This window comes from Bradyrhizobium glycinis (assembly GCF_016031655.1).
GTDB lineage: Bacteria > Pseudomonadota > Alphaproteobacteria > Rhizobiales > Xanthobacteraceae > Bradyrhizobium > Bradyrhizobium glycinis.
Genome location: NZ_JACCHQ010000022.1, coordinates 54,824 through 138,335 on the forward strand (window position 1 = coordinate 54,824; position 83,512 = coordinate 138,335).

Below are 83,512 nucleotides of genomic sequence, written 5' to 3' on the forward strand. Positions count from 1 at the left end.
AGCTGGACGAGACGCTGCGGCTGCCGATGGTTCCGGTGTCCGAGCCGACGCGGATTGCCGTGCGCAGCGCGATGGTTCACGCCGGCCTGGTCAACTGACGCATTAGACGTTCGGGGGAGCCTTTCATGAGCGTGGAGGAAAAGGGCGCGCGGATGCTCAAGGAGTTCCGCGAGTTCGCCATGAAGGGCAACGTCGTCGATCTCGCGGTCGGCGTCATCATCGGCGCGGCCTTCGGCGGCATCGTCACCTCGCTGGTCGGTGACATCATCATGCCGATCATCGGCGCCGTCACCGGTGGCCTCGACTTCTCGAACTACTTCATCCCCTTGTCGAAGGCGGTCACCGCCAGCAACTTAGCGGATGCGAAAAAGCAAGGCGCCGTACTTGCTTACGGCAGCTTCCTGACGCTGACGATCAACTTCATCATCGTCGCCTTCGTGTTATTCCTGGTGATCCGCGCGATGAACACGCTGAAGCGCAAGGAGGAGGCGGCGCCCGCCGCTCCGCCGAAGCCGTCGGCCGAGGTCGCGCTGCTGACTGAGATCCGCGATCTCCTCAAGAAGTGACGCGCCCACTTCATCCGAACTGTTAGAATCCGAGCGCATCTCGATCAGGTTTGCCCGTCATGGCCGATAAGAACGAACGTCCGATCAAGGTGATGGCGGAAAATCGCAAGGCGCGCTTCAACTACGCCATCGAGGACACGATCGAGGCGGGCATTGCGCTGACCGGCACCGAGGTCAAGTCGATCCGCAACGGCAAGAGCACGATCGCCGAATCCTATGCCGATTCCAAGGACGGCGAGATCTGGCTAATCAACGCCACCATTCCCGAATACCTGCAAGGCAACCGCTTCAACCACGAGCCCAAGCGGCCGCGAAAGCTGCTGCTCCACCGCCGCCAGATCAACAAGCTGATCGGCGCGGTCGATCGCGAGGGCATGACGCTGATCCCGCTCAAGCTTTACTTCAACGAGCGCGGCCGGGCCAAGCTGCAGCTGGCGGTTGCGAAGGGCAAGAAGCTGCACGACAAGCGCGAATCCGAGAAGAAGCGCGACTGGAGCCGGGAGAAGGGCCGGCTGCTGCGGGCGAGGGGATGACAAGATGAATCAACGGAACCTGCTCGAGGTCGACTGGAGCCAGATTCCCGCGCCTTCCGACGACGGCGCCGCTGCGCATCTTGAGGGCATGACGTTGCCGCCGATCGGCCTGCGCGCGACCGACGACACATCGGTCACGCTGTCGGCGCTGCGCGGCCGCACCGTGGTGTTCGCCTATCCCCGCACCGGCGAACCCGGCAAGATCGCGCTGGTCGACGATTGGGACATGATCCCGGGGGCGCGCGGCTGCACGCCCCAGACCTGCGCATTCCGCGATCTCTTCGCCGAGCTGAAGGCCGCCGGCGCCGCGCACGTGTTCGGCCTCTCGACCCAGAGCAACGACTACCAGATCGAGATGGCTTCGCGCCTGCATCTGCCTTTCCCGGTGCTCTCGGACGAGAAGCTGGCGCTGACGCGCGCCCTAGATTTGCCGACCATGGAGGTCGCGGGCCTGACGCTGATCAAGCGCCTCGCGCTTGTTATCGACGACGCCAGGATCACGCACGTGTTCTATCCGGTGTTTCCGCCCGACCGGAACGCCGGCGACGTGCTGGCCTGGCTCAAGGCGAATCCCGTCAATAGCTAATCGAGATCCGCCTTTACCTTCGCGAACACGGACCTGAACATGTCCGGCGTCAGCACGCCGGTGTTCGTGTTGTAACGGGAGCAGTGATAGCTGTCGTAGAGCCTGAACGCGCCGGCCTGATGCACCGCGCCGTGGCCGAAGGGGGCTTGCGAGGCCTTCAGGTTCAGCGGCTTGAGCACGCTATCGTGCGCAATCCGCCCGAGCGCGACGATCGCGCGTAGGTTCGGCATCGTCGCGAGATTGGCCACGAGGAACTGACGGCAGGTGCTGATCTCGATCGGCAGCGGCTTGTTCTGCGGCGGCACGCAATGCACGGCATTGGCGATCCGGCAATCGACGAGTTTCAGGCCGTCGTCCGGGCGCGCCTGATAAGTGCCCCTGGCAAAGCCGTATTCGATCAGCGTGGCATAGAGCAGGTCGCCGGCATAATCGCCAGTGAACGGCCGCCCCGTGCGGTTGGCGCCCTGCATTCCCGGGGCGAGGCCGACGATCAGGAGGCGGGCCTTGATGTCGCCGAAGGGCGCAACCGGCGCATTGTGCCACGATGGCTCGCGCGCGCGGTTCGCCTCGCGGAAGGCGACCAGGCGCGGGCAGAGCGGGCAGTCACGGTCGGGAACGATTGTGAGAGGCTGGCGGCTTGACCGGGCCGTCTCACTCCTCGAAGTCGTCATCGCCCCTCGGCGCCATCGTGGTCGCGCGCTGGAGGAATTGCGGGGCGTGGTGACGTTCGCCGCGCTCGCCGCGGTCACGCGGGGCGGGGCGCTCGGACGGATCGCGGCCGAGCTTGGATTGCAGCTCGACGAGGTCGGTGAAGACGTCGGCCTGGCGGCGCAGCTCGTCGGCAATCATCGGCGGCTGGCTGGCGATGGTGGAGACCACCGTGACCCTTACGCCGCGGCGCTGGACGGCCTCGACCAGGGAGCGGAAGTCGCCGTCACCCGAGAACAGCACCATCTGGTCGATGTGCTCGGCGAGCTCCATGGCGTCGACGGCGAGCTCGATGTCCATGTTGCCCTTCACCTTGCGGCGGCCGGAGGCGTCGATGAATTCCTTAGTCGCCTTGGTGACGACGGTGTAGCCGTTGTAGTCCAGCCAGTCGATCAGCGGCCGGATCGAGGAGTATTCCTGGTCTTCGATGATGGCGGTGTAATAGAACGCCCGCAACAACGTGCCGCGGCTCTGAAACTCCTTCAGCAGGCGCTTATAGTCGATGTCAAAGCCGAGGGTTTTCGCCGTCGCGTAGAGATTGGCCCCGTCGATGAAGAGCGCGATCTTGTTGGTAGGAGAAGGTGACATTCAGTTGCTCGCGTAGTTTTCGTGATTGATCGTTTTTTGTTGGCGCGGCGACAGTAGGCCGCGCAGTTCTAGAGTGCCGCAGAGACCCGTCGAAACCGCAAATCCGGAGAAGTCGGGGCAATCAAGGTATAGTTATGGCGGACTTGCATACACCCCGGAGCCGCCCCCAACGGCAGCCCGGAAAACCACCCGTCCCAGCCCCAATGTGGGGGTATCAGAGCCGTTTGGCGAGGCCAAATCACAAAATGGTCTTGCGAAACCGTCCCGGCCCCTATAACTAGCCCCAATCATCCACATAATTCGTCCCACCCACAACGGAGCGACAGTCCATGGCTCGCGTCACCGTAGAAGATTGTATCGACAAGGTCGACAACCGGTTTGACTTGGTCCTGCTGGCCGCCCACCGTGCTCGCATGATCTCGTCCGGTTCACAACTAACGGTTGACCGCGATAACGACAAGAACCCTGTTGTGTCTTTGCGCGAAATTGCCGAGACGACGATCTCGCCGGAGGACCTCCGCGAGGAGCTGGTCCACTCGCTCCAGAAGTTCGTCGAGGTGGACGAGCCCGAGCCGGATACGGTGCCGCTGATCGGTTCCGCGGGCGCAAGCGTCGATGCCGACGACACCGAGGTCGCCGTGGAGCGCATGACCGAAGAGGAGCTGCTGAAGGGCCTGGAAGGCCTTGCGCCTCCCGAGGAGCAGCCCGAGGAAGACGAGTAATTCCTCCATCGCGATCATCGACTTCTTGTGATCATATCAAAGGCCCGGACAATCGTTCGGGCCTTTGCTTTTGTTGACCTTTTCGTGGTTACCATAGCGCTGTCGGTTGGCGCTTTGCCCTGTCACTGAATTGATCGGACACGAGCGCGATCGGAGCTAGGATGTATGCAACGGGCCGCCTCAAGCCCGTTTGAAGGCAGGACGGCATGGTATATCGGCGCCGCAGATCCACGCAGATGCAGGCCGCAACCGAATCGGTTGCCGTGGCCCCGACTGCGCCGGTCGCGCGCCCCGCCAGGCCCCGCGCCCGCATGATGCGTCAATATGACCTCGTCGAGCGCGTCAGGTCCTACAATCCGAACACCAACGAAGACCTGCTGAACCGGGCCTACGTCTACGCCATGAAAGCCCATGGCTCGCAGACCCGCGCCTCGGGCGATCCGTATTTCTCGCACCCGCTCGAAGTGGCAGCGATTCTCACCGACCTCAAGCTCGACGACGCCACCATCGTGGCCGCGCTGCTGCACGACACGATCGAGGACACTGAGGCGACGCGGGCCGAGATCGACCAGATCTTCGGACCCGAAATCGGCGCGCTGGTCGAGGGGCTGACCAAGCTGAAGCGGCTCGAGCTGGTCTCGCGCGAGGCCAAGCAGGCCGAGAACCTGCGCAAATTGTTGCTAGCCATTGCCGACGATGTCCGCGTGCTTCTGGTCAAGCTCGCCGACCGCCTGCACAACATGCGCACGCTGGATTTCGTGCCGACGGAATCGCGCCGGCGCATCGCCGAGGAGACGCTCGACATCTACGCACCGCTGGCGGGGCGCATGGGCATGCAGGAAATGCGCGAGGAGCTGGAGGATCTGTCCTTCCGCACCCTCGATCCCGAAGCCTATTCGGTGGTGATGCAACGGCTCGACGCGCTCGCCGAGCGCAACCGCAACCTGATCGGCGAGATCGAGGACCAGCTCTCCAACAATCTGCGCCACCGGGGCTTGGGGGCGCGGGTCTATGGCCGGCGCAAGAAGCCGTTCTCGATCTGGACCAAGATGGAGCGCAAGTCGGTCGGCTTCGAGCAATTGTCCGACATCTTCGGCTTCCGCCTCGTCGTCAGCGACATCGAGGCCTGCTATCGCGCGCTAGGGATCGTCCACACCACCTGGCCGGTCGTGCCCGGACGCTTCAAGGACTACATCTCGACGCCGAAGCAGAACGATTACCGCTCGATCCACACCACCGTGATCGGCCCCGGCAACCAGCGCGTCGAGCTCCAGATCCGCACCGAGGAAATGGACCAGATAGCCGAGCGCGGCATCGCCGCGCACGTCTTCTACAAGGAGGGCGTGGGGTCGCCGACCGAATACCTCAAGCGCGAGTCCAACGCGTTCGCCTGGCTGCGCCACACCATCGGCATCCTCTCGGAAAGCGCGAACCCGGAGGAATTCCTCGAGCACACCAAGCTCGAGCTGTTCCACGACCAGGTGTTCTGCTTCACCCCCAAGGGCAAGCTGATCGCGCTGCCGCGCCATGCCAACGTGATCGACTTCGCCTATGCGGTGCACACCGACGTCGGCAACAGCGCGGTGGGCTGCAAGATCAACGGCAAGTTCGCGCCGCTGTCCTCGGAGCTTCAGAACGGCGACGAGGTCGAGGTGCTGACCTCGGAGGCGCAGTCCGCGCCGCCCTCGGCCTGGGAGACGCTGGCCGTCACCGGCAAGGCGCGCGCCGCGATCCGCCGCGCCACGCGCACCGCGGTGCGCGATCAATATGTCGGCCTCGGCCGGCGCATCGTCGAGCGCCTGTTCGAGCGCGCCAAGATCGAATACGCCGACGACAAGCTCAAGGGCGCGCTGCCGCGGCTCGCGCGCACCTCGATCGAGGACGTCATGGCGGCGGTCGGGCGCGGCGAGATCAAGGCCTCCCATGTCGCGCGTGCGATGTACCCGGATTACAAGGAGGAGCGCATCGCGCGCTACGGCGTCAAGAAGGGGCTCGCCGCCAAGCTCAAGGAGAAGGGGATCTCCGAGCCGTCGCGCAGCGCGGTCGCGATCCCGATCCGCGGCATCAATTCCGACCTTCCGGTGAAGTTCGCGCCGAACGGCGGCGCGGTCCCTGGCGATCGCATCGTCGGCATCGTCACGCCGGGCGAGGGCATCACGATCTACCCGATCCAGGCGCCGGCGCTGAAGGATTTCGAGGAGGAGCCGGAGCGCTGGCTCGACGTCCGCTGGGACATCGAGGACTCCGCGCCGCAGCGCTTCCCGGCCCGCATCAAGGTCGAGAACGTCAACGAGCCCGGCGCGCTGGCGCAGATCGCGACCGTGATCGCCGAGCACGACGGCAACATCGACAATATCAGCATGCAGCGCCGCTCGCCCGATTTCACGGAAACGACGATCGATCTCGAAGTCTACGATTTGAAGCACCTCAGCGCGATCCTGGCCCAGCTGCGCGCGAAGGCGGTCGTCGCCAAAGTCGAACGTGTTAATGGATGATGCTCGTCGTTGCCGGGCTTGACCCGGCAACCCATCTCTTCAAAGAAGATGGATGCGCGGGTCGAGCCCGCGCATGACGAGTTGGGAAATGTCACTTCGCGAGTCCTGAAATGCCCGCTTCGAAGCTCCGCCTCGGCGTCAATATCGATCACGTCGCAACCGTGCGTAACGCGCGCGGCGGCCGCCATCCCGATCCGGTGCGCGCCGCGCTGCTGGCGATCGAGGCCGGCGCTGACGGTATCACCGCACATTTGCGCGAGGACCGCCGACACATCCGCGACGAGGACATGGCGCGCCTGAAGGCGGAGATCTCCAAGCCGCTCAATTTCGAGATGGCCGCGACGGACGACATGATGCGGATCTCGCTCGCCACCAAGCCGCACGCGGTGTGCCTCGTGCCGGAGCGGCGCCAGGAGGTGACGACCGAAGGCGGGTTGGACGTGGTCGGCCAGCACAACGCGCTCGCTCCCTATATCGCGCGGCTGAGCGAGGCCGGCATCCGCGTCTCGCTGTTCATTGCGGCCGATCCCGCCCAGATCGAGATGGCGGCACGGCTGCGCGCGCCCGTGATCGAGATCCACACCGGCGCCTGGTGCGACGCCGTCGTCGATGGCCACACCGACAAGGCCGAGGCCGAATGGCAGCGGATCGTGGCAGGGGCGAAGCTGGCGAAGGACGCGGGGCTGGAGGTTCACGCCGGTCACGGGCTGGACTATGCGACGGCGGAGAAGATCGCGGGCTTGCCAGAGATCATGGAGCTGAACATCGGCTATTACATGATCGGCGAGGCGCTGTTCGTGGGGCTGGCCGAGACCGTGCGCAGCATGCGCGCGGCGATGGATCGCGGCCGGAGCCGGGCATGATCATCGGAATCGGCTCCGACCTGGTCGACATCACCCGCGTGGCCAAGGTGATCGACCGCCATGGCGAGCGGTTCCTCGACCGCATCTTCACCGCCGCCGAGCGGGCCAAGGCGGAGCGGCGGGCCAAGAACGAGAAGATGGTGGTGGCGACCTACGCCAAGCGCTTCGCCGCCAAGGAGGCCTGCTCCAAGGCGCTCGGCACCGGCATCAGGCGTGGCGTCTGGTGGCGCGACATGGGGGTGGTCAACCTGCCGGGCGGGCGGCCGACCATGCAGCTGACCGGCGGAGCCCTGGCCCGGCTCCAGGCCCTGACGCCGGAGGGATTCGAGGCGCGGATCGACGTTTCGATCACCGACGACTGGCCGCTGGCGCAGGCCTTTGTCATCATTTCGGCCGTGCCGCTGGCGAAGCCCTGACGCGATCCGGTCGATTTTATAATTCGCCTTTGAAATCAATATCTTATTCAGTTTTGATGCGATCCTTGATTGCGTGACCTCCGACAACCGTCTAAAAGTCCGCCGACGCAAATCAGCTTGGGCGAATTCGGCTTTACGCCGGAATTGGCCCTCAGGATCAGAATCAGGACAATCTCCGTGGGCCGCGAAGCAATGGGCTGTTCGCGCCAGGAGGGCGCTCTGTGACCGCCGGCCGGAATTGAGAGAGCAATGAGCGTGACTTCAGGAACGAAAACCGAGAGCGGCGTCGGCGAAACGATCCGAGTCGTCATTCATGCTCTCCTGATCGCGCTCGTGATCCGCACCTTCCTGTTTCAGCCCTTCAACATCCCGTCCGGCTCGATGAAGGCGACGTTGCTGGTCGGCGACTATCTGTTCGTCTCGAAATATTCCTACGGCTACAGCCATTATTCGATTCCGTTCTCGCCGCCGCTGTTCTCGGGACGGATCTGGGGCTCGGACCCGACCCGTGGCGACATCGTCGTGTTCCGCCTGCCGAAGGACGATTCCACCGACTACATCAAGCGCGTGATCGGGCTTCCCGGCGACCGCGTCCAGATGCGGGACGGGCTGCTCTACATCAACGATACGCCCGTCGAGCGGCAGCGCATGAGCGAATATGTCGGCGAGGACCCCTGCGGCTCGGAGGGCGGCGGCATCTCCCGGGTGAAGCGCTGGAAGGAGACGCTGCCGAACGGCGTGTCCTATGAGACGCTGGACTGCGCGGACAACGGCTACATGGACAACACCAACGTCTATACCGTGCCGCCCGGCCACTTCTTCATGATGGGGGACAACCGCGACAACTCCACCGATAGCCGCTTTCAAGGTCAGGTGGGCTACGTCTCGCAGGAGCACTTGATCGGCCGCGCCCAGATGATCTTCTTCTCCATCGCTGAAGGCGAGCACGCCTGGATGTTCTGGCGCTGGCCGTGGTCGGTGCGCTGGAATCGCTTCTTCAAAATTGTCCGATGAAAGACGAAGCCAAGGACATCGCGACCCAATCGATCGAGGCGCAGGCGGGCCCCGAAGGGGAAGCCGCGACCAAGTCGCCTGCAAACAAGACGTCCGCAGACAGGACATCTGCCGGCAAGCCGCCGGCCAAGAAGAAGCGAGCGCGGAGCAGCAAGGCCAAGGGCACGGACGCGAACGCGGCGCTCGAGGCGCGCATCGGCCACAGCTTTGCCGACCCGAACCTGCTGATGCAGGCGATCACGCATGTCTCGGCCCTGAAGTCCGGGCGCAAGCGCGGCGACAGCTATCAGCGGCTGGAATTCCTCGGCGACCACGTGCTCGGGCTCGTCGTATCCGACATGCTCTATCACGCCTTCCCGAACGCCGACGAAGGCGAGCTGTCCAAGCGGCTTGCCGAGCTCGTGCGCAAGGAGAGCTGCGCGGACGTCGCCAAGTCGCTCGGTCTCGTCGACGACATCAAGCTGGGCTCGGTCGGCTCCAGTGCCGATGCCCGCCTGCGCAAATCTATCCTCGGCGACATCTGCGAGGCTGTGATCGGCGCCATCTACCTCGATGGCGGCCATGCGGCGGCTGCCGAATTCGTCAAGCGCAACTGGACCGAGCGGATGCACAAGCCGCGTCGTCCCTTGCGCGATCCCAAGACCGTGCTGCAGGAATGGGCGCAAGGCAAGGGATTGCCGACGCCTGTCTATCGCGAAGTCGAGCGCACCGGCCCGCATCACGATCCGCAGTTCCGTGTCGCCGTCGATCTGCCGGGCCTGGCGCCGGCCGAGGGTATCGGCGGCAGCAAACGCGCGGCAGAGAAGGTGGCAGCGTCAGTGATGATCGAACGCGAAGGTGTCGGCGGCGGCAATGACGGTTGAAGCAAGCGGCGAGGCACCCAGCGCGACGCGCTGCGGTTTCGTCGCGCTGATCGGCGCGCCGAATGTCGGCAAGTCGACGCTGGTCAACGCGCTGGTCGGCGCCAAGGTCACGATCGTCTCGCGCAAGGTGCAGACCACGCGCGCGCTGATCCGCGGCATCGTCATCGAGAACAACGCGCAAATCATCCTGGTCGACACGCCCGGAATCTTCTCGCCCAAGCGCCGGCTCGACCGCGCCATGGTCTCGACCGCCTGGAGCGGGGCGCATGATGCCGATCTCGTCTGCGTGCTGCTCGATGCCAAGACCGGGATCGACGAGGAGGCGGAGGCGATCCTCGCCAAGGCGGCCAGCGTCAATCACGACAAGATCCTCGTCATCAACAAGGTCGATCTGGTCCAGCGCGAGAAGCTTTTGGCGCTGGCGCAGGCCGCCAACGAGCGCATGACGTTCGCAAGGACCTTCATGATCTCGGCGATCTCGGGCGACGGCGTCGACGACATCCGCAAGACGCTCGCGGACATGGTGCCGCCGGGCCCGTTCCTCTATCCTGAGGACCAGATGTCGGATGCGCCGATGCGGCAGCTGGCGGCCGAGATCACCCGCGAGAAGATCTATCAGAAGCTGCACCAGGAATTGCCGTACCAGTCCACGGTCGAGACCGACAAGTGGGAGGAGCGCAAGGATCATTCGGTGCGGATCGAGCAGACCATCTATGTCGAGCGCGAAAGCCAGCGCAAGATCGTGCTCGGCAAGGGCGGCGCCACCATCAAGTCGATCGGCGCTGACTCGCGGAAAGAGCTGATGCAGATCCTGGACGTGCCCGTGCACCTGTTCCTGTTCGTCAAGGTGCGTGAGAACTGGGGCGACGATCCCGATCGCTACCGCGAGATGGGCCTGGATTTCCCAAAAGAATAACAAAAGAAAAGATCGGCATTCGATGAGCCTACCCGCCAACGTCCAGCGCTTTGAAGCGCTGCTCTATGCATCGTTGATGCTGGATGCCGTCTCGGTCGCCGTGCAGGACCGCACGCCCAATGCCGAGGTGACCGAGCAGATGATCATGACCGGGACGCTGCTCGCCGGGGGCATGATCCTGCTGCTGCTCTATTTCGTGAGGCTGGCCGCGCATCATCGCAAGAACTGGCCGCGCTTTGTGCTCGCGGCGGCCCTCGTGTTGTCGGTGATCTCGCTCGGCCAGATCATCGGGGAGAAGGGACTGGAGCTCGACAGCGCCATCGAGATCGTCTCCTGCGCGCTGACGACGATGGGCCTGTATTTCTCTTTCAGCGGCGACGCCCAGGGCTGGTTCGACGCGTGACGTCTCGCGCGATGCCGTAGGGTGGATTAGCGAAGCGTAATCCACCAACTAACCAAATTGGTGTGCGTGGGTAGTTGGCGGATTACGCCTTCGGCTAATCCGCCCTACGATCGCGTGCCGGAATGCGCTAGACTTCCTCCCATGGAATGGACCGACGAAGGCATCGTGCTGGGCGTGCGGCGGCATGGCGAGTCTAGCGCCATCGTCGAGCTGTTGACGCGCGCGCATGGCCGGCATCTCGGCCTCGTCCGCGGCGGGGCCGGCTCGCGGATGCGGCCGCTGCTGCAGCCGGGGAACAGCGTCAGTGCGGTGTGGCGGGCGCGGCTCGACGAGCATCTCGGTACTTACGCGATCGAGGGATTGAAGCTGCGCGCGGCGACGCTGCTGGCATCGTCCCACGGCGTCTACGGCGTCACCCATCTCGCCTCGATCGCGCGGCTGTTGCCGGAGCGCGATCCGCACGAAGACATCTTTGCACTGCTCGAGCATTCGCTCGACGATTTCGACGACATCGGCAGCGCGGCCGTGCACCTGATCCATTTCGAGCTGGCGATGCTCGCCGAGCTGGGCTTTGGCCTGGCGCTGGACAATTGTGCCGTGACCGGCGAGACCACGGACCTGATCTATGTCTCGCCGAAATCAGGTGGTGCAGTATCGCGCGGCGCCGGCGAGCCGTGGCGCGACCGGCTGTTGCGCCTGCCGCCGTTCCTGCGCCAGGGCGAAACCGCGGGCGATCTCACCGAACAGGATCTCCAGGACGGCTTTCGGCTCACCGGCCTGTTCCTGCTCCGTCACGTGCTGGAGCCGCGCGGCCAAGGCCATTCCGATGCGAGGGCCGGCTTCATCAACGCCTTGATGCGGCAGCAGGCGAAGGCGGCGATACCTGCGCCATGACGCAAGAGCCGTCCAGCCTTGCGCACCGGCATGGAACAAAATCGGACCGAGCGGAATTGCCGCCTGAGGTTCCACATCGGGGGACAGCCCAAATGTTGATCAGGGGATTCGCCTTGTCCGCGACGCTGCTTGCGTTCGCGCCCGACGCCATGGCCGGTGAGCCGCAGCCCGGGGTATTTCGCCGGGCCTCGTGCACGGTGGTGCGATACTACGTGGCGAAATATTCCGCTGCCGCCGCAGAGACATGGGCGCGGTCCCATGGCGCGACCGAGGCCGAGATCGAGGCCGCCCGCCGTTGCCTGACCAATGCGCCGGCGCCTGCGCAAACACCTGGTCCAGCCCCAACCCAGACCGTCACGGCCGGCTGGGCAGGCTAGCAGGCCGCCCACAGGGAACCATTCGATCCTTGCCCGATTCGCTTCCACGGTTTAACCGGGCGGCATGGGAAAACGAATCGTTCCGCCGGAAGAACCGGCTGAAATCCACGAGGTGCCGCTGCGTGAGGCACTGGAAGAGCGCTATCTCGCTTATGCCCTCTCCACCATCATGCACCGTGCGCTGCCGGACGCGCGCGACGGCCTGAAGCCGGTGCACCGGCGCATCCTCTACGGCATGCGCCTGCTCCGGCTCGACCCTGGCACGGCCTTCAAGAAGTCTGCCAAGATCGTCGGCGACGTGATGGGCTCGTTCCATCCGCACGGCGACCAGGCTATCTACGACGCCATGGTCCGCCTCGCGCAGGATTTCTCCTCGCGCTATCCGCTGGTCGACGGCCAGGGCAATTTCGGCAATATCGACGGCGATAACCCCGCCGCCTACCGCTACACCGAAGCGCGCATGACCGACGTCGCGCGGCTTCTGCTCGAGGGCATCGACGAGGACGGGGTCGAATTCCGCGCCAATTACGACGGCCAGTCGAAAGAGCCCATCGTGCTGCCGGGCGGCTTCCCGAACCTGCTCGCCAACGGCGCGCAGGGCATCGCGGTCGGCATGGCGACCTCGATCCCGCCGCACAACGCCGCCGAGCTCTGCGATGCCGCGCTGCACCTGATCGAGAAGCCCGACGCAAAATCGAAGGCGCTCTTGAAGTGGGTGAAGGGTCCGGATTTCCCGACCGGCGGCATCATCGTCGATTCCAAGCAGGCGATTGCGGAAGCCTACACCAACGGCCGCGGCTCGTTCCGCGTCCGGGCACGGTGGACGCAGGAGGAGGGCGCCCGCGGCACCTGGGTCGTCGTCGTCACCGAAATTCCGTTCCTGGTGCAGAAGTCGCGCCTGATCGAGAAGGTCGCCGAGCTGCTGGACCAGAAGAAGCTGCCGCTGGTCGGCGACATCAGGGACGAGTCGGCCGAAGACGTCCGCATCGTGATCGAGCCGAAGTCGAAGAACGTCGATCCCGCGCTGATGATGGAATCGCTGTTCCGGCTGACCGAGCTCGAAAACAAGATTCCGCTGAACCTCAACGTGCTGGTCAAGGGCCGCATCCCCAAGGTGGTCGGCCTGGCCGAAGCCTTGCGCGAATGGCTCGACCATTTGCGCGACGTGCTGATCCGCCGCAGCAACTACCGCAAGGCGCAGATCGAACACCGGCTGGAAGTGCTCGGCGGCTTCCTGATCGCCTATCTGAACATCGACAAAGTGATCAGGATCATCCGCACCGAGGACGAGCCGAAGCCCGAGCTGATGAAGGCGTTCAAGCTTACCGAGGTACAGGCGGAAGCCATTCTCAACATGCGCCTGCGCTCCTTGCGGAAGCTCGAAGAGATGGAGATCCGCACCGAGGACAAGAACCTCCGCGCCGAGCTCAAGGGCATCAATGCGGTGCTCGCCTCCGAGCCTGAGCAGTGGAAGAAGGTCGGCGAGCAGGTCGGCAAGGTCCGCGACATGTTCGGACCGAAGACGCCGCTCGGCAAGCGCCGCACCACCTTTGCGGATGCGCCCGAGCACGACCTCGCCGCGATCGAGGAGGCATTCGTCGAGCGCGAGCCGGTGACGGTGGTCGTCTCCGACAAGGGCTGGATCCGCACCATGAAGGGGCATGTCGAGGATCTCTCGGGCCTTTCCTTCAAGCAGGACGACAAGCTCGGTTTTGCCTTTTTTGCCGAGACGACCTCGAAGCTGCTGCTGTTCGCCACCAACGGCAAGTTCTACTCGCTCGACGTTGCGAAGCTGCCGGGCGGCCGCGGCCATGGCGAGCCGATCCGACTGTTCATCGACCTCGAGCAGGAGGCCGCGCCGGTCGCGCTGTTCGTCAACAAGGGCGGACGCAAATTCCTGGTCGCCAGCCACGAGGGCCAGGGTTTTGTGGTCAACGAGGACGATTGCGTCGGCACCACGAAGAAGGGCAAGCAGGTCCTCAACGTCGAGATGCCGAACGAGGCGCGCGCGATCACCGAGGTGACGGGCGACACCGTCGCCGTCATCGGCGAGAACCGCAAGATGCTGGTCTTCCCGCTCGACCAGGTGCCGGAAATGGCGCGCGGCCGCGGCGTGCGCCTGCAGAAATACAAGGACGGCGGCCTGTCCGACGTTGCGGTCTTCGACGCCAAGGCGGGCCTGACCTGGAAAGACTCCGCAGGACGCGAATTCTCCGCGACCATGAAAGAGCTCGCCGAGTGGCAGGGCACCCGCGCCGATGCCGGTCGCCTGCCGCCGAAGGGTTTCCCGAAATCGAACAAGTTCGGTCGGGTGATCGGGTAGGGCTCTTTTGTCCCGGACGCGCTGCAGCGTGCAACGCTGCTGCGCAGAGCCGGGACCCATGCTACACGGACCACTCTAAGATATAGGCCCCGGCTCAGCAGCGCACCGTCGAATTGACGCTGCGCTGCGTCCGGGGCATGAGAGCGTGTGTGGGGCACATCTGCTTCCCCATCGTCATTACGAGCGCAGCAAAGCACTCCAGAATGCCACCGCGGAAAGACCCTGGGTTGCTTCGCTGCGCTGGCAATGACCAGCTGCGATAGCCTCGCTCTCCAACTCAAAGTGTGTGCATCCCGCAAACGCGCGGCAGCTAGCCACGAGCGCATACGTGCGGGCACGAACATTGCTTTTTCCTGGCGACTGCAAACGGCTGGTCAAAAGGCGAAAACACCCCAATGTTCAAACTGAAGGCTTTTATTCCCGCGCTGTTCGGTCTTGCGCTGGTGGCGGCGCCCGCGCATGCGGCGGGCAATTTCGTCGCGGTGCTCGAGGCGGAGATCGTCACGCTCGATCCGCACTTCTCCACGGCCTATATTTCGCGCACGTTCGGCTACATGGTGTTCGACACGCTGTTTGCGAAGGATGCCAAGGGCGACATCAAGCCGCAAATGGTGCAGGACTGGAAGGTCTCGCCTGACGGGCTGACCTATACGTTCACGCTGCGCGACGGCCTCAAATGGCATGACGGCCAGCCGGTCACATCAGCCGATTGCGTGGCGTCGCTGCGCCGCTGGGGCACGCGCAGCGCGCTCGGCCGCCGCATTTTCGCGATCACGGCTTCGCTCGAGCCGGCCGATGCGAAAACCTTCGTGCTGACGCTGAAGGAGCCGTCCGGCCTCGTCATCGACGCACTCGGCAATCCCGTCAGCCCCGTCGCCTTCATGATGCCCGAGCGCATCGCGAAGACGCCGGGCGACCAGCGCATCACCGAGATCGTCGGCTCCGGACCGTTCGTCTACAGCAAGGCCGACCACCGCACCGGCGACCGCATGATCCTGAAGAAGTTCGGCGACTATGTGCCGCGCCCCGAGCCCGCGGACTTCCTGGCCGGCGGCAAGCGCGTCAATGTCGACACGCTCGAGATTCGCGTCATTCCCGATGGTGCGACCGCCGCCTCTGCACTGCAGGCCGGCGAAGTCGACTTCATGCAGTACGCGCCGTTCGATCTGTTGCCGCAGCTGGAGAAGAATACGCGCGTCAAGCTCGTCAACTTCACCGGCGGCAACATGTTCGCCGGCGCCTATCGTCTCAACGCGGCCTCGAAGCCGTTCGATGATCCAGAAATCCGCCGCGTGCTGTGGAAGCTGGTCGACCAGCGCGAAGTGCTGGATGCGCTCGGGCTCGACGCCAAGTACGCCACTCCTTGCGCGACCTACTTCACCTGCGGCACCACATACGAGAGCAAGGCCGGCACGGAAGCGGCGGCCAAGCCCTCGATCGAAGCGGCGAAGGCTGCGCTGAAGGCGACCAAATATGCCGGCGAGCCCGTCGTCGTGATGCAGGCCAACGACCTCGAAGCCCCGCGCGTTTCGGCGCAGGTGCTCGCCGAGCGGCTGAAGGCGGCCGGCTTCAATGTCGATCTGCAGGTGATGGACTGGGCGAGCGTGCTGGCGCGCCGCGCCAAGAGGGAGGGCTGGAGCGTCTATGGCGTTCACGCCGGCGGCTTTGACCTGGGCTCGCCGCTGACCAATGTCATGGTCGCTTTCAACTGTGCCGACTTCACCGGCTGGCAATGCGATGCGCGCATCACCCCTCTGATGGAAGCCTTCGCCAAGGCGCCGGCCGAGGCGGACCGGAAGAAGATCGCGGGCGAGATTCAGAGCGTGATGTACGATCAGGCGCCCGCAATTCCGTGGGGCCAATTCGCGCAGCCCGCCGCCTATCGCGCGACTTTGCGCGGTCTGATACCGTCTGCCATCCCGGTGTTCTGGAACGTTGAGAAGTAGCGCGATGTACGATGTCATTGTTGTCGGCGGCGGCTCCGCCGGCGCCGCCGTGGCCGCAAGGCTCTCCGAAGATCCCGCACGGCGCGCGCTGCTGTTAGAGGCGGGCCGCGACTGGCGCGCCGATGAGGCGCCCTGGGAGGTGAGGACACCGAATCCGATCCCGATCATCCACAAGCGCGAGTATCAGGAGAAATGGCAATGGCCCGATCTTCTGACGCGCCGCGTGGCGGGGCAGGAGCCGCGCTTCTACTGGCGGGGCAAGGGGCTCGGCGGCTCGTCGATGATGAACGGCCAGATCGCGATCCGCGGCGTTGCCGATGCCTTCGACGAATGGGCGGCCAATGGCTGCACCGGCTGGTCGGCGAAAGAGGTGATGCCGCTGTTCTCGGTGATCGAGGACGATCTGGAATTCGGCGATGTCGAGGGTCACGGCCGCGGCGGGCCGCTGCCGGTCTACCGCGCGCCTCTGGAAAAGTGGGGCCCCATCGATCGGGGCTTGCGCGATGCGGCGTTGACGAGCGGCTATCCCTGGTGCGCCGACGTCAATAGTCCGGACGGCGAGGGCGTTGCCTGTTACCCCATCAATAGCCGTAACTTGCGCCGCATCACCACCAACGAGGGTTATCTCGAGCCCGCGCGCGGGCGAGCCAACCTGGAGATCCGCGGGCATGCTCTGGTCGATCGCGTGCTGATCAGCGACGGACGGGCGACCGGCGTCTGCGTCCATATCCAGGGGCAGGGCACCCACGAGATCAGCGCGCGCCAGATCGTGCTGTGCGCCGGCGCGATCCACAGTCCGGCGATCCTGCTGCGCTCGGGCATCGGGCCGGCCGAGGAGTTGAAGGCGATGGGGATCGCGGTCGCGCGCGATCTGCCGGTCGGCCGCCACTTCTTCGACCACCCGCTGTTTCGCGCCACGATCCAGCTCCGGGACGAGCTTCGTCCCACCGATCCCGATACGCGCCACACCAATTGCTGCGTGACCTATTCCTCGGGCCTCGCCAATGGCGGCAAGCGCGACATGATCCTGATCGCCTTCAATCACCGCGGCATCGGTAACCCCGGGGCGATCGGCGCGGGGTTGTTCAACGCCTATTCGCGCGGAACGCTCAAGCTGGCCTCGACCGATCCTGCAATCGATCCGATCGTCGAGGAGAACATGCTGGCCGATCCGCGCGACATGCTGCGTATGATGGATGCGGTGAAGCGCCTCGCGGTCATAACCTCGCAGCCGGCGCTGTCAGGCATCGCCGACTGGATCCGGCTCGCTGACACGGATTTGACATTGCCGCAGGCCGCCAGCCTGCCAGATCACGAGCTCGACGCGGTGCTGCGCCGCGAGACCGGCGACATCCAGCACGCCGCCGGCAGCTGCCGTATGAGCGGCGTGAACGACCCCGATGGCGTGGTCAACCCCGACGGCACCGTGAAAGGGATCAGCGGCCTGCGCGTCGCCGACGCCTCGATCATGCCGTCCGATTGCCGCGCCAACACGCACTTCACGACGGTGGTGATCGGGGAAGCGATCGCGCGGATGATGATGCGGTAGAAGCGAGCCAGCAACTGGAATCAATTCAACGTTGCGCGACATCGTTCCTACGAATGTCGAAAACCTCCAACGAATATCGTCAGGAACGTTTGCGCGCGGCTTCGATTGGCATGTCATCGTCAATCGGAGTTTCAACAATGCGAAAGACAATCTTCTCAGTAGCCCTGTGTGCGTTGCTTGCTGGCGCGTCGATCGGGTTCGCCCATGCGCAGGCAGGAGGAGGCGCGGGAGGCGCAGGTGGAGCGGGCGGCACAGGTGCGGGCACAAGCGCCGGAGCTGGTGGAACCAGCGGCGGCTCGGATGGCGGAACGACCGGCGCGGCGGGTGGAACAGGGGCCGGTACTGCCGGCGCTGGTTCGGCGTCCAGCGCGGGTAGCAGCAGTGGAAGTGGCGCGGGCACCGGCCAGGGCGGCGGCCCTCAGACAATCCGTCCCGGCGGGTCCAACGATCCAACCCGACGGTAACGACATCCCCGCCATGTAACTTTAAGAAGGGGAAGCTGCGGGTTCAACTCAGCAGCTTTCCCACGCATCGGCCGCGTCAACGGCCGGCCCTGGGTGGCACCAACTCTTATGGACTGAACAAGCTGCGGAGAAACCGCTCCTTTTCGCCGGGCGCGTAACCTTGAGAGGCGCCAAAATACGGCTCGGTGGCTCCGGAGTAACCCTCGGCCCCGTGCTGCGGAGGCGCGTAGGCGAAACCCGAAATGGGACCTGACGGGATCATGCCTGGATTGGAATGAACAATCGCGGGCCGCCGGTGCGCATGACGCACCTGTGCGGCCTCGGCAACGCCGCCCAAGGTGATCAGAAAACTCAAGGCCAGAATGAAACGCATCGCTGTTTCTCCAAACGCCCCGCCTCCCTAGTTGGCGTTCAGCCGCAGCGTTCCAACACATCCTGGCCTCACGATAAGTCACATCCCTGGCATCAGATCACCCCTGCCAGCCGCAGCGCCACGCCCGCCGCGCAGCTGCCCGCGAGCACCGTCAGCATGCCGAGCTTTAACCGGAAGATCGCGGTGGCCGCCGCGATCGCCAGCACCAGCGCAGGGACGTCGACGCTTCTCAGCACCGGCATGTCGAAGTTCAGCGGAAACGCATGCACCGGCACGGTCTCGCGGAACAGGGTGTGGAGCGCGAACCAGATCGAGAGGTTGAGGATCACGCCGACGACCGCGGCAGTGATCGCGCTGAGCGCGCCGGCGAGGCCCGTGTTCCCGCGCAGGCGCTCGATATAGGGCGCGCCGACGAAGATCCAGAGGAAGCAGGGCGTGAAGGTGACCCAGGTCGCAAGCAGGCCGCCGAGCGTGGCCGCGAGCATCGGCGACAGGCCGCTCGGCTCGCGATAGGCCGCCATGAAGCCCACGAATTGCAGCACCATGATCAGCGGGCCCGGCGTGGTCTCGGCCATGCCGAGACCGTCGAGCATCTCATGCGGCTTGAGCCAATGATAATGCTCGACCGCTTGCTGGGCGACATAGGCCAGCACCGCATAGGCGCCGCCGAACGTGACCAGCGCCATCTTCGAGAAGAACAAGGCGATCTGGCTAAATACGTTGGCCTGGCCGAAGGCCATCAGCAGCGCGATCACCGGCACCAGCCAAAGCGCCAGCCACAATGCACCGACGCGGATCGCTCGCGCCGTGTTGGGCCGGACGTGATCGGGCACGGCCTCGCCGAGCATGCTGTCGATCGCGGCGCCGCTGCCGCCATGACCGTGACCGGCCGGCGCAAACTCGGGACGGCCGCTTCGGGCGCCGGCATAGCCGATGATGCCGGCGGCGATGATGATGACCGGAAAGGGCACCGCGAAGAAGAAGATCGCGACGAAGGCCGCGGCCGCGAGCGCGATCATGATGCCGTTCTTCAGCGCGCGCTTGCCGACGCGCACCACGGCCTCGACGACGATGGCGAGCACGGCCGCCTTGAGTCCGAAGAACAGCGCCTCGACGAAGCTGACATTGCCGAAGGCGGCATAGATGTAGCTGAGGCCCATGATGGCGATGATGCCGGGCAGGATGAACAGCCCGCCCGCCATCAGCCCGCCGGCGGTGCGATGCATCAGCCAGCCGACATAGGTCGCGAGCTGCTGCGCCTCGGGTCCGGGCAGCAGCATGCAGTAGTTCAGCGCGTGCAGGAAACGGCCCTCGGAGATCCACTTCTTCTCCTCGACCAGGATGCGGTGCATTACCGCGATCTGGCCGGCGGGCCCGCCAAAGCTCAGGCAGGCGACACGGAGCCAGACGCGGAAGGCTTCGTTGAAGCTGATGCCGTGACCGGCATCAGCTTCCGTTTGATCGGCGCGAACGTCCATTACGCCTTCACCTTGTTGGTCGGCCAGTTGTGGGTCTCGGTGGTGGCGTCGCGGCACCAGCGGTAGAAGGCATCATAGAGCAGCATTCCGGCTTCGAGCTGCTCGAGGTCGTCGTCATACATCCGCGATAGCCCGAGCGAGGCCGCGAGCAGGCCGGGCGCCTCCGGCGCGAGCTCGGGGCGCGCGGTGTCGGCGCCGCGCACCAGCGTCGCGAGGCGCAGCAGGGGCGGCGTCGCGATGCCGAACTCCTCGATCATCACGTCGAAGGTGCAGAGCTCGCCGCGGTGGCTCCAGAACACGTTTTCGATGTCGAAGGGCGCTGCGCCGAACCGCTCGCCGACGGCGACCACCTCGGACGGCGCGACATAGAGGAACACAGCCCCCGGATCGACGAAGCGGCGGATCAGCCACGGGCAGGCGATGCGGTCGACCTTCGGCCGCGCCCGCGTCACCCAGACGGTGCGCCCCTTGGCATCGCGCGGCGGTAGCTTGCGGGTGTCGACCAGCGGCAGCTTGGCCGCCTTCCAACCCTCGAAGCCGCCCTCCAGCGTTTCGGCCTGCGCGCCGAGCTGGCGTAACCAGGCCGCGGTGCCTTGCGCGAGCTTCTCGCCGCGGAGGCAGGAGACCACGACGCGGCGGCCGGCGAAGGCGCCGCCCCAGTCCGCCACGTTGTCGTGGCTGAGCTTGATGGAGCCGGGAATCAGCCGCCGGTCGGCGGCGAAATCCTGCTCGGTGCGCACGTCGATCAGAACAGGCGCGTTCGCCGTGCCGATCAGCCGTGCCATTTTGTCGGATGAGATGGTCGTGAATGTAGACATGATGCGTCCTCGCAAGAACTAAACGGGACGCGATGCTTGGGCCTGTCGCCTCGTGGGGAGATCGCTCAAATCCCCATGGCGCAGATTACAGCGAAACTAAGAAGCACTGTCAATCCGCAGGACGATTGGTCCTTAGAAAATTGGCGCCCGCCGTCTATATTGGAGGCCAACGGACCTGAATCTTCGGGAGAATTCGATGCATTCCCATTCCATCGAACAATGGACCCATGACCACGCCTTTCTGGGCGAGAAGCACGACGACAACGAGCGCCGCACCTGGTTCGTGGTCGTGCTGACGCTGGTCATGATGGTCGGCGAGATCGTTGCCGGCTCGCTGTTCGGTTCGATGGCGCTGCTAGCCGACGGCTGGCACATGGGCACCCATGCGGCGGCGCTCGGCATTGCCGCCTTTGCCTATCGCTTCGCGCGGCGGCATCTGGGGAATGCGCATTTCACCTTCGGCACCGGCAAGTTCGGCGATCTCGCCGCCTTCGCCAGCGCGATCATCCTCGGCCTGATCGCGGTCGAGATCGCCTATGAGAGCGTGCTGCGGCTGATCAATCCGGTGCCGATCGTCTACGGCGAGGCCATGGCCGTGGCTGCTCTCGGCTTGAGCGTCAATCTCGCCAGCGTGTGGCTGCTGCGCGACAACCACGCTCATCATCACGGCCATGGCCATGCGCATGATGACCACGCCGAGCACGACCACGACCATGATCATCACGGCCACCATCACGACGACAACAACCTTCGCGCGGCCTATGTCCATGTCATGACGGATGCCGCAACCTCGGTGCTGGCGATCGCTGCGCTCGCCGTCGCGATGTATTCGGGCTGGGTCTGGGCCGATCCGGCGGTGGGCCTGATCGGCAGCGCCGTGATCGCGAGCTGGGCATTCGGCCTGATCAAATCATCGGGTGCGGTGCTGCTCGACGTGCGCGCCGACGAGAAGCTGGAGCGGGTGATCCGCGCCCGCATGGAGGTCGGCGAGGATCGCGTGACCGACCTGCATCTCTGGCAGGTCGGCCCCGGCCATTGTGCCGTGCTGCTCTCGGTGGTGTCGGACAAGCCGAAGCAGCCGGCCGTCTACAAGCGGCGGCTCGCGGGGCTGAAGGGCCTCAGCCATGTCACGGTCGAGGTCGAGACCTGTCCGCATTGACGTGAGGATCAGCTCTTCGGCGCGGTTGCTGTCGGCGGGCTTGCGTCCGGCGTCTTCTTCGGCTTCAGCGTGCCGGCGTAGAACGAGACCAGCCAGACCAGGAGAAGCGCGAGCAGATAGACGCCCCAGGCCTGCGGCGGCGTGGTCGCCCAGCGCAGGAGGCCTTTGAACGTGCGGGGCGGGCTGTTGTCGTCGCTCATGGCCCGCTTGTGCGCGAAAGCTCAGGTCTGGTCAATCCGGCCGCCGCCCGGCGCGGATCAGGAACAGCGCTGCCAGCGCCGAAAGGCTGAGCGCGGATGAGACGATCAGCACCTTGGCGCCCATGAGGTCGATGAGCAGGCCGAAGGCGAGCGGCGCCACCGCCTGCGCCATCCGTGCCGGTGCGCCGATGATGCCGAGGCGATAGCCGAAATCCTTCGGGCCGAAGATCGACAGCGGCAGCGTGCCGCGGGCGATCGTCAGAATGCCGTTGCCGGAGCCGTGGAACAACGCGAACGCGCTCGCCGCAGCGCCGCCGAAGATCGCGACGATCACGGCGCCGACCGGGTGGGTGAGGCTGGCGAGCCGCGTCGACCACAGCGGATGGAAGCGGCTGAGGAAGCCGGCCTCGAGCATGCGCGCACCGACTTGCGCCGGGCCGATCAATGCGCCGGCCGCGATCGCCTCGGCCGGCGTGGCCCCCGTCGTTTCCAGGATGCGCGGGAAATGCGCGGCCATCGCGCCGGTGACGGTCCAGACCGCCGCGAAGATGAAGGCAAGCAAGATCATGGTGCGGTCGAGCGGCACATGCGGCTTCTCGGCCGTGGCCGCCGCCTGCTTTGCGCCCTTGATGACCGGCAGCATGAAGAGATTGAGCGGCAGGCCGATCAGGATGTTGGCGGCGGCCCACGCAAAACAGGTTTCGCGCCAGCCGATATGCGACAGGCCCCAGGCGGTGAGCGGCCAGCCCACGGTGGAGGCGAAGCCCGCCATCAGCGTGATGCCGGTGATCGGCCTGCGCGCCTCGGTGCCGTAGATGCGTCCCAAGGCGGCGAAGGCGGCATCGTAGAGTCCCATCGCCATGCCGATGCCGAGCACCAGCCAGGCGATCGACATCACCGTCACCGACTGCGAGATACCAAGGAGCACGAGGCCGGCGGCAATGGTCAGGTTGGACGCCGACAGTACCTGACGGCCGCCGACGAGATCGATCTGGCGTCCAATGCGCGGGCCTAGCATTGCGGAAATCACCAGCGCGGCCGAGAACGCGCCGAAGATCCAGTTCGAGGAGACGCCGAGATCGCGCCCCATGGGGTCGGCGAGCAGCGCCGGCAAATAATAGCTGGAGGCCCAGGCCAGCGTCTGCGTGGTGCCGAGCGCCAGGATGACCGGAAGCTGGCGCTGGCTCATCTGCGCACGCTTCCAATTCTGGCCGGCAACTTCATCATCACAAGCATTTGCCGCCCGCGCGGCGAGTGCGTCAACCGCGACTGCGGCATATTCGACCTGCGCGGGACGGGGAACCTTGCGCTCGGCTTGCGCGTGGCTTGCGCCTTTCGCCCGTCACGAATGCACGCCATAATGGCGTATGCAAGTCACCTCGCGCCTCTCCCTGATGAACTGGATCACCAGCCAGGGGCTTACCGGCCTGCCCGAAAATGAACTGCTCCGCGGCTTCTGCGAGCGCTGCTGCGCCGAGGGGCTGGAACTGTCGCGTGGCCTGGTCGTCATCGACACGCTGCATCCGATCTATGAGGGCCGCGGCTTCCGCTGGAGCGATCGTCCCAGCAACGAGAGCGATGCCTTCGAATACGGCTCGACCGCAGACGGCGATGCCGCCAAGAGCTGGCGCCGCTCGGTGTTCTTCCACATGCTCGAGAATGGCCACGACGAGATGGTGATCGATCTCGCCGACGCGCCGTCGATGGATTTCTCGCAGATCGGCGAGCTCGCCGAGAAGGGCCACAAGCACTATCTCGCCTTCGTCCACCGCTTCGGCGAGAACGGCGCGCTCGGTCTGATGGATTGCCTCTATTCCTGTTGGACCACCCGCCGCGCGAGCGGTTTCTCCGGACTGGAGCTGGAAGCGCTGCGCGATCTCGTTCCGGTGTTGGGGCTCGCGATCAAGTCGGCGCAGCAGGTCGACATCGCGCGCACGCTCGGCCGGGTCTATCTTGGCCGCGACGCCTCCGAGCAGGTGTTACGCGGGCGCATCTCGCGCGGCGTCACCGAGCGCATCAACGCCGTGCTGTGGTATTCGGACCTGCGCGGCTCGACCGGCATCAGTGAGAGCATCGGTCCCGACGAGATCATCCCATTCCTCAACGACTATGCGCAGGCCGTGATCGATCCGATCCACGAAGCCGGCGGCGACGTGCTGAAGCTGATCGGCGACGGGGTGCTCGCGATGTTCTGGGGTGAGGACATGGCAGATGCGCGCCGGGCCGCGCTCCGCGCCGAGCACCTGTTCCGCAAGAACGTCGCCGCGCTGAACGAGCGGAGGGCGGCGGAGGGCCGTCCGACCACGTCAGCCTATATCGGCCTGCATGTCGGCGAAGTCTTCTACGGCAATATCGGCAGCGAGGACCGGCTTGATTTCACCGTGGTCGGCCCGACCGTCAACGAGGTCAGCCGCATCGCCGCGATGAGCCGCTCGGTCGATCGCGAACTCCTGGCCTCGTCCGAATTCTACAAGGGCCTCGACGCCGCCGGCCGCCGCTATCTCGTCTCCACTGGCCGCTATGCGCTGCGCGGCATCGGCCGCGCCCAGGATCTCTATACGCTGGATCCGGAGGTCGACGCGAGCGAGCCGGTAAGGGGCAGCTACGAGCGCTATCTGGCGGGTTAGGGCAGGCTGCGTCCGCATACTCCGTCATTGCGAGGAGCCCTTGCGACGAAGCAATCCAGTCTATCCGCGGAGGGATGCTGGATTGCCTCGCTACGCTCGCAATGACAGTGTGCCTAGCACCGCGCCGCCACCTCATCTCCCACCATGTCCGGCTGCCGGTCCAGTCCCACCGCCGGTGAGAGCAGGATCACCAGCGCCTGCACCCCGAACACGGCGGCGGCGAGATAAAGACACGCTTCCGCGCTCCAGAAGCCGCCGACGATCGCACCCAGCATTGAACCGAGCGGACGGGCGCCGTAGCTCATGATGTTGATGGCGGAGACGCGGCCGAGCAGGCGCGGCGGCGTCACGGACTGGCGCAGCGTCGTGGTCGAGATCACCCACAGGATCGGGCCGACGCCGAGCAGGAAGAAGCTCAAGCCCGCGAGCGAGGGCGAGGGGATCAGCACCGTCAGCGCCATCACCAAGGCCGCGACGAAACCGGTCACGGGGCCGAGCCCCACAACGGTGCCGAAGGTGATCCGCTTCATCACGCGCGTGGCGAGCAGCGCGCCGATCACCATGCCGACGCCGTACATCGTCAGCACCGTGCCGACACCGGCGGCGCTCAGGCCGAGATGGCGCACGGCGTAGGGAACGAACACCGCGATCTGCAGGAACCAGCCGGTGTTGAAGATGAACTGGGTGATGAACACCGGCCGCAGCAGCGGATGGTGAAACACGAAGGCCGCGCCCTCGCGGATTTCCTGGAGCGGATGCCGCCGGGGCGCCGGCGCGCGCGCGGGCTCGTAGATGCCGGAGAGCAGCACGACCGCGATGGCCGAGAGCGCCGCGGCAAAGCCGAACGCCGGGCTCGCGCCCCACCACCCCACCAGCGCACCGCCGAGTGCGGGGCCGCTGGCGAAGGCGATGGTGCGCGCCAGCTCGATGCGCGCATTCGCCGCCGGCAACAGGTCGGAGCTCACCAGCGACGGCACCAGCGCCGGTGCTGCCACGCTGTAAACGACGGTGCCGCACACCGCGGCGAAGCCGAGCAGGGCCAGCAGCGGCAAGTTGAGGGCTCCCAGCGCGAGCAGCAGTACGATGGCAGCGAGCGCCGCCGCCCGCAGCGCCTCGGCGCTCGCCATCAGCCTGCGCCGCGAGATGCGGTCGGCGAGCACGCCGGCGGGGATGGCGAACAGGACGAAGGGCAGGGTGAGCGCGGTCTGCAGCAGGCCGGTCTGCCCTTCGGCCACCCCCAGCGTCAGCACCGCGACGATGGGCGCTGCCGCGAGCGCAATCTGCTCGGCCGACTGGGCCGCGAGATTCGACCAGGCGAGGCGGTTGAAGGTGTCCGGGAGGCGAGGGGACATTGACATGGCGCATATCCTGCTAAGGCGAATTTGCGCCAATGGTCGCCCCCGACGCCCACCAAACCCACCCGCTTCCCGACAAGAGGCGATTTCCCCACGATCGGCGGCGGAAACGCTTGCCGCTAGATGCAGTTGCAAATGAGTTGCAATAAGAATGAAGTTGGGTATTCTGCCGATATGGATGCCCGATCACCCCACATGAGTCCCGACCTCGCCGGCTGGCGCACTGATGCGCCCACCACCAAGAGCCTCGCGGAGGTTAATTCCACAGTCACCATTCCCGCCGCGGGCCGCTGGTGGCGGCGGCTGCTGGCCTTCGTCGGACCCGGCTACCTCGTCTCGGTCGGCTACATGGACCCCGGCAATTGGGCGACCGATCTCGCCGGCGGGTCGAAGTTCGGCTACACGCTGCTCTCCGTCATCTTGCTCTCGAACTTGATGGCGATCCTGCTCCAGTCGCTGGCGGCGCGGCTCGGCATCGTCACCGACCGCGATCTCGCCCAGGCCTGCCGCGCCTCCTATCCGCCCGCGGTGAACTTCCTGCTCTGGCTCGCCTGCGAGGCGGCCATCATCGCCTGCGATCTCGCCGAGGTGATCGGCACCGCAATCGCGCTGAAGCTGCTGTTCGGCATTCCCCTGATCGGCGGCGCATTGCTCGCCGCGCTCGACGCCTTCCTGCTGCTGCTGCTGATGAATCGCGGTTTCCGCTTCCTGGAGGCTTTCGTCATCGCGCTGCTGGCGGTGATCGCCGTCTGCTTCGTGGTGCAGATCGCGGCGGCGGCGCCGCCGGTGGCGGAGGTCTTGCGGGGCTTCGTGCCCAAGAGCGAGATCTTCACCAATTCGGACATGCTCTACATCGCGATCGGCATCATCGGCGCCACCGTGATGCCGCATAATCTCTACCTGCACTCCTCGATCGTGCAGACGCGCGCCTATGAGCGCAACGACACCGGCCGGCGCGAAGCGATCAAATGGGCGACGACGGACTCGACGATCGCGCTGATGCTGGCGCTGTTCATCAACGCCGCGATCCTGGTCGTGGCCGCCGCGACCTTCCACAAGACCGGTCATGCGGATGTCGCGGAGATCGGCCAGGCTTTCGAGCTCCTGTCGCCGCTGCTCGGTCTCGGCATCGCCTCGACGCTGTTCGCGGTGGCGCTGCTCGCCTCGGGCCTGAACTCGACGGTCACGGCGACGCTCGCCGGCCAGATCGTGATGGAGGGCTTTCTCGACCTGCGCCTGCCGAGCTGGGCGCGTCGCCTGCTCACCCGCGGCATCGCCATCATTCCCGTGATCATCGTCACCGCTGTTTATGGCGAGCGCGGCACGGCGGATCTGCTCGTGTTCAGCCAGGTGGTGCTGTCGATGCAGCTGCCTTTCGCGGTGATCCCGCTGGTCCGCTTCGTCTCTGACCGTCGCAAGATGGGCCAGTTCGCGATTCCGACATCGGTCGCCGCGGTCGCCTGGATTGTCGCCGGCGTCATCGTGATTCTGAATCTGAAGCTGCTGGCCGATACATTTTTTGGGTGACGGAGATCGCTCCTGCGGACAGTTCGGCCGCGGAGCGCATTTCACATGAAGGGATTGGTGATTCGAAGACCTTCCTTCAGAACCATTCCATGCTGGAAGTCTTCGGACAGCAATGTCTCGCATCCAGCGTGGAGTGCAGAGGCAGCGATCATCGCGTCGTAGGTCTGCATCCCGTAGCGCTCAGCAAGCCCAAGGCCGGTGTCATGGGTATCCAGCGTGACAGGATAGATCGTAAGGAGCCCCCGCAACGAGTCCAGGAAGTTGTGCGTTTGCTGCCAGGACAATTGCGTCTTGCGACGGATTACATTGGCAAGCTCATTGAGCACCTGTACGCTGATCACGCCGCCGCCCGAAAGTGCTTGCTCAGCTCGGTCAGCCTTCGCCGCATCGCTCGACACGAGATAGAAGAGGACGTTGGTGTCGAAGAAGTTAGCGGGCATTCGCTTCCTCTCTGTCGAACTTGAAATCGACAGGAAGGCTGCCGCGAAGGGCACGAATACGCTTCAGCAACTCGGCGCGGTCCGGTTTGCGGGCGACGCCGAATTCCCGGTCTCCAGCAACGTGGATTTCGATCTCATCGCCTTCCTTCAGCTGAAGTGCTTCGACGACGGTAGCGGGAAGGCGGACTGCAAGGCTATTTCCCCACTTCGCGACCTGCATGTGGGCCTCCGATAGATATACATGGCTAAGTGTGTATATCTAACGCAGAGGATGTCAAGCTCAATATCAGCAACCGTCCGGCATTGTTTGTTGCGGGGTGGCCGCCAGCAGCCCGCTCATATCGAGCAGGGGCAAAGCGCATGGACGGCAAGCGTCTTCGTCCAGTGCACGACCCGAACAAGAGTGTCCCCTAATCCTGCGGCTCGGACGCCACGTCCCCCTGCGCATCCACGCGCAGCCAGCCTGACGGTGCGAGGCGCTGCTGCGGCAGGAAGCGGGCCTTGTAGTCCATCTTCTTGGAGCCTTCGATCCAGTAGCCGAGATAGACGTAAGGCAGCCCTTGCCGGCGGGCGCGTGCGATGTGGTCGAGGATCATGAAGGTGCCCATCGAGCGGCTGACCTGGCCAGGATCGAAGAACGAATAGACCATCGACAGGCCGTCGCTGAGGACGTCGGTGAGCGCCACCGCGATCAGCTCCTCACCGCGGCCGGTGATGCCGCTGTCGGGGCCGCGCTTGCGGTACTCGATGATGCGGGTCTCGACGTGGCTGTCCTCGACCATCATGGCGTAGTCGAGCACGGTCATGTCGGCCATGCCGCCGTGGCGGTGGCGGGCGTCGAGGTAGGCGCGGAACACGGAATATTGCTCGGAGGTCGGTACCGCGCTGCGCTGCTCGCCGATGATGTCGGCGTTGCGAGCCATCACCTTGCGGAAGTTGCGCGAGGGCCGGAACTCGTTGGCGATGACGCGGACCGAGACGCAGGCGCGGCACTGGTCGCAGGCCGGCCGGTAGGCGATCGACTGGCTGCGGCGGAAACCGCCGTGGGTGAGCAGATCGTTGAGGTCACCGGCGCGGTCCCCGACCAGATGCGTGAACACCTTGCGCTCATGCCGGCCCGGCAAATACGGGCAGGGGGAGGGCGCCGTAAGGTAAAACTGGGGGGTGTCGCGCGAGTGCTGGGTCAAGGGACGTCGTCGGCCTCCGAAACAGGCATCAGCATCGCGCTCCAAAAGCCCCCGGTCAATCGATTAGCTCACCACGTCCGCGCCGCCTGCGGTGCGGGTATGCGAACCGAATTGTTGATCACGACCGTTCCCAGCACGAAATCGTGCAGCAGGCGACGGCGGCCGTTGAACAGGCCGACCAGCACCACAAACGGCGACAGGAACGAGACCGTCACCCAGAACAGCACGGCATGGGTGGCCCCGAGCACGAAATAGCCGGGGGCGCCGTACCAGGTGCGCAGCTCCAGGTCCATCAGGCGCATGCCGACCGTGGCGGAGGACGCACCGCCGATGCTGGCGCCGTAATAGACGATGGCCCAGATCACGGAGGCCGGCCAGGCGATCCAGAACAGCGCCCAACCGATGCCGAGGGTGACCACGCCGAACAAGGCGATGAAGATGTAACCGAGGATCACCGGCACCGAGATCACGACCATGTCGATCAGGAAGGCGAACACCCGCCGCGTCGCGACGCCCCGGAACAGCTCCGGATGCAGGTCAGGATCGTAGGCATGCGGTTGCATGGCCCCGTCATTGCGCCAGGCGCCTGAATTGCCCGTGTCGTACGACATAGTCCGTTCTCCCAGCGAAGCCCCGTCGCAGGACATGGGAACAGGCCATGCCCGTGCCAAGGCCGCGCGGGCGGCAGCAAGCCGAAATATTCCGGCGATTCGGGGGCGAAGGTTCGAGCAGGCCTGTAGGGTAGTCTATAGGGTGGGCAGAGGCGCGTAACGCCGTGCCCACCATTGCCCGCCGACTTGCACGATGGATGAATTGGTGGGCCCGCTTCGCTTGGCCCACCCTACGACAGCTTACGTCTGGGCCCGCAGCTTCTCCGCCGCCTTCGGCGCAAAATAGCTCAGCACGCCGTCGGCGCCGGCGCGCTTGAAGGCGAGCAGGCTTTCCATCATGGCACGGTCGCCGTCGAGCCAGCCGTTGTTCGCGGCTGCGGCGATCATCGCGTACTCGCCGGAGACCTGGTAGGCGAAGGTCGGCATCGCGAACGTATCCTTCACGCGGCGGACCACGTCGAGATAGGGCATGCCGGGCTTCACCATCACCATGTCGGCGCCCTCGGCGATGTCGAGCTCGACCTCGCGCAGCGCCTCATCGGTGTTGGCGCTGTCCATCTGGTAGGTGCGCTTGTCGCCGGTGAGCGTCTTGGCCGAGCCGATGGCGTCGCGGAACGGGCCATAGAAGGCGGAGGCGTATTTGGCCGCATAGGCCATGATCTGCACGTCGAGCAGGCCGGCGCGGTCCAGCCCCTCACGGATCGCGGCGACGCGGCCGTCCATCATGTCCGAGGGCGCGATGATGTCGCAGCCGGCTTCGGCCTGCACCAAGGCCTGGCGCACCAGCACGGCGACGGTCTCGTCGTTGAGGATCTTGCCGTCGGAGATCAGGCCGTCATGGCCGTGGCTGGTGAAGGGATCGAGCGCGACGTCGCAGAGGATTCCGATCTCCGGAAACTCCTTCTTGATCGCGCGCACGGCCTGGCAGACCAGGTTGTTCGGGTTGGTGGCTTCCGTGCCTTCCTCGTCGCGCAAGGAGGGATCGGTGTAGGGAAACAGCGCGATGCAGGGGATCGTCAGCTTCATGGCGCGCTCGGCCTCGCGCACGGCCTCATCGATGCTGAGGCGGTCGACGCCGGGCATCGAGGCAACCTGCTCGCGCTTGTTGGTGCCGTCGATCAGGAACAGCGGCCAGATCAGATCGTCGGTCGTGAGGACGTTCTCGCGCACCATGCGCCGGGCCCACTCGGCCTTGCGGTTGCGGCGCGGACGGACGGTCAGATCGAGGGCATGCGGCAGCGCGGTGCTGTCCCGGCGCGAAACTTCGCGCAATTCGATCGGACGTCCGTATTTGATCGCCATCACTCTTCCTCCGGCTGGAATTATTCTTATACCAGCTCGCACGGTTCCCGTCACCGCGGCTTGACCTGTCGCAAAGGATGGCAGCCGATTGATTTTGCGGGCCGAAGCAGCCAGAAGGGGCCATGTCCGAGATCTCCACCCGCGATGCTGCCCAAGGCGGCGCCAGTGCCAGGGACGCTGCCCGTGACACTGCCCGAGAGAGCGCCCTCTCGGTGGCGGCGATCTCCTCGGAGCGTTCGGAGTCCGACGACAATGTCTGGACCCGCCGGCTGGTGCTGTTCCTGCGGGTGATGGCGCTGCTCTCGATCCTGAAAGGCCTCTATCACTGGGCGCAGGTCACGGGCTTCGTCGGCGGCGAGGACGAGGCGTTCGAGAACCAGTCGATGGCGTGGCAGGCCGCGACTGTCTACTTCGCCGTGATCGAGCTCGTTGCCGCGGTCGGCCTCTGGCTGGCAACGCCATGGGGCGCGGTGGTGTGGCTGACGACCGTGGTGTCGATGGCCGTGATCGAGCTGATGTTCCCGGGAATCTACGGCGGCAGCCTCGTCGTGGTCGGCGTCGAGGTCTTCATGCTTGCCGCCTATCTCGCGCTCGCCTGGATGGCCGCGCGCGAGCGGCCGCCGTAGGCGACAACGTCGCGATCCACAACACTCTCGTGCCCCCGGACGCAATGCAGCGCGCCGCACTTGCGGCGTGATGCGTTGCAGAGCCGGGGCCCATCTCTCCGCAATCTCGCTCTCGGATTTCTGGGTCCCGGCTCTGCGCGCCGCTTTGCGGCGCTTGTCCGGGACACGAGAATGTTGCGCTTGGTTGACCGCTGGTTGCCTAAAATTCGCGGTAAGTTTTCCTTGACCAGCCGGTTCCGCCACAGCCGTTACGCGTGCGTTTCGAAACGGGGCGGGGCTGTTCTGGAATGCGACAACGGGGGCGGACGGAGGGTGAACAGGACCTTGCAAAGGTCAACAGAGGCTTTCGAAAAGTGCTTGTGGCACAGGCTTAATGCGCAATTCACTGTCTTAAATTCATGATCTCTTTATTCTCTTATTTAAGCCGATGTTCAAACGCGCCCCTTAAGTTGCACCTATCAGACGGGACACAAGTTTCGTCGAATAAGTGTCGATAAAAACGACAACAGGGGAAGTGTCATGATGAAAGCCGTCGCAACTGCGGCAGATACCGCAGAGCGCGTCTCCGGCCAGCAGGGTTCGGTGCAGTCGCTCTATCTGGAAGCTTTGACTCTGGTGGAGCGGCTGCATCGCCGGCTCCTCGACGTGATCAAGGACGAATTCGATCGCCGCGGCCGTGCGGACATCAACTCGGTCCAGGCGCTCTTGCTCTACAACATCGGCGACAAGGAGCTGACCGCGGGCGAATTGCGCACGCGCGGTTACTATCTCGGCTCCAACGTCTCCTACAATCTGAAGAAGCTCGTCGAGCTCGGCTTCCTCGATCATCAGCGCTCGCGCGTCGATCGCCGCTCGGTGCGCATCCGCCTCACCCCGCAGGGCCAGGAAGTCCGCCGCATCGTCGATGCGCTCTACCAGAAGCACGTCAAGACGGTGGAGCAGGTCGGCGGCATCTCCGGCGACGAGTTCGCGACCCTCAACAAGTCGCTGCACCGTTTGGAGCGGTTCTGGACCGACCAGATCCTCTATCGCCTCTGAGTTTCCTTAGAGGGATCAGGGCCAAGCCGGCCCGCAACAAGACCGGCAGCCCTCCCGCACGTGCCTGACTTCCCCAAGCGCGCCGGCCCCGGAGTTGTCCCGGACCGGCGCGTTGTTGTTTTTTGCACCTGCGAAAAAATCCCCCGGCGGCCGGGAACAAGTTCCGGGCTCGGCGCTTATCTCCTTCGGATCGGAGAAACGGCGATGCTGGTCGAACGCGGGCTTCGGGTGATGAACGTGGAACTCGTCAGCGATGCCTACGCCATCGCCGCGAACTACCTTCGCCGCTCCGGCGCGATACCGGACACTCTCGTCACCGACGACCGCCTGCTTCACCTGATCGTCAAGCTGCTCCAGCAGGGCGAATTCAACAAGATCAGGCTGGCCAACAAGGCGATCGCCCGGTTCCAGACGCAGACCGAGGCCAGAGCGGTTGCCTGATCAAAACCCCCAAGATCCCGACCAACCAGAGGATGCTATGGAAGCTGCCATTGACCGCATCATGCAGACCTATGACCTGCTCGCCAACCGCACCGCGGCGGCCAGCGCCGAGGCGCGTGAAAAGGTCACGAACTACCTCAACATCCTGATGGAAGCCGGCGAGACCGACACCCACAGGTTGACCGTCTGCGGCCTGACCTACTTGCGCCAGCTCGACGGCAGCGTCGACCCGGTGAAAGCGGGGTATACGGGGCTGTAGAAGGACGCCGGCTGCGCCTGACAGCAGCCGGCAAAAAATCCGGCCCAAAGCGGCCCCAGCCGGGATATCGACAGGGAGCAGTCTCGCAAAACCGCTCCCGGGCTGAATATCCCCAATCCCACCATATCTTGCATAAATATCAGGCCCGACCCGCAAATGCTTGGCCTGTTGCGGGCGATGTGGTAGATCGCGCGTGCTTCCGACCGCCACACCAGACCCGCCCGTAGCCCGCGACAAGGCTGCGGCGGTGGAGATATTCGCAAGATGACCGCACCCAAGACCGCCTCCGCGCCCGATTCGTTTTTCACCGCCTCGCTCGAGGGGGCCGATCCGGAAATCGCCGCCGCCATCAAGGGCGAGCTCGGCCGGCAGCGCCACGAGATCGAGTTGATCGCCTCCGAGAACATCGTCAGCCGGGCCGTGCTGGAAGCGCAGGGTTCGGTCATGACCAACAAATACGCGGAAGGTTATCCGGGCGCGCGTTATTACGGCGGTTGTGAGTGGGTCGACGTCGCCGAGAACCTTGCGATCGATCGCGCCAAGAAGCTGTTCGGCGCCAATTTCGCCAACGTGCAGCCGAACTCCGGCAGCCAGATGAACCAGGCGGTGTTCCTGGCGCTGCTGCAGCCCGGCGACACCTTCATGGGTCTCGATCTCGCCGCCGGCGGCCATCTCACCCATGGCTCGCCCGTTAACATGAGCGGCAAGTGGTTCAAGGCCGCGCACTACACCGTGCGCCGCGAGGACCAGATCATCGACATGGATGCGGTGGCCAAGCAGGCCGAAGAGGTCAAGCCCAAACTGATCATCGCCGGCGGCTCGGCCTATTCGCGCGCCTGGGACTTCAAACGCTTCCGCGAGATCGCAGACAGCGTCGGGGCGTACCTCCTGGTCGACATGGCGCATTTCGCCGGGCTCGTCGCCGGCGGCGCGCATGCTTCCCCGGTACCGTACGCGCACGTCACCACCACCACGACGCACAAATCGTTGCGCGGTCCGCGTGGCGGCCTGATGCTGTGGAATGACGAGACGCTGACCAAGAAGCTCAACTCGGCGATCTTCCCGGGCCTGCAGGGCGGTCCTTTGATGCATGTGATTGCGGCGAAGGCGGTCGCCTTCGGCGAAGCGCTGCGTCCGGATTTCAAGGTCTACGCCAAGAACGTCGTCGAGAACGCCAAGGCCCTGGCCGAGACGCTGAAAGGCCATGGTCTCGATATCGTCTCCGGCGGCACCGACAATCATCTGATGTTGGTCGATCTCCGGCCGAAGGGCCTGAAGGGCAACGTCTCGGAGAAGGCGCTGGTTCGCGCGGCCATCACTTGCAACAAGAACGGCATTCCGTTCGACCCGGAATCGCCCTTCGTCACCTCGGGCATTCGGCTCGGCACGCCGGCTGCGACCAGCCGCGGGTTCGGCGTGGCCGAATTCCAGCAGGTGGGCGGCATGATCGCCGAGGTCCTGAACGCCATCGCGCAATCCTCCGACGGCAAGGCGCCGCTGGTGGAAGCTGCGATCAAGGAACGGGTCAAGGCGCTCACCGACCGGTTCCCGATCTACCAGTAAAGTCCAAGAAAACCTTTCAAGGTACACGGATGCGCTGCCCGAACTGCAACAGTCTCGATACGCAGGTAAAGGACTCGCGTCCGACCGAGGACTCGTCTGTGATCCGCAGGCGGCGCGTGTGCGTCGCCTGCAATTTTCGCTTCACCACCTTCGAGCGCGTGCAGCTGCGCGAGCTCACGGTGATCAAGCGCAACGGCCGCCGCGTGCCGTTCGATCGCGACAAGCTGATGCGCTCGGTGCAGATTTCACTTCGCAAGCGGCAGGTCGAGCCGGAGCGTGTGGAGAAGATGGTCTCCACCATCGTGCGCGAGCTCGAGACCGGGGGTGAGGCCGAGATCTCCTCGGAGGTGATCGGCGAGACCGTGATGGAGCATCTGCGCACGCTCGACGACGTCGCCTATGTGCGCTTTGCCTCGGTGTACCGCAATTTCCGCGAGGCCAAGGATTTCGCCGACGTGCTCGGCGAGCTCTCCGGCGAGGAGGAAGCGCGGCTCGCCGCGATCCGCAAATGATCTTCCGCATCCTGGAAGACCAGTTCGCGCAGAAGGCCCGCGAGGCCAAGGAGGCTGATCGCCGTTTCATGGAGCTGGCGCTCGCGCTCGGTCGGCGCGCGCAGGGCCGGACCTGGCCCAACCCGGCCGTGGGCGCCGTCATCGTCAAGGACGGCGTCATCGTCGGCCGCGGCTGGACCCAGCCCGGCGGACGGCCGCATGGCGAGCCCGAAGCGTTGCGGCGGGCGGGCGAAGCGGCGCGGGGCGCCACGCTCTATGTCACGCTGGAGCCGTGCTCGCATTTCGGCAAGTCGCCGCCTTGCGCCGATGCGGTGATCGCCGCCGGCATCAAGCGCGTGGTGGCGGCGATCGAGGACCCCAATCCGGAAGTGGCGGGCCAGGGCCATGCGCGCCTGCGCGCCTCCGGCATCAATGTGGACGTCGGTCTGTGCGCGGCGGAGGCCGCGTTCGATCATGCCGGACATTTCCGCCGCATCCGGGACCAGCGTCCGCATGTGATCCTGAAGCTCGCGGTCTCGCCCGACGACAAGATCGGTGCGCCCGGCGGCAAGCCGCTTGCGATCACGGGGGCGGCGGCACGCAATCGCGTGCATCTGCTCCGCGCGCAAAGCGACGCCATCCTGGTCGGCATCGGCACGGTGCTGGCGGATGATCCGCAGCTCAACTGCCGCCTGCCGGGCATGGCGGCGCGCTCGCCGGTGCGTGTGGTGCTCGACCGGAGCCTGCGCATACCAGCATCGAGCCAGCTGGTTCGATCCGCGCGCGAGACGCCGCTTTGGGTGATCGGTTCCGAGCTCGCGGAAGCGGCCGCCGCGACGCGCCTTGGCGCGGCCGGTGCGCAAATCGTGCGCATGCCTCCGGGTAGTGCATCCGGGCTCGATCTTTCGGCCGTGCTGCACGCGCTGGCGGAGAAGGGCATCACGCGGCTGATGGTCGAGGGCGGCAGCCGTGTTGCGGCATCGTTCGTCGCGGCCGATCTCGTCGACGAGATCTGGCTGTTCCGCGGCGCGGAAGCGGTCGGCGAAGGCGGCGTCGATGCGCTCGATGCATTGCCCCTGTCGAAAATCACGCAGTCGCCGGCCTATAAGGTTCATGCTAGCGAGACCTGCGGCAAGGATACTCTCACCATCTACGAGCGCGCGTAATGTTCACCGGCATTGTCACCGATATCGGCGAGATCGTCAGCTTCACGCCAACGGCGCAGGGGCAGCTGCACCGGCTGCGGATCGCTTGCCGCTACGATCAGAGCACGATTGCGGACGGCGCCTCGATCGCCTGCAACGGCGTCTGCCTGACCGTGGTTGGCTCGGGCATCACGGACGGCAGGACGTGGTTCGACGTCGATACTGCGGCCGAGACGCTGGCGCTGACGACGGCCAAGCACTGGAAGGTCGGCACCAGGCTCAACCTCGAGCGCGCGCTGAAGATCGGCGACGAGCTCGGCGGCCATATCGTCGCCGGCCATGCCGATGGCATTGCAACCATCGTCAGCCGCGAGGACTTGCCGGATATGGCGCGGTTCGTGCTCTCGACGACACGGGAGCTGGCACGGTTCATCGCCACCAAGGGCTCGATCACGCTCGACGGCGTCTCGCTGACGATCAATACGGTTGCAGACGTGACCTTTTCGGTGCTGATCATTCCGCACACGCTTGATGTCACGACAATAGGCGGCTGGAAGGCGGGAGATGAGGTCAATATCGAGGTCGACCTGATGGCCCGCTACGCGGCGCGGCTGACGGAAATGACGTAACGGCGATTGAAGATCGTCATGCGCGGGCTTGACCCGCGCATCCATCCTCTTAAGAGGGGCTTGCCCGATCGATTGCCGGGTCAAGCCCGGCAATGACAGAATAGGTTGACGATGGCAGACGCGCGGCGCGCACCCCTGAAGGACCAGACCGACATTTCCGGCGCACGCGCGCTTGTAGTCGAGGCGCGGTTCTATGACGATCTCCAGGACGCGCTGCTGGACGGCGCGGTCGCCGAGCTGAAGGCGGCCGGCCTGACCCATGACGTTATCACGGTTCCCGGCGCGCTGGAGATCCCCGCGGCAGTCGCCATCGCGGTCGATGCCGCGGCCGCGAACGGCAAGCCGTATGACGCGGTGATCGCGCTTGGCTGCGTGATCCGCGGCGACACCATTCATTTCGAGATCGTCTCGCAAGAATCCTCGCGCGCGCTGATGGACCTCGCCGTGGCGCGGAAGCTGCCGCTCGGCAACGGCATCCTCACTGTCAACACCGAGGCGCAGGCCTGGGCGCGAGCGCGCGCCAGCGAGCTGAACAAGGGCGGCGATGCCGCGCGCGCCGCGCTTGCGATGCTGCGCATCAAGCGTCGCCTGGCGCAGGCCTGAAGCCATGGCCGAGAACACCAAAAAGCCGACAGGCGCTGTCGAGAAGAAGGCGAACCGGCGCGGTGCGGCGCGGCTCGCAGCCGTGCAGGCGCTGTACCAGATGGACATCGCCGGTGCCGGCATCAACGACATCTTTGCCGAGTTCGAAAGCCACTGGCTCGGCAACGAGGTCGAGGGCGACACGTATCTGCCGGCGGAAGCGGCTTTCTTTCGCGATGTCGTCTCGGGCGTCGTCCGCGACCAGAAGAAGCTGGATCCCCTCATCGACGAGGCGCTGTCGAAGGGCTGGCCGCTCAAGCGGATCGAAGCGATCCTGCGGGCGGTGCTGCGGGCAGGCGCCTATGAGCTCCAGCACCGCAAGGACGTGCCGGGCCGGGTGGTGGTCTCCGAATATGTCGACGTCGCCAATGCCTTCGTCGATCGCGAGGAGACCGGCATGGTCAACGCGGTGCTCGACCAGATCGGCCGACAGTTTCGTGGCGACGAGTTCGGGCGGGGGTAGTTTCCCGCGAGGGCGGTGAAATGATGCGAGACGGCTGCCCCATATTCCACTGTCATCACCCGCGAAGGCGGGGGATCCAGTACGCCGCGGCCTTTCAGGCTCACACGATGGTCTCTGGAATACTGGATCGCCCGGTCGAGCCGGGCGATGACAGCGGTGGATGTGGCTGGCGCTGATGGCAAACAATCCCTCCGGCGAAGACTCCCTCATCGCACGCTATTTCAAGCCGCTGGCGACCGATCCCGGCGCGTTCGGGCTCGTCGACGACGCTGCGGTCCTGTCCTCTTCCGGCGAGGATATCGTCGTCACCACTGACGCCGTGGTCGAGGGCGTGCACTATCTTGCCGGCGATCCGCCTGACACCATCGCGCGCAAGGCGCTGCGCGTGAACCTGTCCGATCTCGCGGCGAAAGGAGCGACGCCAGCAGGCTTCGTGCTGACGCTGGCGCTGCGCAGCCAGGAAGATCCCTGGCTCCGTCCCTTTGCGGACGCGCTGGGCGAGGACGCCAAGACCTTCGCTTGTCCTCTGCTCGGCGGCGACACGGTGTCGACGCCGGGCCCGCAGATGATCTCGATCACCGCCTTCGGCCGCGTGCCTCGGGGGCGGATGATCGGCCGCACCGGCGCAAGGCCGGGCGACCGCGTCCTGGTGACGGGCACGATCGGTGATGCCGCGCTCGGCCTCGACGTACTCAAAGGCGGCGCTGCCGCCAGCGCGCTGACATCCGATCCCGCGGCACGGGATTTTCTGGTCTCGCGCTATCGGGTGCCGCAGCCGCGCAACGTGCTGGCGCGGTCCATGCGCGATCATGCCACCGCGGCCATGGACGTCTCCGACGGCCTCGCCGGCGATCTGACCAAGCTCTGCGCTGCCTCCGGGGTCTCGGCTTCGGTCGACGTGACGAGCCTGCCGCTCTCGGCCGCGGCAGCCGGCCTCTGCGCCCGCAACGTCGCGTCTGTCCAGACGCTGCTTGCGGGCGGCGATGACTACGAGGTGCTCTGCACAGCTCCGCCGGCACAATGCGACGCGCTGATTGCCGCGGGGCTGTCCCTGGGCGTTGCCGTGACCGTAGTCGGTACGATCACGGAGGGGCAGAAGCCGCTGCACTTCCTGGACGGGCAGGGCCAGGACCTGCTTTTGACGCGGCTGTCCTACAGCCACTTCTAGGAATTGCTCCAAACCGGCATCTTAGTTCTCAGCACTTGGTCCTAAATACCTGCCGAGATCGGCCTTTTCGGCCTCATCCGGCGTTGCACCCTCAATTTGATTTTGGCAAGCTCGCGGCCGACTGGAGCCGCCTCTTAAGGGCAAGGGGGCGGCTTTGTTCAAAATCAAGGCGCTGCACCGCACGACGGACAACAAAAGGCGCCGGGGGTACATCAAGGATCTGAGGCAAACATCACATGACAGCATTATGGTTGATAGTGCTCTGCGGAGCGCTTTCCGTCGCCTACGCGATTTGGGCGACGTCTTCGGTATTGGGCGCGGATGCGGGGTCGCCGCGCATGCAGGAGATCGCAGGGGCGGTGCGCGAAGGCGCACAGGCGTATCTCCGGCGCCAGTACACGACGATCGGTATCGTCGGCATCGTCATCTTCTTGCTGCTTGCCTATTTCCTCGGGCTCTATGTCGCGATCGGTTTCGCCATCGGCGCGATCCTGTCCGGCGCTGCGGGCTTCATCGGCATGAACGTCTCGGTCCGCGCCAATGTACGCACCGCTCAGGCCGCAACGACGTCGCTGGCCGGCGGCCTCGAACTCGCCTTCAAGGCGGGCGCCATCACCGGCCTTCTGGTCGCCGGTCTCGCGCTGCTGGGCGTGACCCTCTATTTCGGCTTCCTGGTGCATTCGCTGAAGCTCGCACCCGACAGCCGCACCGTCGTCGACGCCCTGGTGGCGCTCGGCTTCGGCGCCTCGCTGATCTCGATCTTCGCCCGTCTCGGCGGCGGCATCTTCACCAAGGGTGCGGATGTCGGCGGCGACCTCGTCGGCAAGGTCGAGGCCGGCATCCCCGAGGACGATCCGCGCAATCCGGCGACCATCGCCGACAATGTCGGCGACAACGTCGGCGACTGCGCCGGCATGGCCGCCGACCTGTTCGAGACCTATGCGGTGACCGCGGTCGCCACCATGGTCCTGGCGGCGATCTTCTTCGCCAAGACGCCGATCCTCGCCAACATGATGACGCTGCCGCTCGCGATCGGCGGCATCTGCATCATCACCTCGATCATCGGCACCTTCTTCGTCAAGCTCGGGCCGAGCCAGTCGATCATGGGCGCGCTCTACAAGGGCCTGATCGCGACCGGCATCCTGTCGCTGATCGGCATCGCCCTGGTGATCTACTACCTGATCGGCTTCGGCAAGCTCGACGGCGTCAACTACACCGGCATAGCGCTGTTCGAGTGCGGCGTCGTCGGTCTCGTCGTCACCGCGCTGATCATCTGGATCACCGAATACTACACCGGCACCGACTATCGTCCGGTGAAATCGATCGCCCAGGCCTCGGTGACCGGTCACGGCACCAACGTGATCCAGGGCCTCGCCGTCTCGATGGAGGCGACCGCGCTGCCCGCGATCGTGATCATCGCCGGCATCCTGGTCACCTACAGCCTCGCCGGGCTGTTCGGCATCGCGATCGCGACCGCCACCATGTTGGCGCTGGCCGGCATGATCGTCGCCCTCGACGCCTTCGGCCCCGTCACCGACAACGCCGGCGGCATTGCCGAGATGGCGGGCCTGCCGAAGGAGGTGCGCAAGTCGACCGACGCGCTCGATGCGGTCGGCAACACCACCAAGGCGGTGACGAAAGGCTACGCGATCGGCTCCGCCGGTCTCGGCGCCCTCGTGCTGTTCGCGGCTTACAATGAAGATCTCAAGTTCTTCATTGCCGGCAAGAATGCCTACTTCCAGGGCGTCAATCCGGACTTCTCGCTGAACAATCCTTACGTTGTTGTGGGCCTGCTGTTCGGTGGTCTGTTGCCGTACCTGTTCGGCGCGCTGGGCATGACGGCGGTCGGCCGTGCGGCCGGCGCGATCGTCGAGGAGGTCCGCCGCCAGTTCCGTGAGAAGCCGGGCATCATGCAGGGCACCGACAAGCCGGACTACGGCAAGGCGGTCGACCTGCTGACCCGTGCGGCAATCAAGGAGATGATCATCCCCTCGCTGCTGCCGGTGCTGTCGCCGATCGTCGTCTATTTCCTGATCTATGCGATCGCGGGCGGCGGCGCGGCCGGCAAGTCGGCGGCGTTCTCGGCCGTCGGCGCCATGCTGCTTGGCGTGATCGTGACGGGCCTGTTCGTCGCGATCTCTATGACCTCGGGCGGCGGCGCCTGGGATAACGCCAAGAAGTACATCGAGGACGGTCATTTCGGCGGCAAGGGCTCTGATGCCCACAAGTCCGCTGTGACCGGCGACACCGTCGGCGATCCCTACAAGGACACGGCGGGACCCGCGGTGAACCCGATGATCAAGATCACCAACATCGTGGCCCTGCTGCTGCTGGCCATCCTGGCGCACTGAGCCGCGCTGGTGAAAGACAAAACCCCGCGGTGCAAACCGCGGGGTTTTGGTGATCCGACGCGCTCACCACGTCATTGCGAGGAGCTCTTGCGACGAAGCAATCCAGAATCGTTCCGCAGAGACAATCTGGATTGCTTCGCTTCGCTCGCAATGACGAGGGAGAGACCTACTGCACCTCCATCTGCAGGCCTTCCTTCTGAATGATGCCGGCGAATTTCTTCGTCTCGGAATCCACGAAGGCGGCGAACTGCTCCGGCGTGCCGTAGTCGGCGCGGGCGCCCATGGCGGCGATCTGCTTCTTGACGTCCTCGCGCTCCAGCATCGCCTTGACTTGGAGATTGAGCGCACCCAGCACCTCGGGCGAGGCGCCCTTCGGCAGGAAGACGGCGAACCAGGAGGACACGTCGAAATTCGCCAGCTCCGGCGCGCTCTCGCGCATGGTTGGCAGGTCTTTCGCGAGGTCGCTGCGCTCGGGCGTGGTGACGCACAGACCGTTGAGCGTGCCGTTCTGCACCTGCGGCAGGCTCGGATAGAGGTTGTCGAACAGGATCTGGATGTCGCCGGCGAGGGCGGCCTGCAGCGCCGGGCCGGCGCCGCGGAACGGGATGTGCGTCATCTTCAGGCCGGTGAGCTGGAGGAACCAGGCGCCGGTGAGGTGCGGGCTCTGGCCGACGCCGGAGGAGGCGTAGCTGAGCTTGTCCGGATTGGCCTTCAGATATGCGATCAGCTCGGGAATCGTCTTGATGCCGGTCTTCGGATGCGCCGAGACGATGTTCGGAATCCGGATCATGTTCGAGACCGGCTGAAGCTGGTCCGGCTTGTAGCTGAGGTTCTTGAAGATGCTGTAGGCGATCGCGTTCGGGCCGGGGTTGCCGACCAGGATGGTGTGACCATCCGGCTTGGCGCGCACGGCCTCAGCGGTGCCGATCGTGCCGCCGCCGCCGGAGCGGTTCTCCACCACGGCCGACTGGCCCCAGGCGGTTTGCAGATGCGCGGCCAGGAGCCGGCCCATCACGTCGGTCGAGCCGCCGGCTGCGGCCGGCACGATGAGACGAACGTTTTCAGTGGGCTTCCAGTCGGCAAGGCTCGATCGCGGCAGAATCGCTGCGGCCGAAAGGCCGGCAGCACCGGCGAGCACACGACGGCGGGACAACAAAGGCTTAGGCACGAATCTACTCCTGCTTCTTGCTTTGCGGGAAGCGTAGGGAACAGCACGTGCGACCGCAAGTCGCGCGCGACCACAAGTGCCGCGCAGAGGGCGGCACGACGACGCAGGCGCAAGCTCATTTACCTTGCGATGGAATTAAGCGGCTCTGGAGGCTCGCTGGACGCGCGTACTCGATGCGCAGCAACAGGCCGCTTCGATCGAATCCTTCGACGGCCTCAGTTGAAGCTGAGCAGCTTGAACAGCGGGGTGAGGTAGCTCATCTCCTGACCCGACGTGGGCGTGGTGCGGCTGATGAAGTCAAAGATCTTGCCGTCCTGGAGACCGTAATTCGCCAGCCGGCGCACGCGCCGGCTCTTGTCGAAATAGACAGCGATGACGCGCTGATCCACCACCCTCTGGTTCATGAAGGCAACCGGGCGCTCCGAGCGCTGCGAGATGTAGTAGAACACTTCACCGTCGAGGGTCGCGACCGTCGAAGGCGTGCCCATCACGATCAGCACCTGATCCTGGCTCGCGCCGATCGGAATCTGCTCGAGCGCGCCGGGCGGCAGGATGTAGCCCTTCTGGAACTGCTCGCCGGTGCAGGCCGCAAGCGCGACGCCGACCACGGCGATGGCCGCGAGAATGCGCAGGGCGCGCCAGCATGCATGAAGGCCGCGCCGCATGTCCGCGCGCAGGCTATTCTCGTTCGTTGTCGTCATAGCGGAACTGATTCCGTCCCCTTGCGTCGCGCGAGGCGCTGAAGTACCGGGCTGGGCGTCTGAATGCAACTCGCGCGCGCCCGCTTGCGGAAACCACAATGCTTTGGCCGTTCAATCACTTCAGGAAACCCCGGCGAACCCCGCCCGGCACCATTGAGGCCATCTATGGCATGATCGTGACGCAGGCGCGAGAACCCATGTTTTACCGGGACTTGGGCGTGCCCGATACGGTTAACGGGCGTTTCGACCTGTTGCTGCTGCATCTCTGGCTGTTGCTGCGTCGTCTGCGCGCGGTTCAGGGCGCCACGGAGCTGTCGCAGGCGCTGTTCGACCGCTTCTGCGAGGACATGGACGACAATCTGCGCGAGATGGGGGTCGGCGACCAGACCGTGCCGAAGCGGATGCGGGCCTTCGGCGAGGCTTTCTATGGCCGCGTCCAGGCCTATGACCATGCGATGGAAGCCGGCGGCGAGGCGCTGGCGTCGGCGATCTGCAAGAATATCTTGAATGGGACCGGCTTCGACCAAGCGAAGCAACTCGCGGCTTATGCGAGGGCCAGCGAGGCCGCTCTTGGCCGGACCGACGAGGCCGCACTGCTGCGCGCGTCCTTCAAGTTTCCCCCGGCGCTGCCAGAGGATGTCACGCCATGAGCCGACCAGATACCGAGCGCGATCCCTGGCGGGCGCCCGTCATCGTTGCGCAGATCCCGGACGCCGGGCTGCATCGCGAGCTCGACGCCTCGGCAGCCGAGCGACAGGCGATGGCGGAGGTTGCGGGTTTGCGCGAGATCCTGTCCGCCCATGCCAGCTTCGATGTCGTGCCGAAAAGCGGTGGGCGGGTCCAGGTCACGGGCCTGGTTCGGGGCCGGATCGGCCAGACCTGCGTCGTCACGCTGGATCCCATCGAGAGCGAGATCGAGGAGGAGGTGGATCTGATGTTCGCCCCCGAGGCCGAGGCGCGCCGGCTGGCCGATCTGATCGAGGAGGGGCAGGACGACGAGGCGCCGCGCGAGATTGCCGACCCGCCCGAGCCGATCACCGGCGGCATCATCGACCTCGGCCGGCTCGCCACCGACGCCCTGTTCCTGGCGATCGATCCCTATCCCCGCAAGGACGGGGCCGTTTTCGAGGCGGAGGTCACCGCTCCCGACCCCGAAGACCATCCCTTCGCCGTGCTGAAGGCATTGCAGGACAAGAAGAAGGGCCGATGAGGGGCATTTTGCGCTCGTGGCCGCCTTGCCAGGAGACGCGAGCCATTTGCCTCGATGGTTTGAGACAGCTGTTTATCTGTCTGATTTCAGTGTATTTCTCGCGAAATCCACGGTCAGCGGCCGGATCGCCCCGAATGCAAAAGGCTGGGGGCAAGAGGTTGTTTCGGGGGTACAAAACGCTATTGTCGCGCCCTGGTCCGGGTGCGGCGTGGCGCTTGGCCGGCCGCCATCCCGGTGGCGAACCCATTTTGCGGCCCCGCTGATCCCAAGACCGCACCAGACCAGGTTTCCAGGACTTTCATGCCAAGCAAGGTTCGCATCGCGCTGGACGCCATGGGGGGCGACGTCGGCCCCGCCGTGGTCATTCCGGGCGCCGCTATCTCGCTTGGCCGGCATCGCGACACCGAGTTCCTACTGGTCGGCGACCGCGCCAGGATCGAGCCCGAGCTCGACAAGCACCCGAAGCTGAAGGCGGCCTCCAAAATCGTCCATACCGACATCGCCGTCAGCATGAAGGACAAGCCGAGCCAGGCGCTGCGGCGCGGCCGCAAGACCTCCTCGATGTGGCTTGCCATCGATGCGGTCAAGAAGGGCGAGGCGGATGTCGCGATCTCCGCCGGCAATACCGGCGCGCTGATGGCGATGGCGCGCTTCCACCTGCGCACCCTGCCGGGCATCGACCGGCCGGCGATCTCGGCGATCTGGCCGACCCTGCGCGGGGAGTCCGTCGTGCTCGACCTCGGCGCCACCCTGGGCGGCGATGCCCACCACCTGGTGTCGATGGCGGTGATGGGCGCGGCCAAGGCGAGCGTGCTGTTCAACAAGACACGGCCCACGGTGGGGCTGCTCAACATCGGCGCCGAGGAGATCAAAGGCCACGAGGAGATCCGCGAGGCCAGCGAGATCCTGCGGGCGCGGAACCTGCCGGAGCTCGACTATATCGGCTTCGTCGAGGGCGACGGCATCGGCAAGGGGCTGGCCGACGTGATCGTCACCGAAGGCTTCAGCGGCAATATCGCGCTGAAGGCGGCCGAGGGAACCGCACGGCAGATGGCGGAATTGCTTCGTCATGAGATGCAGCGGAGCTGGATGTCCAAGCTCGGCTACCTCTTCGCCCGCAGCGCCTTCCAGGCCCTGCGCGACAAGATGGACCCCAACAAGTCCAATGGCGGCGTGCTGCTGGGACTGAACGGGGTGGTGGTCAAGAGCCACGGCGGAACCAACGCCGAAGGCTTTGCCTATGCGATCGATGTTGGCTATGAGATGGCTCACTACGATCTCCTGAACAAGATCAATCAGATGCTCAACCGCGAGGGTGGTGCACTCAAATTCGTGCAGCCCGCGCCGGAGGATGTTTCGTGACTCAGATTCGTTCGGTCGTGCTTGGCTGCGGCTCTTATCTGCCGGAGCAGGTGGTGACCAACGCCCAATTGGCGGCGCGCATCGACACCTCCGACGAGTGGATCGTGCAGCGCACCGGCATTCGCGAGCGGCACATCGCGGCCGAGGGCGAGTTCACCTCGCACTTGGCGATCAGAGCGGCGCAGGCGGCGCTCAACGATGCCGGCGTGGACGCGCAGTCGATCGAGCTGATCGTGCTGGCGACCTCGACACCCGACAACACCTTCCCTGCAACCGCGGTCGCCGTGCAGCACGGGCTCGGTATCAATCACGGCGCGGCCTTCGATCTCCAGGCGGTTTGCTCGGGCTTCGTGTTTGCGCTCGCCACCGCCGACAATTTCCTGCGCACCGGCGCCTACAAGCGCGCGCTGGTGATCGGGGCGGAGACCTTCTCGCGCATCCTCGACTGGAACGACCGCGGCACCTGCGTGCTGTTCGGCGACGGCGCCGGCGCCGTGGTGCTGGAGGCGCAGGAGCAGCCCGGCAATGCCGCGACCGACCGCGGCGTCGTGACCACGCATCTGCGCTCCGACGGCCGCCACAAGGCAAAGCTGTTCGTCGATGGCGGGCCGTCCTCGACCCAGACCGTCGGCCATCTGCGCATGGAGGGCCGCGAGGTCTTCAAGCACGCGGTCGGCATGATCACCGACGTGATTGTCGACGCTTTCGAGGCGACCGGGCTCAATGCCGACGGCATCGACTGGTTCGTGCCGCACCAGGCCAACAAGCGAATCATCGACGCTTCCGCCCACAAGCTGCACATCGCGCCGGAGAAGGTGGTGCTGACGGTGGACCGTCACGGCAACACCTCGGCGGCCTCGATCCCGCTGGCGCTGGCGGTGGCGCGCAAGGACGGCCGCATCAAGAAAGGCGACATGGTCCTTCTGGAGGCCATGGGCGGCGGCTTCACCTGGGGCTCCGCGCTGGTGCGCTGGTAAGCCACACCGATAAAATTTTGCCGGAATCACCGCCGATTATCGCTAGCTCTGCATTGATGTGCGGTGTTGACCGCACTATCGTAAGCTCATAATTTCAGACGAGAATTGTTCGCCGTGAGGTGGGGCAGGGCGATGAGCGAGACCAGCAAAACCGTAACGCGTGTCGATCTGTGCGAAGCCGTCTACCAGAAGGTGGGCCTGTCGCGCACGGAATCGTCCGCCTTCGTGGAACTCGTGCTGAAGGAGATCACCGACTGCCTGGAGAAGGGCGAGACGGTGAAATTGTCCTCGTTCGGGTCGTTCATGGTGCGCAAGAAGGGCCAGCGCATCGGCCGCAACCCGAAAACCGGCACCGAGGTGCCGATCTCGCCGCGCCGCGTCATGGTGTTCAAGCCGTCGGCGATCCTGAAGCAGCGGATCAACGCCCAGCACCGCACCAACGGCGACGCCACCAAGGCTCAAGAAGAGGCGTAACCGCCTTTCGGAAAGGACTGGCATTTGGACAAGGCGCCGGATGCGTTCCGAACCATCAGCGAAGTAGCGCAGGAACTCGACATTCCGCAGCACGTGCTGCGGTTCTGGGAGACCCGCTTCTCCCAGATCAAGCCGATGAAGCGCAGCGGCGGCCGCCGCTATTACCGCCCCGACGACGTCGATCTGCTCAAGGGTATCCGCCGGCTGCTCTACGGCGAGGGCTACACCATCCGCGGGGTGCAGCGGATCCTGAAAGAGCACGGCGTCAAATCGGTGCAGGGCCTCGCCGACAGCGCGGCCGCGGTCTCGTTCGGCGCCATCGAGGACGCCATCGGCGCGAGCCTGATGGAGCCCGAGGACGAGGCCCCCATCAAGGGCGTCACCGACACCGACGATGACGACTACCAGGGCGATGAAGAGGAAGGCATCGACTTCCGCTTCACCGAGATCGACGACGAGGAGATCCTCACCACCTTCCGCAAAGGCGGCGGCGCCGCGCCCGCCGGCCCCAGCGCGCTCGACCGGGAGCGGCTGGAGCGGGTCCTCGGCGACCTCGTCGCCTGCCGGGAGATCCTGGATCAGGCCCTGAAGGACGGCTAGGGTTGGGCCCGCCGGCTTTGCGGGCAGTTCCGGGAGCTTTGGGCGGATACACCAAAATGCTGCGGCCTCGCCTTGCGCAAAGCGGCGATCCTAGCTAATGGAACGGCATTCGGAGCGTGGCGCAGCCCGGTTAGCGCACTAGTCTGGGAGACTAGGGGTCGGAGGTTCAAATCCTCTCGCTCCGACCAACACTTAGCCGGATTTCAGGGCATCCGGATTTCAATCAGGGTTTCGGATAGGGTAACGTCTCCCCACGGGTCGGGTCGGTGTCGAACGTCATCAATTTCTATATGGATGATTCAGGAACGCGACATCCTGACCATAAGGTGGGCAAGCGAGCCGGGCATGGTTATGACTGGTTCGCGCTTGGAGGAGTACTTGTTTCCGGTGATGATGAGGCCGCGGCACGCGAGCTTCACGAGGCATTCTGCCGAAGGTGGGGGATCACTGAGCCCATTCATTCTGTCGAAGTGCGGTCGAGAACGAAGAGTTTTCTCTGGCTGGAGCGGCGACCACAGCGTGATCGGGATATCTTCTATGAAGAGCTGTACCAGCTCATGATGGCCTCACCGGTCGTGGGACTGGCGTGCGTGATCGACCGGCCGGGATATAACGCCCGCTATCGGGAGAGGTACGGGCGGCAGCGCTGGTCGCTTTGCAAAAGCGCCTTCACCATCAGCGTCGAGCGCGCCGCCAAATACGCGAGGGAGCGAAGGTGTAGGCTCCGGGTGATGCCCGAGCGCTGTAACAAGACCGAAGATCGTGTGCTCAAGGGGTACTACGAGGATCTGAAGAAGCACGGACCGCCATTTGATCCGAACACATCAGAGAAGTACCGACCCCTCTCTCCTGCCGAATTTGCCGAGACGCTGTTGGAATTTGATCCCAAGACCAAATCCCATCCAATGGCGCAGCTCGCTGATCTCTACCTTTGGCCAATGTGCATGGGTGGGTACAATCCCGACTGTCGCCCTTACGAGCGGCTGAAATCAGACGGAAAGCTGATCGAGTGCCAACTACCTCCTGGGGATTGGCCAAGTCTCGGAAGCAAGTACTACTGCTTCGATGGTCCAGAGAACCAGGTGGCAGATAGTAAAAACCCCGCCGAAGCGGGGTCGGCCACACACGGCGACCTCGGGGCAGAGCCCAGCTGAACAATGCCGATTCGCGGTTAAAGTTTCAATATCGCTATCGGCAACTTTATTTCGTTGTCAGGTCTTGAGTATCCTTGAACCATCACGAAAGGCTCACCAGATAGGGCTTTGTGACCTCACGTAGCTCAACTGGACAGAGCACCGGTATACCAAACCGGAGGTTGCTGGTTCGAGTCCAGCCGGGAGATCAGAAGGGGTGACTCGCCCGAGTCACCCCTTCGCCTTTTTGCCTGTGGACAGGTCCTCGGGTTATCCGAAGCCCCTCGACGACCATTGATTCGAGACATAGGATTGCATTCGCGGGTCTCGTCTCTCGGAGGTGGTCCCTTCGAACCGGGCGAGGCACCCCGCGTAAACGTCGGGCCTGAATCCATCAGATACGAAAGGGACGGCGCCTCAAACGCGCTGGCCTCGGAGGTCGTGAACCCGAAAGGTGGATAGGGACACCACCGACGCTGCCCTACGCGATGCTAGCTCGCAGAGGGTGGGCCGATAGACCTGTCAACGGCGGCTTATTCGTTAGATGGGAGCTAATCCGCAACCTCTTGGGTTGTGGCGCGCTGCGACCCGGAGTTATTCAGATGCGAAAGCATGTGATGATCCGGTGTTCAATCAAGGTTGACGTGGCCGCATGCCTGCGGGCTCTCGCGCTCTTCGTCTACTTTTTGACTTGAACAGAGCGGGGGCCCAACGTGGTCCCCGTTTCTGTTTCCCTGATCCCAAACTCATGCCGGCCGAACGTCGGCCTTACCCAATACTTCAACAGAATGAGAATCAGCAAATGGCAACGTTCGTGAAAGTCACCGATACGCAGGGCGACACGCTGATTGTAAATCTCGATCAGGTTAAGTTCTTCCGTGAGCGCGAGGAAGGCGGATGCACGGCGTTCTTTGAGAAGGGAGAAACCCGCGCACTTATCGAGAGCGGCGCCGACATCGTTAAGCTCAAAGCACTAAAATGGAAGTAGCCTGTTCCGACTCGTGGGGGCTAAGCCTAAATCAGCAACGGCTCGCGCGTCCACTCTGACCCGCTAGTCGCCATCCACAGCGTAATGGCGACTGTGGGCGCCGACGCGCGCGGCGTAGGTCGTACGGCCGGCCTCTGAAATCTTCCGTTTGAAGTCCTTCAATTCCTCCTTGAGCGCCGCCGCATCATTCGCAGCCGCCGCAATGCGCAGTTCTCCGCTGTGCGAGTGCGCCTCGAGGTTCGAAATCAGCAAGTCGCCAGCGACAAGCCGTGCACGGGTCTGAGCTGGGAGCGCGCTAAACGCGATCGCAATCGAACCAGCGCGATGTCGCTCGCCGCGACCGGTCCGCTGGCTCTAGCCACGCCCAGCACTCCACACCTCTACAACGGCTCCCTTTCCGCCGACGAGAGCACGTAGCTCTTTAAGCCGACCAAGGAGCGATCAGAAGACGCAGGCGTCCTGAGACGGGTGCGCGAGACTAGGCGAGGGCCTTCAGAGAATTGAGACGCTTGCGCAGAAACGCTAGCACCATGATCTCGTCGGAAGTGAGCTTGGCGTACTGGCGCCTGAACTTCTGCGCGAACTTGGCTTCAATCATCTTCACGAGGTCACCGGACATGTAGGCGTTCAGGATTTCGGGGTGCACGTAGCACTTGCGGCAGATTGCCGGTGTGTTGCCGAGCTGCTTCGAGACGCTTTCGATCGTGGCGACGACGTTGCGCTTGGCCTCGGCCTGGCTATCGTATTTCTTGGATTCCGCCAGCGCCAACGCCGCCAGAACCGTGCCCGCCCAGGTCCGAAAATCCTTGGCGCTGAAGTCCTCGCCCGTGATGTCCTTGATGTAGGCATTGACGTCGCCGGAATCGACCGTGCGGGGCTGGCCGTCGTCGTCCAGATACTTGAAGAGTTCGTGTCCCGGGATCTCCGCGCAGCGCTTCACGATCGCGGCTATCCGCTTGTCCTCGACGCGAAGCTTCCATTGCTTGCCCGACTTCCCGGTGAAGTCGAACCGAAGGATGCCGCGCCCCACCGCGACGTGTTTGCGGCGCATGGTAGTGAGCCCGTAGGACCTGTTTTTCTCGGCATATTCGGCGTTCCCGACCCGGATCAATGTCTTCTCGAGAAGACTGACGATCGTGGCCAGCACCTTCTCGCGGGGTAGTCCCTCCAGCTTCATGTCGGCGGCGACGCGCTCTCGCAGGGAGGGCAGCGCGGCAGCGAACTGGATGATATGCTCGTACTTGTTCTGGTCGCGCAGCTCGCGCCATTTCGCATGGTAGCGGTACTGCTTGCGGCCCCGCGCGTCCAGCCCGGTCGCCTGGATGTGACCGTTGGCCGAGGGGCAGATCCACACAGATTCGTAGGCCGGCGGGATGCCGATGGACTTGATGCGCCCGATGATCGTGGCATCGGTGATGCGCTTTCCGTCCTTGTCGTAGTAGCTGAAGGTGGTTCCGGTCCGCTTGCGTGTGTAGCCGGGAGCGGAGTCGCTGACGTACCGAAGGCCTTCCTCCGCGATGGTGGCCGCCACCTCGGCGGTGCGGTCCAGGACTTGTTCTTCGTTGCTGGTCTGTCGGAGCATCAGCCTGTCCCTCGAAGCGCCGCTGGGATTCGAGGCTCCGCCAATTGTAAAGGGATGAAGACACCAGCTGGTTCCGTTCTGATGCCGCGAGGCTCGTTTTGCGGCGGCCGCTCAGGATCGGGGCCTCCGAGAGCCGGTTCCGGTTCCTTCCGATCAGGCGCTGCGTGGTCGCCGAGGGCGGCATGGCTTAACTTCAGACAATCGCCACAAAGGCCACCGAGACGCTCCCCAAAGCCAGTCTTCACGAAAGCCGATATGTCCCACTATTCACGCGATGTGTTGCGTCAGCGCTATGTCGTCGAGAAAAGACCACTCGAGACCAGCGTCGAGCAGATCTTGCGCGCCGACAGCCGCGCAGGAGCCCGTGCTATCCTGGCTTCAATCGAGAAGAGGCGTTTTGAAAACAGATCGGAAGGGCAGCGCCTCCGCAGGATGCTCCGCTTCGAGACCTCCCTCTGGGAGAGCGGCCTTCATGTCGTGGCAGGCGTGGACGAGGCCGGAATGAGCCCTCTCGCCGGGCCTGTCTCCGCTGGCGCAGTGATCCTGAAGCCCGGCACACGGATCATCGGAATTGATGATTCGAAAAAGCTCGACGCCGCAGCCCGCGAAGAACTCGCGAAAGAGATCAAGGAAAAGGCCGAGAGTTGGTGTGTGGCGTTCGTCGAGGTCGAGGAGATCGATGCGATCAACATCTATTGGGCAGGCATACAGGCTATGCAGCGTGCGGTCAGGGGGCTCGGCTTGACGCCGCAGCACTTGCTGATCGATGCGAAGCGGTTGAAGGAAATCGCGATCCCGCAGCAAGCGATCATCAAAGGCGACGCCAGGTCCGCCAGCATCGCTGCCGCTTCCATCCTCGCAAAAGTCGAGCGCGACGCGGTCATGCGGGCGGTCGATGTGCGTCACCCCGGCTACGGATTCGCAGATCACAAGGGCTATCCGGTGCCGGCTCATTACGAGGCCCTCGCTCGGCTGGGTGCATGCGCAGCTCACCGGAGGTCGTTCGGACCTGTACGCAAGGTTCTCGGCTTGCCGCCCCTGCCGCCGTGGCCTTCGGCATCCGAGCGCGAGACCGACTGAACAGGTCTCTCGGCGGGGCTATTTTCGCGACCACGTCTTCTCGCGAACTACGTCCTTTGCCTTTTTGTCGGACCGCAAGCCGAGATAGACCGGCTGGCGCAGCTCGCCCTTGCTGGTCCACTCCGCGAACTTCACTTCCGCGACTAGCGAGGGGCGCACCCAGGTCGTGGCGCCCTCATCCTTCACCTTGGCAGGGAAGGGCGACTTGGCTGTCTTGAGCCCCACGAGCTTGCCGTGAAGCTCTTCGAGAACCTGGTGGCTGAAGCCGGTGCCGACGTGGCCAATGTACCGCCATGCATCATCTTCGCGTACCGCCAGCACGAGAGCGCCGAAGAAGGGCCGGGTTCGCCTCGGCGCCGTGAAGCCGGCGATCACCACCTCCTGCCGTTGCGCGGTCTTCACCTTCAGCCAGTCGGCAGTCCGGCGCCCGGACGCGTACGGGCTGTCGGCGCGTTTGGCGATGATGCCTTCGAGATGTCTCCGCTCGGCTTCAGCGAAGAACTTCGTTCCGTTGCCTTTGCGGTGGGTGCTGAACGCGATCAGCTTGTGGCGCGGCAGAACGGCCTTGAGCCGCTTCTTGCGCTCGAGGAGCGGCAGCGCGCGCAGGTCCTCGCCGTCCACGAACATGAGGTCGAATGCGCAGTACAAGAGCTTGGCCTTGTGGCGCAGAGCGTTTTGAAGCAACTGGAAATGGGATGCACCGTCCTTCCCGATCGCAACGAGCTCACCATCGATCACGGCGTCGCCCTTCACATCCTCAAGTGCCTTCGCGACCTCGACGTAGGAGTTGCTGATGATCTTCCCGTTGCGGCTGTAGAGCGCGACCCGACCACGCCGGATTTCCGCGACCATGCGGAAACCATCGAACTTGTCCTCGAAGACCCAATTGGGATCGTTGAAGGGTAAATCGGTCAGCGTCGCCAACATGGGCTGCAGACGGTGAGGCAGGGTCGATTTTCGGGCCATGGCGGGTCTTCTACAGAGCGGGCAAGGCTCGAAGCGAGGAGGACGTGAGCCGAACCCGCACAACATCGCCCGCCGCGACCGGTCCACCGGACCGAACCACGCCCAGCACCCCCGATTTGTATGGAGGGCCCGTTTCTCCCGACGAGAGCACCTGCCGTTTCAGGCCGGCCTGGAAGCGGTCGATGAGGACACAGGGCGTCCGGAGACCGGTCAGTTCGACGATGGCCGTAGGCCCCAGTTCGATGAGGGTGCCGAGGGGCATCCGCTCCAAATCGAGGCCGGCGGTGGTGATGTTCTCACCGAGGTCTCCTGCTGCGATTGAGAAGCCAGCTTTGCCGAGGTTCACGAACAGCTCGGATGGGATCAGGTGGACCTGCCGGAGATTGGGCAGGCGGGGCCTGCGGCGGGCCAGATAGCGATGCCGGACGAAAGGGCCGGCGTGGGCGTCGGCTTCGACGCCGTAGCCTGCCACCAAGACTATGCGCTCCTGGACTTGTTTGCTGAAGTGGTGTCCGCGGTCGGCGGCGACAGCCACTACCCTTCCCTCGAGCGAGAGATCGTGCCTCTGCGGCATCAGGCGGCCCGGGCGAGCGAGCGCCGCTTCTGGCGGAGGTAGCGCGTGATCTCCGGGAGCGTCATCGCATTCAGGACCCGCTCGGCGGGGACACCGCCCTTGCGGGCCATCAGGACGCCCCAGTGCATGTGATCGAGCTCGGGGATCGAGTGCGCGTCCGGATTGACGCTCAGCATGCAGCCGAAATCCAGCGCCGCCTGGTGCCAACGCCAGTCCAAATCTAGACGCCAAGGGTGGGCGTTGATCTCGACGATGACGTCGTGCTTGGCGCAGGCCCGCAGAACCTTTTCGACGTCGATTTGGTAGCCCGGTCGCCGCTGGAGCTGCCGTCCGGTCATGTGGCCGATGATTGTGGTATGGGGATGCGAGATGGCTCGAAGCAAGCGCTGCGTCTGCGCCTTGCGGTCGAGCTTGAACCGGCCGTGAATGCTGGCGACCACGAAGTCGAAGCGCTCCAGCACGTCGTCCGGATAGTCCAATGAACCGTCCGCCAGAATGTCGGATTCGATGCCCTTGAGGATTCGGAAATCCTTGCCGAAGCGCTTGTTCAGTCGGTCCGCTTCCCGGTGCTGTTCGCCGATCTCCTCGACCGACAGTCCGCCGGCGTAGTGCGCGGACTTGGAATGGTCGGCGACCCCGAAATACTCGAACCCGCGCTGGCGCGTGGCCTTGGCCATATTTTCCAAAGTCTCGGTCCCGTCCGAGGAGTCGGTGTGGCAATGAAGGATTCCGCGAAGGTCCTGATCGGTGACGAGCTTCGGCAGCTTGCCCTTAAGGGCAAGCTTGATCTCGCCGCGACCCTCCCGAAGCTCCGGCTCGATGAACGGCAGGCCGAGCGCGCGATAGATGTCGGTTTCTTCACTGGCGACCAGGGTGCGAGCCTTGCGCAAGCCGTCGGCATCCAAACGAAATCCCTTCTCCGCGGCCAGCGCCTGCAGTTGCTCGATGTGGCCGGTGGAGCCAGTGGCGAACAGAAGCGCGGCGCCGAAGTGTTTTCGATTGGACACGTGGACTTGTAGTCCGTCCGCCACCGGCGCTTTCGAGGTCTTCACCGCCTTTGGGGCTTCCGCAACGATTGCCAGGTCGCCGACGAGCTCGCAGCCTCGGCGGAAGTCGCCGGCGATCGTTACGCGCTTGAGTTCGGGGCTGGACTTGCAGATCGAGTCCTTGGCGTGCGCGAGCAGTCCGGCTGCGCGGTGTAGGTGAAGGCGGCCTTCGCCGCTCTTCGCGATCGCCAGATTCTGCAGGATCTTGGTCTGCAGCGCGGAGCCGAGTCCTTTTGCTTTCTTGACGCGGTCGTCCTTCGCGGCCGCCTCCAATTCGGCGAGGGAGGCGATGCCCAGATCTTTGTAGAGTCGCACCACCTTCTCCGGACGGAGACCGGGCACGGCGAGTATCTCAAGCACCCCGGCGGGTATCTCCTTCCGCAGCTTTTCGAGGCTCGGATGGCTGCCGGTCTTGTGGAGCTTGGTGACGATGTCGGCGATCGCGTCACCGACCCCGGGGATCTCCGTCAACCGGTCTTCGGCGATGAGCACGTCGAGAGGGACGGCAAGTGCCGCCAGGCTGTCGGCGGCTCTCGAATATGCCTTCGACCGATAGGGATTGCCACCTTGCAGGGCGGTGCGCTGCGCGTACTCTCGCAGGAGACATGCCACACCGCGAGCGTCAAGCGGAGACATTCAGCGAGCCTCACTGTCCGCGCTTTGCGGCGTCGCTGAAGCAAGGCGGCCGCTTGGCTTGTCACTTGGCCGCCCATCGAGAGAGCTCTCGAGCTTCTGAGCTGCGCGAAAGTCCTCGAGGTGCTGGACATTGGGGCCGTAGGCAGCCTCTTTCTTGAGGAGATTGTAAATCCGACCCGCCACCAGTTGCAGATGTTTCATCCTGCCCCGCGGCATCGATCTCGCCTTGCAAAGAGCTCGGACAGCGTAGGCCCGGAAATAGTCGAATGCGTCTGACATGATGTAAGTAAACGCCGGCTCTCGCCGGGAGTTCGATGGGCTCCGCGGATCACCCTTCGGCACCGTTCCAACCAGGTGCAACTTGACAGATTGCGAAAAAGCGCGGGCGTTGGAACTCTTGGTCGCCTTCGAAGTTGAGATTAGATCAAGGTAGGTAGACTGCCCGTTGTCGGTCCCAACCCAGCGGCGGTTTTTTGTGGCAAAGCGTGCAAAGGCTGCTCGGCCCGACGAGGCAGAAGCGCCTCAGATGCCGGGGTTCATCGCACCCCAGCTGGCGCCCCTGAAATGAAGGCGCCTTCGGGATCTCGATGGATTCGGAGGCCAAGTACGACGGTTATCGCGTCCAGCGCGGATCGGCGGTGATGATCCCCGGGCCTACACCCGCAACGGCTACAAGGATAGGGCTAGCAAGCAGGTAAAGAGATCGCATTGTGGTCCTTCATCGTAGGCGATTGTGGACTCGATCGTAGTTGATCATCTTCGGATGTGCTGCGAAGCTTGGCTCAGTCCGAAGCTTTTGCGAGCGCGGCCTGCGGCGTATTCCGGAAACTAATGGCAATGCGATTGTAGGCGTTCATCAGGCCGATTGCGATCGTGAGGTCGACGAGCTCGCGCTCTTCGAAAATTGCGCGCGCGGCCTGATACGCTTCATCCGGCACGTTGGTTTCTGCGACCTGTGTCACCGTCTCAGCCCAAGCCAGGGCGGCGCGTTCGCGCGTGTCAAAGAGATTGCCAGATTCCCGCCAAGCCTGCACCAGCGCGAGCCTCTCGATCTTCTCTCCTTTCTTGAGCAGATCGCGGGTGTGCATGTCGAGGCAGTAGGCGCAATTGTTGATCTGCGAGATCCGCAAATACACCAGCTCAACCAGCTCGGCAGGAACTCCGCTCTGCATGACGTAGCCGTACACGCCGCCAAGCGCCCTGACGCCTGCCGGCGCAATATGGTTGTAGTCGAGGCGCCTGGTCACCTTTTGCTCCTTGATGACGGATCCTGTTCAACGGACGTCGTCAGTTCCTTCTCGTCGGTATCGACGACGAACACGGCGAGCAGCTTGGCGGGCTTGCTCTTGCTCGCATTGCGGCTAACCGGATGACGCGAGCCCGGCGTCTCATAGAAGCTCTCGCCGGTGCGATAGACTCGCCTGGGTCCATCGTTCACGTGCGACTCGATTTTCCCTGACAGGACGTAGCCGAAGATGAAGGCGGATTTGGTGTGAACGTGCGATGGCGATGCCCCGCCCGGTGCATAGTCTACAACCAAGGCGATCAGGGACTTGCCCGGAATGTTGGGTATGGTCTGTTGAAAGTGCGGCGTGACCGTTTCACCGACGCCATGGGCCGCAACAGGCGTCGCCATGGTAATGGCGAGGGCAGCATACGCCGCGCTGATGATGGATTGCATTTTCATGACCGTGTTCTCACTTTCAGGAGGTGTTGGGTCCTCTGGCGCGCGGAAAGGCTGCTCACCGGCGAACTAGGGTCTTCAGCGAATCAACGAATACCCAGAACGAGGCGGCGAACAGGCCGACGTCCTTGAGGAGGAACTGGCCCGGCGCGACAGTGATTGCCGGCGGCCCGAGCTCAGGTACCACCACGCCTGGGGTCGAGATCATAAAGCTGACGGTCGTGGTAAAAAGCCCGGCCGAGAGAAGACCACCGGCTGCCGAGAAGATCGGGTTCGCCACTCTGAGGGCGATCAGCAGGCCGATGCTGATTTCGAGGAAACCAAGGAAGGTAGAGAAGCCGCGCACCGAGAACAGGGCGTAAAACCAGCTCAGCAGCGGGCTGTTCTCCACGAGTGGCACCAGACCTAGCGCCTCGTATTCGGTGAACTTCATGCCGCCGAACCAGGCGTAGATGATCGCAAGCGAAGCGTAGAGTGAGAACCGGCTGAGTGGTTCGGCGTAAACGAGCAATCGCTCCGCTTGCTCGCGCCAAATGGAAACAGTCGCCGTCGTTGAGGCCGGTACAGTGAAGAGTGACATGGTAACCTCCGTATTGTTGGAAACGCGTTACGCCGCAGCCGCAGCCCGGTATCGTGCCGGAACTGAGCTAAGGGAAAGGTTTGGTATGAGCTTCTGCCGCGCCGCTTCGTAGTCGGCCCAGTCCGATGCATCCGGAAGCGAGGGGATGGTGACGACTTCACCCTGATCGAAGCCGGCTAGCGCCGCGTCGACGAGGTCCTCCGACGTCATGACGGTGTTGGGCGGCAGATTGTCGACGTTTCCGCCGGCAGCGTCCCAGAAGTTGGTCGCGGTCGCGCCGGGCAGAACGGTCTGGATCCGCACGTTGTTGCCAGCCAGTTCCTTATGGAGCGACTGGCCGAAGGCGAGCACAAACGCTTTCGTTCCGCCATAGACACCGTTCAGGACTTCTGGCGCTATCGCGACCACTGAGGCAATGTTGATGATCGCGCCGCCTCCGCGAGCAACGAACGCGGGAGCCGCGGCATAGGTAAGCCGCATCAGCGCCCTCACGTTGAGATCGACCATCTCCTCCATGGCATCGACGTCGGACTGCAAGAGCGGCTCCAGTCCGCCAACACCTGCGTTGTTGACCAGCATGGTAATGTCGGGGTCGATGGCGATGATCGTCTCGATCCGCTTCAGATCCGCCTTGTTCTTCAGGTCCGCGGCAACGGTCTTGACGATACGGCCGGTGTTGCGGGCGATGCGCGTCGCCAGCTGGTCGAGCCGGACCTGGTTGCGTGCGACGAGGATGAGGTCGTGGCCCCGGCGGGCCAGCCGGTCGGCATAAACCGCACCGATCCCGGCAGAGGCACCTGTGATGACTGCGACACCTTTGAGAGAGACGGACATTGCACTTCTCCTTGATTGCGCCACTGGCGCGTTGCGATTGATACTTCTGGGCCAAGTCACCGAAATGCGGCGCGAACCTCCTCGATGGTCTGTTTGGGATTCTGGAGGTGAGGGTAGTGCCCGATGCCGGGAAGGATCGTCAGTTCGGCGCCAATTCTGCCGGCGAGTTCGATCCCCATCTCCTTCTTGATGTAGAGATCCTTCTCGCCCCACACGACCTTCACCGGGATTTCGAGTTGCTCCAGGTTCGATTCGAAGTGGTCCTGGTCCCGCGTGAAGTGCGCGTAATAGTGCGAGAAGGCATCCGCCGTGGTCATGGTGCCGTGACCCCAGGCCCGTGACATGTCGTCCTTGAACTCGCGCGGCACATCGAACTGCGCTTCCTTGGGCAGGCCTCTCCTGAACGCGTTCTCGAGGATGTCGTCGCGGTTCTTGTTCAGCTGGTCGCGAGCGAGGCCCATCGAAGGTCCAGCCTTCAGGCTTTGCAGGCTCTCGTACATGTACTGGGGCCTGTCGAAGGGGGCGAAATCGCCAACGATGATCGAGGTCGCGATGGCGGGCTTCTCCTGGGCCAGGAGAAGCGCCGGCAGGGCTCCAATGTCCGTCGCGTAGATCGTAAGCTTGGATGTGTCGATGCCCGATTTGCGTATGTAGCCGTTCAAGACGCGTGCGTAGTCCCTCGGGGCGTACGAAAACTTGTCGGCGTTCGGCCTCGAGGAAAACCCGAATCCTGGCCAGTCGAAAGCGTGAACTTCGTAGTCGGCGGCGAGGGTGAGAGAGATGTCTTTCCAGGCATACAGGGTTTCCGGAAATCCATGCAGGAAGAGAACGGTCCCCCTCGGGTTCGCGTTGTGGACCACCATTCTCCGGAGCGTGATGTCCGCATCGATCTCGATGAAGCCGATATCGACCTTCTGTTCCTGTCCGGAAAGAGTTTGGGCGCGTGCCGGCGCACCGAAAGAGCCGGATAATGGAGCGCCGAGCGCTGTAGCCGTCGCGACGGCAATCGCGACGCCCCGGTGGCATCGGCGGCGAAGGTCGAAGCTCTCCGATAAATTGATCATCTCAGTCTCCCGAACTCAAATTTCACGTGCGTCGCAGTAGCCACTTGCCTGAACTGTTCACTCGCTCAGCATCAGAAGCGGCTTGCCTTTCTCGACGATGTAGGTGGCTAGCTCGGCGGCCTTGACAGAGCCGATGTTCTTCACCGCATGCGGCGTTCCGTTCGGAATGAAGAGCACTTCGCCCGCCTTGACGGTCAGAGGCGGCCTGCCGTCGAGCTGATACTCCAAGGCGCCTTCGGTGACGTAGACGAGTTCTTCGCCGGGATGCGCGTGCCTGACCGCGCTCACGCCCGGGCCGAATTCAACGAGCACCTGGATGACCTCGCGCCCGGCTGCACTGAGATCGTTGCGGAGCAGGTTGGTGCGCTTGATATCACCCAGACGGACTTCGTGGGCCCGCGCCTCGGGCGATGTCGAACCGTTGGCAATGAGCAGCGCCGCAGCCGCGACGATGATGCGAAGTGTTTTCATAGAGATTCCTTCAGGGTTGATTTGTTGCAGAGAGTTGCGATCTGGCGCAGGTCAGTGTTGACGGAGACGCCGAAACGCTACGGCAACTTCCCGGGAGAAAAGTTCGGGCTGCTCCCACGCAGCGAAGTGTCCGCCCTTTTCGGTCTCATCGAAGTAGATGAGATTGCGATAAGCGCGGCGGGCCCAGCTTTCCGGAGCGCGGTACACTTCGTCTGGGAAGACGGAGATCGCGACAGGAAGCGAGATTTCGGCTGTCTTCTGCGCCGCGGAGAGAATGACGCTCTGACCCGCGGTCTCCCAGTAGATGCGTGCGGACGAAACAGCCGTGTTCGTAAGCCAGTACAGCGTGACGTCGTCCAGCATCTCGTCGCGCGTGAGCAGGCGAAGCGGTTCCGCGTTATTGTAATCGAACATCCAGGCCGCCAGCCCGGCGGGAGAGTCGGTCAGCGCGTAGCCGATTGTCTGCGGCCGCGTTCCCATCATTGCGGCGTAGGCCCGATACTTCTTGTAGAAGGTGGAGAGCGCGTCGAACGCGGCACGTTCCTTCGACGAGAGATCTTGCGGAGCAGGTGCGCCAGTGGCGAGCAGCGCCGCGACCTCGGACGGGACAGCCGCCGGCAGGTTGATGTGAATGCCTAGCAGTCCTGGAGCAGCCTGCCGCGCCATTGCGCTCGAGATCGGCGCCCCCCAGTCGCCGCCCTGGGCGACGTAGCGGCCGTAACCGAGGCGATTCATCAGTTCCGCCCAGGCTCGTGCAATGCGCTCCGGTCCCCATCCGGTGCCTTTGGGCTTGCCGGAAAAGCCGAAGCCGGGGATCGAAGGCAACACCAGGTGGAACGCGTCTTCCGCGCTCCGGCCGTGGCTCGTCGGATCGCTCAGAGGCCCAACCGTCTTGAGCAGTTCGAACACCGAGCCCGGCCAGCCGTGCGTCATGATGAGAGGAAGTGCATTCGCATGACGTGAGCGGACGTGGATGAAGTGAATGTCGACACCGTCGATCGTCGTTGCGAACTGCGGCAGCGCATTGAGCCTGGCTTCGGCTTTGCGCCAGTCGTATCCGGTGGACCAGTACCTCATGAGCTCGCTGAACGGAGCGAGCTGCAGGCCTTGCGACCCGTCATCAACTGTCTCGCGGTCGGGAAAGCGTGTCGCCGCGACGCGCCGGCGAAGGTCAACCAGTGCCTCTTCGGGAATGCTGACGCGAAACGGACGGACTAATTCGTTCGACTGAGCCAGCGCGCGGTGAAGAGGGAACAGTCCAGCCGTGCCGGCAATCGTGATGCCCATCGCAGCGCTTCTCAGCAGTGCGCGCCGATCCTGATCGATGACTTCGGAAACCTGCAGCCTGTGCATCTTGCTCTCCCTTTCCAGAGCGGGTCGACAATCTGGCTCGCGCACCGCTTGGTGGCTTGAATGTCGCTGGAGAACGGGAGAATTGCTCGTTAGGTGTTGTTAAGCGCTGTTACCGGTTGGGGAGGCTGCAGAAATCGGCCTTCCGGCAATGGATTCACGATCAGGCCAGCGAAACTTGAGTAAGGTGGATTGTGACAATTTGCCCGGACCAGCGCTTTTCGAAGCGCCTTATTCGCCTACTACAGTCTTTACACGTCGCAAGAAGTGCGGCTAAGTCTTTGAACGCAAAGCTCTTCCTACAACGATGTTGCTGAAGCAAGGTTCTGCTGTTCTTCTCGAAAAAAATTGAAACTGGATGGCGGCGGGCGCGGTACAGTCATTCTCGCCGGCCAGCCATCGACAAGGTGAGCGCATGTGACCGGGCTCGAAACAACAAGCGGTTCTAGCGCGAGTCCCATGAGGGCACCGCAGCAGGCAGACACAGCCTCTTTCGGACCGTTCTCCCTTCACGACAAGACGCGGCTGCTTGAAAGGGATGGGCAGCCAGTCAAGCTGGGCAGTCGGGCGCTGGATATCCTGCGGCTGTTGGTCAGCCGCGCTGGCGACGTCGTATCGAAGAACGAGCTGTTGGCCCACGCGTGGCCGGGCCTTGCCGTCGAAGAGATCAGTTTGCGAGTGCATATCGCCGAGCTTCGCAAGGCGCTCGGCGACGGCAAGGAGGGGGCGCGCTATATCACGAATATACCGAGCCGTGGCTACTGCTTCGTCGCACCGGTGCAGCGCATCGGAGACGCGCCCCCGGCGGTTTCGCTTGCTGAGCAGGCGCTGAGCGTCCCGGAGACGACGCTTGCGCCAATCCTGCCTCACCGCCTAGAGCGGATGGTCGGACGGGACGATGTTGTGCAGGAAGTGGCGGAGCGTTTGCTGACCGAACGCTTCATCACGCTCAGAGGCCCTGGTGGAATCGGAAAGACCACCGTTGCGATCGCGCTGGCCCACGAGCTCTCGGCACAATTCGACGGCCAGGTTCGTTTTCTCGACTTCAGCATGGTGAAGGATGCCGCGCTTGTCGCCGGCACGATCGCATGGGCTCTTGGGCTCGTCGTGCAGCATTCGGATCCGACGGAGAGCATCGTCGGCTACTTGCGCAACCGCCGCCTGCTGCTGGTGCTCGACAGTTGCGAGCATGTCGTCGAGGCCATCGCGGGGGTGGCAGAGCGTATCCACCAGCAGGCGCCCGGCGTCAGCATCCTCGTCACCAGCCGCGAGTCCCTGCTGGTGGAAGGCGAGCAGATTCTCGAGCTCGGTCCGCTCGAGGGGCCCCCGCAGGGGGCGGGGCTGAGTGCAAGCCAGATGCTGGCCTATCCGGCTGCGCGCCTGTTCACGGAACGGGCCGCCGCGGCAGGCCATCGCGCGGAGATTTCCGACGAGGACGCCGAGGTTCTTGCAGAGATATGCAGCAAGCTCGACGGTATAGCGCTGGCGATTGAACTCGCCGCCGTGCGGGTCGGCACCCATGGATTGCGGGAAATGGCAACGCTGCTCGACGGCAGGCTGAAGCTGGAGTGGCGCGGGCGGCGGACGGCGCCTCCGCGCCATCAAACACTCGGTGCCACGCTCGACTGGAGCTATGGTCTCATCAGCGAGAGCGAGCGGATTGTCCTGCGTCGTCTTGCAATATTCGCTGCTCCCTTCACACTGCAGGGCGCGACCATGGTCGCGGGCGAGGCGGGCGATCCGGGCGAAAGCATTGTGGAGGCGTTGGAGCAGCTCGTTGCCAAGTCGCTGATTACAGTGCGTCCCGACGGCGCCGTGACGCGCTATCGGCTTCTTGACACTACCAGGGCTTATGCGACTCAGAAGCTCGCCGACAGCGGTGAAGCCACGAGTATCGCCAGCCGGCATGCCCGCTACGTCCAGCACGCGCTGGAAACGACGGCGGCAGATGCAGGCGCTGGCGACCAGGCATCGCGTTCGCGCGCTCGGACGCTGCTGTTTTCCGACGCGCGTGCGGCGCTGAAGTGGGCGTTCGCCAACGATGAGGGCGCTAGACTACGCGTGCCCCTAGCCGGTGCCTGCGCCAGGCTGTTCCTTGAGCTCAACCTGCTTGACGAAGGGCGCCTATGGTCGAGCCGCGCGCTCACGATGCTCGACAGTTCGACCCGCGGCAGCGCATGGGAACTGGAGCTGCAGGCAACGCTCGGGCATGCCTTCATGTTCACCGAGCGCAACAGCGATCAGGCTGAAACGGCACTGCGGCGTGGTCTTGAGATCGCTGAAGCACTCGGCGACGGCGCGAGCAAATTCAAGCTCCTGGCGCGGCTGAATATGTTCTATCGCAGGACAGGCGATTACAGGCTCTTGTTGCCCCTTGCCCTCGAAGCCGAACGGACGGCACAGGCCATTGGAGATCCAGCAGGAATTGCCGCCGGCAAGGCCTTAGTCGGCGTTTCCTATCACCTCATAGGAAACCAGCGTGCAGCGCAGTTGCATCTTGAGGAGGGAGTTGCGGGCAGCGAAGCTCTGCGGCAAATGCAGCCGGGTCATTTTGCTTATTCGCGGACGCCGCAGATTCCACTCGCTCGCGTGCTTTGGTTGCGAGGCTTCCCCGATCGGGCGGTCGAGTGGGCCCGGCCCTTGACGGGGTCAGCCGCGCCGCGGGACGCTGTCATGTACTGCATTTCCCTTTGTTGGTCAGCCTCACTCTATGGATGGATCGGCGACTGGTCTTCGGTTGAACAAATGAGCGTTCGCCTTTCGGCTCATGCCGCCAGCCACGCGCTGGCACCTTATCAGGCGGTGGCGGCCGGCTTTCGCGCGCAGACGATGATCGCGCGCGGTGAACTCAAGGAAGGAATCGAACTGCTGCGCGCGGTGCTGCCACGACTACATGCCGATCGCTACGAGCTGTATGCCTCCGCTTTCATTTCCGAGCTTTCGCAGTGCTTGGCCGAATTGGGTCAAGCGGCGGAGGGGCTGCGCGTCCTGCAAGAGGCGATCGCCCGCACCGAGCCGGCCGGCGAAGCTTTCGACGCGCCGGAGCTTCTGCGCCTGCGCGGTGAACTGGAGGCGCGCGACGGTGACGCGAAGGCGGCAGAAGCAAGCTTTATGGCGTCGATCGCGCTGGCCGAGGAGCAGGGCGCGCTATCGTGGCGGCTGCGAACGGAGACATCGCTGGCCCGCCTTCGACGCAAGCAACGCAGGGCGAAGCCGCTGGACGGATTGGCCGAGACCTACGCCCGCTTCACGGAAGGGTTCGAGACGGCCGATCTGAAGGCTGCACGCGAACTGCTGGATGAGGCCACGAAGTAGCCGCTGCGTCAGCCGAAGCGGAAGTCGGAGAGATCGATCGACACCATCAGAGTATCGAGCATCGGCTTCAGGTCGTCAGCGCGCAGATAAGCTCTGCGTCGGGTCGGAATCCAGATGCCGTCCACGTTCACGTGGCCCGATGTGTACTGCGCTGCCGGGAAGCTGCCGGCGACATCCACGTGGTAGTCGTGCCGGCGGATGAGCATGTCCTTGCCGAAATAGAAGTCTTGCTGACAGCTGTGGCTGGCGATCGCCGCGGGAAAAGTGGCCCTCAAACCGCGCCAAGTCTCCGCTCCCTCTCGCCATGGCTCGATTTCGTCGACATTGAACCCATCCGTGGCGAGTAGGAAGGGTGTGGTGAGGTAAGTCCAGAGCGCATATCCGTTGAAATATGCGCGGTGCAGCGGATCCCAGCTTGTCCGGAGGTCGTGCCGCGCAAAAGAAGCACGGGGATTGGATCGCTCGGCGACCACGCTGCCATTGGCTGCAAGAATGGCAATGCGATCGGATGTGAAGTCGGTATGCCGGTCTTTTCCGAACGGCGCGACGGAGGCCCATTGCCGATGGAGCTCGACCTGCATCGTCCGCGCGACCGGATCCTGTGGGACGCCCTTGATGGCCCACAGGTCGCCGCCGCTGACGATGGTCGCGGTGAGCGTGTCGTGAGATTTCCAGCGGTCCAGCCCTCCATGGGCCTCGATGGCGTCGGCGAGCAGCGGAATCATGTCGGGTCCTTTCGTTGCGTCCTGGTGCCCACAGACCATTGCGCAAAAGCCTCTAGATAGCCCGTTAGGTGTTGTTAAACGGCGTTGGAGGGTGGAAGAGGCAACAAAGCCTTGTGTCTCAATGTCTTGGCTGGGTGCGCATACGCGAGGTTTCGGACCGCCAGGACGAACCATCAGGCTGCATGGCCGGCGCGCAATTTCCATTGCCGCGAAGCCGCGCTGACAACGTCTAACAACGCTTAACGAGCCAACGTGCCTGACCCGGTGCATACCGCTTCCCACGAGGCCGACGTCCTACGAATGACGACGCCTCAAGACGGGAGCACGACCATGCACAAGGACGTCAACCAGACTCGCCGTGGGTTCATCGGCGCCGCTGCTGCGCTCGCGACCGGCATTGGCTTGACCCGTCCCGCAGCGGCGCACCTGAGCCAGGTCGCCGAAGCTGCAGATGGAACGACACGGACGCCGGCGATCAGTGCGTCCCTGGGGAATCTGAAGCAGATCAACGCCGGCGTTCTGAACGTAGGATATACCGACAACGGTCCCGAGAGAGGGCCAGCCATCCTCCTGCTGCACGGCTGGCCTTACGACATCGACAGCTTTGTGGAAGTCGTGCCGCTCCTGACCGCGCAGGGGTACCGCGTCATTGTGCCGTATCTGCGCGGCTATGGAACGACCCGCTTTCTTTCTGATGCAAGCGCCCGCAACGCCCAGCCTTCGGCGTTGGCAGCGGACACGATCGCTCTGATGGATGCGCTCAAGATCGAGAGGGCAGTCGTCGGTGGCTTCGACTGGGGTGCGCGCACCGCCAACATCATGGCTGCGCTCTGGCCGGAGCGCGTTAGCGCGATGGTCTCCGTCAGCGGCTATCTGATCGGCAACCAGCAGGCCGGCAAACTGCCGCTGCCGCCGAAAGCCGAGCTGGAATGGTGGTATCAGTTCTACTTCGCCACCGAGCGCGGCCGCATTGGCTACGAAAAGCATCACCGCGAGTTCGCGAAGCTGATCTGGAAGCTTGCATCGCCGAAATGGGATTTCGACGATGCCACCTTCGAGCGCAGCGCGAAGGCCTTCGACAATCCCGATCACGTCGCGATCGTGATCCACAATTATCGCTGGCGGCTTGGATTGGCTGACGGCGAGGAGGCCTACGACGAGCTCGAGGCGCAATTGGCTCTGGCTCCGACCATTGGTGTGCCGACCATCACCATGGAAAGCGACGGCAACGGCGCGCCTCATCCCGATCCGGCCGCCTACGCCAAGAAGTTCACCGGCAAGTACGAGCACCGTCACATCACCGGCGGCATCGGCCACAATCTTCCACAGGAAGCGCCGAGCGCGTTCGCACAGGCCATTCTCGACGTCGCCGCGCGGGTGTGATCGCGGCGTCGGTTATTCACCAGGCACACAACAGGAGAGAACCATGACAGTAGCCGTGAAACCTACCAAGGTCCGTTCGACAGACATGAAGTTCGAGCTCGCCGTTATCCCCGTCGCGGATGTTGCGCGCGCCAGGGAGTTCTACGCGAATCTTGGTTGGCGTCTCGACGCCGAGTTCACCAGCGGCAGCGACTTCCATATTGTGCAGTTCACACCGCCGGGCTCCGGCGCCTCGGTTATCTTCGGCAAGAACGTTACGCCGGCCAAGCCAGGCTCCGCCCAGGGGCTGTACCTGATCGTGTCCGACATCGAGGCTGCGCGGAAGGAGCTGCTTGCGCGTGGCGTCAAGGTCAGCGAGGTGTTCCACGGCAGCGATGACACCCACACCGGCACCGACGAGCCCTACCTGTTCGGAAGCGTCCGGGTCAGTGGCGTGGATCCGGAGCGCCGTACCTACCGATCGTTCGCGTCGTTCAGCGATCCGGACGGCAATGGCTGGGTGCTGCAGGAAGTCACCAATCGTCTTCCCGGCCGGATCGAGGGTGACACGACCTTCGCTTCGGTATCTGACCTCGCGGCGACGCTTCGCCGGGCGGCAGCAGCCCACGGCCAGCATGAGCAGCTGACCGGCGAGCACGACGTGAACTGGCCGGACTGGTACGCGGAGTACATCGTCAACGAGCAGGCGGGCAAGCCGCTGCCGAAGTAGCCATCATCAGGTGCGGTTCGCTGGCTAACGGCGGACCGCACCTTCAGAAACCAGAAGCGGAGTAATGCCCATGAGCAACCGAATCCTCGTCTTCTACGGCTCCTATCGTTCCGATCGGGTGGGTATCCGGCTTGCCGAATACGTTGTCGACCAGTTGCGCCGCCGAGGCAACGACGCCGAGCTTGTCGACGCCAAGGCGATCGACCTTCCGATTCTCGACCGCATGTACAAGGAATACCCGAAGGGCCAGGCGCCTGTGGCGCTCGAGCAGCTCGCACAGAAGATCAAGGCGGCCGACGGCTTCATCTTCGTCACCGGCGAATACAACTGGGGCGTTCAGCCTGGGCTGAAGAACCTCACCGACCACTTCCTGGAGGAGTGGTTCTGGCGACCCGCGGCGATCGTCAGCTATTCAGCCGGGCGTCTGGGAGGAGCGCGCGCCGCTACCGCCTGGCACGGCACGCTGTCCGAAATGGGCATGGTGGTGACTTCGAGCACGATCGCCGTTGGGACGATCGGCCAGACTTTCTCGGCGGACGGTCAGCCGATCGGGGAGGGCGGCAAGGCTATCGAGCAGTCCTTCCCGCGCTTTGCCGACGACCTGATGTGGTGGGTCGAGGCCGGTAAGGCACAGCGGCAGCGAAAGGCGCCGCCGTATTGATGCTATGAGACGAACGGCATTGCTCTTGGCGCGCCACGACTTCGAGCGGGGCGACGGGCGGCTTGCGATTATGGGCCATCATCGGAGCACCCGGTCGGTCCCCGCCGAGAAAGGCCGGTGAGCAACCGCGGCAACGATGTTCGTTGCGCTCGACGATCGCCTCGGTAATCTCCACGGATTGCGCGAATTAATTCGAGCACCTTGGGGATTGCCGATGATCAACGATACCGCCGTGTTCGACGCTACAGGGCGAATGGGGACCCGCGCGGCTATGTCAAGGTGAAAAATCGGCGCGCCCTTGAAGGCTTGCTCGCACATCGCCGCGGGATGCTGGCGCGCCTGCAAGCTGTGGTCGGCATTGATGCTTCCAAGTCAGTTCAAGGTGTCGAAGACGAAATTGGAATCATTGAGGCTGGTCTCGAGGAGCTGAAACCGCCGCCCGGCTCGCTGCCGGAAAACGAGTGGACCGGAAGCCACTGAGTGAGCTTCGCTGTTTTTTCATGCGGCTCGCGAGCCTGTTGTGATCGGCACATAGGCCCAGCCGGTCAGCCCCGCGCTGAGATCTTTGTCAGGGGACGGCGGACAAGCCATTGGACGGTCCGATGCCCAGGATGCTGAGCGATAGAAGGTGTCTCAGGGCGATCGGGTCAGTTAGGAACGTGGGCTCGGCTTCCACATTGCTTATGAGGTGCAATCGGGAGTCTTAACATGGCAGTGCAAATCGTGATGGATCACACCGGCGACAGCCGGCACTTCTTCGACAACTCCAATGCAGAAGCCCTGGCAGAGGCGGAGAGGCTTTTTCTACAATTTACCAGGAAAGGATATACCGCGGCGGTGCGGAAGGGGCCCGGTGAGGTAACAAGGATCACCAGGTTCGATCCGGTCGCCGAGGAGACATTGCTTTTCCCGCGGCTCGTGGGCGGGTAAGCACCAGTGAGCAGAAGGTCCGGTCGCGTCGGCTCGTGGACCCTTCGTGGCCTGGCTGTTGCTGGGCTTTATAAAGCAGCAAAGGAGGAGAAAACGGTTCAGGCTCGAGCGCTGCGACTGCTGCGTTCTTGGCTATCGCCCCAGCAAAGGGTTGAGTTCGAGAGGAAGGGGTACTTCGACGTCGTGGGGTGCGATACCGGAAAGCGGTACCGCATCCGACGGGGAACATCCGGCAACGTAAACGAGATCGACGAATACGGGCGGCTCGGCATGGGGTTGTGCTTTGTCCCGCTGGGCGGATTGGCCCAGGGCGATGTCATGCTCGCCCAGAAAATAGCTCTCGAAACGGATGAGGCGCGGGCCCTGAGCATCGCGAATAGCTTCCCGGGGCCGATTCGGTGGCGCCGACCGGGAAGTCGTCCGTTAGAGGGGAGAACCATGCTGGAACGTCTTCACTCCCGCTAGAAGCAGACCGGCATGGCCGACCGGCCGCCGAGCGAAGGAGCGGTGGCCAGTAAGAGGTCACGAGCTGACCTTGGTCGCGCAGCAACAAGGAAGTCGCCACTTAGAGCCCAACCAACAGGCGCAGAAGCCGGATGGCTTTTGCATGCGGCGAACTCCTTGCGCAGAGCTGATGGTCGCGGAAGGCCGGTGATCTGCACTGAAATCACATGGGAGATGGAACAGACGGTCGAGTCTAATTCGCATCAAAGCGTGGCCTTTTAGCTTTCTCTGCGATAGCCATCCATTCTTCTCCCAGCTTTAGCCACGCCTCCTTGTCGGCTACGCTTGCCGCCTTCTCAGCCTCATCGAAGCAATCCTTCGCCTGGCGCAAGTATCTCGCAGCGTCATCACTCATAAGCCTACAATCTGCCTGCCTAACAAAGGTGCCAAGCGCAAGGCGATCAGTCCAGCACGCAGGCCCGCCAGGGTGAACCGGCGGGCCTGTGATTACTTCTTGATGCAAAGACCGATTGTCGGCGAGGTGCCGCATCTTGCACCGTCAGCGGCTCCTCCAGCCGGACAGAATACCGATACCAGTGCTTCGCTGGTGTCGCAGTTGACAGCGCCATCTGCCTGCACCGCCCGGATATTGACCGATGCGGGATCGCCCTTGTCCCCCTTGTCGCCTTTAGGCCCCTGAGGACCTTGGGGGCCTTGTGCCCCAGCAGGTCCCTGTGGACCGGGGACGCCCTGAATGCCTTGCGCACCTTGGGGGCCGGCGGGGCCTTGCGGTCCTGGATCGCCCTTAGGCCCTGGTTCTCTTCCACATCCAGCAAGTGCAAGCGCGACTGCAAGCGCCGATACGCCGATCAGTTTATGCATTCCTACCTCCTGTGTCCGGAGGCATTAAACTGGCTATAGAGGAGTGCGGCAATAGAGAGGCCGGCCATAACAGCCAACTCAAGGCAGACGGACCACCTCCTCACCTCGCTCCATCGCTTGCAAGTCGATCTGTAGAACGGTGTCGAGCTTCTTCAAAAGGATGGACTTAAAGGGCTCCGAGGGTCAGATCGGTCGATCGCCCGCATGACTGTAAACCCACTTGCCCATGTTCGACAGTCGGCCAAGGACTACTCTTGGCCGCACTCAAGTCTGTACATCATCTGATCAAGCATACTGATGGCCATTTCGGTGCTCCAAGTCTGCTCCGGTTCTAACGCCAGCCTCGCTCGCAAGTTTCTCAACACCACGGCTTGGCCGGCGATGGCCAGTTTTCCTCTCTCATGCCATCACTGCGTGGGTCCAGTCCCGATAGCCGATCTGCTCCAGCAACCCGTCATGATCGGCAATGCCGGACTCGGTAGGGTCTTTCTCCAGGTCGGTGCGACCGCCTCCAGCCCATGTCTCTTGGCTGTGATAGTGATCGAGGCTTCCCAGAGACGGCTCGCTGTCGCAGTCGTCGTGCTCGGCATCGTCACACGCGCCCATCGCCCACCGGCCTTGATCCAAGGCGCCCGGCGGATCTTATTGAGACCGGCAAGCGTCTGCTTTGGAGCCGGACCAGGCGCAGGTACAAGATCCCGAGCCTTAGGTCGGGAACGAATCAGCGCCAGCGCGTTGAATCCACATGTGTGCTGTAGCGTTGCGTCAGTCTCGTCTGGGAGTATCGCGCGTCTCGGGCGCCACCAAAGCTGCCATTCCTGGTTACATCGAACCGTGTGACCCCACGTTGCGCGAAAATCCCCCACGGGGCGAGGGTTGGGCCTACGAGATCAAAGCCGACGGCTACCGCGCGCAGCTCCACCTCAGCGACGGCGACGTCAAAGTATATTCGCGCATGGGTTACGACTGGACCGAGCAGTTCTCGTCAATTGCCGCCGCCGCGCACCAGTTGAAAGCAAGCAGCGCGATCATCGACGGTGAAGCCGTGGTGTACGGCAGCGGCGGATTACCGGACTTTCAGCAACTCAGGCGCGAGCTCGGAAAGAAGCGCAGCGAGCGTGTGCGCTACCACGCATTCGACCTGCTCTACCTCGATGGTTATGATCTGCGCGGAGTTGCGTACGAGGATCGAAAACGTTTGCTACAGGTCCTGCTGAAGCATGCGCACCAGACCTTCATCTATGTCGAGAGCCTGGAAGCCGATGGTGACCGGATCTTCCACAATGGCTGCGAGCTAGGCTTGGAAGGGCTCATCGCCAAGCGGCTTGGCCAACCCTATCGCTCAGGCCGGCAGGAGACCTGGCTCAAGCTGAAATGCAAGAAAAGCGAGACATTTCCTATCATCGCATTCGTCGAGAAGCTCGGTGCGCACCCGCGCAAAGTGGCCTCTCTTTATGTCGGCCGCCGCGAGAACGGCAAGCTGCTCTACGCTGGCAAGGTGCGCACCGGTTACACCGAGGCCACCGCGCGCGAATTGCGTGAGCGGCTTGATCCCTTCATTCGCAAGACGTCTCCGCTCGATGTGCCCGTGAAGAAGCCGAAGGCGACTTGGGTCGAGCCGGCCCTTGCGGTCGAGGTCCAATATGGCGCACTGACGGACGACGGTCTCCTCCGAGAAGCAGTGTTCAAAGGACTTCGAGACGATCTCGCGGTGCGCAATATCAAGGCGCCGCGGCTAGTGCCATCCGCTGCCGGCCGGCCGAACCTAGGCGTCCCAAGAGAAAACATCCTGCAGCTTCTTCCCGAAGCCGTTACTCCGTCGAAGGATGAGCTCGCCCAGTACTGGAGCCGGGTATGGAAGAAGGCCCTCCCGCGTCTTGGCCATCGGCCGCTCAAGCTCGTGCGGCATGTGCACGGCACCACCTTCTATCACAAGGGGCCGCTGCCGAAGGACATTCCGGAAGCAGTCCACCAGCTCCGTATTCAAAAGCGCGAGGGCGGAGAGGGCACGCGCCTCTGGGTCGACAGTCTCGATGGCCTGCTCGGTCTGGTCGAGATCGGGGCGGTCGAGCTTCATCCTTGGAATGCAACCGTTGAGAACTTCGAGCATGCCGACCGCATCGTGATCGACCTCGATCCGGGAGAGGGTGTGGACTGGGAAGCCGTATCCGACTCAGCGCTTGAACTCCGCACGCTAATGAAACGAGAAGGCTTCGAGACCTGGCCCAAGCTCACCGGCGGCAAGGGGATTCATCTGATGGCGCCACTGGACGAGCCGGTGCTGCACGATAAAGCCCATCGGATCGCGCATCAACTCGTCTCCGTGTTCGCCGCGCGTGATCCCGATCGATACATCCTCTCTGCTCAAGCTAAGCGCAGCGGCCGCATCTTTCTCGATTACTTGCGGAACGGGCGCGGCACCACGGCGATCGGCACCTATTCGCCGCGAGCCCGCGAGGGGTTCCCGATCGCGGCGCCCGTGACTTGGAAGCGTATCGAGGGCGGGATCGCGCCGGATGCGTTCACGATCGACAGTCCCTTCCGCGTGAGATCGATGAGGTGAGCCAGATGACTGATGCATTCGACCAATGGGTGGAATGGCGCTACAAGGCTCCGGGCGACAGACGCGGCATTCCAGCCGATGTCTACTCCGCCGTAATGATGTTGCCTGAAAGTGATCGATCCGACCGGCAAAAGGTCAATGAGGCGGTGCGCAGGCACGATGAGGCGCGGCGCGCGGGCAGGACAGCCTGGATCTATCTCGACGACCATCAGGACGGCAGGGCGCTCACAATAGGCGAGCCTGGATGGGTGAAGGTTTTTGCCTCTGCCGGCGCGGCCGACAGGTGGTTCGATGCGAACGATGCCGAAGGTGTGGCCTGGGAATACGAAGTAGAAGGGGGCCAACCCCGAGGGTCGGTTTGGCTCTCTTCGAGCGCTCCAGAGACAGGAGCGATTGGCGATCCCAATTGGATCAAGGTTTTCGCCTCTAAAGACAGTGCGGAAAAATGGGTTAAGAACAACGACTCCAACCGTGAGATTTGGGAGTACCTGGTTCAGGAGTGACACGCCTGAGTGCGTTCAGGTCTGTGGTCAGGTGCTGGTATTTCAGGAACGACTTTGGTCCTTAAGCGTCTCGTTTTAAAGACGAGCCGTGCCCATGTCGCAAGACGCAGACCTTACTATTCGATGTCCTAAGTGCCAGAAGCCGATGAGGCTGGTAGAACGGCTTTGGAACCCCAAAACCCCTGGCTACATTCGCGTCTACAAATGCCAGTGCGGGGAACTGGTCTGGGATGACTGATGGACGATAAGGAACCGCCTCGCACTCCGATTCCTCCACCTGATTCCAGAGCGGACTGAAGAAGCTCGACAGGTCGCTCAAGAATACGCAGACGACCAGCGGGCAATTATTGAGAAGCTCCGCCGCAAGATGACCTAAGGCCGCCTCAGTTGGCGGCCTCTTTCATGCCGGCCCCGTGATGGCACGTCGCGGGTCGCCTTGATCGAAATCAGGCCGGACATCGGCGCCGCGGCTGCCGCAGCCCTGACATACGAAGCGGGGTTCAATGTCCGAAAGACGTACCTCGTCCGGCCACTGATCGGCTTCCAAAGCGACGTTGTGGCCGCAGTGGCAATAGACCAGGATACCGCGCAAGCCCATCGCCCGCATCTCGCCGAATGTGATCTTCATCGGCCGGCCGTCGGCGCGGGTCGGCGTATGGCGTCGAGCGGGTCGGGGCATTGTGATTGCGGCGCCTTGGGCATCGTGCCCAGGGAGGATTGATTCCGCGGAAAGCTATCAGACACAACCCGCCAGAATGGCGCACCCTAGCGCTCGTTTCGCATATACGGGCTCTTCTCCGAGACATGAAGAAGAGAGGGGTCCGATTTCAACACGGCTCTAGTGTCAACGGCGAACTTCGGCAGGACCGTCGTACAGACACTCGCGACCAGAGCGATTGAAGACAAAGCGCCGATTACAATCCAACGCTCCCTCTGCATGTTAGCCTTCCTGGCAGAGTACCAATGGCAAAGCCAACGCGGGTCATCGACGACCCGTTCCTATTCTCGATGCGGGCTCTCGTCGGTCGGCGCGCTGCATGATCGGCATTTCAGAGAAGCCTCCAGTTCCGGCGTGTCTTGAGGGCTGGCGTCAAGGGGCAGGCTCGCGGTCTTGCAGCGGGCGCACTCGACCTCGAGTCAACCAACGCCGCCATCGCGGCACTGGCAGATCGTTGGGGAGGGTCGAGCGGGGCCGCCGTAGCTTCCCATGCGGATAGACCGAGCTTGGGCTTCCCGCCCGATCAGCCTCCCGAACGGCCTGCTCGGCGCGTGCGCGTTGATCTTCGCGCCCATGATCCGACCGCCCCAGACTACTTCGCGTGACCTGTTGTCCCTGCGGATAGATTCCGACAAATGGAGCAAGAGGCAAGCCGCTAGGTGTAGCAGTGTTCCGTGACGTCCGGTCAGATAGGTTGGTCAACGACCGTAGCGCGGCCGCGAGAAACATTTTTGAAATGCCGAATTAAGGTTGCTCCGTCGGGCAAAACAGTGGTTCATAGGACGCTGGCTACAATTCAGCAGGACCAGCTCAATGGCCGACGAACACAAGGCTGCTTCCGAACTGTCGAAGATCGCAAAGCTCAACGGAGACTTCAGGAGGAACTACGGCCCGCTCTTGGGCGCGTTCCTATACTTGCGGTCTATCAGCGCCGCGAGTGGCCGTTCTTGGTTTTGGGCCGGGTTTGCTTCGCTTCTCGGCTCGGCTGCCCTGGGGTGGGTGAGCCAGTACGTTTCTTCGTTGGTTCGATGATCCGTCGACGGAAAGGGTAGCAGCATGCGAGACGCGCGGAGCAGGCGGCGCACTGTTACCCACAGCTGTCGCAGAATCCTGAAGGTTGCAAGGTCGAGTGGTGCCGCACCTAAAAACATTCCCGAAAAAGATAGTCGAAGCTTGCGCGATTGGTTCGGAGAGTGCCAACCATCGGCGAGCTTTGCCGAACTCCCGTCTAAGCCTGTGGCATAACATGGTATCGGCGAAGGGGCCGGGACATGGCGCAGGCGCGAGGGGCTGTTGAAGCAAGCCAGGTGCGGGTGCGGGCCGCGCAGTACATTCGTATGTCCAGCGAGCAGCAGAGGTATTCGACCGCGAACCAGGCGCTTGCGATCGCAGCCTACGCCATCGAGCACGACCTCGAGATCGTGCAAAGCTACATCGACAAGGCGAGGAGCGGATTAACGATCAAGGGCCGCAGCGCGCTGCAGCAGCTGCTTCATGACGTGAAGACTGCTCAGGCAGATTACAGCGTCATCCTTGTGTTCGATGTCAGTCGCTGGGGCCGCTTCCAGGACGCCGATGAAAGCGCCCACTATGAGTTCATCTGCAGAAGCGCCGGCGTTTCGGTTCAGTACTGTGCCGAGCAGTTCGACAACGACGGCAGCTTCATGTCGAACATCGCAAAGCAACTGAAGCGCATTGGCGCGGGTCAGTACAGCCTCGATCTCTCGAAGAAGGTGTTCGCCGCGCAATGCCGCCTGGTCACCCTGGGATTTCGCCAAGGTGGTTCCGCGGGCTATGGCTTGCGTCGTGAGCTTGTCGACGCGGCTGGCCGATCGAAGGGCTTTCTAGCCAACGGACAGCGCAAGGCCTTGCAGGAGGACCGGGTGTTGCTGCGGCCCGGACCACCGGAGGAGCAGGAGGTTGTCCGGTGGATTTTCCGGTCATTCGTCGAAGAGCGAAAGTGCCCATCGGCCATTGCCAAGGAGCTGAACGGCGAGGGCATTCTGAACCAGTTCGGGCGCCGATGGACCAGCTGGACGCTCCGTTATCTGCTCAAGAATGAGCACTATATCGGAATAAACGTCTACAACCGCAGCAACTGGAAGCTCGGGCAGAAACCCAAGCGCAACCCGCCCGAGGCCTGGATCCGATCAAAAGCGTCGTTTGCACCGATTGTGAAGCCGGCGCTGTTCTGGAAAGCTCAGAAGATTTCGAGCCGGCGACGCCTGCTGCTGTCGGATCGGGACATGCTGGACCGGTTGAAGGCGCTGCTGGTTGAGAAAGGCGAGCTGAGTGCCTCGATCATCGATGCCTCTTTCGATCTTCCCGGCAACGGCGCGTATATCAAGAGGTTCGGCAGCCTCAGGAAGGCCTATGCCGCCATAGGCTATTATCCGGACAGCCTGAAATACCATGACGGGCGCCGCGCGGTCATCGCGACCCTGGTCGAACTTCGGGAGGAATTTGCCGACGAACTAGTTGCGTTCGGACATTCGCTTGCATTCGATCAGAAGACAGGCCTCATCACCATTGATCGTGCGCTTAAGGTTGCGATCGCGGTGGCGCGCGCAAACGTTGCCCGCGGAAAGTTTCCCCGATGGGGAATTAGGCGGGGAATCGACCAACGCGCAGACCTCGTCGTTGTCGCACGGATGGACGAAGACAACCGCGAGGTGATGAGCTACATTGTGCTACCACCGGCGCGGTTGACGGGCGCGTTTTTGCTCACGGGTGAACGCACCCCCGGCAATATCAACAATAGCCAGCTGGCCACATTGGAAGAGGCGGTCGAGGCGGTGCTTCGTTTCAAAATTCGCAAGGAGGGGCTCACGGCGGCGAGCGGTAGCCGGAAGTCCAGGCCGCGCCGCGGGAGCTGACGCTATCCGCGCGGCGCACATTCACCTCGAGCCAGGCACAGCCGGCACGCGCGCCAAGTCCTTAAAGCACCAGGTAGATGTCGCGGTTTGAGGCGATCGGCCGGTACGATCGAGGGGGACGAACGCTGCGGATCGTCTAAGCCGCGGCAAAGACTCGCCTGCGCCCTGAAAGGGCATCGGTTACTGGCTTCATCCATGGCCGCTCAACGCAGGCATAAACCACGTATGCAGCAATGATGAAGAGCAGGATGCCGGTTCCGCGCGCAGGAACGTCAGACGGAGCGACGTTCCACCAAGCAAACAGCATAGCTCCCAAGTCTTGATGCAGAAGGTAGAGCGGATAGCTGACCAGGCCAACTAAGGCGACTGGCTTGAGGAGCGCCGGCGCGCGATATTGTGAGGCCGCAAAGAGTGCAGTCGTGCTCATCAGCAGCACCGCAAACCTCGACCATCCGATTGGCGCGGATGGTTCCTTATAACCGAGGAGAACGTGACTGATTTCGAGAAGGCAGGCAGCAAGGATGCCTATCGCGGCCAGCGTCACGCCACCCTTACGATAGGTGGCGACGCTTAGACCCGCGATAAAGAAGGAGAGGAAATTGTTGGAATAGGGGTTCGCTGGGTTGGAGAGCAAGAAGCGCACGAAGCAGTAAATGCAGATGGCTGGTAGCAAATGCTTGCGTAGGCCGACCGCAATGAGGACAGCGCACAGCGCGTAGAATTGAAACTCAACTTCCAGGCTCCAGAATGCACCATCGGGCCTGACATATTGCAGATTCGCGACGTTCAGCGTTGGCAGCGCCACCAATGTGTAGAGTGCATCAAACCAGGAGGGGATGCGGCTCGCATCGATCAGGTCGGGGAAGGCGTGCTTTGCCGCAGTTATGAAGAGAACAGCGACAGCCAGAGCAGGGAGAAGACGCCCCAGGCGCTTCGCATAAAACTCCCAGGCTGTTTTGGATGAGTCGGCGCTGAATGAGATGCAGTAGCCGCTGATCGCAAAGAACAGCAACACTCCGTCAGTCCCAGCCGGAACGTTTAAGTAGTGGTAGGAGACCACCCATAGGATGGCAACACCTCGCAGGCAATCAATGCCAAGCGATCTTTCCGACTGCGCATTCATTGCGAAAGCGTAGCGGACAACCTAAGCGCGCGCAATACACAGAAATAGCAGGGCAACACGTCGAAACACCGCGCCAAAGCTGCGATGGCCGCATTTGCTGCAGGTGAATTGCGGCTCGAGGTCCGAAAGGCGCGTATCGTCCGTCCAGCGGTCGACGTCGGCCGGCGCCAGGCGGACCATGTGGCCGCAGCGAAGATATTCCCGCAGTAGATCAGTAGTCCGCGCGTGCCGCCGCGCCCGCCTTGCGGGTTGCGCATTTCGCCGAGGGTGATTTTGGGGGTGGGTGTCACGGCCGCATTATCGCGAACAAATCGGCGGGCGAAACCGTGTAGCCTTGTTAGCTGCCTCCCAATGACGGGGAGCCCAGGACAGCTTGTGACCCAACTACGACATGGGGTAGACCGATAACAGCCCGACATGCTTAAGTTGCTGGGCTGAATTTCCGGTTTGGGGGCTTTTTTAAATGATATCTGTTGGCTTGGGGCGTTCGGCTGATCCGCCGAGCGCGGAGCGGTTGGTTGCTTGTTATGAGACCTTCGTCGAAAAGCATAAGCCCGTTCGAATCTTGGTGGCGGTATGGGCAATCCTGACGATACCGCTCGTCTTTTTCAGAGGGTACAATTCCGACGAAGGCCTTGCGGTCTCTATAGCGAGAACCGCGCTTGAGGATGGCGAATGGCTAGTCCCCCATATGTTCAACGTCCGATGGATCGAACGTCCGACCCTTTTGGCCTGGATCATTGCTGCGGTCAGCGAGCCATTTGGGACAGTGAACCAAATATCGTCGCGCACACCTATCATTCTGTTCGTACTGGCGGGTTGCGTTCTAATATTTCTGCTATTGCGGAAGGTCTCGGCAAGCGCTCCCGCGGCTCTCTTTGGAGCTTTGCTATTCTTGGCCTGCCCACTCGTAATACGCTCTTATTCGTTGATCACTTCAGACCTGCCGCTTGCTGTGCTGCTTTTCCTCGCATTTTTCCTGTGGTGGGAGGGGCAGGAACGCGGTTCAGTTAGTTTCAAGCGCTGGATTGCGATCGGGGTTGTCCTATCGCTTTCAGCTCTCATGAAGGGGCCACAGCCGCTAGCATACTTTTGGTTCGGGATCGGTCTGTTTGTTTTAATGAAGCGCGATTGGCGGCAAATCCCCGGCCTTACTCTGGCAGCTATCATTGCTGCTATCCCGGTTTCGGCTTGGTACGCCGCCAACTTCCACGCTGGCGACGAAGGGACTTGGTCAACCTATATGCGCCTGTCGAACCCTAGTCAGAATTTTTTCAGTCCGCCAGTGGCATTCCTGAAACTGCTGAGTGAAACAGTGCCCGCCGCATTGGCGACCGCGGTCTTTTTCGCACCCAGAAGAATTTCCGGAAAACTCGTTGCTCCGCCTCGGTTCACACTTGCCCTCGTCTGCTACAGCTTAACGGCCTCCATTTTTGTTGTTTTTTGGCCGGGCGGATCGACCCCTCGCTATTTCTTCCCCGCGGTGCTGCCCCTGTGCGTGTTTGGTGGGATGGCCTTCGACGCGCTGCGTTCGACAGCAAGGCCGGGCCTAGTCGCGGCACTGCTGTTGGTGACGCTGTCGCCGCTCGTGTATGCACTTGGTTACTCGGCTGCTTCACCATTTTTTCCAACACTATTTCGTAAGGCACAGCTCCAGGCTGCTCAAATGACCGAACTGGTGCACGGCTCTCTTGGTCCTATTTATCGGAGCGGAGATACTACTGGACTAAATATTTTGCCCTATGTGCCGGGCCGCATCGTTGGTGCGAGCCTTGACGAAATGATGGTCGCGCATGGGCCAGCGTGGATGGTCACTACCATTGCTGAGAGCGAGAAGTTGCTCCAGGCTAGAGCGGGAGATTTGAAATCGGTGATGCCATTAGGCGATCGGGAAGAATTGAGACTACTGCGTCTGGACAGGTGAAAGACCAGATGCAAGCCTGATGTGCACGTATCATCTTGTCGGCTTATGACCTAAGCCGAAGCTCGCTTGAAGACGTGTCATTTCGGCTCTCGGACCGGACGCCAATCCAGCTTGGCATCTACCGCTGCTTGTGGACCCGAAGCGGACTCGAAGGATTGGAAAGGAGGCTGCCCCTACTTTTGGTTGAGTTTTCGAGGAATCGGCCGATTATGCGTGTGTCCTTCGGTTGAGACGAGTTGGGAGCATGCGTGTTCTGAGAACGTTGAGGCTTATCGTAGCGATAGTGCTTATCGGCGCTTTAGCTTTCAGCGTCTGGCTAACCTTCATCCCACCCAATGGGCTGTTGTCCGCCACGGCTTACGCGGCGAAAATGGTTTGCTCGAATGTGTTCATTGCCAGACGCAATGCGGATACGGTGATTAAAACCGACCTCGCGCTAACACATCCACATCTCGTCGAACGTCTGCGCGTCAATGTCGACACAGTCAACCAGGGTGTGGAGGCGTCATATCGTGGCCTGTTTGCCAAACGCTACGCTCAATATGAGGAAGGACGTGGTTGTACCCTGGTGTCTAATTACGGAACCGCCAACCGCGCTGCGCCGTCTTCATTACCAGAAAAGCCCAATGCGCTGTGGCCGGTCGGCGAGAGCGCTCAACTGTCCGATGACAAGCATTTACTGACGGCGCTGAACGATGCGGCTCTCCAGGGGTCGGGCATGCGCGCGATCGTCGTGGTCCAGGACGGGCACATCATTGGTGAAACCTACGGCGAAGGCTTCAACGCTTCGACGCCCTTGCAGGGCTGGTCGATGACGAAGACGGTGAACGCCGTCTTGGCTGGCATGGCTATCAAGGACGGAAAGCTGTCGTTGGATCGCAACAATCTGTTTTCGCAGTGGGCCGCCGACGCGCGCGCGGAAATCTCGGTGGCCGATTTGATGGCAATGACGAGCGGTTTGAAATGGAGTGAAGATGGTGATTCTCCCGACCCCGACGGGTTGGAGAATCTCGCAAACGATGCGGCGGCTTTCGCCAGGGACCGTCCGCTTGTCGCCCCACCTGGAACAAAGTTCAACTACTCCGGGGGCTCGTCCGTTCTGCTGGCGCGGCTGTGGCAAAACGCGGTGGGAGCGGACGCGCGAGCGTATCCACAGGAGCGATTGTTCAAGCCTTTGGGCATGACAAGCGCTGTACTTGAGGCCGACCCTTCAGGCACATTCCTCGGTGAAGCCTTTCTATTCGCCAATGCGCATGATTGGGTTCGCTTCGGTGAATTCCTGCGCTTGAACGGAGTGTGGAACGGTGCACGGCTTTTGCCGCCGGGCTTCGTCGATTACATGCGTTCGCCTGTGCCGACCTCCGACGAGGGGAATGGCCCGGTATACGGTCGCGGCGGGGTCTGGTTGGCGCAGGGGCAAGGATTCCATCTCCCCGCCGATACCTTCATGTTACAGGGGCACCTCCGGCAAGTGATCGCGATCATTCCTTCGCGCAAACTCGTTATCCTGCGAATGGGTCTAACGCGCGAAGATGTTGGCTACAGCGTCGCCAAACTTCTGTATGCGATCGTCGCGGCGTGCCAATCGCATCAATGATGCAATGACTTCCGCTTCTGGCCCGAATGCGAAGTCTAGACAGCGTCCCGGGTGGTCCGCTCACAGGAGTAGACCCGAACCATGCGGCTGGCCCTCCGAAGGGCGCTTGACCCAAGACGGACGTCGGGCGGCCCGCTCGCACGTTTTCGCCTAAGCACTCGTGAAAAATGGATCAGCTCTACTGACGCGCCTTAGCTCGCACTAGGCATCGCAACAAAGCTCGATCCATTGTTGAGGTTCTATTTCTTGTTCTGGTGTTCGTTGGTAAGCGTCGTTTTCAAGCCACGGCTTTGAGGGCTTGAGCGCGGTAGGACCAGGGCAGTAGCTGGTCGATGTCGCGGTTTGGATGCCCGTTGACGATCCTGGTCAGGACATCGGTGAGATAGGCGAGCGGATCGACGTCGTTGATCTTACAGGTCTCGACCAAGGACGCGATAACAGCCCAATGTTCCGCGCCACCGTCAGATCCAGCAAACAGCGCGTTTTTGCGGCTGAGCTTGATGCCGCGGATCGATCGTTCGACCGTGTTGTTGTCGAGTTCGATGCGGCCGTCATCGATG

Annotated in this window: 84 protein-coding genes and 2 tRNA genes (1 of these 86 only partly in view); 55 read left to right on the plus strand and 31 right to left on the minus strand. The window is 63.3% G+C overall.

From position 1 onward, the window contains the following. The 4 genes in view from dapA to HZZ16_RS26835 are tightly spaced (at most 59 nt apart) and all read left to right on the plus strand, a layout consistent with a single transcriptional unit that may run on beyond the window. Positions 1–98, plus strand: partial view of a 4-hydroxy-tetrahydrodipicolinate synthase gene (gene dapA / locus HZZ16_RS26820; protein ID WP_197952838.1) — the 3' end only. The gene continues 793 nt to the left of window position 1, outside the view; 98 of the gene's 891 nt are visible here — the last part of the coding sequence; its start codon lies beyond the left edge, outside the window; the stop codon is at positions 96–98. Between the two features lie 54 nt (positions 99–152). Further along, positions 153–566 (plus strand): large conductance mechanosensitive channel protein MscL, encoded by a 414-nt coding sequence (gene mscL / locus HZZ16_RS26825; protein WP_197952913.1) that lies wholly within the window; start codon positions 153–155, stop codon positions 564–566. Positions 567–625: 59 nt separating this feature from the next. Continuing rightward, positions 626–1,099: an SsrA-binding protein SmpB gene (smpB, locus tag HZZ16_RS26830; RefSeq protein WP_197952839.1), complete on the plus strand. Its 474-nt coding sequence runs from the start codon at positions 626–628 to the stop codon at positions 1,097–1,099. A 4-nt stretch (positions 1,100–1,103) separates the two neighbouring features. Further along, complete coding sequence (locus tag HZZ16_RS26835; RefSeq protein WP_197952840.1) at positions 1,104–1,685, plus strand: peroxiredoxin; 582 nt, start codon at positions 1,104–1,106, stop codon at positions 1,683–1,685. Here HZZ16_RS26835 and HZZ16_RS26840 read toward each other — a convergent pair. Together HZZ16_RS26840 and HZZ16_RS26845 are read right to left on the minus strand one after the other, a co-directional pair. Further along, positions 1,682–2,356: a uracil-DNA glycosylase gene (locus HZZ16_RS26840; RefSeq protein ID WP_197952841.1), complete on the minus strand. Its 675-nt coding sequence runs from the start codon at positions 2,354–2,356 to the stop codon at positions 1,682–1,684. The genes HZZ16_RS26835 and HZZ16_RS26840 overlap by 4 nt on opposite strands. Beyond that, on the minus strand, positions 2,337–2,981 hold the full coding sequence (locus tag HZZ16_RS26845) for a LabA-like NYN domain-containing protein (RefSeq protein WP_025036724.1): 645 nt from the start codon (positions 2,979–2,981) through the stop codon (positions 2,337–2,339). The genes HZZ16_RS26840 and HZZ16_RS26845 overlap by 20 nt, the downstream gene beginning before the upstream one ends. A gap of 329 nt (positions 2,982–3,310) precedes the next feature. On the opposite strand from HZZ16_RS26845, the gene rpoZ reads away from it, so the two are divergent. The 13 genes from rpoZ to HZZ16_RS26910 all read left to right on the plus strand — a co-directional run bounded on the left by rpoZ (position 3,311) and on the right by HZZ16_RS26910 (position 17,762). After that, positions 3,311–3,703, plus strand: a complete 393-nt coding sequence (rpoZ, locus tag HZZ16_RS26850) for a DNA-directed RNA polymerase subunit omega (protein WP_007603391.1) — start codon at positions 3,311–3,313, stop codon at positions 3,701–3,703. Between the two features lie 206 nt (positions 3,704–3,909). Then, positions 3,910–6,198: a RelA/SpoT family protein gene (locus HZZ16_RS26855; RefSeq protein WP_197952842.1), complete on the plus strand. Its 2,289-nt coding sequence runs from the start codon at positions 3,910–3,912 to the stop codon at positions 6,196–6,198. Positions 6,199–6,308: 110 nt separating this feature from the next. Further along, the gene (locus tag HZZ16_RS26860) at positions 6,309–7,061 is read left to right on the plus strand and encodes a pyridoxine 5'-phosphate synthase (protein WP_197952843.1); all 753 of its coding nucleotides are present in this window, start codon (positions 6,309–6,311) and stop codon (positions 7,059–7,061) included. After that, positions 7,058–7,477: a holo-ACP synthase gene (gene acpS / locus HZZ16_RS26865; RefSeq protein ID WP_197952844.1), complete on the plus strand. Its 420-nt coding sequence runs from the start codon at positions 7,058–7,060 to the stop codon at positions 7,475–7,477. Before HZZ16_RS26860 ends, acpS begins: the two co-directional genes overlap by 4 nt. Before the next feature lie 249 nt (positions 7,478–7,726). Then, positions 7,727–8,491, plus strand: coding sequence for a signal peptidase I (lepB, locus tag HZZ16_RS26870; RefSeq protein WP_197952845.1), 765 nt, complete (start codon positions 7,727–7,729; stop codon positions 8,489–8,491). After that, on the plus strand, positions 8,488–9,354 hold the full coding sequence (gene rnc, locus HZZ16_RS26875) for a ribonuclease III (protein ID WP_197952846.1): 867 nt from the start codon (positions 8,488–8,490) through the stop codon (positions 9,352–9,354). Before lepB ends, rnc begins: the two co-directional genes overlap by 4 nt. Beyond that, positions 9,344–10,270, plus strand: a complete 927-nt coding sequence (gene era / locus HZZ16_RS26880) for a GTPase Era (RefSeq protein WP_197952847.1) — start codon at positions 9,344–9,346, stop codon at positions 10,268–10,270. The genes rnc and era overlap by 11 nt, the downstream gene beginning before the upstream one ends. A 22-nt stretch (positions 10,271–10,292) precedes the next feature. Further along, positions 10,293–10,673 carry a hypothetical protein gene (locus HZZ16_RS26885; protein ID WP_197952848.1) on the plus strand — a complete coding sequence of 127 codons (381 nt, stop codon included), beginning with the start codon at positions 10,293–10,295 and terminating at the stop codon, positions 10,671–10,673. A 141-nt stretch (positions 10,674–10,814) separates the two neighbouring features. Continuing rightward, the gene (gene recO, locus HZZ16_RS26890) at positions 10,815–11,567 is read left to right on the plus strand and encodes a DNA repair protein RecO (RefSeq protein WP_197952849.1); all 753 of its coding nucleotides are present in this window, start codon (positions 10,815–10,817) and stop codon (positions 11,565–11,567) included. Positions 11,568–11,659: 92 nt separating this feature from the next. Next, entirely contained in the window at positions 11,660–11,944 is a 285-nt protein-coding gene (locus HZZ16_RS26895; protein WP_197952850.1) for a hypothetical protein, read from the plus strand. A gap of 64 nt (positions 11,945–12,008) precedes the next feature. After that, entirely contained in the window at positions 12,009–14,267 is a 2,259-nt protein-coding gene (gene parC / locus HZZ16_RS26900; RefSeq protein ID WP_197952851.1) for a DNA topoisomerase IV subunit A, read from the plus strand. A 395-nt stretch (positions 14,268–14,662) separates the two neighbouring features. Beyond that, positions 14,663–16,213 carry an ABC transporter substrate-binding protein gene (locus tag HZZ16_RS26905; RefSeq protein ID WP_197952852.1) on the plus strand — a complete coding sequence of 517 codons (1,551 nt, stop codon included), beginning with the start codon at positions 14,663–14,665 and terminating at the stop codon, positions 16,211–16,213. 4 nt (positions 16,214–16,217) lie between these two features. Next, positions 16,218–17,762 (plus strand): GMC family oxidoreductase, encoded by a 1,545-nt coding sequence (locus tag HZZ16_RS26910; protein ID WP_197952853.1) that lies wholly within the window; start codon positions 16,218–16,220, stop codon positions 17,760–17,762. Positions 17,763–18,332: 570 nt separating this feature from the next. On the opposite strand, the gene HZZ16_RS26915 is transcribed toward HZZ16_RS26910, so the two are convergent. The 3 genes from HZZ16_RS26915 to HZZ16_RS26925 all read right to left on the minus strand — a co-directional run bounded on the left by HZZ16_RS26915 (position 18,333) and on the right by HZZ16_RS26925 (position 20,895). After that, the gene (locus tag HZZ16_RS26915; protein ID WP_197952854.1) at positions 18,333–18,599 is read right to left on the minus strand and encodes a hypothetical protein; all 267 of its coding nucleotides are present in this window, start codon (positions 18,597–18,599) and stop codon (positions 18,333–18,335) included. 92 nt (positions 18,600–18,691) lie between these two features. After that, positions 18,692–20,077, minus strand: a complete 1,386-nt coding sequence (gene chrA / locus HZZ16_RS26920) for a chromate efflux transporter (protein WP_197952855.1) — start codon at positions 20,075–20,077, stop codon at positions 18,692–18,694. Beyond that, positions 20,077–20,895: a chromate resistance protein ChrB domain-containing protein gene (locus HZZ16_RS26925; protein WP_197952856.1), complete on the minus strand. Its 819-nt coding sequence runs from the start codon at positions 20,893–20,895 to the stop codon at positions 20,077–20,079. The genes chrA and HZZ16_RS26925 overlap by 1 nt, the downstream gene beginning before the upstream one ends. Before the next feature lie 196 nt (positions 20,896–21,091). On the opposite strand from HZZ16_RS26925, the gene dmeF reads away from it, so the two are divergent. Beyond that, the gene (gene dmeF / locus HZZ16_RS26930; protein WP_197952857.1) at positions 21,092–22,054 is read left to right on the plus strand and encodes a CDF family Co(II)/Ni(II) efflux transporter DmeF; all 963 of its coding nucleotides are present in this window, start codon (positions 21,092–21,094) and stop codon (positions 22,052–22,054) included. 8 nt (positions 22,055–22,062) lie between these two features. Here the strand turns inward: dmeF and HZZ16_RS26935 are convergent, their stop codons facing one another. Together HZZ16_RS26935 and HZZ16_RS26940 are read right to left on the minus strand one after the other, a co-directional pair. Then, positions 22,063–22,254 (minus strand): hypothetical protein, encoded by a 192-nt coding sequence (locus HZZ16_RS26935; protein ID WP_197952858.1) that lies wholly within the window; start codon positions 22,252–22,254, stop codon positions 22,063–22,065. 31 nt (positions 22,255–22,285) lie between these two features. Further along, a complete protein-coding gene (locus HZZ16_RS26940) occupies positions 22,286–23,443 on the minus strand; it encodes an MFS transporter (RefSeq protein ID WP_197952859.1) in 1,158 nt (385 codons plus the stop codon). A 178-nt stretch (positions 23,444–23,621) separates the two neighbouring features. On the opposite strand from HZZ16_RS26940, the gene HZZ16_RS26945 reads away from it, so the two are divergent. Then, positions 23,622–24,881, plus strand: a complete 1,260-nt coding sequence (locus HZZ16_RS26945; RefSeq protein WP_197952860.1) for an adenylate/guanylate cyclase domain-containing protein — start codon at positions 23,622–23,624, stop codon at positions 24,879–24,881. A 113-nt stretch (positions 24,882–24,994) separates the two neighbouring features. Here HZZ16_RS26945 and HZZ16_RS26950 read toward each other — a convergent pair whose 3' ends face one another. Beyond that, on the minus strand, positions 24,995–26,239 hold the full coding sequence (locus HZZ16_RS26950) for an MFS transporter (protein ID WP_197952861.1): 1,245 nt from the start codon (positions 26,237–26,239) through the stop codon (positions 24,995–24,997). Between the two features lie 171 nt (positions 26,240–26,410). Here HZZ16_RS26950 and HZZ16_RS26955 point away from each other — a divergent pair, with 171 nt between their 5' ends. After that, positions 26,411–27,763 (plus strand): Nramp family divalent metal transporter, encoded by a 1,353-nt coding sequence (locus HZZ16_RS26955; RefSeq protein ID WP_197952862.1) that lies wholly within the window; start codon positions 26,411–26,413, stop codon positions 27,761–27,763. Positions 27,764–27,804: 41 nt separating this feature from the next. On the opposite strand, the gene HZZ16_RS26960 is transcribed toward HZZ16_RS26955, so the two are convergent. From HZZ16_RS26960 to hemB, 5 genes are all read right to left on the minus strand, one after another. Beyond that, entirely contained in the window at positions 27,805–28,203 is a 399-nt protein-coding gene (locus tag HZZ16_RS26960; protein ID WP_197952863.1) for a PIN domain-containing protein, read from the minus strand. Beyond that, positions 28,193–28,423, minus strand: coding sequence for an AbrB/MazE/SpoVT family DNA-binding domain-containing protein (locus HZZ16_RS26965; protein ID WP_197952864.1), 231 nt, complete (start codon positions 28,421–28,423; stop codon positions 28,193–28,195). Before HZZ16_RS26965 ends, HZZ16_RS26960 begins: the two co-directional genes overlap by 11 nt. Positions 28,424–28,613: 190 nt before the next feature. Next, positions 28,614–29,390, minus strand: a complete 777-nt coding sequence (locus HZZ16_RS26970; RefSeq protein ID WP_197952865.1) for an arginyltransferase — start codon at positions 29,388–29,390, stop codon at positions 28,614–28,616. Between the two features lie 68 nt (positions 29,391–29,458). Beyond that, complete coding sequence (locus tag HZZ16_RS26975; protein WP_197952866.1) at positions 29,459–30,001, minus strand: RDD family protein; 543 nt, start codon at positions 29,999–30,001, stop codon at positions 29,459–29,461. Between the two features lie 240 nt (positions 30,002–30,241). Further along, complete coding sequence (gene hemB / locus HZZ16_RS26980; protein ID WP_197952867.1) at positions 30,242–31,303, minus strand: porphobilinogen synthase; 1,062 nt, start codon at positions 31,301–31,303, stop codon at positions 30,242–30,244. 122 nt (positions 31,304–31,425) lie between these two features. Here hemB and HZZ16_RS26985 point away from each other — a divergent pair, with 122 nt between their 5' ends. From HZZ16_RS26985 to HZZ16_RS27040, 12 genes are all read left to right on the plus strand, one after another. Beyond that, a complete protein-coding gene (locus HZZ16_RS26985; RefSeq protein WP_197952868.1) occupies positions 31,426–31,929 on the plus strand; it encodes a DUF6163 family protein in 504 nt (167 codons plus the stop codon). 519 nt (positions 31,930–32,448) lie between these two features. Beyond that, positions 32,449–32,967: a transcriptional regulator LdtR gene (ldtR, locus tag HZZ16_RS26990; RefSeq protein WP_025036696.1), complete on the plus strand. Its 519-nt coding sequence runs from the start codon at positions 32,449–32,451 to the stop codon at positions 32,965–32,967. A gap of 204 nt (positions 32,968–33,171) precedes the next feature. After that, entirely contained in the window at positions 33,172–33,408 is a 237-nt protein-coding gene (locus HZZ16_RS26995; protein WP_197952869.1) for a hypothetical protein, read from the plus strand. Positions 33,409–33,445: 37 nt separating this feature from the next. Continuing rightward, positions 33,446–33,667 carry a hypothetical protein gene (locus tag HZZ16_RS27000; RefSeq protein WP_025036694.1) on the plus strand — a complete coding sequence of 74 codons (222 nt, stop codon included), beginning with the start codon at positions 33,446–33,448 and terminating at the stop codon, positions 33,665–33,667. 264 nt (positions 33,668–33,931) lie between these two features. After that, positions 33,932–35,230, plus strand: a complete 1,299-nt coding sequence (gene glyA, locus HZZ16_RS27005) for a serine hydroxymethyltransferase (RefSeq protein WP_197952870.1) — start codon at positions 33,932–33,934, stop codon at positions 35,228–35,230. A gap of 29 nt (positions 35,231–35,259) precedes the next feature. Continuing rightward, positions 35,260–35,742, plus strand: coding sequence for a transcriptional regulator NrdR (gene nrdR / locus HZZ16_RS27010; protein WP_011087793.1), 483 nt, complete (start codon positions 35,260–35,262; stop codon positions 35,740–35,742). Continuing rightward, the gene (ribD, locus tag HZZ16_RS27015; protein ID WP_197952871.1) at positions 35,739–36,887 is read left to right on the plus strand and encodes a bifunctional diaminohydroxyphosphoribosylaminopyrimidine deaminase/5-amino-6-(5-phosphoribosylamino)uracil reductase RibD; all 1,149 of its coding nucleotides are present in this window, start codon (positions 35,739–35,741) and stop codon (positions 36,885–36,887) included. Before nrdR ends, ribD begins: the two co-directional genes overlap by 4 nt. Beyond that, the gene (locus tag HZZ16_RS27020; protein ID WP_197952872.1) at positions 36,887–37,495 is read left to right on the plus strand and encodes a riboflavin synthase; all 609 of its coding nucleotides are present in this window, start codon (positions 36,887–36,889) and stop codon (positions 37,493–37,495) included. Before ribD ends, HZZ16_RS27020 begins: the two co-directional genes overlap by 1 nt. Positions 37,496–37,606: 111 nt before the next feature. Next, a complete protein-coding gene (gene ribH, locus HZZ16_RS27025; protein ID WP_172783457.1) occupies positions 37,607–38,098 on the plus strand; it encodes a 6,7-dimethyl-8-ribityllumazine synthase in 492 nt (163 codons plus the stop codon). A gap of 4 nt (positions 38,099–38,102) precedes the next feature. Beyond that, the gene (gene nusB / locus HZZ16_RS27030; protein WP_197952873.1) at positions 38,103–38,600 is read left to right on the plus strand and encodes a transcription antitermination factor NusB; all 498 of its coding nucleotides are present in this window, start codon (positions 38,103–38,105) and stop codon (positions 38,598–38,600) included. Positions 38,601–38,775: 175 nt separating this feature from the next. Further along, complete coding sequence (thiL, locus tag HZZ16_RS27035; protein WP_197952874.1) at positions 38,776–39,768, plus strand: thiamine-phosphate kinase; 993 nt, start codon at positions 38,776–38,778, stop codon at positions 39,766–39,768. 236 nt (positions 39,769–40,004) lie between these two features. Then, positions 40,005–42,119 (plus strand): sodium-translocating pyrophosphatase, encoded by a 2,115-nt coding sequence (locus HZZ16_RS27040; protein ID WP_197952875.1) that lies wholly within the window; start codon positions 40,005–40,007, stop codon positions 42,117–42,119. 166 nt (positions 42,120–42,285) lie between these two features. Here the strand turns inward: HZZ16_RS27040 and HZZ16_RS27045 are convergent, their stop codons facing one another. Further along, positions 42,286–43,287, minus strand: a complete 1,002-nt coding sequence (locus HZZ16_RS27045; RefSeq protein WP_197952876.1) for a Bug family tripartite tricarboxylate transporter substrate binding protein — start codon at positions 43,285–43,287, stop codon at positions 42,286–42,288. A 215-nt stretch (positions 43,288–43,502) separates the two neighbouring features. Continuing rightward, positions 43,503–43,988 (minus strand): outer membrane protein assembly factor BamE, encoded by a 486-nt coding sequence (locus HZZ16_RS27050; protein WP_197952877.1) that lies wholly within the window; start codon positions 43,986–43,988, stop codon positions 43,503–43,505. Between the two features lie 98 nt (positions 43,989–44,086). On the opposite strand from HZZ16_RS27050, the gene HZZ16_RS27055 reads away from it, so the two are divergent. From HZZ16_RS27055 to HZZ16_RS27100, 10 genes are all read left to right on the plus strand, one after another. After that, entirely contained in the window at positions 44,087–44,638 is a 552-nt protein-coding gene (locus tag HZZ16_RS27055) for a ubiquinol-cytochrome C chaperone family protein (RefSeq protein ID WP_197952878.1), read from the plus strand. Further along, positions 44,635–45,198, plus strand: coding sequence for a YceD family protein (locus tag HZZ16_RS27060; protein WP_197952879.1), 564 nt, complete (start codon positions 44,635–44,637; stop codon positions 45,196–45,198). Before HZZ16_RS27055 ends, HZZ16_RS27060 begins: the two co-directional genes overlap by 4 nt. A 300-nt stretch (positions 45,199–45,498) precedes the next feature. After that, complete coding sequence (gene plsX, locus HZZ16_RS27065; protein WP_197952880.1) at positions 45,499–46,560, plus strand: phosphate acyltransferase PlsX; 1,062 nt, start codon at positions 45,499–45,501, stop codon at positions 46,558–46,560. Continuing rightward, positions 46,557–47,537 carry a beta-ketoacyl-ACP synthase III gene (locus tag HZZ16_RS27070; RefSeq protein ID WP_197952881.1) on the plus strand — a complete coding sequence of 327 codons (981 nt, stop codon included), beginning with the start codon at positions 46,557–46,559 and terminating at the stop codon, positions 47,535–47,537. The genes plsX and HZZ16_RS27070 overlap by 4 nt, the downstream gene beginning before the upstream one ends. 132 nt (positions 47,538–47,669) lie before the next feature. Next, complete coding sequence (locus HZZ16_RS27075) at positions 47,670–48,011, plus strand: integration host factor subunit alpha (protein WP_025036680.1); 342 nt, start codon at positions 47,670–47,672, stop codon at positions 48,009–48,011. Between the two features lie 24 nt (positions 48,012–48,035). Then, complete coding sequence (locus HZZ16_RS27080; protein WP_197952882.1) at positions 48,036–48,611, plus strand: MerR family transcriptional regulator; 576 nt, start codon at positions 48,036–48,038, stop codon at positions 48,609–48,611. A 110-nt stretch (positions 48,612–48,721) separates the two neighbouring features. Next, positions 48,722–48,799: transfer RNA gene (locus tag HZZ16_RS27085), tRNA-Pro, on the plus strand. Positions 48,800–48,877: 78 nt separating this feature from the next. Next, on the plus strand, positions 48,878–49,765 hold the full coding sequence (locus HZZ16_RS27090) for a DUF3800 domain-containing protein (protein ID WP_197952883.1): 888 nt from the start codon (positions 48,878–48,880) through the stop codon (positions 49,763–49,765). A gap of 114 nt (positions 49,766–49,879) precedes the next feature. Beyond that, positions 49,880–49,953: transfer RNA gene (locus HZZ16_RS27095), tRNA-Gly, on the plus strand. A 593-nt stretch (positions 49,954–50,546) separates the two neighbouring features. Next, entirely contained in the window at positions 50,547–50,732 is a 186-nt protein-coding gene (locus HZZ16_RS27100) for a hypothetical protein (RefSeq protein ID WP_197952884.1), read from the plus strand. A gap of 63 nt (positions 50,733–50,795) precedes the next feature. Here the strand turns inward: HZZ16_RS27100 and HZZ16_RS27105 are convergent, their stop codons facing one another. Beyond that, positions 50,796–50,984 (minus strand): hypothetical protein, encoded by a 189-nt coding sequence (locus HZZ16_RS27105; protein ID WP_197952885.1) that lies wholly within the window; start codon positions 50,982–50,984, stop codon positions 50,796–50,798. Positions 50,985–51,210: 226 nt separating this feature from the next. Beyond that, positions 51,211–52,314 carry a DNA topoisomerase IB gene (locus HZZ16_RS27110; protein WP_197952886.1) on the minus strand — a complete coding sequence of 368 codons (1,104 nt, stop codon included), beginning with the start codon at positions 52,312–52,314 and terminating at the stop codon, positions 51,211–51,213. 255 nt (positions 52,315–52,569) lie between these two features. Here HZZ16_RS27110 and rnhB point away from each other — a divergent pair, with 255 nt between their 5' ends. Further along, the gene (gene rnhB / locus HZZ16_RS27115) at positions 52,570–53,394 is read left to right on the plus strand and encodes a ribonuclease HII (protein ID WP_197952887.1); all 825 of its coding nucleotides are present in this window, start codon (positions 52,570–52,572) and stop codon (positions 53,392–53,394) included. Between the two features lie 18 nt (positions 53,395–53,412). On the opposite strand, the gene ligD (HZZ16_RS27120) is transcribed toward rnhB, so the two are convergent. From ligD (HZZ16_RS27120) to HZZ16_RS27165, 10 genes are all read right to left on the minus strand, one after another. After that, positions 53,413–54,360: a non-homologous end-joining DNA ligase gene (gene ligD, locus HZZ16_RS27120; protein ID WP_197952914.1), complete on the minus strand. Its 948-nt coding sequence runs from the start codon at positions 54,358–54,360 to the stop codon at positions 53,413–53,415. Positions 54,361–54,370: 10 nt separating this feature from the next. Continuing rightward, positions 54,371–54,895 (minus strand): MOSC domain-containing protein, encoded by a 525-nt coding sequence (locus HZZ16_RS27125; RefSeq protein WP_376707601.1) that lies wholly within the window; start codon positions 54,893–54,895, stop codon positions 54,371–54,373. Between the two features lie 38 nt (positions 54,896–54,933). Beyond that, a complete protein-coding gene (locus HZZ16_RS27130; RefSeq protein WP_197952889.1) occupies positions 54,934–56,616 on the minus strand; it encodes a DNA polymerase/3'-5' exonuclease PolX in 1,683 nt (560 codons plus the stop codon). A gap of 782 nt (positions 56,617–57,398) precedes the next feature. Further along, a complete protein-coding gene (locus tag HZZ16_RS27135) occupies positions 57,399–57,863 on the minus strand; it encodes a carboxymuconolactone decarboxylase family protein (protein ID WP_197952890.1) in 465 nt (154 codons plus the stop codon). Continuing rightward, entirely contained in the window at positions 57,860–58,303 is a 444-nt protein-coding gene (locus HZZ16_RS27140; protein WP_197952891.1) for a cupin domain-containing protein, read from the minus strand. Before HZZ16_RS27140 ends, HZZ16_RS27135 begins: the two co-directional genes overlap by 4 nt. A gap of 55 nt (positions 58,304–58,358) precedes the next feature. Then, on the minus strand, positions 58,359–58,880 hold the full coding sequence (locus tag HZZ16_RS27145; protein ID WP_197952892.1) for a YkgB family protein: 522 nt from the start codon (positions 58,878–58,880) through the stop codon (positions 58,359–58,361). Positions 58,881–58,907: 27 nt separating this feature from the next. Then, complete coding sequence (locus HZZ16_RS27150; protein ID WP_197952893.1) at positions 58,908–59,714, minus strand: SDR family NAD(P)-dependent oxidoreductase; 807 nt, start codon at positions 59,712–59,714, stop codon at positions 58,908–58,910. A gap of 56 nt (positions 59,715–59,770) precedes the next feature. After that, positions 59,771–60,778, minus strand: a complete 1,008-nt coding sequence (locus tag HZZ16_RS27155) for an alpha/beta fold hydrolase (RefSeq protein ID WP_197952894.1) — start codon at positions 60,776–60,778, stop codon at positions 59,771–59,773. A gap of 57 nt (positions 60,779–60,835) precedes the next feature. Further along, entirely contained in the window at positions 60,836–61,249 is a 414-nt protein-coding gene (locus HZZ16_RS27160; RefSeq protein ID WP_197952895.1) for a cupin domain-containing protein, read from the minus strand. 51 nt (positions 61,250–61,300) lie between these two features. Beyond that, a complete protein-coding gene (locus HZZ16_RS27165; protein WP_197952896.1) occupies positions 61,301–62,602 on the minus strand; it encodes an epoxide hydrolase family protein in 1,302 nt (433 codons plus the stop codon). Between the two features lie 456 nt (positions 62,603–63,058). Between HZZ16_RS27165 and HZZ16_RS27170 the strand changes: the two genes are divergently transcribed. After that, positions 63,059–65,914 carry an ATP-binding protein gene (locus HZZ16_RS27170; RefSeq protein WP_197952897.1) on the plus strand — a complete coding sequence of 952 codons (2,856 nt, stop codon included), beginning with the start codon at positions 63,059–63,061 and terminating at the stop codon, positions 65,912–65,914. A gap of 8 nt (positions 65,915–65,922) precedes the next feature. Here HZZ16_RS27170 and HZZ16_RS27175 read toward each other — a convergent pair whose 3' ends face one another. After that, positions 65,923–66,639, minus strand: a complete 717-nt coding sequence (locus tag HZZ16_RS27175) for a hypothetical protein (protein WP_197952898.1) — start codon at positions 66,637–66,639, stop codon at positions 65,923–65,925. A 330-nt stretch (positions 66,640–66,969) separates the two neighbouring features. On the opposite strand from HZZ16_RS27175, the gene HZZ16_RS27180 reads away from it, so the two are divergent. The 8 genes from HZZ16_RS27180 (at position 66,970) to HZZ16_RS37020 (ending at position 74,714) form a co-directional block, all read left to right on the plus strand. Next, complete coding sequence (locus HZZ16_RS27180; protein WP_197952899.1) at positions 66,970–68,022, plus strand: alpha/beta fold hydrolase; 1,053 nt, start codon at positions 66,970–66,972, stop codon at positions 68,020–68,022. 43 nt (positions 68,023–68,065) lie between these two features. Further along, positions 68,066–68,731: a VOC family protein gene (locus HZZ16_RS27185; RefSeq protein ID WP_197952900.1), complete on the plus strand. Its 666-nt coding sequence runs from the start codon at positions 68,066–68,068 to the stop codon at positions 68,729–68,731. A 70-nt stretch (positions 68,732–68,801) separates the two neighbouring features. Then, on the plus strand, positions 68,802–69,392 hold the full coding sequence (locus HZZ16_RS27190) for an NADPH-dependent FMN reductase (protein ID WP_197952901.1): 591 nt from the start codon (positions 68,802–68,804) through the stop codon (positions 69,390–69,392). Positions 69,393–69,593: 201 nt separating this feature from the next. Next, positions 69,594–69,872, plus strand: a complete 279-nt coding sequence (locus HZZ16_RS27195; RefSeq protein ID WP_210342642.1) for a hypothetical protein — start codon at positions 69,594–69,596, stop codon at positions 69,870–69,872. A gap of 228 nt (positions 69,873–70,100) precedes the next feature. Then, positions 70,101–70,322 carry a hypothetical protein gene (locus HZZ16_RS27200; RefSeq protein WP_197952902.1) on the plus strand — a complete coding sequence of 74 codons (222 nt, stop codon included), beginning with the start codon at positions 70,101–70,103 and terminating at the stop codon, positions 70,320–70,322. A gap of 6 nt (positions 70,323–70,328) precedes the next feature. Next, positions 70,329–70,787, plus strand: coding sequence for a hypothetical protein (locus tag HZZ16_RS37560; RefSeq protein WP_376707602.1), 459 nt, complete (start codon positions 70,329–70,331; stop codon positions 70,785–70,787). A 1,606-nt stretch (positions 70,788–72,393) separates the two neighbouring features. Beyond that, positions 72,394–74,211 (plus strand): DNA ligase D, encoded by a 1,818-nt coding sequence (gene ligD, locus HZZ16_RS27210; protein ID WP_197952904.1) that lies wholly within the window; start codon positions 72,394–72,396, stop codon positions 74,209–74,211. A 5-nt stretch (positions 74,212–74,216) separates the two neighbouring features. After that, complete coding sequence (locus HZZ16_RS37020; protein WP_210342634.1) at positions 74,217–74,714, plus strand: hypothetical protein; 498 nt, start codon at positions 74,217–74,219, stop codon at positions 74,712–74,714. 400 nt (positions 74,715–75,114) lie between these two features. Here the strand turns inward: HZZ16_RS37020 and HZZ16_RS27220 are convergent, their stop codons facing one another. Beyond that, positions 75,115–75,393 carry a hypothetical protein gene (locus tag HZZ16_RS27220; protein WP_197952905.1) on the minus strand — a complete coding sequence of 93 codons (279 nt, stop codon included), beginning with the start codon at positions 75,391–75,393 and terminating at the stop codon, positions 75,115–75,117. Positions 75,394–76,703: 1,310 nt separating this feature from the next. Here HZZ16_RS27220 and HZZ16_RS27225 point away from each other — a divergent pair. After that, a complete protein-coding gene (locus HZZ16_RS27225) occupies positions 76,704–78,308 on the plus strand; it encodes a recombinase family protein (RefSeq protein ID WP_197952906.1) in 1,605 nt (534 codons plus the stop codon). A gap of 136 nt (positions 78,309–78,444) precedes the next feature. Here HZZ16_RS27225 and HZZ16_RS27230 read toward each other — a convergent pair whose 3' ends face one another. Next, positions 78,445–79,431 carry an acyltransferase family protein gene (locus HZZ16_RS27230; protein WP_197952907.1) on the minus strand — a complete coding sequence of 329 codons (987 nt, stop codon included), beginning with the start codon at positions 79,429–79,431 and terminating at the stop codon, positions 78,445–78,447. A gap of 463 nt (positions 79,432–79,894) precedes the next feature. On the opposite strand from HZZ16_RS27230, the gene HZZ16_RS27235 reads away from it, so the two are divergent. Both HZZ16_RS27235 and HZZ16_RS27240 read left to right on the plus strand, forming a co-directional pair. Next, the gene (locus HZZ16_RS27235) at positions 79,895–81,355 is read left to right on the plus strand and encodes an ArnT family glycosyltransferase (protein ID WP_197952908.1); all 1,461 of its coding nucleotides are present in this window, start codon (positions 79,895–79,897) and stop codon (positions 81,353–81,355) included. 244 nt (positions 81,356–81,599) lie between these two features. After that, complete coding sequence (locus tag HZZ16_RS27240; RefSeq protein ID WP_197952909.1) at positions 81,600–82,952, plus strand: serine hydrolase domain-containing protein; 1,353 nt, start codon at positions 81,600–81,602, stop codon at positions 82,950–82,952. Between the two features lie 277 nt (positions 82,953–83,229). Here the strand turns inward: HZZ16_RS27240 and HZZ16_RS27245 are convergent. Further along, a partial coding sequence (locus HZZ16_RS27245) for a transposase domain-containing protein (RefSeq protein ID WP_197948773.1) occupies positions 83,230–83,512 on the minus strand: 283 nt, incomplete at its 5' end.

Bases quoted from the DNA above. Each gene is read 5' to 3' on its own strand.
- HZZ16_RS27140 (WP_197952891.1), bottom strand. From the start codon at position 58,303: ATGAAAATGCAATCCATCATCAGCGCGGCGTATGCTGCCCTCGCCATT.
- nrdR (WP_011087793.1), top strand. From the start codon at position 35,260: ATGCGCTGCCCGAACTGCAACAGTCTCGATACGCAGGTAAAGGACTCG.
- ribD (WP_197952871.1), top strand. From the start codon at position 35,739: ATGATCTTCCGCATCCTGGAAGACCAGTTCGCGCAGAAGGCCCGCGAG.
- glyA (WP_197952870.1), top strand. From the start codon at position 33,932: ATGACCGCACCCAAGACCGCCTCCGCGCCCGATTCGTTTTTCACCGCC.
- smpB (WP_197952839.1), top strand. From the start codon at position 626: ATGGCCGATAAGAACGAACGTCCGATCAAGGTGATGGCGGAAAATCGC.
- HZZ16_RS27180 (WP_197952899.1), top strand. From the start codon at position 66,970: ATGCACAAGGACGTCAACCAGACTCGCCGTGGGTTCATCGGCGCCGCT.
- nusB (WP_197952873.1), top strand. From the start codon at position 38,103: ATGGCCGAGAACACCAAAAAGCCGACAGGCGCTGTCGAGAAGAAGGCG.
- HZZ16_RS27220 (WP_197952905.1), bottom strand. From the start codon at position 75,393: ATGCCCCGACCCGCTCGACGCCATACGCCGACCCGCGCCGACGGCCGG.
- HZZ16_RS26835 (WP_197952840.1), top strand. From the start codon at position 1,104: ATGAATCAACGGAACCTGCTCGAGGTCGACTGGAGCCAGATTCCCGCG.
- HZZ16_RS27190 (WP_197952901.1), top strand. From the start codon at position 68,802: ATGAGCAACCGAATCCTCGTCTTCTACGGCTCCTATCGTTCCGATCGG.
- HZZ16_RS27055 (WP_197952878.1), top strand. From the start codon at position 44,087: ATGCTTTGGCCGTTCAATCACTTCAGGAAACCCCGGCGAACCCCGCCC.
- HZZ16_RS27155 (WP_197952894.1), bottom strand. From the start codon at position 60,778: ATGATCAATTTATCGGAGAGCTTCGACCTTCGCCGCCGATGCCACCGG.
- HZZ16_RS27165 (WP_197952896.1), bottom strand. From the start codon at position 62,602: ATGCACAGGCTGCAGGTTTCCGAAGTCATCGATCAGGATCGGCGCGCA.
- HZZ16_RS27170 (WP_197952897.1), top strand. From the start codon at position 63,059: ATGAGGGCACCGCAGCAGGCAGACACAGCCTCTTTCGGACCGTTCTCC.
- HZZ16_RS26915 (WP_197952854.1), bottom strand. From the start codon at position 18,599: ATGCGTTTCATTCTGGCCTTGAGTTTTCTGATCACCTTGGGCGGCGTT.
- HZZ16_RS26940 (WP_197952859.1), bottom strand. From the start codon at position 23,443: ATGAGCCAGCGCCAGCTTCCGGTCATCCTGGCGCTCGGCACCACGCAG.
- ldtR (WP_025036696.1), top strand. From the start codon at position 32,449: ATGATGAAAGCCGTCGCAACTGCGGCAGATACCGCAGAGCGCGTCTCC.
- rnhB (WP_197952887.1), top strand. From the start codon at position 52,570: ATGTCCCACTATTCACGCGATGTGTTGCGTCAGCGCTATGTCGTCGAG.
- HZZ16_RS26860 (WP_197952843.1), top strand. From the start codon at position 6,309: ATGCCCGCTTCGAAGCTCCGCCTCGGCGTCAATATCGATCACGTCGCA.
- HZZ16_RS26945 (WP_197952860.1), top strand. From the start codon at position 23,622: ATGCAAGTCACCTCGCGCCTCTCCCTGATGAACTGGATCACCAGCCAG.
- HZZ16_RS26925 (WP_197952856.1), bottom strand. From the start codon at position 20,895: ATGTCTACATTCACGACCATCTCATCCGACAAAATGGCACGGCTGATC.
- HZZ16_RS27150 (WP_197952893.1), bottom strand. From the start codon at position 59,714: ATGTCCGTCTCTCTCAAAGGTGTCGCAGTCATCACAGGTGCCTCTGCC.
- dmeF (WP_197952857.1), top strand. From the start codon at position 21,092: ATGCATTCCCATTCCATCGAACAATGGACCCATGACCACGCCTTTCTG.
- HZZ16_RS27175 (WP_197952898.1), bottom strand. From the start codon at position 66,639: ATGATTCCGCTGCTCGCCGACGCCATCGAGGCCCATGGAGGGCTGGAC.
- HZZ16_RS27075 (WP_025036680.1), top strand. From the start codon at position 47,670: ATGAGCGAGACCAGCAAAACCGTAACGCGTGTCGATCTGTGCGAAGCC.
- thiL (WP_197952874.1), top strand. From the start codon at position 38,776: ATGGCAAACAATCCCTCCGGCGAAGACTCCCTCATCGCACGCTATTTC.
- HZZ16_RS26840 (WP_197952841.1), bottom strand. From the start codon at position 2,356: ATGACGACTTCGAGGAGTGAGACGGCCCGGTCAAGCCGCCAGCCTCTC.
- HZZ16_RS27200 (WP_197952902.1), top strand. From the start codon at position 70,101: ATGGCAGTGCAAATCGTGATGGATCACACCGGCGACAGCCGGCACTTC.
- mscL (WP_197952913.1), top strand. From the start codon at position 153: ATGCTCAAGGAGTTCCGCGAGTTCGCCATGAAGGGCAACGTCGTCGAT.
- ribH (WP_172783457.1), top strand. From the start codon at position 37,607: ATGGCAGACGCGCGGCGCGCACCCCTGAAGGACCAGACCGACATTTCC.
- HZZ16_RS26960 (WP_197952863.1), bottom strand. From the start codon at position 28,203: ATGCCCGCTAACTTCTTCGACACCAACGTCCTCTTCTATCTCGTGTCG.
- lepB (WP_197952845.1), top strand. From the start codon at position 7,727: ATGAGCGTGACTTCAGGAACGAAAACCGAGAGCGGCGTCGGCGAAACG.
- HZZ16_RS27225 (WP_197952906.1), top strand. From the start codon at position 76,704: ATGGCGCAGGCGCGAGGGGCTGTTGAAGCAAGCCAGGTGCGGGTGCGG.
- HZZ16_RS27185 (WP_197952900.1), top strand. From the start codon at position 68,066: ATGACAGTAGCCGTGAAACCTACCAAGGTCCGTTCGACAGACATGAAG.
- HZZ16_RS26905 (WP_197952852.1), top strand. From the start codon at position 14,663: ATGTTCAAACTGAAGGCTTTTATTCCCGCGCTGTTCGGTCTTGCGCTG.
- HZZ16_RS26955 (WP_197952862.1), top strand. From the start codon at position 26,411: ATGGATGCCCGATCACCCCACATGAGTCCCGACCTCGCCGGCTGGCGC.
- HZZ16_RS26985 (WP_197952868.1), top strand. From the start codon at position 31,426: ATGTCCGAGATCTCCACCCGCGATGCTGCCCAAGGCGGCGCCAGTGCC.
- acpS (WP_197952844.1), top strand. From the start codon at position 7,058: ATGATCATCGGAATCGGCTCCGACCTGGTCGACATCACCCGCGTGGCC.
- HZZ16_RS26950 (WP_197952861.1), bottom strand. From the start codon at position 26,239: ATGTCAATGTCCCCTCGCCTCCCGGACACCTTCAACCGCCTCGCCTGG.
- hemB (WP_197952867.1), bottom strand. From the start codon at position 31,303: ATGGCGATCAAATACGGACGTCCGATCGAATTGCGCGAAGTTTCGCGC.
- parC (WP_197952851.1), top strand. From the start codon at position 12,009: ATGGGAAAACGAATCGTTCCGCCGGAAGAACCGGCTGAAATCCACGAG.
- HZZ16_RS26965 (WP_197952864.1), bottom strand. From the start codon at position 28,423: ATGCAGGTCGCGAAGTGGGGAAATAGCCTTGCAGTCCGCCTTCCCGCT.
- HZZ16_RS27235 (WP_197952908.1), top strand. From the start codon at position 79,895: ATGATATCTGTTGGCTTGGGGCGTTCGGCTGATCCGCCGAGCGCGGAG.
- rnc (WP_197952846.1), top strand. From the start codon at position 8,488: ATGAAAGACGAAGCCAAGGACATCGCGACCCAATCGATCGAGGCGCAG.
- HZZ16_RS27160 (WP_197952895.1), bottom strand. From the start codon at position 61,249: ATGAAAACACTTCGCATCATCGTCGCGGCTGCGGCGCTGCTCATTGCC.
- HZZ16_RS27240 (WP_197952909.1), top strand. From the start codon at position 81,600: ATGCGTGTTCTGAGAACGTTGAGGCTTATCGTAGCGATAGTGCTTATC.
- ligD (WP_197952904.1), top strand. From the start codon at position 72,394: ATGTGTGCTGTAGCGTTGCGTCAGTCTCGTCTGGGAGTATCGCGCGTC.
- HZZ16_RS26855 (WP_197952842.1), top strand. From the start codon at position 3,910: ATGGTATATCGGCGCCGCAGATCCACGCAGATGCAGGCCGCAACCGAA.
- HZZ16_RS26895 (WP_197952850.1), top strand. From the start codon at position 11,660: ATGTTGATCAGGGGATTCGCCTTGTCCGCGACGCTGCTTGCGTTCGCG.
- HZZ16_RS27110 (WP_197952886.1), bottom strand. From the start codon at position 52,314: ATGCTCCGACAGACCAGCAACGAAGAACAAGTCCTGGACCGCACCGCC.
- recO (WP_197952849.1), top strand. From the start codon at position 10,815: ATGGAATGGACCGACGAAGGCATCGTGCTGGGCGTGCGGCGGCATGGC.
- HZZ16_RS27060 (WP_197952879.1), top strand. From the start codon at position 44,635: ATGAGCCGACCAGATACCGAGCGCGATCCCTGGCGGGCGCCCGTCATC.
- HZZ16_RS27020 (WP_197952872.1), top strand. From the start codon at position 36,887: ATGTTCACCGGCATTGTCACCGATATCGGCGAGATCGTCAGCTTCACG.
- HZZ16_RS26935 (WP_197952858.1), bottom strand. From the start codon at position 22,254: ATGAGCGACGACAACAGCCCGCCCCGCACGTTCAAAGGCCTCCTGCGC.
- HZZ16_RS27050 (WP_197952877.1), bottom strand. From the start codon at position 43,988: ATGACGACAACGAACGAGAATAGCCTGCGCGCGGACATGCGGCGCGGC.
- HZZ16_RS37020 (WP_210342634.1), top strand. From the start codon at position 74,217: ATGACTGATGCATTCGACCAATGGGTGGAATGGCGCTACAAGGCTCCG.
- HZZ16_RS26910 (WP_197952853.1), top strand. From the start codon at position 16,218: ATGTACGATGTCATTGTTGTCGGCGGCGGCTCCGCCGGCGCCGCCGTG.
- plsX (WP_197952880.1), top strand. From the start codon at position 45,499: ATGCCAAGCAAGGTTCGCATCGCGCTGGACGCCATGGGGGGCGACGTC.
- HZZ16_RS26975 (WP_197952866.1), bottom strand. From the start codon at position 30,001: ATGTCGTACGACACGGGCAATTCAGGCGCCTGGCGCAATGACGGGGCC.
- HZZ16_RS27130 (WP_197952889.1), bottom strand. From the start codon at position 56,616: ATGTCTCCGCTTGACGCTCGCGGTGTGGCATGTCTCCTGCGAGAGTAC.
- HZZ16_RS26845 (WP_025036724.1), bottom strand. From the start codon at position 2,981: ATGTCACCTTCTCCTACCAACAAGATCGCGCTCTTCATCGACGGGGCC.
- era (WP_197952847.1), top strand. From the start codon at position 9,344: ATGACGGTTGAAGCAAGCGGCGAGGCACCCAGCGCGACGCGCTGCGGT.
- HZZ16_RS27230 (WP_197952907.1), bottom strand. From the start codon at position 79,431: ATGAATGCGCAGTCGGAAAGATCGCTTGGCATTGATTGCCTGCGAGGT.
- HZZ16_RS26995 (WP_197952869.1), top strand. From the start codon at position 33,172: ATGCTGGTCGAACGCGGGCTTCGGGTGATGAACGTGGAACTCGTCAGC.
- ligD (WP_197952914.1), bottom strand. From the start codon at position 54,360: ATGGCCCGAAAATCGACCCTGCCTCACCGTCTGCAGCCCATGTTGGCG.
- HZZ16_RS27040 (WP_197952875.1), top strand. From the start codon at position 40,005: ATGACAGCATTATGGTTGATAGTGCTCTGCGGAGCGCTTTCCGTCGCC.
- rpoZ (WP_007603391.1), top strand. From the start codon at position 3,311: ATGGCTCGCGTCACCGTAGAAGATTGTATCGACAAGGTCGACAACCGG.
- HZZ16_RS27000 (WP_025036694.1), top strand. From the start codon at position 33,446: ATGGAAGCTGCCATTGACCGCATCATGCAGACCTATGACCTGCTCGCC.
- HZZ16_RS26885 (WP_197952848.1), top strand. From the start codon at position 10,293: ATGAGCCTACCCGCCAACGTCCAGCGCTTTGAAGCGCTGCTCTATGCA.
- HZZ16_RS27100 (WP_197952884.1), top strand. From the start codon at position 50,547: ATGGCAACGTTCGTGAAAGTCACCGATACGCAGGGCGACACGCTGATT.
- chrA (WP_197952855.1), bottom strand. From the start codon at position 20,077: ATGGACGTTCGCGCCGATCAAACGGAAGCTGATGCCGGTCACGGCATC.
- HZZ16_RS27145 (WP_197952892.1), bottom strand. From the start codon at position 58,880: ATGTCACTCTTCACTGTACCGGCCTCAACGACGGCGACTGTTTCCATT.